Source organism: Pantoea sp. AS142, assembly GCF_037152305.1.
Taxonomy (GTDB): domain Bacteria; phylum Pseudomonadota; class Gammaproteobacteria; order Enterobacterales; family Enterobacteriaceae; genus Pantoea.
On the sequence record NZ_JBBCMO010000011.1, the window covers coordinates 1 to 115,343 of the forward strand.

The 115,343-nt window shown below is 54.2% G+C and carries 107 protein-coding genes, 3 tRNA genes, 1 rRNA gene and 1 other RNA gene (1 of these 112 running past the window's edge); 64 read left to right on the plus strand and 48 right to left on the minus strand.

From position 1 onward, the window contains the following. Positions 1-104: ribosomal RNA gene (gene rrf / locus WFO64_RS18155) — 5S ribosomal RNA — on the plus strand; the annotation flags it as partial. A 175-nt stretch (positions 105-279) separates the two neighbouring features. Here the strand turns inward: rrf and WFO64_RS18160 are convergent. From WFO64_RS18160 to msrP, 14 genes are all read right to left on the minus strand, one after another. Further along, positions 280-1,041 (minus strand): amino acid ABC transporter ATP-binding protein, encoded by a 762-nt coding sequence (locus WFO64_RS18160; protein ID WP_010699823.1) that lies wholly within the window; start codon positions 1,039-1,041, stop codon positions 280-282. A gap of 8 nt (positions 1,042-1,049) precedes the next feature. Further along, positions 1,050-2,150, minus strand: coding sequence for an amino acid ABC transporter permease (locus tag WFO64_RS18165; RefSeq protein ID WP_337013450.1), 1,101 nt, complete (start codon positions 2,148-2,150; stop codon positions 1,050-1,052). 15 nt (positions 2,151-2,165) lie between these two features. Beyond that, complete coding sequence (locus WFO64_RS18170) at positions 2,166-3,344, minus strand: amino acid ABC transporter permease (protein ID WP_337013451.1); 1,179 nt, start codon at positions 3,342-3,344, stop codon at positions 2,166-2,168. Between the two features lie 68 nt (positions 3,345-3,412). Continuing rightward, complete coding sequence (locus tag WFO64_RS18175; protein ID WP_337013452.1) at positions 3,413-4,438, minus strand: amino acid ABC transporter substrate-binding protein; 1,026 nt, start codon at positions 4,436-4,438, stop codon at positions 3,413-3,415. 543 nt (positions 4,439-4,981) lie between these two features. Further along, on the minus strand, positions 4,982-5,278 hold the full coding sequence (fis, locus tag WFO64_RS18180) for a DNA-binding transcriptional regulator Fis (RefSeq protein WP_003855228.1): 297 nt from the start codon (positions 5,276-5,278) through the stop codon (positions 4,982-4,984). Positions 5,279-5,301: 23 nt separating this feature from the next. Further along, positions 5,302-6,267: a tRNA dihydrouridine synthase DusB gene (gene dusB / locus WFO64_RS18185; protein ID WP_337013453.1), complete on the minus strand. Its 966-nt coding sequence runs from the start codon at positions 6,265-6,267 to the stop codon at positions 5,302-5,304. A gap of 368 nt (positions 6,268-6,635) precedes the next feature. Then, positions 6,636-7,517, minus strand: a complete 882-nt coding sequence (prmA, locus tag WFO64_RS18190) for a 50S ribosomal protein L11 methyltransferase (RefSeq protein ID WP_337013454.1) — start codon at positions 7,515-7,517, stop codon at positions 6,636-6,638. A gap of 17 nt (positions 7,518-7,534) precedes the next feature. Continuing rightward, positions 7,535-8,980 (minus strand): sodium/pantothenate symporter, encoded by a 1,446-nt coding sequence (gene panF, locus WFO64_RS18195; RefSeq protein ID WP_337013455.1) that lies wholly within the window; start codon positions 8,978-8,980, stop codon positions 7,535-7,537. Further along, positions 8,970-9,212, minus strand: a complete 243-nt coding sequence (locus tag WFO64_RS18200) for a YhdT family protein (protein ID WP_337013456.1) — start codon at positions 9,210-9,212, stop codon at positions 8,970-8,972. Before WFO64_RS18200 ends, panF begins: the two co-directional genes overlap by 11 nt. Before the next feature lie 72 nt (positions 9,213-9,284). Then, positions 9,285-10,634, minus strand: a complete 1,350-nt coding sequence (gene accC, locus WFO64_RS18205; protein WP_337013457.1) for an acetyl-CoA carboxylase biotin carboxylase subunit — start codon at positions 10,632-10,634, stop codon at positions 9,285-9,287. An 11-nt stretch (positions 10,635-10,645) separates the two neighbouring features. Further along, complete coding sequence (gene accB, locus WFO64_RS18210) at positions 10,646-11,107, minus strand: acetyl-CoA carboxylase biotin carboxyl carrier protein (protein WP_337013458.1); 462 nt, start codon at positions 11,105-11,107, stop codon at positions 10,646-10,648. Positions 11,108-11,132: 25 nt separating this feature from the next. Next, positions 11,133-11,585 (minus strand): type II 3-dehydroquinate dehydratase, encoded by a 453-nt coding sequence (gene aroQ, locus WFO64_RS18215; RefSeq protein ID WP_337013602.1) that lies wholly within the window; start codon positions 11,583-11,585, stop codon positions 11,133-11,135. A gap of 231 nt (positions 11,586-11,816) precedes the next feature. After that, entirely contained in the window at positions 11,817-12,422 is a 606-nt protein-coding gene (gene msrQ / locus WFO64_RS18220) for a protein-methionine-sulfoxide reductase heme-binding subunit MsrQ (RefSeq protein WP_337013459.1), read from the minus strand. Continuing rightward, positions 12,423-13,427 carry a protein-methionine-sulfoxide reductase catalytic subunit MsrP gene (gene msrP / locus WFO64_RS18225; RefSeq protein WP_337013460.1) on the minus strand — a complete coding sequence of 335 codons (1,005 nt, stop codon included), beginning with the start codon at positions 13,425-13,427 and terminating at the stop codon, positions 12,423-12,425. It lies immediately after the preceding gene. 285 nt (positions 13,428-13,712) lie between these two features. On the opposite strand from msrP, the gene csrD reads away from it, so the two are divergent. The 8 genes from csrD (at position 13,713) to tldD (ending at position 26,215) form a co-directional block, all read left to right on the plus strand. Further along, complete coding sequence (gene csrD / locus WFO64_RS18230; RefSeq protein WP_337013461.1) at positions 13,713-15,662, plus strand: RNase E specificity factor CsrD; 1,950 nt, start codon at positions 13,713-13,715, stop codon at positions 15,660-15,662. 310 nt (positions 15,663-15,972) lie between these two features. After that, positions 15,973-17,016, plus strand: a complete 1,044-nt coding sequence (mreB, locus tag WFO64_RS18235) for a rod shape-determining protein MreB (RefSeq protein WP_003855260.1) — start codon at positions 15,973-15,975, stop codon at positions 17,014-17,016. Between the two features lie 148 nt (positions 17,017-17,164). Next, on the plus strand, positions 17,165-18,181 hold the full coding sequence (gene mreC, locus WFO64_RS18240; protein WP_337013462.1) for a rod shape-determining protein MreC: 1,017 nt from the start codon (positions 17,165-17,167) through the stop codon (positions 18,179-18,181). Next, positions 18,178-18,666 (plus strand): rod shape-determining protein MreD, encoded by a 489-nt coding sequence (mreD, locus tag WFO64_RS18245; RefSeq protein WP_337013463.1) that lies wholly within the window; start codon positions 18,178-18,180, stop codon positions 18,664-18,666. The genes mreC and mreD overlap by 4 nt, the downstream gene beginning before the upstream one ends. 8 nt (positions 18,667-18,674) lie before the next feature. Beyond that, complete coding sequence (locus WFO64_RS18250; protein WP_337013464.1) at positions 18,675-19,268, plus strand: Maf family protein; 594 nt, start codon at positions 18,675-18,677, stop codon at positions 19,266-19,268. Continuing rightward, entirely contained in the window at positions 19,258-20,727 is a 1,470-nt protein-coding gene (gene rng / locus WFO64_RS18255; RefSeq protein ID WP_337013465.1) for a ribonuclease G, read from the plus strand. Before WFO64_RS18250 ends, rng begins: the two co-directional genes overlap by 11 nt. Before the next feature lie 150 nt (positions 20,728-20,877). Next, positions 20,878-24,705, plus strand: coding sequence for an AsmA2 domain-containing protein YhdP (gene yhdP / locus WFO64_RS18260; RefSeq protein ID WP_337013466.1), 3,828 nt, complete (start codon positions 20,878-20,880; stop codon positions 24,703-24,705). A gap of 64 nt (positions 24,706-24,769) precedes the next feature. After that, the gene (gene tldD / locus WFO64_RS18265) at positions 24,770-26,215 is read left to right on the plus strand and encodes a metalloprotease TldD (protein ID WP_337013467.1); all 1,446 of its coding nucleotides are present in this window, start codon (positions 24,770-24,772) and stop codon (positions 26,213-26,215) included. A gap of 33 nt (positions 26,216-26,248) precedes the next feature. On the opposite strand, the gene aaeR is transcribed toward tldD, so the two are convergent. Further along, positions 26,249-27,166 (minus strand): HTH-type transcriptional activator AaeR, encoded by a 918-nt coding sequence (aaeR, locus tag WFO64_RS18270; RefSeq protein WP_337013468.1) that lies wholly within the window; start codon positions 27,164-27,166, stop codon positions 26,249-26,251. A gap of 232 nt (positions 27,167-27,398) precedes the next feature. Between aaeR and aaeX the strand changes: the two genes are divergently transcribed. From aaeX to WFO64_RS18295, 5 genes are all read left to right on the plus strand, one after another. Beyond that, complete coding sequence (aaeX, locus tag WFO64_RS18275; RefSeq protein WP_337013469.1) at positions 27,399-27,602, plus strand: p-hydroxybenzoic acid efflux pump operon protein AaeX; 204 nt, start codon at positions 27,399-27,401, stop codon at positions 27,600-27,602. Between the two features lie 7 nt (positions 27,603-27,609). Beyond that, positions 27,610-28,542: a p-hydroxybenzoic acid efflux pump subunit AaeA gene (gene aaeA, locus WFO64_RS18280; protein WP_337013470.1), complete on the plus strand. Its 933-nt coding sequence runs from the start codon at positions 27,610-27,612 to the stop codon at positions 28,540-28,542. A 9-nt stretch (positions 28,543-28,551) separates the two neighbouring features. After that, on the plus strand, positions 28,552-30,504 hold the full coding sequence (aaeB, locus tag WFO64_RS18285; RefSeq protein ID WP_337013471.1) for a p-hydroxybenzoic acid efflux pump subunit AaeB: 1,953 nt from the start codon (positions 28,552-28,554) through the stop codon (positions 30,502-30,504). Between the two features lie 113 nt (positions 30,505-30,617). Then, a complete protein-coding gene (locus tag WFO64_RS18290; RefSeq protein ID WP_337013472.1) occupies positions 30,618-32,069 on the plus strand; it encodes an NAD-dependent succinate-semialdehyde dehydrogenase in 1,452 nt (483 codons plus the stop codon). A 55-nt stretch (positions 32,070-32,124) separates the two neighbouring features. Then, complete coding sequence (locus WFO64_RS18295; RefSeq protein WP_337013473.1) at positions 32,125-32,394, plus strand: barstar family protein; 270 nt, start codon at positions 32,125-32,127, stop codon at positions 32,392-32,394. A 53-nt stretch (positions 32,395-32,447) separates the two neighbouring features. On the opposite strand, the gene yhcN (WFO64_RS18300) is transcribed toward WFO64_RS18295, so the two are convergent. The 4 genes from yhcN (WFO64_RS18300) to argR form a co-directional block, all read right to left on the minus strand. Then, positions 32,448-32,711 carry a peroxide/acid stress response protein YhcN gene (gene yhcN / locus WFO64_RS18300; RefSeq protein WP_337013474.1) on the minus strand — a complete coding sequence of 88 codons (264 nt, stop codon included), beginning with the start codon at positions 32,709-32,711 and terminating at the stop codon, positions 32,448-32,450. A gap of 92 nt (positions 32,712-32,803) precedes the next feature. Continuing rightward, a complete protein-coding gene (locus WFO64_RS18305) occupies positions 32,804-33,070 on the minus strand; it encodes a YdgH/BhsA/McbA-like domain containing protein (protein WP_337013475.1) in 267 nt (88 codons plus the stop codon). An 88-nt stretch (positions 33,071-33,158) separates the two neighbouring features. Next, a complete protein-coding gene (gene yhcN / locus WFO64_RS18310; protein WP_337013476.1) occupies positions 33,159-33,422 on the minus strand; it encodes a peroxide/acid stress response protein YhcN in 264 nt (87 codons plus the stop codon). 476 nt (positions 33,423-33,898) lie between these two features. After that, on the minus strand, positions 33,899-34,369 hold the full coding sequence (argR, locus tag WFO64_RS18315) for a transcriptional regulator ArgR (RefSeq protein WP_031375110.1): 471 nt from the start codon (positions 34,367-34,369) through the stop codon (positions 33,899-33,901). Positions 34,370-34,796: 427 nt separating this feature from the next. On the opposite strand from argR, the gene mdh reads away from it, so the two are divergent. Then, entirely contained in the window at positions 34,797-35,735 is a 939-nt protein-coding gene (gene mdh, locus WFO64_RS18320) for a malate dehydrogenase (RefSeq protein WP_337013477.1), read from the plus strand. 46 nt (positions 35,736-35,781) lie between these two features. Here mdh and mscM read toward each other — a convergent pair whose 3' ends face one another. The 3 genes from mscM to rsgA all read right to left on the minus strand — a co-directional run bounded on the left by mscM (position 35,782) and on the right by rsgA (position 41,245). After that, complete coding sequence (mscM, locus tag WFO64_RS18325; RefSeq protein WP_337013478.1) at positions 35,782-39,111, minus strand: miniconductance mechanosensitive channel MscM; 3,330 nt, start codon at positions 39,109-39,111, stop codon at positions 35,782-35,784. Positions 39,112-39,125: 14 nt separating this feature from the next. Continuing rightward, complete coding sequence (gene asd / locus WFO64_RS18330) at positions 39,126-40,025, minus strand: archaetidylserine decarboxylase (protein ID WP_337013479.1); 900 nt, start codon at positions 40,023-40,025, stop codon at positions 39,126-39,128. Positions 40,026-40,195: 170 nt separating this feature from the next. Continuing rightward, on the minus strand, positions 40,196-41,245 hold the full coding sequence (gene rsgA / locus WFO64_RS18335) for a small ribosomal subunit biogenesis GTPase RsgA (RefSeq protein ID WP_337013480.1): 1,050 nt from the start codon (positions 41,243-41,245) through the stop codon (positions 40,196-40,198). Positions 41,246-41,346: 101 nt separating this feature from the next. On the opposite strand from rsgA, the gene orn reads away from it, so the two are divergent. The 4 genes from orn (at position 41,347) to WFO64_RS18355 (ending at position 42,333) form a co-directional block, all read left to right on the plus strand. Further along, positions 41,347-41,895 carry an oligoribonuclease gene (gene orn / locus WFO64_RS18340; RefSeq protein ID WP_337013481.1) on the plus strand — a complete coding sequence of 183 codons (549 nt, stop codon included), beginning with the start codon at positions 41,347-41,349 and terminating at the stop codon, positions 41,893-41,895. Positions 41,896-42,049: 154 nt separating this feature from the next. Continuing rightward, positions 42,050-42,125 (plus strand) — tRNA-Gly (locus tag WFO64_RS18345). 31 nt (positions 42,126-42,156) lie between these two features. After that, positions 42,157-42,232: transfer RNA gene (locus tag WFO64_RS18350), tRNA-Gly, on the plus strand. Positions 42,233-42,257: 25 nt separating this feature from the next. After that, a tRNA-Gly gene (locus tag WFO64_RS18355) sits at positions 42,258-42,333 on the plus strand. A 349-nt stretch (positions 42,334-42,682) separates the two neighbouring features. Here the strand turns inward: WFO64_RS18355 and queG are convergent. Further along, complete coding sequence (queG, locus tag WFO64_RS18360) at positions 42,683-43,822, minus strand: tRNA epoxyqueuosine(34) reductase QueG (RefSeq protein ID WP_337013482.1); 1,140 nt, start codon at positions 43,820-43,822, stop codon at positions 42,683-42,685. On the opposite strand from queG, the gene nnr reads away from it, so the two are divergent. The 15 genes from nnr to WFO64_RS18435 all read left to right on the plus strand — a co-directional run bounded on the left by nnr (position 43,821) and on the right by WFO64_RS18435 (position 61,987). Next, positions 43,821-45,341 (plus strand): bifunctional ADP-dependent NAD(P)H-hydrate dehydratase/NAD(P)H-hydrate epimerase, encoded by a 1,521-nt coding sequence (gene nnr, locus WFO64_RS18365; RefSeq protein WP_337013483.1) that lies wholly within the window; start codon positions 43,821-43,823, stop codon positions 45,339-45,341. The two genes, queG and nnr, sit on opposite strands and share 2 nt — an antisense overlap. After that, on the plus strand, positions 45,338-45,814 hold the full coding sequence (gene tsaE / locus WFO64_RS18370; protein WP_337013484.1) for a tRNA (adenosine(37)-N6)-threonylcarbamoyltransferase complex ATPase subunit type 1 TsaE: 477 nt from the start codon (positions 45,338-45,340) through the stop codon (positions 45,812-45,814). Before nnr ends, tsaE begins: the two co-directional genes overlap by 4 nt. Continuing rightward, positions 45,811-47,478 carry an N-acetylmuramoyl-L-alanine amidase AmiB gene (gene amiB / locus WFO64_RS18375; protein ID WP_337013485.1) on the plus strand — a complete coding sequence of 556 codons (1,668 nt, stop codon included), beginning with the start codon at positions 45,811-45,813 and terminating at the stop codon, positions 47,476-47,478. Before tsaE ends, amiB begins: the two co-directional genes overlap by 4 nt. 33 nt (positions 47,479-47,511) lie before the next feature. Then, positions 47,512-49,377 (plus strand): DNA mismatch repair endonuclease MutL, encoded by a 1,866-nt coding sequence (gene mutL, locus WFO64_RS18380; protein WP_337013486.1) that lies wholly within the window; start codon positions 47,512-47,514, stop codon positions 49,375-49,377. Then, entirely contained in the window at positions 49,370-50,320 is a 951-nt protein-coding gene (gene miaA, locus WFO64_RS18385) for a tRNA (adenosine(37)-N6)-dimethylallyltransferase MiaA (protein ID WP_337013487.1), read from the plus strand. The genes mutL and miaA overlap by 8 nt, the downstream gene beginning before the upstream one ends. A gap of 104 nt (positions 50,321-50,424) precedes the next feature. After that, positions 50,425-50,736 carry an RNA chaperone Hfq gene (gene hfq / locus WFO64_RS18390; RefSeq protein ID WP_009087468.1) on the plus strand — a complete coding sequence of 104 codons (312 nt, stop codon included), beginning with the start codon at positions 50,425-50,427 and terminating at the stop codon, positions 50,734-50,736. A gap of 72 nt (positions 50,737-50,808) precedes the next feature. Continuing rightward, the gene (gene hflX, locus WFO64_RS18395; RefSeq protein ID WP_337013488.1) at positions 50,809-52,089 is read left to right on the plus strand and encodes a ribosome rescue GTPase HflX; all 1,281 of its coding nucleotides are present in this window, start codon (positions 50,809-50,811) and stop codon (positions 52,087-52,089) included. A gap of 226 nt (positions 52,090-52,315) precedes the next feature. Beyond that, the gene (gene hflK / locus WFO64_RS18400; RefSeq protein ID WP_337013489.1) at positions 52,316-53,557 is read left to right on the plus strand and encodes an FtsH protease activity modulator HflK; all 1,242 of its coding nucleotides are present in this window, start codon (positions 52,316-52,318) and stop codon (positions 53,555-53,557) included. Between the two features lie 3 nt (positions 53,558-53,560). Beyond that, the gene (hflC, locus tag WFO64_RS18405) at positions 53,561-54,565 is read left to right on the plus strand and encodes a protease modulator HflC (protein WP_337013490.1); all 1,005 of its coding nucleotides are present in this window, start codon (positions 53,561-53,563) and stop codon (positions 54,563-54,565) included. Between the two features lie 56 nt (positions 54,566-54,621). Continuing rightward, entirely contained in the window at positions 54,622-54,822 is a 201-nt protein-coding gene (locus WFO64_RS18410; RefSeq protein ID WP_010256126.1) for a DUF2065 domain-containing protein, read from the plus strand. Positions 54,823-54,988: 166 nt separating this feature from the next. Further along, complete coding sequence (locus tag WFO64_RS18415; protein ID WP_337013491.1) at positions 54,989-56,287, plus strand: adenylosuccinate synthase; 1,299 nt, start codon at positions 54,989-54,991, stop codon at positions 56,285-56,287. 218 nt (positions 56,288-56,505) lie between these two features. After that, positions 56,506-56,949, plus strand: a complete 444-nt coding sequence (gene nsrR, locus WFO64_RS18420; protein ID WP_337013492.1) for a nitric oxide-sensing transcriptional repressor NsrR — start codon at positions 56,506-56,508, stop codon at positions 56,947-56,949. 16 nt (positions 56,950-56,965) lie between these two features. Beyond that, positions 56,966-59,458: a ribonuclease R gene (rnr, locus tag WFO64_RS18425; protein WP_337013493.1), complete on the plus strand. Its 2,493-nt coding sequence runs from the start codon at positions 56,966-56,968 to the stop codon at positions 59,456-59,458. Between the two features lie 70 nt (positions 59,459-59,528). Next, positions 59,529-60,263 (plus strand): 23S rRNA (guanosine(2251)-2'-O)-methyltransferase RlmB, encoded by a 735-nt coding sequence (gene rlmB, locus WFO64_RS18430; RefSeq protein WP_337013494.1) that lies wholly within the window; start codon positions 59,529-59,531, stop codon positions 60,261-60,263. A 95-nt stretch (positions 60,264-60,358) separates the two neighbouring features. Next, positions 60,359-61,987, plus strand: a complete 1,629-nt coding sequence (locus WFO64_RS18435) for an isovaleryl-CoA dehydrogenase (RefSeq protein WP_337013495.1) — start codon at positions 60,359-60,361, stop codon at positions 61,985-61,987. On the opposite strand, the gene bsmA is transcribed toward WFO64_RS18435, so the two are convergent. Together bsmA and WFO64_RS18445 are read right to left on the minus strand one after the other, a co-directional pair. Continuing rightward, positions 61,961-62,287: a biofilm peroxide resistance protein BsmA gene (bsmA, locus tag WFO64_RS18440; protein ID WP_337013496.1), complete on the minus strand. Its 327-nt coding sequence runs from the start codon at positions 62,285-62,287 to the stop codon at positions 61,961-61,963. The two genes, WFO64_RS18435 and bsmA, sit on opposite strands and share 27 nt — an antisense overlap. Before the next feature lie 56 nt (positions 62,288-62,343). Next, complete coding sequence (locus WFO64_RS18445) at positions 62,344-64,275, minus strand: methyl-accepting chemotaxis protein (protein ID WP_337013497.1); 1,932 nt, start codon at positions 64,273-64,275, stop codon at positions 62,344-62,346. A gap of 158 nt (positions 64,276-64,433) precedes the next feature. Between WFO64_RS18445 and yjfP the strand changes: the two genes are divergently transcribed. Continuing rightward, on the plus strand, positions 64,434-65,183 hold the full coding sequence (gene yjfP, locus WFO64_RS18450; protein ID WP_337013498.1) for an esterase: 750 nt from the start codon (positions 64,434-64,436) through the stop codon (positions 65,181-65,183). A 49-nt stretch (positions 65,184-65,232) separates the two neighbouring features. Here yjfP and WFO64_RS18455 read toward each other — a convergent pair whose 3' ends face one another. Continuing rightward, positions 65,233-65,439 (minus strand): hypothetical protein, encoded by a 207-nt coding sequence (locus tag WFO64_RS18455; RefSeq protein WP_337013499.1) that lies wholly within the window; start codon positions 65,437-65,439, stop codon positions 65,233-65,235. A 403-nt stretch (positions 65,440-65,842) separates the two neighbouring features. On the opposite strand from WFO64_RS18455, the gene rpsF reads away from it, so the two are divergent. Genes rpsF through rplI form a run of 4 tightly spaced genes read left to right on the plus strand, consistent with a single transcriptional unit; the run spans position 65,843 to position 67,283 of the window. After that, positions 65,843-66,238 (plus strand): 30S ribosomal protein S6, encoded by a 396-nt coding sequence (gene rpsF, locus WFO64_RS18460; RefSeq protein WP_003855334.1) that lies wholly within the window; start codon positions 65,843-65,845, stop codon positions 66,236-66,238. Positions 66,239-66,244: 6 nt separating this feature from the next. Beyond that, complete coding sequence (priB, locus tag WFO64_RS18465) at positions 66,245-66,562, plus strand: primosomal replication protein N (RefSeq protein WP_337013500.1); 318 nt, start codon at positions 66,245-66,247, stop codon at positions 66,560-66,562. Between the two features lie 4 nt (positions 66,563-66,566). After that, complete coding sequence (rpsR, locus tag WFO64_RS18470; protein ID WP_002210155.1) at positions 66,567-66,794, plus strand: 30S ribosomal protein S18; 228 nt, start codon at positions 66,567-66,569, stop codon at positions 66,792-66,794. A gap of 39 nt (positions 66,795-66,833) precedes the next feature. Next, complete coding sequence (gene rplI, locus WFO64_RS18475) at positions 66,834-67,283, plus strand: 50S ribosomal protein L9 (RefSeq protein WP_337013501.1); 450 nt, start codon at positions 66,834-66,836, stop codon at positions 67,281-67,283. A 79-nt stretch (positions 67,284-67,362) separates the two neighbouring features. On the opposite strand, the gene WFO64_RS18480 is transcribed toward rplI, so the two are convergent. Then, a complete protein-coding gene (locus tag WFO64_RS18480) occupies positions 67,363-68,040 on the minus strand; it encodes a LysM-like peptidoglycan-binding domain-containing protein (protein ID WP_337013502.1) in 678 nt (225 codons plus the stop codon). A gap of 220 nt (positions 68,041-68,260) precedes the next feature. On the opposite strand from WFO64_RS18480, the gene fklB reads away from it, so the two are divergent. After that, a complete protein-coding gene (gene fklB, locus WFO64_RS18485) occupies positions 68,261-68,881 on the plus strand; it encodes an FKBP-type peptidyl-prolyl cis-trans isomerase (protein ID WP_010256433.1) in 621 nt (206 codons plus the stop codon). Between the two features lie 45 nt (positions 68,882-68,926). Here fklB and WFO64_RS18490 read toward each other — a convergent pair whose 3' ends face one another. Then, the gene (locus WFO64_RS18490; protein ID WP_337013503.1) at positions 68,927-70,870 is read right to left on the minus strand and encodes a bifunctional 2',3'-cyclic-nucleotide 2'-phosphodiesterase/3'-nucleotidase; all 1,944 of its coding nucleotides are present in this window, start codon (positions 70,868-70,870) and stop codon (positions 68,927-68,929) included. Between the two features lie 293 nt (positions 70,871-71,163). Here WFO64_RS18490 and cysQ point away from each other — a divergent pair, with 293 nt between their 5' ends. Then, positions 71,164-71,907, plus strand: a complete 744-nt coding sequence (cysQ, locus tag WFO64_RS18495) for a 3'(2'),5'-bisphosphate nucleotidase CysQ (RefSeq protein WP_337013504.1) — start codon at positions 71,164-71,166, stop codon at positions 71,905-71,907. A 67-nt stretch (positions 71,908-71,974) separates the two neighbouring features. Here cysQ and WFO64_RS18500 read toward each other — a convergent pair whose 3' ends face one another. After that, positions 71,975-72,532 carry a YtfJ family protein gene (locus tag WFO64_RS18500; protein WP_337013505.1) on the minus strand — a complete coding sequence of 186 codons (558 nt, stop codon included), beginning with the start codon at positions 72,530-72,532 and terminating at the stop codon, positions 71,975-71,977. Positions 72,533-72,847: 315 nt separating this feature from the next. Between WFO64_RS18500 and WFO64_RS18505 the strand changes: the two genes are divergently transcribed. Beyond that, complete coding sequence (locus tag WFO64_RS18505) at positions 72,848-73,054, plus strand: DUF1107 domain-containing protein (RefSeq protein WP_003855513.1); 207 nt, start codon at positions 72,848-72,850, stop codon at positions 73,052-73,054. A 32-nt stretch (positions 73,055-73,086) separates the two neighbouring features. Here WFO64_RS18505 and WFO64_RS18510 read toward each other — a convergent pair whose 3' ends face one another. Next, positions 73,087-74,409 (minus strand): hemolysin family protein, encoded by a 1,323-nt coding sequence (locus tag WFO64_RS18510; RefSeq protein WP_337013506.1) that lies wholly within the window; start codon positions 74,407-74,409, stop codon positions 73,087-73,089. Between the two features lie 23 nt (positions 74,410-74,432). On the opposite strand from WFO64_RS18510, the gene WFO64_RS18515 reads away from it, so the two are divergent. From WFO64_RS18515 to WFO64_RS18530, 4 genes are read left to right on the plus strand one after another with little or no spacing between them, the layout of a single operon-like run. Then, complete coding sequence (locus WFO64_RS18515; protein ID WP_337013507.1) at positions 74,433-74,876, plus strand: hypothetical protein; 444 nt, start codon at positions 74,433-74,435, stop codon at positions 74,874-74,876. Between the two features lie 51 nt (positions 74,877-74,927). Further along, positions 74,928-76,643 carry an autotransporter assembly complex protein TamA gene (gene tamA, locus WFO64_RS18520; protein ID WP_337013603.1) on the plus strand — a complete coding sequence of 572 codons (1,716 nt, stop codon included), beginning with the start codon at positions 74,928-74,930 and terminating at the stop codon, positions 76,641-76,643. Next, entirely contained in the window at positions 76,640-80,407 is a 3,768-nt protein-coding gene (tamB, locus tag WFO64_RS18525) for an autotransporter assembly complex protein TamB (protein WP_337013508.1), read from the plus strand. The genes tamA and tamB overlap by 4 nt, the downstream gene beginning before the upstream one ends. Positions 80,408-80,409: 2 nt before the next feature. Next, on the plus strand, positions 80,410-80,763 hold the full coding sequence (locus tag WFO64_RS18530) for a gamma-glutamylcyclotransferase family protein (protein ID WP_337013509.1): 354 nt from the start codon (positions 80,410-80,412) through the stop codon (positions 80,761-80,763). 59 nt (positions 80,764-80,822) lie between these two features. On the opposite strand, the gene ppa is transcribed toward WFO64_RS18530, so the two are convergent. From ppa to WFO64_RS18545, 3 genes are all read right to left on the minus strand, one after another. After that, positions 80,823-81,353, minus strand: coding sequence for an inorganic diphosphatase (gene ppa / locus WFO64_RS18535; protein ID WP_003855519.1), 531 nt, complete (start codon positions 81,351-81,353; stop codon positions 80,823-80,825). A 100-nt stretch (positions 81,354-81,453) separates the two neighbouring features. Next, positions 81,454-81,903: a DUF441 domain-containing protein gene (locus tag WFO64_RS18540; protein ID WP_337013510.1), complete on the minus strand. Its 450-nt coding sequence runs from the start codon at positions 81,901-81,903 to the stop codon at positions 81,454-81,456. A gap of 61 nt (positions 81,904-81,964) precedes the next feature. Next, positions 81,965-82,375, minus strand: a complete 411-nt coding sequence (locus WFO64_RS18545; RefSeq protein ID WP_337013511.1) for a lysozyme inhibitor LprI family protein — start codon at positions 82,373-82,375, stop codon at positions 81,965-81,967. 169 nt (positions 82,376-82,544) lie between these two features. On the opposite strand from WFO64_RS18545, the gene WFO64_RS18550 reads away from it, so the two are divergent. Then, on the plus strand, positions 82,545-84,104 hold the full coding sequence (locus WFO64_RS18550) for a methyl-accepting chemotaxis protein (protein ID WP_337013512.1): 1,560 nt from the start codon (positions 82,545-82,547) through the stop codon (positions 84,102-84,104). A 287-nt stretch (positions 84,105-84,391) separates the two neighbouring features. Here the strand turns inward: WFO64_RS18550 and fbp are convergent, their stop codons facing one another. Next, positions 84,392-85,399, minus strand: a complete 1,008-nt coding sequence (fbp, locus tag WFO64_RS18555; RefSeq protein WP_337013513.1) for a class 1 fructose-bisphosphatase — start codon at positions 85,397-85,399, stop codon at positions 84,392-84,394. 168 nt (positions 85,400-85,567) lie between these two features. Between fbp and mpl the strand changes: the two genes are divergently transcribed. Next, on the plus strand, positions 85,568-86,920 hold the full coding sequence (mpl, locus tag WFO64_RS18560; protein ID WP_337013514.1) for a UDP-N-acetylmuramate:L-alanyl-gamma-D-glutamyl-meso-diaminopimelate ligase: 1,353 nt from the start codon (positions 85,568-85,570) through the stop codon (positions 86,918-86,920). A gap of 704 nt (positions 86,921-87,624) precedes the next feature. Here the strand turns inward: mpl and yjgA are convergent. Further along, positions 87,625-88,170: a ribosome biogenesis factor YjgA gene (gene yjgA / locus WFO64_RS18565; protein ID WP_337013515.1), complete on the minus strand. Its 546-nt coding sequence runs from the start codon at positions 88,168-88,170 to the stop codon at positions 87,625-87,627. Positions 88,171-88,284: 114 nt separating this feature from the next. Here yjgA and pmbA point away from each other — a divergent pair, with 114 nt between their 5' ends. The 11 genes from pmbA to WFO64_RS18620 all read left to right on the plus strand — a co-directional run bounded on the left by pmbA (position 88,285) and on the right by WFO64_RS18620 (position 97,968). Beyond that, complete coding sequence (gene pmbA / locus WFO64_RS18570; RefSeq protein WP_442956162.1) at positions 88,285-89,625, plus strand: metalloprotease PmbA; 1,341 nt, start codon at positions 88,285-88,287, stop codon at positions 89,623-89,625. A gap of 63 nt (positions 89,626-89,688) precedes the next feature. After that, entirely contained in the window at positions 89,689-90,075 is a 387-nt protein-coding gene (gene cybC, locus WFO64_RS18575; protein ID WP_337013604.1) for a cytochrome b562, read from the plus strand. A gap of 293 nt (positions 90,076-90,368) precedes the next feature. Further along, positions 90,369-90,704, plus strand: a complete 336-nt coding sequence (locus tag WFO64_RS18580; protein WP_337013517.1) for a glycine dehydrogenase — start codon at positions 90,369-90,371, stop codon at positions 90,702-90,704. A 13-nt stretch (positions 90,705-90,717) separates the two neighbouring features. Beyond that, complete coding sequence (locus WFO64_RS18585) at positions 90,718-91,074, plus strand: SFCGS family glycine-rich protein (RefSeq protein WP_337013518.1); 357 nt, start codon at positions 90,718-90,720, stop codon at positions 91,072-91,074. A 2-nt stretch (positions 91,075-91,076) separates the two neighbouring features. Continuing rightward, positions 91,077-91,376 (plus strand): DUF4312 family protein, encoded by a 300-nt coding sequence (locus WFO64_RS18590; protein WP_337013519.1) that lies wholly within the window; start codon positions 91,077-91,079, stop codon positions 91,374-91,376. A gap of 128 nt (positions 91,377-91,504) precedes the next feature. Continuing rightward, positions 91,505-92,281, plus strand: a complete 777-nt coding sequence (locus tag WFO64_RS18595; protein WP_010256480.1) for a DUF4311 domain-containing protein — start codon at positions 91,505-91,507, stop codon at positions 92,279-92,281. An 11-nt stretch (positions 92,282-92,292) separates the two neighbouring features. Next, the gene (locus WFO64_RS18600; RefSeq protein ID WP_010256482.1) at positions 92,293-92,934 is read left to right on the plus strand and encodes a DUF4310 family protein; all 642 of its coding nucleotides are present in this window, start codon (positions 92,293-92,295) and stop codon (positions 92,932-92,934) included. A gap of 43 nt (positions 92,935-92,977) precedes the next feature. Continuing rightward, the gene (locus WFO64_RS18605; RefSeq protein ID WP_337013520.1) at positions 92,978-94,108 is read left to right on the plus strand and encodes an amidohydrolase/deacetylase family metallohydrolase; all 1,131 of its coding nucleotides are present in this window, start codon (positions 92,978-92,980) and stop codon (positions 94,106-94,108) included. Then, entirely contained in the window at positions 94,092-95,213 is a 1,122-nt protein-coding gene (locus WFO64_RS18610; protein ID WP_337013521.1) for a DgaE family pyridoxal phosphate-dependent ammonia lyase, read from the plus strand. The genes WFO64_RS18605 and WFO64_RS18610 overlap by 17 nt, the downstream gene beginning before the upstream one ends. Further along, positions 95,210-95,950 (plus strand): 2-dehydro-3-deoxy-phosphogluconate aldolase, encoded by a 741-nt coding sequence (dagF, locus tag WFO64_RS18615; RefSeq protein ID WP_337013522.1) that lies wholly within the window; start codon positions 95,210-95,212, stop codon positions 95,948-95,950. Before WFO64_RS18610 ends, dagF begins: the two co-directional genes overlap by 4 nt. 107 nt (positions 95,951-96,057) lie before the next feature. Continuing rightward, positions 96,058-97,968: a BglG family transcription antiterminator gene (locus WFO64_RS18620; RefSeq protein ID WP_337013523.1), complete on the plus strand. Its 1,911-nt coding sequence runs from the start codon at positions 96,058-96,060 to the stop codon at positions 97,966-97,968. 28 nt (positions 97,969-97,996) lie between these two features. On the opposite strand, the gene WFO64_RS18625 is transcribed toward WFO64_RS18620, so the two are convergent. After that, entirely contained in the window at positions 97,997-98,896 is a 900-nt protein-coding gene (locus WFO64_RS18625; protein WP_337013524.1) for a LysR family transcriptional regulator, read from the minus strand. Between the two features lie 129 nt (positions 98,897-99,025). On the opposite strand from WFO64_RS18625, the gene WFO64_RS18630 reads away from it, so the two are divergent. Further along, on the plus strand, positions 99,026-99,730 hold the full coding sequence (locus WFO64_RS18630; protein WP_337013525.1) for a pirin family protein: 705 nt from the start codon (positions 99,026-99,028) through the stop codon (positions 99,728-99,730). Between the two features lie 52 nt (positions 99,731-99,782). Here WFO64_RS18630 and dolP read toward each other — a convergent pair whose 3' ends face one another. The 4 genes from dolP to WFO64_RS18650 are packed head-to-tail and all read right to left on the minus strand — an operon-like array spanning position 99,783 to position 103,346. After that, positions 99,783-100,355 (minus strand): division/outer membrane stress-associated lipid-binding lipoprotein, encoded by a 573-nt coding sequence (gene dolP, locus WFO64_RS18635; protein ID WP_337013526.1) that lies wholly within the window; start codon positions 100,353-100,355, stop codon positions 99,783-99,785. 14 nt (positions 100,356-100,369) lie between these two features. Then, a complete protein-coding gene (gene diaA / locus WFO64_RS18640; protein WP_003855538.1) occupies positions 100,370-100,957 on the minus strand; it encodes a DnaA initiator-associating protein DiaA in 588 nt (195 codons plus the stop codon). A 14-nt stretch (positions 100,958-100,971) separates the two neighbouring features. Continuing rightward, a complete protein-coding gene (locus WFO64_RS18645) occupies positions 100,972-101,367 on the minus strand; it encodes a YraN family protein (protein ID WP_337013527.1) in 396 nt (131 codons plus the stop codon). Then, positions 101,325-103,346 carry a penicillin-binding protein activator gene (locus tag WFO64_RS18650; protein ID WP_337013528.1) on the minus strand — a complete coding sequence of 674 codons (2,022 nt, stop codon included), beginning with the start codon at positions 103,344-103,346 and terminating at the stop codon, positions 101,325-101,327. The genes WFO64_RS18645 and WFO64_RS18650 overlap by 43 nt, the downstream gene beginning before the upstream one ends. Before the next feature lie 62 nt (positions 103,347-103,408). On the opposite strand from WFO64_RS18650, the gene rsmI reads away from it, so the two are divergent. Together rsmI and rnpB are read left to right on the plus strand one after the other, a co-directional pair. Continuing rightward, positions 103,409-104,275 carry a 16S rRNA (cytidine(1402)-2'-O)-methyltransferase gene (rsmI, locus tag WFO64_RS18655; protein ID WP_337013529.1) on the plus strand — a complete coding sequence of 289 codons (867 nt, stop codon included), beginning with the start codon at positions 103,409-103,411 and terminating at the stop codon, positions 104,273-104,275. A gap of 33 nt (positions 104,276-104,308) precedes the next feature. After that, an RNA gene (gene rnpB / locus WFO64_RS18660) (RNase P RNA component class A) lies at positions 104,309-104,687 on the plus strand. A gap of 487 nt (positions 104,688-105,174) precedes the next feature. On the opposite strand, the gene WFO64_RS18665 is transcribed toward rnpB, so the two are convergent. The 4 genes from WFO64_RS18665 to flhD all read right to left on the minus strand — a co-directional run bounded on the left by WFO64_RS18665 (position 105,175) and on the right by flhD (position 109,605). Continuing rightward, entirely contained in the window at positions 105,175-105,981 is an 807-nt protein-coding gene (locus WFO64_RS18665; protein ID WP_337013530.1) for a class I SAM-dependent methyltransferase, read from the minus strand. 171 nt (positions 105,982-106,152) lie between these two features. Further along, positions 106,153-108,534: an HAD family hydrolase gene (locus WFO64_RS18670; RefSeq protein WP_337013531.1), complete on the minus strand. Its 2,382-nt coding sequence runs from the start codon at positions 108,532-108,534 to the stop codon at positions 106,153-106,155. 161 nt (positions 108,535-108,695) lie between these two features. After that, a complete protein-coding gene (gene flhC / locus WFO64_RS18675) occupies positions 108,696-109,235 on the minus strand; it encodes a flagellar transcriptional regulator FlhC (RefSeq protein ID WP_337013532.1) in 540 nt (179 codons plus the stop codon). A gap of 10 nt (positions 109,236-109,245) precedes the next feature. Further along, positions 109,246-109,605 (minus strand): flagellar transcriptional regulator FlhD, encoded by a 360-nt coding sequence (gene flhD, locus WFO64_RS18680; protein ID WP_337013533.1) that lies wholly within the window; start codon positions 109,603-109,605, stop codon positions 109,246-109,248. Between the two features lie 528 nt (positions 109,606-110,133). On the opposite strand from flhD, the gene WFO64_RS18685 reads away from it, so the two are divergent. After that, the gene (locus WFO64_RS18685; RefSeq protein WP_337013534.1) at positions 110,134-111,567 is read left to right on the plus strand and encodes a methyl-accepting chemotaxis protein; all 1,434 of its coding nucleotides are present in this window, start codon (positions 110,134-110,136) and stop codon (positions 111,565-111,567) included. Between the two features lie 170 nt (positions 111,568-111,737). Here the strand turns inward: WFO64_RS18685 and WFO64_RS18690 are convergent, their stop codons facing one another. The 4 genes from WFO64_RS18690 to flgA form a co-directional block, all read right to left on the minus strand. Continuing rightward, complete coding sequence (locus WFO64_RS18690; protein WP_337013535.1) at positions 111,738-112,613, minus strand: methyl-accepting chemotaxis protein; 876 nt, start codon at positions 112,611-112,613, stop codon at positions 111,738-111,740. A 595-nt stretch (positions 112,614-113,208) separates the two neighbouring features. Next, positions 113,209-113,652, minus strand: coding sequence for a flagella synthesis protein FlgN (locus tag WFO64_RS18695; RefSeq protein ID WP_337013536.1), 444 nt, complete (start codon positions 113,650-113,652; stop codon positions 113,209-113,211). 16 nt (positions 113,653-113,668) lie between these two features. Continuing rightward, positions 113,669-113,965, minus strand: coding sequence for a flagellar biosynthesis anti-sigma factor FlgM (gene flgM / locus WFO64_RS18700; RefSeq protein WP_337013537.1), 297 nt, complete (start codon positions 113,963-113,965; stop codon positions 113,669-113,671). Between the two features lie 110 nt (positions 113,966-114,075). Continuing rightward, on the minus strand, positions 114,076-114,780 hold the full coding sequence (gene flgA / locus WFO64_RS18705) for a flagellar basal body P-ring formation chaperone FlgA (RefSeq protein WP_337013538.1): 705 nt from the start codon (positions 114,778-114,780) through the stop codon (positions 114,076-114,078). A 274-nt stretch (positions 114,781-115,054) separates the two neighbouring features. Between flgA and flgB the strand changes: the two genes are divergently transcribed. Further along, positions 115,055-115,343: the 5' portion of a flagellar basal body rod protein FlgB gene (gene flgB, locus WFO64_RS18710; protein ID WP_337013539.1), read on the plus strand. It continues 125 nt past the right edge of the window; the window shows 289 of its 414 coding nt (coding positions 1-289); it begins with the start codon at positions 115,055-115,057; its stop codon lies beyond the right edge, outside the window.

The following is a 115,343-nucleotide window of genomic DNA, read 5'->3' on the forward strand; positions in this document are numbered from 1 at the left end:
AGCGCGGTGGTCCCACCTGACCCCATGCCGAACTCAGAAGTGAAACGCCGTAGCGCCGATGGTAGTGTGGGGTCTCCCCATGCGAGAGTAGGGAACTGCCAGGCATCAAATAAGAGAGAGCCCTTCGCGTATGCGAAGGGCTTTTTTCGTTGTGCCAATCTAATCAGCCTATCTGTCTGTGCATTCATGACCGTATCGGAGCTGTTAGCTCATTAAGCCTGTTGTTGAGGCCATAAAAAACCCGGCGCCAGGCCGGGGAGTGAGTAACTGAATCGGTGATCAGTGAATAACCTGCGACAAAAACGCACGGGTACGCTCCGATTTTGGATTGGCAAAAAACTCCTGCGGCGGCGCAACTTCGACGATCTCACCCCGATCCATAAAGATCACCCGGTCAGCAACTGTTCTGGCAAAGCCCATCTCATGAGTGACGCATAGCATGGTCATGCCATCCTCAGCCAGACCAATCATTGTATCCAGTACCTCTTTAACCATCTCAGGATCCAGCGCTGACGTTGGCTCATCAAACAGCATAATTTTGGGCTTCATACAGAGTGAGCGGGCGATGGCAACACGTTGCTGCTGTCCACCAGAGAGCTGGCCCGGAAACTTATGCGCATGCTCGGCGATACGCACGCGTTGCAGATAGTGCATTGCCAACTCATCAGCTTCCTTCTTTGGAATCTTCCTCACCCATGATGGCGCCAGCGTGCAGTTTTGCAATACGGTGAGATGCGGGAAAAGGTTGAAGTGCTGGAATACCATACCCACTTCCGTGCGCACGCGCTCAATGTTACGAACGTCATCGTTAAGGTGAATACCATCGACGACAATCCGCCCCTGCTGATGTTCTTCCAGATGGTTGATACAACGGATCGTAGTCGATTTGCCGGAGCCGGACGGTCCGCACAGCACGATGCGTTCACGGGGTTTAACCTGCAGGTTGATGTCTTTCAACACATGGAATTGTCCATACCATTTATTCACGTTCTCAAGTGAGATCATCAACGCGTCAGAAGAGTGTGTCATAGAGTCAGTCATGTAAAACCTCAGTGCGATGTACGCCCGGTGTGAAAGCGCTTTTCCAGATACTGGCTATAGCGCGACATGCTAAAACAGAAGATCCAATAGACCAGTGCAGCAAAGACATAACCTTCGGTCGACATCCCCAGCCAGGTCGGATCGACCGTTGCCTGCTGAACACTGCTGAACAGATCAAAAAGACCAATAATGATAACCAGGCTGGTATCTTTAAACAGTGCAATGATGGTATTAACCAGGCCTGGAATGGTGAGCTTCAGGGCCTGTGGCAGGATAACCAGCATCTGCGTCTTCCAGTAGCCTAACGCCAGAGACTCGGCTGCTTCATACTGACCTTTCGGCAGTGCCTGCAGCCCCCCGCGAACCACCTCTGCCACATAGGCGGACTGGAACAGAATGACGCCAACCAGCGCGCGCACCAGCTTATCAATGGTTGTACCTTCAGACATAAACAGCGGCAGCATCACTGATGACATAAACAGCACGGTAATCAGTGGAACGCCGCGCCAGAATTCGATAAAAATGATCGACAGCGTGCGCACGACTGGCATACGTGAGCGACGGCCAAGCGCCAGCAAAATCCCCAACGGCAGCGCGCCCGCAATACCCACCGACGCGATAATCAGCGTCAGCGTTAATCCACCCCACTGACGTGTTTCGACACGTTCTAACCCCAGATAGCCGCCATAAAGCAGAAACCAGACAATCACCGGATAGATGACAGCCCAGGCGGCAATGTAGCGTCCACGATACGGCATGCTCTTGAGGAACATCGGCACAATCGACAACAGGCCGATCACCAGCGCCAGGTTAATACGCCAGCGCAACTCATGCGGGTAAAGCCCATACATGAACTGGCCAAAACGAGCATGGATAAAGACCCAACAGGCACCCTCTTTGGTGCAATCCGCACGTGTGGTGCCAATCCAGTTTGCCTGAAAGACCAGCCAGTTTAGCGCTGGCGGAATGATGTGCCAGATTACCCAGACGCAAAACAACGTCAGTAACGTATTAAACCAGCTGGAAAATAGATTTTTACGAGCCCAAAGCCATGCGCGACTGACCAAAGTCGTCGTGACGGGGGGCGTTTCATGCGTAGTCACAGACATAGTTATCCCGTTCTCTTAACGCTCAACCAACGCAATTTTGCGGTTGTAGAAGTTCATAAGCAGCGATATCAGCAGACTGATAATCAGGTAAACGCCCATCGTGATAGCAATCGTCTCGATTGCCTGACCGGTCTGATTCAGTACCGATCCGGCGAACAGCGAGACCATATCGGGATACCCGATAGCGGCGGCCAGTGAAGAGTTCTTCACAATGTTCAGATACTGGCTGGTCAGCGGCGGAATAATGACGCGCATGGCCTGAGGAATAATCACCTGGCGCAGCGTAACCGGATTAGGCAGGCCCAACGATCGTGCTGCTTCGTGCTGACCATAGGGCACTGACTGAATCCCGGAGCGAATCACTTCAGCGATAAACGACGAGGTATAGATCGACAGTGCCAGCGTCAATGCCGCCAGCTCAGGTATCATCACCGAGCCGCCACGAAAATTGAACCCGCGCAGTTGCGGCACATCCCAGTGAGTGGCTGCGCCAAACCCAAGATGCGCAAGCAAGGGAAAGAGAATCAACATGGCTACGGCAAGGGGCCACGTGCGACGTAACTCACCGGTTTTCAGCTGGTGTTGACGATTAAAGCGATACAGGCCATAGCTAGCGGCCACAGCCAGAAGCATTGCGATAACAAATGGCCAGCTACCTGGCGCATAGGTCGGCCACGGAACGTACAGCCCGCGATTACTGACATACGCCAGATCAAAAGCATTCAGCGCCTGACGTGGGCCCGGCAGATTGCGTAATACCGCAAAGTACCAGAAGAAGATTTGAAGCAGGGGCGGGATATTACGGAAGGTTTCGATATAGATATTAGAGAGCTTTCGCAGCAGCCAGTTGTCAGAAAGGCGGGCAAGACCGACTGCGAAGCCGAGAATCGAAGCGAACACAATACAGAGCGCAGAGACCAGCAAGGTGTTAGTTAACCCGACCAGAAACACGCGTGCGTAGGTATCTCCTTCAGTGTACTCAATCAGATGCTGAACAATGCCGAAACCGGCAGTGCGCTCAAGAAATCCAAACCCTGATGTAATGCCGCGATTGGCAAGGTTAATAATGGTGTTATGCACCAAATAACCCACCACACCAAGCACTGCAACGACGGCTATTAACTGATAAATCCAGGCGCGAACCGTGGGATTACCAAATGAAAAATCCCGTTTCACGGTTGGGCGTTGTGACATGTTGAAACCTCAGTAACGAAAGCTGGGGTAGGGCACCGCAGAATACGGTGCCCGATTGGTGAGGTCTGTTAACGTACCGGTGGTGCGTACTGAATACCGCCTTGGTTCCACAACGCATTCTGACCACGTGCGATCTTCAATGCGCTGTCTTTACCGACGTTACGGTCAAAGCTTTCCTGATAGTTACCTACCTGCTTGATGATGTTGAAGGCCCATTTGTTATTCAGTTTCAGATCTTTACCAAAATCACCTTCAGCGCCCAGCAGATGAGCCATATCTGGCGTAGTCGGCTTAGCCGTCATCTGGTCAACGTTCTTCGAGTTGATTCCCATCTCTTCCGCATTCAGCATGGCGTAGAGAGACCATTTGACGATGGTGAACCAGTCATCATCACCACGACGCACCAACGGCCCCAGCGGCTCTTTGGAGATCACTTCTGGCAGGACAATAAACTCGTCAGGTTTGCCCAGCTTAATGCGCAATGCGTAAAGCTGAGACTGGTCAGATGCCAGCGTATCGCAGCGGCCGCTATCGAGCGCCTTAGCAGATTCATCAGAGCGGTCGAATGTCACCGGCGTATATTGCATTTTGTTAGCTTTAAAGAAGTCAGCCACGTTCAGCTCGGTATCGGTACCCGCCTGGATACAAACGGTGGCACCATCCAGTTCTTTGGCACTTTTCAGGCCGGCTTTCTGGTGGGTCAGGAAGCCGATACCGTCGTAATAGTTCACGCCCGCGAACAGGAAGCCCATGCCGCCATCGCGCGATGAGGTCCATGTGGTATTACGTGAAAGCACATCTACCTCGCCTGACTGCAGGGCGGTAAAGCGCTCTTTGGCGGTCAGCGGGGTATATTTCACTTTGGTCGCATCGCCAAACACAGCGGCAGCCGTCGCCCGACACACATCCACATCGATACCGGTAAACTTGCCGCCAGCATCTGCATAGGAGAAGCCCGGCAAGCCGTCACTAATACCACATTGAACAAAACCTTTTTTCTTTATCGCATCCAGTGTGGTGCCTGCGTGTGCTTGCTGAGCAATGGCAACCAGCGAGGCGGCAGCGATCAGCGTAGAGAGCATCATCTTTTTCATAAAGCATCCTGTGTGGCGGGATCATGTTGTTATGTTTGCGCACTTTAGTGTGCGTTTTTCCTGTCTGTGGCGGTCAGCCATCCACGACTTTGCAAAGCTGATGCCAGGTTTGCATAATCCTGAATTCGTGAGAAAGAACAGTTAATAATCGGAAGCACTTTGACAGTTCCGCTAATATGGCGCACCAAAAGGAAGCAATGTGAGTCGCTCCGATCACATTTAGTGCAAATAGTTTCACTATATGGAAGCAGTGTGAGCATTCACTCAGGCAGAAATGCAAGTAGAGACAACGTTGCTTTTTATTGCGCAGAAAGTCACATACCCAGCATTGATGGGGATGTACAGTGAGGTCAGAGCAGGATAACTACAAAATCTTGATAGAGATGATGAAAGCGAGAAGGTGAAATATCACGTCAGCAATTGCAACTACAGTTACCATATTGCGGGCAACTGTTTCACTATCATTGACGCTGCTTTGTGCGACAACGCACAAATAAAAACGCCAGCCCGAAGGCTGGCGTGATTAACAGACAGAACTACTAATCAGTTCATGCCGTATTTTTTCAATTTCTTACGCAGCGTACCGCGGTTGATACCCATCATCAGGGCAGCACGTGTCTGATTGCCACGGGTATACTGCATCACCATGTCCAACAGAGGCTGCTCGACTTCAGCCAAAACCAGCTCATACAGGTCGCTCACATCCTGACCATTCAGTTGAGCAAAATAGTTCTTCAGTGCCTGTTTAACCGAATCTCGCAAAGGTTTTTGAGTTACCTGATCCTGTGAGTTAACGGTAGAAACGGTCAGTACGTCAGAATTTACGCGTTGTTCGAACATAGTTCTTTCAGCTCTTTATTTCGTTACGCAAGATTTTCGAAGTATGCCTCCAACGCCTCCAGCTGTTCGCTGGCATCCTCTATGGCGTTGAATGTGCGCCGAAACTGGTCATTCGGGGCGTGCTCCTGCAGGTACCAGGAGACGTGCTTTCGCGCTATACGGTATCCCTTGCCTGAACCGTAAAAGTCGTGCAGCTCACGTATATGCGAAACAAGCAAGCGCTTGACCTCTGCCATCGGCAGCGGGGCAAGCAACTCCCCAGTGTCCAGATAATGCTGGATTTCCCGGAAGATCCACGGTCTTCCCTGAGCAGCGCGTCCTATCATCAGAGCATCGGCCCCTGTATAGTCGAGCACCGCTCTGGCTTTATGCGGGTCAGTTATGTCTCCATTCGCGATAATCGGAATGGAGACACTCTGCTTAACTGTCCGAATGCTGTCATATTCAGCTTCTCCGTTGAACAGGCAGGCACGAGTGCGACCATGTATCGTCAGAGCCTGTATACCGCAGCGTTCAGCCAATTGGGCAATCGCGACACAGTTTTTGTTTTCAGGATCCCAGCCAGTACGAATTTTTAGCGTGACCGGCACATTCACTGCATTAACCACTGCGGAGAGAATTGACTCCACCACGGCGGGATATTGCAGCAAGGCTGAACCCGCCATTTTGCGGTTAACCTTCTTGGCAGGGCATCCCATATTAATGTCGATGACTTGTGCACCAGCCTCAACATTAATGCGTGCAGCTTGCGCCATTTCGCTGGGATCGCAACCGGCAATTTGCACGGCGCGAATGCCTGGCTCATCACTGTGAACCATACGTAAACGAGATTTGTCGCTTGCCCAGACTTCCGGGTTAGAAGACAACATCTCAGAAACTGCCATGCCTGCACCCATTTCGTGACACAGCGTCCTGAACGGCCTGTCGGTAATACCGGCCATCGGTGCTGCTATCAGTCGATTTCTCAGCTGGAGGTTTCCAATACGCATGAAGTCAGAATGGCCATACTGTGTCTGCAAGGCGGCGTATATTACGCATTTTTGCAGGAAGATGAAAGGCCAAACTTTGAACAATCAGCAAGAAAAATCAATGAAATCCTGATGATGATTGGGGATGTTTTTTATTTATCTTGATTATCAATTAGTTAAGAGTTTTTGCTGGAATTGTGAACAAAAGTTTTTCCAGAAAAGCACGTCAATTCGCCAGATAAAAAACGTCACATGCCGTGATTAACGATACAAGCATCCATTTCAAATCGGTAAAGCCCGCAACTTACGCTACGGGCTGGCTGAATGTTCTGTGAAGCCACTTTGTTATGACCAGAGCGATATCAGAGGAGGATAGACAGGCGCTAATTTCAGGATTTAATCCCGGTAATCCTGCACCACTCCTCTTTAACCGCAACCGGGTCGAGAGTGAAATCGCTGACATAGGCTTCGCAGACGCTCTCTGCCTGGCTCTCTAGCACGCCTGAGAGACCGAGGTGACCGCCAGGCTTCGGTAGCACGCTAATCAGGTGGGCCAGTTCACGCAGCGGACCGGCCAGAATATTGGCCACCACCACATCAGCCTGCAGATTTTCGGGTTGCTGGTGAGGCAGATAAAGCGACAGGCGATCAGAGACCCCGTTGCGCTCAGCATTATCCCGGCTGGCCTGAATGGCCTGCGGATCGATATCAATCCCGATCGCCTGGGCCGCGCCGAGTTTAAGCGCCGCGATCGCCAGGATCCCCGAGCCACAGCCGAAATCGATCACCGTTTTGCCCATCAGATCAAGCCCATCGAGCCAGGTGAGGCAGAGTGAGGTGGTCGGGTGCGTGCCGGTGCCAAACGCCAGACCGGGATCGAGCATCACGTTGACGGCATCGGGATCCGGCACATCACGCCAGCTCGGACAGATCCAAAGACGCTCACCAAAGCGCATCGGGTGGAAATTTTCCATCCATTCGCGCTCCCAGTCTTTATCTTCGATCTGCTCGATCCGGTGACGAAAACTGATGCCCAGCAGCGGATGTTGCGCCAGTTCCGCGGTGATCGCGGCCATGTCGGTTTCTGCATCGAACAGGCCGATAACATCCGTATCGCCCCACAGGCGCGTTTCACCCGGCAGCGGCTCGTAAACCGGCGTGTCGTGCGTATCCTGGAAAGTCACGGAAACCGCACCGATTTCCATCAGTGCATCGCTCAGCGTTTCCGCGTGTTCACCTGAGCTGTTAATTTTGATTTGAATCCACGGCATAAACGTCTCTCTTTCCGTCAATGTTGCGGCGCGTCGATCGTCTGCGGCGCGCGTCCAAACAGGTTGCCCACTAAAAATGCCAGCAGGCTCAAAAGCAGGGAGGGCACGATGGGGTGAAAACCCAGAAGCTGCAGGTTCAGGCTCGCCATAAAAGCGTAACCGCCACCCCCCACCACCATGCCGGTAATGGCGCCCGCGGCATTGGCGCGTTCCCAATAGAGGCCGAGTACCAGCGGCCAGAGGAAAACCGCCTCAAGGCCGCCAAATGCAAGCAGGTTGAGCCAGATAATCATATCGGGTGGATTCCATGCCGCAATCAGCAGCAGGATACCCAGTGCGAAGGTAATGGTGCCAGATAACAGCCGCAGCCGCGTCTCATTTTCCAGTTGCTGCGGGGCGACACGCAGGTAGAGATCTTTGATCAGTGTGGCTGAAGCCTGTAACAGCTGCGCATTGATGGTCGACATAATGGCGGCCATAGGCGCAGCCAGAAACAGTCCGGCCGCTAACGGTGGCAGTACGGTAATCATCAGGGTCGGAATGACACTGTCCGGCACGGTGAGGTTTGGCAGTATCGCACGGCCCAGCGCACCGGCCAGATGCATTCCCAGCATCAGGATCACCACCACAACGGTGCCCAGAATAATGGCCCGATGGACGGCCTTGCTGTCTTTATAAGAGATGCAGCGCACCGCAGTATGCGGCAAGCCAATCACCCCAAAGCAGACCAGCACGACAAACGAGCTGAGGAAGGTCGGCGTGATAATCTCGCCCGGCCCCTGCGGCGAAAGCAGAGCAGGATCGATTGCATGCAGTTTCTGAACGGCCGTGCTCAGGCCACCAGCCTGATGAATTACCGCGAACAGCAGCAGGAATGTCCCAATCAGCATCACAATGCCCTGCATAGCGTCATTGAGAACGCTGGCACGGAATCCGCCGAAAGCGGTGTAGAGCGCGATAGTGCCGCCAAAAATCAGCAGCCCGGTGTCATACGGGATGCCTGCAGCAGTTTCGAGCAGCCGCGCACCACCAATAAACTGCACTGTCATGGCACCGATAAAGGCGATCAGCAGACTCAGACTCGCCAGCCAGATCAGCAGCGGGCTCTGATAGCGAGCATAGAGCATATCATTCAGCGTCACTGCATTATGCTTACGCGCCAGGATGGCAAACTTTTTCCCTAGCACACCCAGCGAGAGCCAGACGGCGGGCACCTGCACCATCGCCAGCAATACCCATCCCAGCCCATATTTGTAGGCAGCGCCCGGACCACCAATAAACGAGCTGGCGCTGATATAGGTGGTGGTGAGCGTCATCGCCAGCACAAATCCGCCCATGGAGCGGCTGCCAAGGAAATATTCAGTGAGGAAGCTGCCCTCACGCCTTTTACGTACGGCAAACACCGACAGCGCGGCAATCAGTACCAGATAAATCAGTAACGGCAGGATAATTTCACTGTTCATTTTTTTCCTCCAGCGGCATGTCGCGGAAAATCACCCGCACCATGAGCCAGCACAAAAAAATGAATAGCAGGGGAGCAAACAGGCAGGAGAGTTCAAACCAGCGCGGCAGGCCGATGATACCGATTTCACTGCCGCCCAGCCAGGCGGAAAGCCCCCAGGCAGCGAGCCAGAGTAGGGTGAGATAGAGCGACCAGCGCGCCTCTTTGTGTGCCTGTATAAAACGAGCATCCATGATTCAACCTTAACGCCAGCGGCAAAAGAAAAAGGCCGGATTAACCGGCCTCTGACTGACTCAGCGTTGCGATTACTTCTCGTGCAAGCCGAGTTTTTTCTCCAGATAGTGGATATTGGTTCCACCGTGCTGGAAATTCTCGTCGGACATAATTTTCATCTGCAGTTCAACGTTCGTTTTGATACCGTCGATGATCAGTTCCGCCAGCGCATTCTTCATGCGGGCAATAGCCACGTCGCGCGTGTCGCCATAGGTGATCAGCTTACCGATCATGGAGTCGTAATAAGGCGGCACGGTGTAGCCTGAGTAAATATGCGATTCCCAGCGCACGCCAAAACCGCCTGGCGCGTGGAAGCGGGTGATTTTACCCGGGCTTGGCAGGAAAGTAACCGGATCTTCAGCGTTAATACGGCACTCGACCGCATGTCCGCGAATAACCACTTCGTCCTGTTTGATCGACAGTGGCTGGCCCGCAGCAATGCGCAGTTGCTCTTTAATCAGATCCACACCGGTGATCATCTCGGTCACCGGATGTTCCACCTGAATGCGGGTGTTCATCTCGATGAAGTAGAACTCACCGTTTTCATACAGAAATTCGAAGGTGCCCGCGCCGCGATAGCCAATCTCAATACAGGCTTTAGCACAGCGATTGCCGATAAAGCTGCGTTGTTCCGGCGTGATGCCTGGACCTGGCGCTTCTTCGACCACTTTCTGGTGACGACGCTGCATGGAACAGTCGCGTTCGCCCAGATAGATCGCATTGCCCTGACCGTCGGCCAGTACCTGAATCTCGATATGGCGCGGATTCTCCAGATACTTCTCCATGTAAACCATGTCGTTGTTGAACGCCGCTTTGGCTTCCGCTTTCGTCATGTTGATGGATTGTTCCAGATCTTTGTCGCTGCGCACTACGCGCATACCACGACCGCCGCCGCCGCCGGAAGCTTTGATGATCACCGGGTAACCGATACGCTTAGCAAAGGCACGGTTTTTTTCCATATCATCAGTCAGCGAACCGTCAGAACCGGGTACAGTTGGGACGCCTGCTTTCTTCATCGCATTGATCGCAGAGACTTTGTCGCCCATCAGGCGAATGGTATCTGCTTTTGGGCCGATAAAGATAAAGCCCGAGCGCTCAACTTGCTCAGCAAAATCGGCATTCTCAGAAAGGAAGCCATAGCCAGGGTGAATGGCCACCGCGCCGGTGATCTCTGCTGCAGAGATCAGCGCCGGGATGTTGAGGTAACTTTTGACTGACTGCGCCGGGCCGATGCAGACGGTTTCGTCTGCCAGCAGCACGTGCTTCAGGTCACGATCCGCGCTTGAGTGTACCGCAACAGTCTTGATGCCCAGTTCTTTACAGGCACGCAGAATGCGCAGCGCGATCTCACCACGGTTAGCAATAACAATTTTATCCAGCATGATCTGCCCCGTTACTCAATGATAACCAGTGGCTCGTCAAATTCGACCGGCTGACCGCTTTCAACCAGGATAGCTTTTACCACGCCTGATTTATCAGCTTCGATCTGGTTCATCATTTTCATGGCTTCGACGATGCATAAAGTATCGCCGGCATTGACTTTCTGGCCGACTTCCACAAAGGCTTTCGCATCCGGGCTCGGCGTACGGTAGAAGGTGCCTACCATCGGTGAACGCACGATGTGACCACTGATTTCAGCCGGTGCCGCTTCGGCAACCGCTGCAACAGGGGCAACAGCCGTCGCCAGAGCGGGCTGTTGAACCGGCGCAGCGTAAGTCTGCTGCATCATCGGGTAACCTGTGTTTGCAGGTGCGCGGCTGATGCGAACGGACTCTTCACCTTCAGAGATTTCCAGCTCAGAAATGCCAGACTCTTCAACCAGTTCGATCAGTTTTTTAATTTTACGAATATCCATGAGTGGGGTTCCGTACTCAGTTTGATTAATTAGTTTGAGACAGGCGTTTTACTGCCGTTTGTAAAGCCCATGTGTAGCCGTCAGCGCCAAGCCCACAGATCACGCCAGCAGAAACATCAGAAAGATAGGAGTGATGACGAAACGGTTCGCGGGCATGCACATTGGAGAGATGAACCTCGATAAACGGTATTTCTACCGCCAGCAGGGCATCACGCAGTGCGACACTGGTATGGGTAAACGCGGCAGGATTAATGATGATGTAATCCACATTGCCTTTGGCCTCATGAATGCGATCAATCAGCTGAAATTCAGCATTGGTTTGCAGGTGGCTCAATTGCACATTCAACGCGTCTGCCTGACGTATCAAATCGTCCACGATCTGACGCAGCGTGGTGTGACCATACTTCTCAGGTTCACGCGTGCCCAGCAGGTTCAGGTTGGGTCCGTTTAAAAGCAGAATATGTAATTTATGCGCCATCGTGCTGCCATCTCCCGCAATCATTGAGGCATCGCGTAAAATACCTTGCGAATCTTCATTTGTCACCTTTCAGCATGAAAAAGAAGATCCGACGAGCAATAAAGCCGGGCATTATATCCGTTTCGTGTCATTTCGCAGCAAAATACTGGTCTTATCTGCGAAGATGATCGGATGTGACCTGCGGCCACATCTTTTATCAGAAAACAGCAGAGAAAAACAACGGGTGAGGCGCTAGCGGGGCCACCATTTGAGAAATTTTTTGTAACGCCAGACTAACAGTATTGCAGCAAGTAGTGCGTAGATAACGGGCTGGGGCGACACGGTTTTCACTGACCAGATATAGTGAATCGGCACCAGAATCGCCACAAGATAGACCGCGTTGTGCAGGGTTTGCCAGCGCTTACCGAGCTTGCGCTGAGCGCGCTGAAAGGACGTCAGCGCCAGGGCCATTAATATCAGCCAGCTGATAATCCCCAGCGTCAGATAAGGACGGGAGATCAGCTCACTGCCCAGCAGACGCAGATTATCAGCGCCCAGCTCCAGCAGGTAATAGCTCAGCAGATGGAGAGAAGCCCAGACAAACGTCCAGACGCCAAGCAGACGTCGGGTGCGGATTAACAACGGCTGCCTGCCGTAACGTGCCAGCGGTGAGACCAGCAGCGTACCCAGCAGCAGTTTTAGCGCCATGCGGCCAGTAAAATGCTGAATATCTTTTGCCGGATCCGCACTCAGGCCCCCCTGCATCGCAGCAATAACCAGATAAATTAGCGGCAACAGGGCTGCCAGGTGCAGGATCACCTTTAACCCGGTGATCTGTTTTATCGATAGGCGTACCACTTAATAATTCTCCCGTAAATCCAGCCCACGGTAGAGCGACGCCACTTGCTCGGCATAGCCGTTAAGCAGCAGCGTTGGCTGACGTTCGACCTTCAGACTGCCGCCAGGACCAATAAACCGCTCAGTGGCCTGTGACCAGCGCGGATGATTGACGTGCGGATTCACATTGGCATAAAAACCATATTCATCTGCGGCAATCTGGTTCCAGGTGGTCGGTGGCTGCGTCGCGGTCAGCGTGATTTTGACGATCGACTTAATGCCTTTAAAGCCATATTTCCACGGTACCGTCAGACGAATCGGTGCGCCATTCTGCGGCGGCAGCGCTTTGCCATAAACCCCGGTCGTCAGTATTGTCAGCGGATGCATCGCTTCATCCAGACGTAAACCTTCAACATAGGGATAATTGAGGCCACCGCCAATAAAGCGATCTTTCTGGCCTGGCATCTGCTCGGGATCGTACAGTGTCTGGAAGGCGACAAAGCGCGCTTTGCTGGTGGGTTCCGCCAGCGAAAGAAGCTTATTCAACTCAAAGCCAATCCAGGGCACCACCATCGACCAGGCCTCCACGCAGCGCATACGATAGATACGTTGCTCCATGGCAAAACGTTTAAAGATGTCATCCATATCCACTGTCAGGGGCTTAGCCACTTCGCCATCAATGGTCAGTTTCCAGGGTTGAGTTTTCAGCGTACCGGCATTGGCAGCCGGATCGGCTTTATCCAGCCCGAACTCATAGAAGTTGTTGTAACCGGATACTTTGTCTTCAGGCGTCAAGGTGAGATCGGCTTGATATTGCGCCGGTTTGGTAAAGTCCAGCGGCCGGCCTGCTGGCGCTGGTGGGCGGTCGTTGCCTTTGAACCAACTGAGAATATCGGCATTCGCTACGCCCGGCATACCCATCGCCGCAGCGCTCAGTCCCAGCGTTTTCAGCACCTGGCGGCGCTTCATGTTAAAAATGCTCTCCGGCGTTACGTCGGCTTCGGTCAGGTGGGGTATGCGTTTCATGGGGCCTTCTCCAGACAGGATGTCATCAACCAGCATGATGACTATCGCTGATATCAGCCAGTTTCGCTGTGAAAATGTGAAATTTCCTGGCTGACCGGTGCGATAAGAATGGACCGAAAAGTGTCGGGATCAACGTCAGCGATGATATCCCGACGATATACTTCTGCTTCATGCGGCTCGGCGCTGTCGATAGAGGCAAATTATGCTATTTTGCTCACCCTATCGTCAGGCTGACGATACAAGATTGGGTGATTCGGTTATCACCGCAGTAATACAGGCACAGGGATGCGATTAACCACAAAATTATCTGCATTTATTACCTTTTTGAGCCTGCTGGCAATGTTATTGATGCTGGCTGGCTGCGCATTCAGTGTTTTCTGGTTCAGTCATCAGCGGGTTGAACATCGGGCGCAGGTGCTGGCGACTGAGGTCGATCAGGCGATGTTCACTCAGACGCCTGCGCAGTTGCATAGCTGGCTCAAACCTATGATGCCGATAATGAATGCCGAGCAGATTTTACTTCACAACGGCAGACAGACTTTCCTCACACTCTCCCGACACGAAAACCAGATGCTGGAAGACGAGCCCAATCGTTTTATCCAGGTTGATGTGCCTTTGATGCATCAGACCGGTTTACAGTTGCGGGTCGTCACCCTTGATCCTGCCAAAACCTGGCTACGATCCATCACCGGGGCCTACACGCTGGGCATCCTGTTTACCGTCATGTTGGTGATGAGTCTGGTGCTATTGCTGATGCATCGCTGGCTCAGTCGTCAGTGGCGCAGCATGGAGCATCTTGAAGCGCGGGCAGAGGCGATTATCAACGGTGATCGTGGGATAGGGCCGAAACGCGATGCGGATGAATGGCCACCCAGGGCGAGCCGCGCATTGGATGTGTTGCTGGCTGATCTGCAGGAAGCGAGCGAACAGCGTCTGCGTATCGACACGCTGATCCGCACCTTTGCCGCGCAGGATGGACGCACCGGCCTCAACAACAGGCTGTTCTTCGATAACCAGCTCGCCACCCTGCTGGAGGATCAGGAAGATGTCGGTACGCATGGTGTGGTGATGATGGTGCGCCTGCCCGATCTGGATACGCTGAAGGACGCACTGGAGCCGGGGCTGGTTGAGGAATACCTCTTTAATTTCGTCAACATGCTCTCTACCTTTGTGCTGCGCTACCCTGGCGCACTGCTGGCACGTTATTTTCGCAGTGATTTTGCCGTGCTACTGCCACATCGCAGTCTTAAAGAGGCAAACAGTATTGCCGATCAGCTGATCAATGCCGTTGATTCTCTGCCACCGATGCGTCTGGTTAATCGTGATGATCTGATTCATATCGGTATCAGCGCCTGGCACAGCGGGCAGACCGTGCCGCAAGTAATGGAAAATGCCGAAATGGCAACCCGCCGAGCGGCACTCCTGGGCGGCAACAACTGGACCAATGGTGCAGGAAATCCTCAGGACGCCGGACGGGGTAGTGTGCGCTGGCGAACCCTGCTGGAGAACACCCTCAGCCGTGGCGGCCCGCGGCTATACCATAAACCCACCGTCAATATTGAGGGTAAGGTACAGCATCGGGTGATGCTGACCCGTATCTTTGATGGCGATAAAGAGGTGCTGGCCGCAGAATATATGCCGCTGGTGCAGCAACTCGGCATGGCTGATGGCTGGGATCGCCAGCTAGTGACTCGCATTGCGGCACTCTCTGAACTCTGGCCGGAAGAGACGCTGGTGATTCCGGTGACAATTACCTCGCTCCTGCAACGTTCATTTGTGCTCTGGCTCCAGAACATGCTGTTGCAGTGCCCAAAAGCACAAAGAAAACGATTTTTATTTGAACTTGCCGAGGCAGATGTTTGTCAACACATCAACCGTTTAACGCCAGTCTTCCTCGCGCTTAAGGCTTTTGGCTGTCGGGTTGCGGTGAATCAGGCGGGTTTAACCGTGGTCAGTAGCGCCTATATACGACAGCTGCCGCTGGAGATGATCAAGCTTGATGCCGGTCTGATTCGCAACATCGAGCGGCGGACTGAAAATCAGCTGTTTGTGCAGAGTCTGCTGGAAGTCTGTAAGTCCACGGGCATTCAGGTATTTGCTACCGGAGTCCGTACTAAGGTGGAGTGGCAAACATTAGTGGCGCTGGGTGTAGCTGGCGGGCAGGGTGACTTCTTTGCCCCTTCGCTTCCGGTTAACAGTAGCGTGAAGAAGTATTCCCAACGTTACCGTATTTAATGAATTGCCGTCGTACTGATGGAAATTTGCGGTTTTTTTAATGTTAAGCCGCATCTGAACCCATAACCTTACTGCCGGAAATGTTAGATTTTATGTCGGGTATAGCGAGGGGAAGTCGCGTCAAATGCAGTGCTGATGGCGTCTGGTCGCCATTCTGCTGTTGCGGAACGCCGGTTCAGATGACTTAAACGCAATCAGGCGTCTTTTTTCACCGAAGCAGAACGTTTTTGCGCCTTGTGGCAGCTTCGTGTGGTTGGTAAAGTAAGCGGATTTTATTTTCCGCCCCCAGCTTGCAGGATTATCCCTTAGTATGTTTAAAAAATTTCGTGGCATGTTTTCCAACGACTTGTCCATTGACCTGGGTACTGCGAATACCCTGATTTATGTGAAAGGACAAGGTATCGTGCTGAACGAGCCTTCCGTGGTCGCCATTCGACAGGATCGTGCCGGTTCACCGAAAAGTGTTGCGGCCGTGGGTCATGACGCCAAACAGATGCTCGGCCGTACGCCAGGCAATATTGCCGCTATTCGTCCAATGAAAGATGGCGTTATCGCTGACTTCTTCGTGACTGAAAAGATGCTGCAACACTTCATCAAGCAGGTTCACAGTAACAGCTTTATGCGTCCCAGCCCGCGTGTGCTGGTCTGCGTACCCGTCGGGGCCACGCAGGTAGAACGTCGTGCGATCCGTGAATCCGCTCAGGGCGCAGGCGCACGTGAAGTCTTTCTAATCGAAGAGCCGATGGCTGCAGCAATTGGTGCCGGTCTGCCCGTTTCTGAAGCGACCGGTTCAATGGTAGTCGATATTGGTGGCGGGACTACAGAAGTGGCGGTGATCTCCCTGAACGGTGTGGTCTACTCCTCATCAGTGCGCATTGGTGGCGATCGTTTCGATGAAGCTATTATTAACTATGTCCGTCGTAACTACGGTTCACTGATTGGTGAAGCGACTGCAGAACGTATTAAGCATGAGATCGGTTCAGCCTATCCGGGTGATGAAGTCCGTGAAATTGAAGTACGTGGCCGTAACCTGGCAGAAGGTGTACCGCGCGGCTTCACGCTGAACTCTAACGAAATTCTGGAAGCGCTGCAGGAGCCGTTAACCGGCATCGTTAGCGCGGTGATGGTTGCTCTTGAGCAGTGTCCGCCTGAGCTGGCCTCCGATATCTCGGAGCGCGGCATGGTGCTGACCGGTGGTGGTGCGTTACTGCGCAACCTGGATCGTCTGCTAATGGAAGAGACGGGCATTCCGGTTGTGGTTGCTGAAGATCCACTGACCTGTGTGGCTCGCGGTGGCGGCAAGGCGCTGGAAATGATCGACATGCATGGCGGCGATTTGTTCAGCGAAGAATAATTGCCTCAACCGGCTGAGAACGCAATGATCATGCGAGGGAGTGGCATGTGAACCGGCGAAATCTGTGCCGGTACAGTGCGTTCAGCCCAGGGAAGCGCGGTGTTTTGCCGTAGCTTCCTTACCTGTTGTCGAGGATCACGCAGATTATATGAAGCCGATTTTTAGCAGGGGGCCTTCCCTGCAGTTGCGTCTTTTTCTGGCGGTAATTGTGGCGATTGCCATCATCATTGCCGACAGTCGAGTGGGTTCTTTCACCCAAATACGCAACTATCTGGATACGTCGGTCAGCCCGTTTTATTTCCTGGCCAATGGGCCACGTCAACTGCTGGATGGCGTGTCGGAGTCGCTGGCGTCACGTCAGCAACTGGAGCAGGAAAACAAAGCATTACGTCGTGAGCTCTTCCTGAAAAACAGTAACCTGTTAATGCTGGGGCAATATAAGCAGGAAAACGCACGTCTGCGAGAACTGCTGGGTTCACCGCTGCGCCAGGATGAGCAAAAGATGGTGACACAGGTGATTTCCACCGGTAGCGATCCTTACACCGATCAGGTGGTAATCGACAAAGGCAGCGTTAACGGTGTCTATGAAGGTCAGCCGGTCATCAGTGATAAAGGTGTGGTCGGTCAGGTCATTGCCGTCGGACAACTCACCAGCCGTGTTCTGCTGATCTGTGATGCGTCACATGCCCTGCCAATACAGGTGTTGCGTAATGACATTCGTGTGATTGCCGCAGGTAACGGTTGTACTGAAGATCTCCAGCTCGAACATCTGCCGGGTAATACGGACATTCGGGTAGGCGATGTGCTGGTGACGTCAGGCATTGGTGGCCGTTTCCCTGAGGGTTATCCGGTGGGCGTGGTTTCCTCGGTGAAAGTGGATACCCAGCGTGCTTACACGGTGATTCAGGCACATCCGACCGCGGGCCTGCAGCGTCTGCGTTACCTGCTGCTGCTATGGGGTGCCGATCGCAATGGTGATATGCCGTTGCCGCAGGATGAAGTTCATCGCGTTGCAAACGAGCGTCTGATGCAGATGATGCCGCAAGTATTACCGCCTGCGGGTGAAATGGGTCCGCCCGCGCCTGCCGCTCAGATGGGACCGCCTGCACCAACCAGCAGCAGCGGACAGAGCGGCTCCTCGCGTTCACGCGGGGGCCAGCCTTGAGTCGATATCGCAGCCAGGGGCGTTGGGTCATCTGGCTCTCTTTCCTGGTTGCGCTAGTCCTGCAGATCATGCCATGGCCGGATGAGATTTATATGTTCCGGCCCTCATGGCTGCTGTTGATCCTCATCTATTGGGTACTCGCACTGCCGCATCGGGTCAATGTCGGTAGCGGATTTTTGCTGGGTGCCATCATGGATCTTATTGCCGGTTCCACGCTCGGTGTGCGTGCGCTGGCGCTGAGTATCATCGCCTACCTGATTGCCTTTAAGTTCCAGTTATTCCGCAACTTAGCGTTGTGGCAGCAAGCGTTAATGGTTATGGTGCTGTCACTGGCAATGGATGTGATCGTCTTCTGGGCAGAATTCCTGGTAATTAACGTTTCATTCCGACCTGAAATTTTCTGGAGCAGTGTCGTCGACGGTATTCTCTGGCCCTGGCTATTCTTAATAATGAGAAAAATTCGTCGTCAGTTCGCTGTTCAATAAGGAAATTTATGCTAACCCTCTATCTTGCTTCCGGTTCACCGCGTCGTCGTGAGCTGTTAACTCAACTTGGCCTGACATTCGAGCGCATCGTGACTGACGTTGAAGAGCAGCGTCAGCCGAATGAAGCGGCGGAGGTCTATGTCCGCCGTCTGGCCAATGACAAAGCGCAGGCGGGTGTAAAACGGGCTGCGCAGGATCTGCCGGTGCTGGGTGCGGATACGATTGTGGTGTTGAATGGTGAAGTGCTGGAAAAACCGCGCGATGCCGCCGATGCCCACGCGATGCTGCGCAAACTCTCAGGTCATACGCATCAGGTGATGACGGCGGTGGCCCTGGCTGACAGCCAGCAGGCACTGGATTGCGTTGTGACCACTGATGTGACATTTCGCACCTTAACCGCGACCGACATCGACGACTATATCGCTACCGGCGAGCCAATGGATAAAGCGGGTGCATACGGTATTCAGGGCAGGGGAGGAAACTTTGTCCGCAAAATTAATGGAAGCTACCATGCGGTGGTGGGATTACCTTTGGTTGAGACAGGGGAGTTGATCAGCCATTTCCAGTCACTGCGTGCCGTAAGGAGTCAACATGACGGCTGAATTACTGGTTAACGTCACGCCTTCGGAAACGCGTGTTGCCTATATCGACGGCGGCATCCTTCAGGAAATACATATTGAGCGTGAAGCGCGGCGCGGTATTGTTGGCAATATTTATAAAGGCCGTGTAAGCCGTGTTCTGCCTGGCATGCAGGCCGCCTTTGTCGATATCGGTCTGGAAAAAGCGGCCTTTTTGCACGCCTCTGACATCATGCCGCATACCGAATGTGTGGCGGGCGATGAAAAGAAAAACTTTATCGTGCGGGATATTGCCGAACTGGTGCGTCAGGGACAGGATCTGGTCGTTCAGGTTGTAAAGGATCCGCTTGGCACTAAAGGAGCCCGACTGACCACTGACATCACTCTGCCGTCACGTTACCTGGTCTTTATGCCGGGCGCATCGCATGTGGGTGTCTCTCAGCGTATTGAGAGTGAGAAAGAGCGAGACAGGCTTAAAGCGGTAGTGGCTGACTACTGCGACGATCTGGGCGGCTTCATTATCCGTACCGCCGCAGAAGGCATCGGGGATGAGGAGCTGGCGCAGGACGCCGCTTTTCTGAAGCGTCTCTGGACCAAAGTCAGTGAGCGTAAAAAACGTAATCAAACCCGCTGCCTGCTCTATGGAGAGCTGGCCCTGGCTCAGCGTATTCTGCGAGATTTTGCGGGCGCAGCGCTGGATCGCATCCGGGTGGACTCCCGTCTGACCTGCGACATGCTGGTGGAATTTACCGGTGAATATATCCCGGAAATGGCCGGTAAGCTGGAGCTTTACAACGGCAAACAGCCTATTTTCGATCTGTTTGACGTCGAAAATGAGATTCAGCGTTCGCTGGATCGCAAAGTTGAACTAAAGTCAGGCGGATACCTGATAATCGACCAGACCGAAGCGATGACTACCATCGATATCAACACCGGTGCGTTTGTCGGCCATCGCAACCTGGATGAGACGATCTTTAATACCAATGTTGAAGCCACTCAGGCAATCGCGCGTCAGCTGCGACTGCGTAATCTTGGTGGCATCATCATTATCGACTTTATCGATATGAGCAATGAAGACCATCGGCGCCGGGTACTGCATTCGCTGGAGAGCGCGCTCAGTAAAGATCGGGTTAAAACCGGTATTAATGGTTTCTCGGCGCTGGGTTTGGTTGAGATGACGCGTAAGCGCACCCGTGAAAGTATTGAACATGTTTTGTGCCAGAATTGTCCGGTCTGCAAAGGGCGCGGCACGCTGAAAACCGTTGAAACGGTTTGCTATGAAATCATGCGTGAGATTGTCCGGGTTCACCACGCCTATGATTCTGATCGTTTTCTGGTCTATGTTTCACCGGCGGTAGGTGAGGCGTTAAAAATCGATGAGTCGCATGCACTGGCTGAAGTTGAAATTTTTGTCGGTAAGCAGGTTAAAGTTCATGTCGAAGCGCTTTACACTCAGGAGCAGTTCGACGTGGTGATGATGTAACGCCAGCCCGGTTACCGGTTTCTTCGGATGGCGGGATGAAAAATCGCCCTTGTTTGAGATAAAATGCGCGTTTTTTAACGTTTTTATCTGAAGACGGTCGGGTATGAGAACCAACTATCCGTCGTTTGCGGAACACAAGGAGAGGCGTGAGTGAGGCAGTTGCCGAGGATTTTGTTACTGCTGGTCGCGGCAATCATCGTGATTGTCGCGCTGCTGGTCAGCGGATTGCGTCTGGTGATGCCGCATCTCGACAGCTATCGCAGCAACCTTCTGCAATTCATCGCCGACAATACTGGCGTGCCGGTCAACGCCAGCCAGTTACAAGGCAAATGGGAGAATTTCGGCCCAACCTTGCAGGTTCATGATCTCAGCGTCGATTTGCATGAGAACGGCAAACTCACCATCAAACGCATCAATCTGGCGCTCGACGTCTGGCAATCGCTGTTGCGCTGGCGCTGGCAGTTCCGCGATCTGACTTTCTGGCAGCTGCATCTCGACAGTAATCGTCCACTGCTAGACAATGACAAAGAGAAAAACAGCTTCCGTCCGGCGCAAATTAACGAACTCTTCCTGCGCCAGTTTGACCACTTTGACCTGCGTGACAGCACCATTCGTTTCCGCACTCCTTCCGGCCAGCATGCTGAGCTGGCGATCCCTCGACTGACCTGGGTCAATAAAGATAACCGCCACCGGGCAGAAGGCGAAGTCAGTCTGTCCAGCTTTACTGGCCAGCACGGCGTGGTACAGGTACGGCTCGATCTTAACGACAGCAACGGTTTACTTAATGATGGCCGCATCTGGATGCAGGCCGACGACGTCGATATGCGTCCGTGGCTAGGCCGTTGGGTGCGCGACAATACCCGGCTGGACAGCGCCCGATTTAGCCTGGCGGCATGGGTTAACCTGCGCGATGGCGATATCTACGCCGGTGATCTGCTGTTGCGTCAGGGCGGAGCCAGCTGGCAGGGCGAGACCGGACGACACCGGATTGAGGTCGATGGGCTGACCGCGCATCTTTCACGCTTCCAGAATGGCTGGGTGGTCAATGTGCCGCAGACCCGGCTCAGCACCGATGGCCAGTCCTGGCCCGCGGGTCACTTCTCCCTGTTATGGCGTCCTGAAGATAAGCAGATGATGGGGCCGGATGGTCAGCCGGAAGTGCGGGTTCGCGCCACACAACTGTTGCTGAGTCATATTGCGCCGATCATTCCGCTGTTTGCGCCGCTCTCTCCAGCACTGTTTGAAAACTGGCAGACGCTGCAGCCACAGGGCACTATCGATGGCCTGGCGCTGGATATCCCGTTGCAGCAGCCTGAAAAAAGCCGCCTACAGGTGAAATGGCGTGATTTCAGCTGGCAGCACTGGAAACTGTTGCCAGGTATCAGCCATTTAAACGGTGAAGCACGTGGCAGCCTGAGTAATGGTCAGGTTAGTGTGGATATGGGGGCGGCGACCGTCCCCTATGGTGACATGTTCCAGGCACCGTTAGAGATCAAACGGATAACCGGTGCGCTGCGTTGGCTGCGTGATGAACATGGTCTGACGCTGGCGGGTGAAAATCTTGATCTGCAGGCGCGCTCGCTCCGGGCACGCGGCGACTTCAGCTATCAGCAGAACAGCGGCGGTGAGCCACGTCTGGATATTCTGGCCGGTATCCGGCTTACCGATGCGGGCGATGCCTGGCGCTACTTCCCGGTGCCGCTGATGGGTAACGGACTCACACACTATCTGAGTGGGGCAGTGAAGGGTGGCAAGGTGGATAACGCCACCTTGCTGTTTGCCGGTAACCCGGCGCTGTTCCCCTTCAAGCACAACGATGGCATGTTCCAGGTATGGGTGCCGCTTCGTCAGGCGACGTATGCGTTTCAGCCCAAATGGCCGGTAATCAGCAATCTCGATATCGATCTTAACTTCCTGAATGACGGTCTGTGGATGAATGCGCCGATGGCCAGACTGGGCGAGGTGGAAGCGCGCAACGTCAGTGCGGTAATCCCTGATTATCTGAAAGAAAAACTGATCATTGATGGAGACATCAGTGGAGAAGGCCAGCAGATCGCTGACTATTTCGGGCAGACGCCGCTGAAACCTTCACTGGGTGCCGCGCTGGAGCAGCTGGAAATTAAAGGCCGCGTCGGCGGTCACCTGAATCTGGATATTCCGCTGGATGGTGAGCAGGTACACGCCCGTGGCAATGTCGATCTGAACAATAATTCGCTGTTTATCAAGCCGCTAAAAACCACTATTAACAACCTCTCAGGCCGCTTCCGTTACGACAACGGCAATCTGGCCAGTGAGGATCTGCGGGCGAACTGGTTTGGTCAGCCGATGGGCGTCCGTTTCAGCACCAGAGAGAATCCGGACGATTTTGGCGTCAACGTAAAACTTCAGGGCGACTGGCAACCTGCTAAAATCAGCCAGGTTCCTGCCGCCGTCAGCAAGCAAGTCGGCGGCCATCTTCCCTGGCAGGGCGACGTTAACATTACGCTGCCTCATCATGGCGGGGCGCATTATGACGTCGCGCTGAACGGTAATGCGAAAGAAGTAAGTAGTCACTTACCTGCACCACTCGATAAGAAAGCAGGTGAGGCGATGCCGATCGCTATCCAGGCCAGTGGCGACCTGCACCATTTCGAGCTTAGTGGCAGCGTCAATGCAAACCATCGTTTTAACAGCCGTTGGTTGCTGGAACCGACGCTGCGCGTGGACCGTGGCATCTGGCTGAATGATGCCCAGAAAACGCCTGCTCTGCCCGATCATGCCGGAATGGTGTTGAACCTGCCTGCGCTGGATGGCGAAGCCTGGGTAGCTATGATGGCAGGCGGAGGTTCTGCGGGGGCGTCCGAACCAGGCACCGGCAATTTCCAGACGGATGGTGTCACGCTGCCTGGTAATATTACTCTTCGCAGCCCGGCTGTTACGCTGGCCGGACAGGAATGGCATGAGGTTGACGCGACACTGGCACAGAGTGCGGGCGGCAAGGGTCAGGTCAGCGTCAATGCGAAGGAGCTGCGTGGTGTGCTGGCAATGGCGCCGAAAGCGCCGTGGCAGGTGAACCTGGATTACCTTTATTACAATCCGCAGTGGGATAACGATGTAGCTAAAGGTGGCAAAGCGCCCACTCAGCAAGCCACTACCATTAATTTCAGTCGTTGGCCTGCCTTACAATTGCGCTGCAAAGAGTGCTGGGTGCTGGGTCAGAAATATGGTCAGGTATCAGCGATGCTGCAACCCAAGGGAGAAACGTTAGCGCTTACTAACGGTAAGGTGGATACCGGCAGTTCGCAGCTGAGAATCAACGGTGAGTGGGTTAACCGCCCGACTGACCAGCGCACCTCGCTGAAGGGCACGCTGAAAGGGCCGAATATTAATAACGCGACTAACTGGTTTGGCGTCAATACCCCGCTGCGCGATGCGCCATTTAATATTGCTTACGACCTGCACTGGCGCTCTGCGCCCTGGCAGCCCTCCGCAGAGACGCTGAGCGGCACCCTTAAAACCCACTTTGGTAAAGGCCAGATTGCGGATGTAAACACCGGCACCGCCGGAAAAATCCTGCGGCTGGTGAGCTTTGATGCGCTACTACGCAAGCTGCGCTTAGACTTCAGCGACACCTTTACCAATTCATTCTATTTCGACTCGATTAACGGCACGGCCTGGATCGAAAATGGCGTAATGCGCACCGATAACCTGCTGGTGGATGGGCTGGAAGCAGACATCGCCATGCAAGGCAATCTCGACCTGGTAAAACGTCAAATCGATATGGAAGCAGTGGTTGCCCCGGAGATATCCGCATCGGTTGGTGTGGCGACAGCCTTTGCCATCAATCCGGTAATCGGCGCGGCGGTTTTCGCCGCCAGTAAAGTTCTGGCACCCTTATGGAACAGAATATCGCTACTGCGTTATCACATCAGTGGCCCGCTGGATAAACCGGAAATCAATGAAGTGCTGCGTAAACCGCGTGAAACAGACAACAAGTGAATTTGACGCCGTACCGGAATTACCGCAGGCTATGATTATCTGAGCACATAATGAGTGAGAAACGATGACTCTGAACCTGGTAAGTGAGCAGTTACTGACTGCTAACGGCATTAATCAGCAGGACCTATTTTCCCTGTTAGGGCAGCTTTCAGAACGTCGTCTGGATTATGCCGACCTCTATTTTCAGTCCAGCTTTCACGAATCCTGGGTGCTGGAAGACAAAATCATTAAAGATGGCTCATACCATATTGATCAGGGTGTGGGCGTGCGCGCGGTCAGTGGTGAAAAAACCGGTTTCGCTTATGCAGACCAGATTACGCTGAACGCGCTGCGTCTCTCCTCTGAAGCGGCACGCAGCATCGTGCGCGAACAGGGAAATGGCAAGGCACACACACTTTCTGCTGTGATGAACCGTTCACTCTATTCGGCGGTCGATCCGCTGAGCAGCCTGACGCGTGAAGACAAAATTGCCCTGCTCCATCGCGTTGATAAAGTCGCCCGTGCAACTGATTCGCGTGTGCAGGAAGTTAATGCCAGCCTGACCGGGGTTTACGAGCAGGTTCTGGTGGCCGCTACTGACGGTACGCTGGCGGCAGATGTCCGTCCACTGGTTCGCCTCTCTATCAGCGTTCAGGTTGAAGATCAGGGCAAGCGTGAACGTGGTGCCAGCGGCGGCGGTGCGCGTACCGGCTATGCGTTTTTTCTGGCGGATGAAAATGGCGAAGTTCGCGCTGATGCCTGGGCGCGTGAAGCGGTACGCATGGCGCTGGTTAATCTCTCTGCTGTGGCGGCACCTGCCGGTGCATTGCCGGTGGTGCTGGGTGCGGGCTGGCCAGGTGTGCTGCTGCATGAAGCGGTTGGCCATGGACTGGAAGGCGATTTCAATCGCCGTGGCACCTCAGTGTTCAGCGGTAAAATCGGTCAGCAGGTCGCGTCTGAACTCTGTACGGTGGTGGATGACGGCACCCTTGAAGGGCTACGCGGTTCACTGGCGGTGGATGATGAAGGCGTCCCTGGTCAGTACAACATGCTGATTGAGAATGGTGTGCTGAAAGGCTACATGCAGGACAAGCTGAATGCGCGCCTGATGGGTGTCAGCCCAACCGGTAACGGACGTCGTGAATCCTACGCGCATCTGCCGATGCCGCGCATGACCAATACTTATATGCTGGCAGGTAAGTCATCGCCGCAGGATATTATTGAAAGCGTTGAATATGGTCTCTACGCGCCGAATTTTGGTGGCGGTCAGGTGGATATCACCTCCGGCAAATTTGTCTTCTCAACCTCAGAGGCTTATCTGATTGAGAACGGTAAAATCACCAAACCGGTCAAAGGCGCAACGCTGATTGGCTCCGGCATTGAAGCGATGCAGCAGATCTCGATGGTGGGTAATGACCTGGCGCTGGATAAAGGCGTGGGCGTCTGCGGTAAAGAGGGCCAGAGCCTGCCGGTCGGTGTGGGCCAGCCAACCCTTAAGCTGGATAAACTGACCATCGGGGGCACTGCCTGATTTGACCTCAACAACCCGCCGCCTGGCGGGTTGTTAGCTTTTACGATGCTGCTGATACTGTTCTGCTACTTGCTCAAAATAACCGGTCAGATAATCGATACAGACCTGCACCTTGAGCGGCAACTTATCCTTCTCGGTATACAGCGCATAGACCGGCCGCGGATCGGACTGATATTGCGGAAATAGAATATCGATCTCGCCTGAGGTGATCTCATCAATCACCCACATCATCGGCACATAGGCGATGCCGTTGCCCGACTTCAGCCAGCGGATCAACGTCAGGGAATCATTGGTCACAAAACGCCCCTGCGGTGCCAGGCGGGTTACTAATCCTTCCGGCGCAATCAGTTCAAAATTGTTGTCGGGCCGTACGCTATATTCCAGCCAGGAAAAATTATCGATGTCGCCCGGTTTTTCCGGTGTGCCATGCTGCGAAAGATAGCTTTTTGCGGCGCACACCACCATTGGCATTGCGCCAAGACGACGTGAAAACAGGCTTGAATCTTTTAAGGCACCCACCCGGATCACCAGGTCCAGACCATCAGCAATCAGGTCCGGTGCTGGAACGCCGGTGACCAGATTCACACTCAGCCCTGGATATTCCCGCAGCATATCGCTGGTCATACCGGCCAAGACGTTCTGCGCCATAGTTGAGGAGCTGCCAATTCGCAGTACGCCAATGGGCGTATTGTTAAAAGCGTAAAGCTGTTCATGAACCTGCGTCGCTTCTGCCAGCATACGGCGGCAGCCCTGATAATAGATTTTGCCCGCTTCGGTTAGCCCGATACTGCGGGTGCTGCGATTCAGCAGCTTCACCTGCAATGCATCTTCAAGTTTCGCGACAATCTGGCTGATTGATGAGACGCTCAGATGAAGCTGACGTGCCGCAGCGGTAAACGAACCCAGTTCGACCACTTTGGCGAAGACAGACATACCTTTCAGTCGTTCCATTATTTACTCTGACTTAAAAGTGATTTAGATCACATTCTGTAGAAAACTTATAGTCAGGCGCGTTATTATAAGCGCGCCGGGGTATCTCCCGGTGATTCTTCATTGCCTGATGCCCTCCGATGATACGCTATTATTAAGCCAGCTGCGGTTTAGATAGCGCTGACAGAGTGTTTTCCTGCGACATCTGAACAGGCAAAGGAGTGTCCCGGCAAGGTTGAACTAAGGATTTCTGATGAGTGTGCTTCCGGTATTTGTCATGTTTGGGCTCTCTTTTCCGCCTATTTTCATTGAACTTATTCTTTCACTGATGCTGTTCTGGTTAGTGAAACGCGTGCTGACGCCGAGCGGTATTTATGATCTTGTCTGGCATCCGGCACTTTTTAATACAGCGCTTTACTGCTGTGTGTTTTACCTTGTCTCCCGTTTATTAGTCTGAGGTTTAAGTGAAAGCACTCATAAGAAAAATCGCGCGCTACGCGATTACTGTCCTGCTGGTCATTATCGCAGTGATTATCATCTTCCGCGCCTGGGTGTTCTATACCGAATCCCCCTGGACGCGTGATGCGCGTTTTGCGGCTGACGTGGTGGCGATTTCGCCTGACGTCACCGGCCTGATTACTGAGGTTCCGGTACACGACAACCAACTGGTGAAGAAGGGTGATACGCTGTTTGTGGTTGACCGGCCGCGCTATCAGAAAGCGCGCGATCAGGCACAGGCGGATGTTGAATATTATCAGGCGCTGGTGAGTGAGAAACGTCGCGAAGCCGGACGACGTAACCAGCTTGGCACCTCCGCGATGTCGCGTGAGGCGATCGAGCAATCCAACAACGATCTGCAAACCAGTGAGCATCAGTTGGCGAAATCGGTGGCGACACGCGATCTGGCGCAGATCGATCTTGAGCGCACCACTGTGAAAGCGCCGTCTGATGGCTGGGTCACTAACCTCAACGTCTATCAGGGTGAATTTATTACCCGTGGTTCTGTGGCGGTGGCGCTGGTTCAGCAACACTCTTTCTATGTACTGGCTTACCTGGAGGAGACCAAACTGCACGGTGTGGAGAAGGGCTTCCGCGCGGAAGTTACCCCGCTCGGCAGCAACATTGTGTTGCGTGGTACGGTTGACAGTGTGGCGGCTGGCGTCACCAACAGCAGCAGCTCGGTCGACAGCAAAGGCATGGCAACAGTGGATTCCAATCTGGAGTGGGTCCGTCTGGCGCAGCGTGTACCGGTGCGCATCCGGCTTGATCAGCAGCCCGGAAATCGCTTCCCGGCGGGGACGACGGCAACCGTGGTGATTACCGGCCAGGCCGATCGCCAGCCTGAACAGGTTTCACCCATGATCCGACTGTTTAATCGCCTGCGTGAGTTTGGTTAAGAGGGCGATATGATCGAGTTCCTGCGTTTCCCGGTAAAGCTTACCTTTGCGCTGGTGCTGGCATTGATGGTTGGCTTTCACTTTAATCTTGAAACGCCGCGCTGGGCGGTGATGACTGCCGGTATCGTGGCGGGCGGCACAGCGTTTGCGGCAGGGGGTGACCCCTATTCCGGGGCGCTGCGCTATCGCGGCGTCTTGCGTATTATCGGGACATTTATTGGCTGTATCGCCGCGCTGACCATCATGATCGCCACCGTTCGTGCGCCGGTCGTGATGCTGCTGCTGTGCTGCATCTGGGCAGGACTCTGCGTCTGGCTCTCTTCGCTGATCAAGGTTGAAAACTCCTACGCACTGGGACTGGCTGGCTACACCGCGCTGATTATTGTGGTAACGGCCAACGCCAGCGGCGGTCTGACGCTGGTGCCACAATATGCGGTGGAGCGCTGCAGTGAAATCGTACTCGGCATTCTGTGTGCCATTCTGGCTGACATGATCTTCTCGCCGCGCTCGATAAAAAAAGTGATCGACGCTGAAGTCGATTCGCTGCTGGTGGCACACTATCACCTGCTCCAACTCTGCGTCGCACATGGTGATAAAGAAGAGGTCGATAAAACCTGGAGTGCGCTGGTACGGCGTACCACGGCCCTGAACAGCATGCGCAGCCAGCTGATGATGGAGTCGTCACGCTGGAAGAACAGTAACCGCCGCTTGCAGATGCTGAATACCCTGTCGTTGACGCTGATTACTCAGGCAGCCGAAACCTTCCTCATCCAGAATTCTCGTCCTGACTACATTCCGCCACAGTATCGTTTGATGGTTGAAAAACCGGCCTCGACGGTCGAAGAGGTGCATAAGCGAATGAAAGTGATGCGGCGGGTAACTCGTGCCAGTGGCAAATCTACGCCGGTCACACTGGCCAGCTGGGTAGGTGCTGCCACCGAATATCTGTTACTGCTCAACGGTATTAAAAGCAACAGCCGAATCACCTCGCTGGAAGAGGAAGTTCTACAGCGCGAAGTGGTGATTCAGGCGCGTTCCGCTGAAACACATCATGCGATGATCAATGGTATCCGTACCTTTGTTGCGACCGCGCTGGGCTCACTGTTCTGGCTCTATACCGGCTGGACGTCAGGCAGCGGCTGTATGGTGATGCTGGCGGTAATTACCGCACTGGCAATGCGTATGCCTAATCCACTGATGATGGCAAAAGATTTTCTCTACGGCATGACGGTCGCAGTTCCGCTGGGTGCACTCTACTTTATGTATGTTCTCCCCGCTACCCAGCAGAGCGCACTGCTGCTCTGTATCGCAATTGGCCTGTTGGGCTTTATTGGTGGCATCTTCATTCAGCGGCGTCAGCTCGGCACATTAGGTGCATTGATCGGAACCCTCAACGTGCTGGTTCTTGATAATCCGATGCAATTCCAGATTAACGTTTTCCTCGACAACGTGCTCGGGCAGGTTATCGGCTGTTTTGTGGCGATGATGGTGATCCTGTTAATACGTGATAAATCAAAAGCGCGCACCGGCCGCAAACTGTTGAACCGCTTTATGTATGCGGCCGTGTCAGCAATGACCACCAATCAGGCACGCCGGCGTGAAAATCATCTGCCGGCGCTCTATCAGCAACTATTTCTGCTGCTGAACCTGTTTCCTGGTGATATCAACAAATATCGCATCGCCCTGACGCTGATTATCGGTCATCAGCGGTTACGCGATGCAGAAGTGCCGGTTAACGCGGATCTCTCTGCTTATCACCGACAACTGCGAAACACCGCTGACCGGGTGATCTCCGCCAGCAGTGACGACAAGCGGCGTTACTATTTTGAACGTCTGCTGAAAGAACTGGATGTTTATCAGGAAAAACTGGCCCATTACGAGGCGCCCGCCAGCGTAACGGAACCGGTAAAACGACTGGCTATGATGCTGGATAAATACCAGAACACGCTCATCCAAATCTGAATCTGGCCGCTGTGATCTGCAGCGGCCAGTGCAATCTCAGCCCATCACAAAATCTGTCGCTTTTGCCAACTATACTCTCCAGACGGAAGAGCAAAACTGACAGGAGCGAATAAATGAAATCACTGCAAGAGAGCGAATTGTTCCGGACCGGCTATCTGACGGACGGTCAATGGCACCAGGCGGCCTCTACCTTTGACGTGACCAATCCGGCGACCGGTGAGGTGATTGCACAGGTGGCAAAAGCAGGCAAGGTTGAAACAGAACAGGCGATCGCTGCGGCGGAGCGCGCTTTTCCCGCCTGGCGGGCGCAAACCGCAAAAGCGCGCGCTGAAATTCTCACTCGCTGGTACCAGCTGATTATTGAGAACAAGCGCTGGCTGGGACAGTTAATGACGACCGAACAGGGCAAGCCTCTGAAAGAGGCGGAAGGGGAGGTTGAGTACGCCGCCAGTTTTATTCAGTGGTTCGCCGAGCAGGCGAAACGAACCAACGGTGAGATCATTCCGCCCGCTAAACCCGGTTCCCGTATTCTGGCAACCCGCGAACCGATAGGTGTTGTTGCCGCCATCACGCCGTGGAATTTCCCGATGGCGATGCTAACCCGCAAACTGGGGCCAGCCCTGGCGGCGGGCTGTACCGGTATCATTAAACCCGCCAATAACACGCCACTCTCTGCCTTTGCCCTGCTGGCGCTGGCAAAGCAGGCGGGTGTGCCGGATGGCGTACTCAATGCGGTGGCAGGGGATACCCATGCCATCAGCGATGCGATCATGGCCAGCAAAGCGGTGCGTAAAATTTCGTTCACCGGTTCTACGCAGGTGGGCAAGTTGCTGATGCGCAATGCCGCCGAAACCATGAAAAAAGTGTCGATGGAGCTGGGGGGTAACGCCCCGTATATCGTGTTTGACGATGCTGATATTAATGCCGCCGTGCAAGGGGCTATTGCCAACAAATTCCGTAATGCGGGCCAGGTATGCGTTAGTGTGAATCGTTTCTACATTCACAACGCCATCTATGATGAGTTTACCCGGCAACTGGCCGCCGAAGTGAACAAGCTTAAAGTTGGCAACGGCATGGAAGAGGGCGTGATCGTCGGACCATTGATTGAAGCATCTGCGGTTGAAAAGGTTGAGCAGCATGTTAATGACGCAGTAGCAAAAGGCGGCAAATTACTTGCGGGTGGTGAGCGACATGCGCTGGGCGGCAACTTTTGGCAGCCCACTGTCATTACTGAGGCTCACGAAGACATGCAGCTCGCGCAGGAGGAGACCTTTGGTCCGGTGGCTGCCTGTTTCCGCTTTGATGATGAAGATGACGTCATCCGCCGTGCCAACGATACGCCATTCGGCCTCGCCGCTTACTTTTACACTCAGAATCTGCAACGGGTATTCCGCGTCTCAGCCGCGCTGGAAAGTGGCATGATTGGCATTAACGAATGTGCCGTTTCAACCGAGCTGGCACCGTTTGGTGGTGTGAAAGAGTCGGGTCTGGGCCGCGAAGGTTCAGTACTGGGCATGGATGAGTATCTGGAGGTCAAAGCGCTGCACCTGGGCGGTTTGAGCTAGCAGAAAGAAACGGGCGGCAAAGGTCGCCCGCAGACGGAGCATGGGAGCCGTCAGCATGAAAATCGAGCGTTTTGATTTTAATGAAATTGTCGATCAGGCCCATTTCTTCCGCCAGTTCAGCGAGCGATTTGCGCTGGAGGAGCGCCGCATCTGCGATCTGGATGGGTTATGGGATGTGGTGACGGGCGATCTGTTACCGATGCCGCTGGAGATTGAATTTGTCAATCTGGGCAGGGGACAGCGACGGCGTTATGGTGCGCTGATTCTGCTATTTGATGAAGCGGAAGAGGAGCTGGAAGGAGAGCTTCACTTTAACGTCGGATGAAAAAAGGCCCCGGTGAGCGGGGCCAAAGGGTTCGTCATAACTCTGACGAGGAATTACTTATAAAGCTGTGCGGTGATGTGATAGTTATCACCGGTGCGCGCCTCAATAACTTTATAGGCGCTTGCACCCTGTGCATCTGCTTTCTGAGAAAGCTCAGCGCGGTAATCCATTGGCGATCCCGCGGTTCCACTGATAGTCACGGTACCCGCAGGCTGCAGGTTCTGCGTCTGATCTCCGTTTACCAGCTGTGCGGCAGATGCGCCAAACGCCATTACGGAAAGCAGGCTGACTGTAGCGATGGTTGTTTTGATATTCATGTTCGTCTCCTCAATACATTCAACAACCTGCGGTTAATCGTAGATGCGGGTCGTCGATATTTTCCAACGCCATCAGGCGTCGGCACGGTTAATTATTTATAAAGCTCAGCGGTCACGTGCCAGGTATTATCCTGGTTGTTTTCGATAATGCGATAATGGCTGGCGCCCTGGGCATCCGCTTTTTCTGACAGCATCTGACGGATATGCGTCTGGTCGCCATTTCGTCCACCCATGCTGATGGTCTGATTCATTGGCTGCAGGCCCTGGGCCTGTTCACTGGAAACCAGGCTGGCGGCGTTAGCACCTACTGAGAACAGGGATGCCAGACTAAGAGCGGCAATCGCTAATTTCATTTTCATGGTCAACTCTCCTGAATTTTTTGCTTCAGCTCTCTGGAGCACAAAAGGGCGCGTCAGACAGAGAGCCGAGGGCATTATGGGTTACGCCTTAGTTATACAGTGCAGCGGTAGCGTGATAATTGCCGTTGTTGTAAGCCTCAATCACGCGATAGGCTTTTGCGCCCTGCTGGTCGGCTTTGTCGCTGAGTTTCTGTTTAATATCCATCGGTGAACCGGATACGCCGCTGACACTGATGGTGCCAACGGCCTGCAGATCCTGCGCCTGTGAAGCATTGATAGATTCTGCTGCAACAGCACCAAATGAAAGTGCAGAGAGAATGCTCAGGGTAGCGATGGTAGTTTCTACGTTCATAGATATTTCCTCGTCGTCTATTTTTATCTTTTTATTTAGTGTGATTCGCATCACGAAAATAAGTATAGAACTAATAACGGTAGAAATTAATACCCCGCTAATAATGTTTTTTCGTGATTCTTTATCCTTATGGCTACTTTTAATAACTTAACGTTATAAAAAACGGGTAAAAAATAGCCTTTAAGCCGCTTTTAATTGTTAAAACAGTGAGATAGATCACTTTAACGTTTAGTGCGAAAGTCAGTGGGGATCGGGCTGGAATTTGATCTGGATCCGGGCAAAGGTACCGATTCAGGAATGTAAAGCAGCGTAAAATAGTGCAGGAAGTGAAGGGGAGTAAGATATCTGACTAATAACAAAGTTTAACAAAGTTCTCGAAGGTGGGGTTATAACGTATTGAAGAGTAAAAAGCCTGCGCGTCAGAGAGAGATCGAACTGACGACCTGAAGCAATGATTGCTGGCCGTCAGTGAGCGATCAGAGTTCCTGTTCAAACAGGTTGAGAATCGCTCCGTGCAGCTGTTTGACCGTGAAATCGCGCGCACGGGTAATAAAGATCGTGTCATCGCCGGCAATAGTGCCAAGAATCCCTTCCGACTTACCCAGCGAATCCAGCAGACGTGCAATCAGCTGAGCAGCACCCGGACTGGTATGAATCACCACCAGCGCGTCGTTGTAGTCGATATCCAGAACCAGGTTTTTTAGCGGGCTGGTCGTCGTCGGCACACCCAGCTCGGCGGGCAGGCAATAAACCATTTCCATCTTGGCATTACGGGTGCGCACCGCGCCAAACTTAGTTAGCATCCGCGAGACCTTGGACTGATTGATATTTTCAAAGCCTTCATCCTGAAGCGCCTGAACAATTTCGCCCTGGGAGCTGAATTTTTCTTCTTTTAATAAGGCCTTGAAAGCCTTGATCAGATCGTCTTGTTTTGATGGGTTTCGCATAGGTTACCAATAAATAGAGAGAATAACCGCGCATCCGCCCGCGGCAGAGTGGTGATTATGCATTTAAATGCATTTTTATGCAATCGGTCGGTTGGTGAGCAGGGTTCGGGCGGCTGCGGGCGGGGATAATAGCAAATAAATCCGCTCAGACCAAAACGCCCGTCACAGCCACGGAAGGCGAAGGTTGCAAAGTTGTTATATTATTGGTGGTGTAATAACAGAAAACGCACGCAGCCGTTCTCTGTCTGACGACGGCAAAGTTGTCGGTCATTCAGGCGCAATGATAAGTAACTTTTGAATCCGGAGATTAAGTGTGAAAACACGTAGAATTAACAGCGGATATTTATCATCGCCTGAGCAGTTGATTAAGGTCTGACACAGATAGAATTTCGGCCCATCTCTGCCCCACCTTAATAAGGAGTTAAGAATGAAAGTTGCCGTTCTCGGTGCCGCTGGCGGCATAGGCCAGGCGCTCGCACTTCTGCTCAAAACCCAGCTTCACGCAGGTTCAGAACTCTCACTGTATGACATTGCGCCGGTAACCCCTGGTGTTGCCGTTGATCTCAGCCATATTCCTACTGCAGTGACTATCAAGGGATTTAGTGGAGAAGACGCGACGCCTGCCTTACAGGGCGCCGATGTTGTACTGATTTCCGCAGGCGTCGCTCGCAAGCCCGGTATGGATCGCGCTGATCTTTTCAATGTTAATGCTGGCATCGTCCGTAACTTGATTGATCAGGTTGCGACGACGGCACCTAAAGCGTTGATCGGTATCATCACCAACCCCGTCAATACAACGGTTGCCATCGCGGCGGAAGTACTGAAAAAGCATGGCGTCTACGACAAAAACCGTCTGTTTGGCGTGACCACGCTGGATATCATCCGCGCCAATACCTTTGTGGCCGCGCTGAAAGGCAAGCAGCCTGATCAGGTTGAAGTGCCGGTGATTGGCGGTCACTCTGGCGTGACCATTCTGCCGCTGTTGTCACAGGTCAAAGGCATCAGTTTCAGCGATCAGGAAGTAGCTGATTTGACTAAACGTATTCAGAATGCCGGTACCGAAGTGGTGGAAGCCAAAGCGGGTGGCGGGTCGGCCACGCTGTCGATGGGTCAGGCTGCTGCGCGTTTCGGGTTGTCACTGGTGCGGGCATTGAATGGTGAGGCTAATGTGGTGGAGTGTGCTTACGTGGAAGGCGAGGGCGAACATGCTCGCTTTTTCTCACAGCCGTTGCTACTGGGTAAAAACGGTATAGCGGAACGCAAGCAGATTGGCACACTCAGCGCTTACGAACAGCAGGCGCTGTCAGGTATGCTCGATACGCTGAAGAAAGATATCGCCCTGGGTGAAGAATTCGTTAAGCAGTGACTGTCGTCTCAGACTGAAAACGCCCGGCTTAGCCGGGCGTTTTGCATTACAAGCCGCCAGATTTATAAGCGCGTGCAGCAGGCGCACCGTTGCTGGCTGGCAGTTTCTTACCCAGCGTCTCCATGCGCATCTGGAACGGCGGGAACGGCATTTCAATACCGTGCTGATCAAATCCGCTCAGAATCAACTGATGCAGCTCATGACGCAGTGGCATACGGTGTCCCATCTCAGCGGCATGAACCCGGAGTTCAAACAATTGAATCCCCTGCTGCAAATCGACCAGGAAAGCTTCCGGTTGCGGCGTATCCAGAACATAACTACAGCGTTCAGCCGCCTGTATCAAAATGGTTGTCACCTGTTCGCTGCTGACTTTGGCCGGGGCCGGGATGGTGAGCACCACGCGCGTCACAGAATCGGACAAAGACCAGTTAATAAACTGTTCGGTAATAAAGGTCTTGTTGGGCACGATAATTTCTTTTCGGTCCCAGTCGGTGATTGTGGTGGCGCGGGTATTGATGCGGGTAATGCTGCCCGTGAGATCGCGTATGGTCACGGTATCGCCGATGCGAATCGGTTTTTCGAACAGAATAATCAGACCTGAGATAAAGTTGGCAAAAATCTCCTGCATCCCGAAACCCAGCCCCAGGCCCAGTGCGGCGACCAGCCACTGCAGCTTCGACCACTCGATACCCATCATTGAGAAACCTATCACCCCCCCAATCAGCAGCAGCAGATATTTGGTCAGCGTGGTGATGGCGTAGCCTGTACCCGGCGTCAGATTGAGGTGCTGCAATAGCGCCAACTCAAGTAGCGCAGGCATGTTACGCACCAACTGTGTGGTGATAATAAACACCAGAATGGCGATTAGCACCGCACCCAGGGTAATCGGCTCGATCGATTCGCCCCCCTGAATGGACGTACTGACATCCCATAGCTGAATATTCTCCAGGAAGCCAAAGGCGGAGTGGATTTCAGACCAGAGCACAATTAACGAAACCAACGCAATGAGTGTCAGGATCGAGCGCACGAGCCGCAGCGACTGCGTACTGATTGCGTCAAGATCGATAACAGGCTCTTCAATCTCAATCGCATCGGTCATCAATGCGCTTTGTTCTTTCTCTTCTTCGCTGCGCGCGCGGTTAGCCAGCATATCGGCACGGCGCTGACGGGCGCGATCGAAGCCAAGACGGCGCCGCTGAATCAGCATCCAGCGCCTGATAATGTGATAGATAACCAGTAGCAGGAACCAGATGGCGACCGAGGTTTCCAGACGCGCCAGCAGCGCCTGCGCGGTAGCCAGATAACCCACGGCGGAGGCGAGGGCTGCCATCAGCGGCATGGCGATCATCAGATTCCACAGCATACGGTTCAGCATGTTCTCGCCATTCCCCTCTTTATCGAGATAGAGCGGGATGCCCGCGCGTTTCAGGCTCAGGGTAACAATACTGATTGCCCCACAGATCAGGATGAAACAGAGACGGCCCAGCGAGGAGGAGAACTGCCGATCTTCCAGATTACCGAAGGTGATAAGCAACATAATCAACGGCACAATCAGACCGATGCTCAGCGAGTAATAGCGCATGGCGCGCGCCACCCGGTTTTGCGGCCAGCGAAAATGCACAATGAACAGGCCGTTGGGGCGGGCAAAGGCAGCGCTGATCATAAATGCCCACAGCAGCGGCAGCGTGGCGGTAATGCCATCGCCAATCGCCACGGCGATAGGATAGGGCCAGGCATTCTGCAGACCATAACCCAGCGTCCCCCATAATACCGGCAGCGGCAGCGCCACCAGAATCGACCAGAATACGGCACGGATGGTCAGGCGAAAACGATCCTGGGTGACTTTGCCGACTTTGCTCGCTGAACGTTCAAGGAAAGCGTTGAAGTGGCAACGCGAGCTGATGCTGAAGCCAACCAGCAGCAGCGCACCAACAATCGGCAGCACCGAGTTACGGCTGGTTAACATCATCGCCATCGCTTTGCCGAGCTGACCCAGCGTATCCAGCGACAGCAGGCGGGAAAGATCTTTGGCCAGATCCAGCGGATAACTCAGACCGACCGGACTGACATCGGCGGTCCAGAACAGATAGCGGTGCGTCGCATCTTTGACTTCCGTCAGCGCGTCCTGCAACTGGGTGTTACCGACCTTCAGCTTGGTGATCTCCAGAATCAGCGTGTCACAGCCGGAGATCAGAGAATTGAGCAACTCACGCTGGGTGCGTAGCTGTGCATCAAGAATACGTTTCTGTTCGGCGTTGAAGACCTGACCATCGGCTTGACGTCCCTTAGGCAGGGTCTCCTGGCGTTCCAGCAGATCTTCATAATAGAGACGCTGCACGCGAAGCTGTGCCATCTCATTATCAATCTGCTGGGACTTAGGCATCTCCGGCAGACGTGCGACCTGCGCCCGTAGCGCTTCACCCAGCAGGTTAGAGGCACCCAGCCACTGCGACTGTTCCCGCAGGGTAGAGAGCGCCTGACGGACCTGAATAATCTGGTTGGTGGCCAGCCGCTGTTGCGATGCCACCAGATCCATGCGCTGCGCCTGCTGATTCAGGGCAACAGAGAGTTCGCGGTTAACCCGAAACTGATCGCTGATCGCCGGAGGCAGATCGCCACTGTTTTCCGCCAGTTGCTCGGTGCGAGCCAGTGCGACTTCCGCTTCACGTTGCCGTTGATCGTTGAGCTTGTTACGCAGTGCCTGCAGGTAGTTATCGAGCTGAGTCGCTTTACGCTGGTGGGCTTCAGCCCGCATCCGCGCGAGTTCCTGACGGTTATTGGCGGAGAGCTGCGCCAGTTCAAGTTCATCAACGCGCGCTTTATTCGCGGCGCTTTCCGCCTGGCGAGCCGCCAGTTGCAGCGGGCTCTGTGACGAACTACTGCTGACGCCCTGCAGCCGACGTTCACTTTCCGTCATCGCCCGACGCGCTTCGGTCTGCTGCTGCGGTAGTTGCGACAACGAATCACTGATTTCCCGTGCCCGATCCTGCTCCTGCCGCGCCTGACGCCCCTCTTCCAGCAGCTGGCTACTGACCTGCAGGATCTCCTGATCCAGCTCGGCGCTGCTCATGTGATTGCGCACGATTTTACCGCTGTCACTCAGCGCGGCAATCTGCTGACGCAGTTCGCGCGCCAGACGCGGAAAATCATCAATAACCTGCTGATATTGCGCTGCGCGATCCAGCGATTCATCGCGTTCAGAGAGAAAGTTTAAGGCGGCTTTAATCGTCTGAATCTGTTCCGACTGCGCCGGTGAGTTTTTGGCCGATTTTATCTCTTCCAGCTGCTGTTTGAGCTGGTCGGTGTCAGGGAGGCTGGCCGCGAAGGCCGGGCTGCTAAGCCACAGGCTCAGCAGCAGGAGGAGAATCGAACGCACAAAGAACACTCAATTTAGTCGACGATGACGTCGGAAATGTCTGTCGCGACCGGCAGTGCAATCGCCAGCGGTTGACCCAGACGGGTTTTGCTTTCTGCTTCCAGGCTTTCAGCCAGTTTGACGCGGCCAGGTGCGAACAGGTTGATGACGGTAGAGCCGAGTTTAAAGCGACCCATTTCCTGTCCTTTCAGCAGTACCACGGCACCTTCATCATCCGCTGCCGGATAGTGCCAGCGTTTGATCACGCCTTCACGCGGTGGCGTGATGGTGCCAGCCCAAACGGTTTCGATACTGCCGACAATGGTGGCACCGACCAGGATCTGCACCATCGGCCCGATATCGGTTTCGAAGTAGCAGATGACGCGTTCGTTACGGGCGAACAGGTTGGGAATATTACGCGCGGTCAGCGGGTTTACTGAGTAGAGGTCGCCCGGCACATAAATCATCTCACGCAGGATGCCGTTACACGGCATGTGTACGCGGTGATAATCACGAGGTGCCAGATAGGTCGTGACGAACTCGCCATCAACAAACCGGGCCGCCATCCGCTCATCACCCGCCAGTAGTGCATCGATAGTGTAGTGATGACCTTTAGCCTGGAAAATCTGATCGCCATCAATGTGGCCGAGCTGGCTGATAGCACCATCCGCGGGCAGGGCGATGAGATTAGCGTCTGCATCCACCGGGCGTGCATCATCTTTCAGCGGACGAACAAAAAAGTCATTAAACGTGCGATAGCTTGCGGTATCGGGCTTGCGCGCTTCCGCCATATCGACTTTGTAAAACCAGACGAAGATGTCAATGACCAGTTTGGTCAACCAACCACCGCGGCGACTGGCGCCCCAACCGGCAAGTTCAGTCAGCCATTTCTTCGGGAGAATATGATTCAAGCCGAGTTTCAAACGATCAAACACCTTAGCCTCCTGGCTATTTTATAACGTTGTAAAAAAGGGGAGCGGATGGTAGAAGCGCCCCATTCAGATGGCGACTATACCCGATTTTCGGCAGGCTGCACGGTCCGGACGCATGATCGGAATGCACTTCGCAAAATGCACCGGCTTATCCTTTATGACGCATGTACCGATTAACTTTCACCATCAGGGAAATTTTTACGCGTTTTTACCTGCGCCATGCTCTCCAGGATGCGGTGGTAGTTATCGAAACGGGAGGCGTGGATTTTTCCCTGTTCGACCGCTTCACGAATTGCACAGCCGGGATCGCTGCCGTGTTTGCAATCGCGGAATTTGCAATCGCCAAGGAATGCGCGGAATTCGACAAAACCGCGGGTAATTTGTTCCGGCTCAAGATGCCATAAACCGAACTCACGCACGCCGGGTGAATCGATCACATCACCGCCGTGCGGGAAATGATAAAGGCGTGATGCGGTGGTGGTGTGCTGGCCTAAGCCTGAGCCATCCGACACGTCGTTGGTCAGAATAGCGACCTGTTCTTCTTTGTCGAAGCCGAGTAGGGCATTCAGCAGACTTGACTTGCCGACGCCAGACTGACCGGCAAAGATACTGACACGGTCAGTTAAGGCCGCTTCCAGGTCGGCCAGACCGTTTTTCGCCCGGCTGGAGACCATCACCACGCGATAGCCAATATTGCGATAGATATCCATCTGCTGATCAACAAAGGTACGCGCTTTTTCATCCAGCAGGTCGGTTTTATTCAGTACCAGCAATGGTTCGATATCCAGCGTTTCGCTGGCAACCAGATAGCGATCGATGATGTTCAGCGACAATTCCGGCAGGATTGCTGACACGATGATGATCTGATCGATATTTGCCGCCATCGGCTTCACGCCATCGTAAAAATCGGGGCGGGTTAATACGCTGCGGCGTTCATGCACCGCTTCGACAATACCTTTGCCGCCGCTGGTTGCCGGACGCCACAGCACCCGGTCGCCAGTGACCAGCGAACGGATAGTACGACGGATATTGCAGCGGTGGGCGACGCCTGCGCTATCCTCAACATCAGCGTGCATGCCAAAACGACTGACAACGACTCCATCTGCAGCTTCACCAAACAGGTTGTCATCCGCTTCAGGACGCTCTCTGCGCTGGTTGAGACGGCGATCGTGGTTCGCGCTTACGCGGCGTTGTTGGCCCTTCGACAGTTTATTTTTACTCACTCACCCTCACAGCGTTAGCCAGATTTCGCCCGGCTGGGCAAAACGTCTATGATACACCTTATTCATCGTGAATGACGACTACAGCAACCGCAGGAAACAGCATGGCTACTGGAAATGAACAGAACCTGATCTGGATTGATCTTGAGATGACCGGACTTGATCCGACGCACGATCGCATTATTGAGATTGCGACCCTGGTGACTGACGCCAACCTGAACATTCTGGCGGAAGGGCCGGTAATGGCCGTTCATCAGTCTGATGCGCAGCTGGCGCTGATGGATGAGTGGAATGTTCGCACTCACACCAACAGCGGTCTGGTTGCACGGGTGAAGGAAAGTCAGATTGACGATCGTGCAGCAGAAGTGGCAACCATCGCGTTCCTGAAGCAGTGGGTTCCGGCGAACACCTCGCCCATTTGTGGCAACAGCATTGGGCAGGATCGCCGCTTTCTGTTTAAGTACATGCCGGAGCTGGAAGCGTACTTCCACTATCGCTATCTGGATGTCAGTACCTTGAAAGAGCTGGCTCGCCGCTGGAAACCGGAGATCCTGCCTGGCTTCAAAAAAGGCGGCACGCACCAGGCTCTGGATGATATCCGTGAGTCCGTGGCGGAGCTGGCTTACTACCGCGAACATTTTTTGCAGCTTTAACCGGCGACGGGTGCGCATGAAATCACCAGGTTGATGGTTTAATCAGCAAACGCGCTGAAAGCGAAAAATTTTGCTTTCAGACGCTTGCAGCAGCAACGATTTCTCGTATAATGCGCACCCCGTACCGGTGAAGAATTTATTAACGGTACAAGGCGCGGGAATAGCTCAGTTGGTAGAGCACGACCTTGCCAAGGTCGGGGTCGCGAGTTCGAGTCTCGTTTCCCGCTCCAGTCTTAATGTGTAAATAGTAGTACTCTCTTTGCGGGAATAGCTCAGTTGGTAGAGCACGACCTTGCCAAGGTCGGGGTCGCGAGTTCGAGTCTCGTTTCCCGCTCCAGTTTTGTTTAGCACTGCCCTTCTATGCGGGAATAGCTCAGTTGGTAGAGCACGACCTTGCCAAGGTCGGGGTCGCGAGTTCGAGTCTCGTTTCCCGCTCCAGATTCTACATCATCCTCATGCGAGTCAGTTATCCGGCTGTTTTACGTCGCGTGATGTTGATTGCTTCCTGAAGGTTATCCACAGCACAACACCCCATCGTCTGCGCCTGTTACGGCGATCTGTAAAATGTTTTTGAACAGAGTTATCCACAACCTTATGGTTTAACCGAAGCTGTAGCCTCATTATTAAATAAACACAACTTTTACATAAGCTGTTGATATTTATAATTATGAGAGTATTTCAATTTGTTATTTAATAGTAAAATCAGCGTTGTTGCAGTTGAATGACAACGGATTTTTATTTTTATTCACAGCATGTGGACAACGTTATTGCAGATAGCGCTGTGCAATCACGCATCACGCGGCAAACCTTTCTCTACTGCACGAACCAGGCGCTTCTGCTGAGCAGGCTGCACTTCAACCACGAGTTGTTCGCGTTTCTGCTGCTGCTGCGTGATTGCCCACAGAATATGTTCATCCAGTAGATCACTCTCACCGCGCCGATGCTCCAGTACCTGAACGATTTCGGGCGACCAGGGCGCATTACCCAGCGCCACGGCAATATTACGCAGCCAGCGTAAATGACCAATGCGGCGAATCGCCGAGCCTTCAGTGATGCGTAAAAACTTCGCTTCATCCCATTGAAAGAGATCGATTAGCTCAGGTGCATGCAGGGCCGCTCGCGGTGAAAAGTCGCTTTCGTCACTAAGTTGTCCATAGCGATTCCACGGGCAAATCAGCTGACAGTCATCACAGCCATAAATCCGGTTCCCCATCAGCGGGCGAAATTCCTCCGGGATCGCGCCTTCCAGTTCAATAGTGAGATAGGAAATACAGCGACGGGCATCCACGACATAAGGCTCAACGATAGCGCTGGTGGGGCAGATGGTCATGCAGGCAATACAACGTCCACACTGCTCCTGCTGCGGCGTATCTACCGGCAGGGGAATATCGATCAGTAGCTCGCCGAGAAAAAACCATGAACCCGCCTCCCGGTTCAGTATTAGCGAATGTTTGCCGGTCCAGCCGAGTCCCGCTTTGGCCGCCAGCGGTCGCTCAAGCAGCGGTGCCGAATCCACAAACGGGCGAAAATTAAGCTCGCCACAATGCTGCTGGATCATTTCTCCGAGCTTTTTCAGTCTATTGCGCAATACTTTGTGGTAATCACGTCCTAATGCATAACGGCTGACATAGCCCAGTTGGGGATTTTTCAGCGTGCTGGCAAAGGCGGCTTTGGCCGGAAGGTAGTTCATGCGAACGCTGATAACGCGCAGCGTGCCGGGCAGCAGTTCATGAGGACGCGCCCGCATCATGCCATGTCGCGCCATCCACGCCATCTCGCCATGATACTGCTTGTCCAGCCACGCCTGCAGGCGCGGCTCGTCCGCACTGAGATCGGTATCGGTGATGCCGACCTGCTGAAAGCCGAGATCCACTCCCCATTGTTTAATCTGTTGTGCGAATTGATGAAGATCGAGAGGGTATGACATGAGTAACCAGGATTCGAAGAAAAACAGCCACAGTTTACCATATTCTGTCTGGCCTGCGCGGGCTGTGGCGCAGCTTGAGCAACAGGGGGCCGATGCGCTCGGCATGACTCTTTATGAGCTGATGTTGCGTGCCGGACAGGCCGCTTACGCGCATATGGCCACGCACTGGCCTGAAGCCAGCCACTGGCTGATTCTGTGCGGCCACGGCAACAATGGTGGCGATGGTTATGTCCTGGCGCGGCAGGGACAGGCGGCGGGCAAAACCATTACGCTACTGGCGTGCGAAAGTGGAAACGCGTTACCGGAAGAGGCGCAGCGCGCGCGGGACGCATGGCTGGATGCGGGCGGTGAAATCCATGCGGCCGATGCGGCCTGGCCAGAGCAGGTTGATGTAATTGTCGATGCCCTGCTGGGAACCGGCAGTAATCGTGCGCCCGAAGAACCCTATGCCACGCTAATCCAGCGGGCGAACGCTCATGCGGCACCGATACTTGCTATTGATATGCCTTCAGGCTTATCAGCCGGCAACGGCAACGCGCCCGGCGAGGTAATGAATGCCAGCCATACGCTGAGTATGGTCGCACTGAAACCGGGCCAGATCACCGGCAAGGCGCGTGATTACATCGGAGAGCTTTACTATGCCGATCTCGGCCTGGCCGCTTTTCTGGCCGGCGAAGCGGCTCCCATCGCGCGTTATGATGCCAGCGCATTAACCCGCTGGCTTAAGCCTCGTAAACCGACCTCGCACAAGGGCAATCATGGCCGCCTGCTGGTGGTGGGGGGCGATGCCGGTACTGCTGGCGCAGTGCGAATGACTGCAGAAGCTGCGTTACGCAGCGGTAGTGGATTAGTGCGAGTACTTACTCACAAAGATAATATTATCCCGATCCTTACCGCCCGGCCCGAAATTATGGTCGATGAACTGACCGATGAACGCCTGACTGAGGCGCTGGATTGGGCTGATGTCATCGCGGTAGGACCCGGTTTGGGTCAGCGCGAATGGGGAAAGCGGGCGCTGAAGCAAGTCGCCAGCAGTGAAAAGCCGATGCTTTGGGACGCGGATGCACTTAACCTGCTGGCAATCAGTGCGGAGAAACGTCAGAATCGCATTATTACGCCGCATCCTGGCGAAGCGGCGCGTTTGCTGAATATCAAGACCAGTGAAATTGAGAGTGACCGCTTACATGCAGCGCAGACATTGGCGCAGCGTTATGGTGGCGTAGTGGTACTGAAAGGTGCCGGTACGCTGATTGCCAGCGAGCAGGGTGAAATGGCCTTTGCTGATGTAGGCAATGCCGGTATGGCCTCCGGCGGTATGGGCGATCTCCTGAGCGGAATTATTGCCTCGCTGATGGGCCAGAAACTGACGCTGTTTGATGCGGCCTGCGCCGGCTGCGTTGCACATGGTGCCGCGGCCGATGCGGTCGCTGCAGAGCGTGGTACACGCGGTATGCTGGCAACTGATTTACTGGATCTGCTGTGGCAGTTTGTTAATCCTGAGATGAATAAAGAAGCATGAAGACCTGTGTTATCTCTTTGCCCGATGAGGCGGCTACGCTCAGTTTGGGCGCTCAGCTGGCGCGCGCCTGTGGCAGTGCGGCAGTGATTTATCTCTATGGCGATCTGGGGGCGGGTAAAACCACCTTCAGCCGCGGCTTTCTGCAGGCGCTGGGCCATCAGGGCAACGTCAAAAGTCCCACTTACACCCTGGTTGAGCCCTACACGCTGGACGACCGTACGCTCTACCATTTTGACCTTTATCGCCTTGCCGATCCTGAAGAGCTTGAGTTCATGGGTATCCGTGACTACTTCAGCGGCGATGCCATCTGTCTGGTGGAATGGCCGCAGCAGGGCGCTGGTTTTCTGCCTTCGTCCGATCTCACCTTAACGCTGCGTTACGCCGGCGAGGCGCGTGAAGCGGAGCTGACGGCCCAATCCGCGTCGGGGCAGCAATGGCTTGAACAATTTGGTCAGGGCAGGGATCAGGCATGATGTCACGGATGAAAATAGCGCTGGTGACACTGCTGCTGGTCTGTACCCCCCTGTTTGCTGCCAATCTGTCAGATATCAAAGTGGCCAATGGCGGCAGCCAGGCAACGATCACCCTGAATTTTGCCGGACAGCCTGTCTATGGCTTCTTCCCCCTGCGTAATCCTGACCGTGTGGTGCTTGATCTGCGCCAGAGCGGCGTGGTTCAGGGGTTACCGCTTAATTTCAGCGGCGAAAACATCGTAAAGCGGATTCGTACCAGCACCCCTAAAGACAAACAGAGCGTGCGGCTGGTGTTTGAACTGACCCAGGCGGGGAAAACCCGGGCGGTTACCCAGCGCGATGGCAACAGCTACAGCGTGGTTTTCACCATTACCGGTAAGCCGCCCGCCGTGACGCGCAATATGCCTGCTCCGGCAACGGCCCCGACACGTATGCCCACCCAGAGTACCGCAGCGGCTAACCCGTTTAATTCGAATCCGGTGACGTCCGTAACCAGCACCGCCAGCACCATACGTCCTGGCACGGCCGTCAGCCAGAATGACACCGTGATTGTGGCGATTGATGCCGGACATGGCGGCCAGGATCCCGGCGCTATCGGCCAGCGCGGACTGAAAGAGAAGAACGTTACAATTGCGATTGCTCGTAAACTGCGGGTGTTGCTGAATAACGATCCGATGTTTAAAGGCGTTCTGACGCGTGATGGCGACTATTTTATCTCGGTCATGGGCCGCTCCGACGTGGCGCGTAAAGCCAATGCCAACGTGCTGGTATCAATTCATGCTGACGCTGCGCCGAGCCATGCGGCGACTGGTGCGTCGGTCTGGGTGCTATCAAACCGTCGTGCCAACAATGAGATGGCTAACTGGCTGGAGCAAAAAGAGAAACAGTCTGAGCTGCTGGGTGGTGCAGGTGACCTGCTGGCAAACAGCCAGGCCGACCCCTACCTTAGCCAGGCAGTACTTGACCTGCAGTTCGGTCACTCGCAGCGCGTCGGTTATGACATCGCCCAGAAGGTATTGCAGCAGATGCGCAGCGTAACGTCGCTGCATAAACGTCTGCCTGAGCATGCCAGCCTTGGTGTGCTGCGTTCGCCTGATATTCCTTCTTTGCTGGTGGAAACCGGCTTTATCAGTAATACCTCGGAGGAGCGACTGCTTGGCAGTAGCGCACACCAGGATAAGATTGCGCAGTCGATCTACAAAGGTCTGCGCACTTATTTCCTGGCGCACCCGCTGCAATCCATCCCAAAGGAGGAAAACCGGCCGCTGGTCTCGTTGCCAGCGGTTAGCGTCGCCAGCAACCCGGCGACCGGGGTGACGCAATATACCGGAGTGACCCAGCGCCATACAGTCACGCGCGGTGAAACACTCTCTGGCATTGCCGCGAAGTATGGCGTCAGCATGGCGACCCTGCGTGAACTGAACACCCTGAAGCAGGATGTGGTGTGGGTCGGACAGCGGTTGAAAGTCCCGGCCAGTGCGGTAGCCAGCCGCACTACACGTGCCACGCCACGAGGCGTTGTGCATCATAAAGTTGTCGTGGGTGATTCACTGACCGGCATTGCCGCACACTATGGCGTCAGCCCGAAAGCGATAATGCAGACCAATAATCTGAAGTCAACCAACGTCATGTTGGGGCAGAACCTGAAAATCCCTGCATCCTGATTATTTGCCCGGCTGTAAGCTAAAAGGAAAATCATGCCGATACAAATTTTACCGCCGCAGCTGGCAAACCAGATTGCGGCGGGTGAAGTGGTTGAGCGTCCTGCATCGGTTGTTAAAGAGCTGGTGGAGAACAGCCTGGATGCGGGCGCAACACGGATTGATATTGATATTGAAAAGGGCGGCGCAAAGCTGATTCGCATCCGTGACAACGGCTGCGGTATCGTGAAAAGCGAGCTGTCGATGGCGCTGGCCCGACACGCCACCAGTAAAATAGCCTCACTGGATGACCTGGAAGCGATCATGAGCCTGGGTTTTCGCGGCGAAGCGCTGGCCAGTATCAGTTCTGTCTCCCGCCTGACATTAACCTCACGTACCGCTGATCAAACCGAAGCCTGGCAGGCCTATGCGGAAGGGCGTGATATGGCAGTAACCGTTAAACCGGCTGCACATCCCTGTGGTACCACACTGGAAGTGCTGGACCTGTTTTATAACACTCCGGCGCGCCGCAAATTTATGCGCACTGAGAAAACCGAGTTCGGTCATATCGACGAAGTGATCCGTCGTATTGCACTGGCGCGTTTTGACGTCGCGCTTTCGCTGAGCCACAACGGCAAGATGATGCGTCAGTATCGCGCCGTCAGCGAGGAGAGCCAGCGCGAACGTCGACTGGCCGCCATCTGCGGCACCACGTTTATGCAGCATGCGTTGCGGATCGACTGGCAGCATGACGACCTCTCGCTGCGCGGCTGGGTTGCCGATCCGGCCGGTTCGCGCCAGGTCACCGAGCTGCAGTATTGCTATGTAAATGGCCGAATGATGCGCGACAAGCTGATTAACCACGCTATCCGCCAGGCCTTCCAGACCCAGCTCCAGGATGAGCAGCAGCCCGCATACGTGCTCTATCTGGAGATCGATCCCCATCAGGTGGATGTCAACGTTCATCCGGCCAAGCATGAAGTACGATTTCATCAGTCACGCCTGGTGCATGATTTTATTTATCAGGGCGTGGTCAGCGCGCTACAGGCGATGGCGGCCCCCGTTTTGCCCATGCTGCAGGCAGAAGACGCCGCTCCGCGCTGGCAGCCGGAAAACCGTCAGGCGGCGGGGGGTAACCATTTTGCGCACCCTGCAGCATCTGCTAGTGAGAATAAACCTGCAGCATCCGCGCGTGAAACGCAGCCCGCAGCGGCGCCGGCCTGGCAGAACAAAGAGAACGTTTATCGTCAGCGAGAAGGCGCGGTTTATCAGCAACTCCTGAAAACGCCAGTAAGCAATACGCCGCCGCTCAAAGCCCACGAACCGGTACCGCGTCCGGCCGAAAAAACCTCGCCGCTGGCCGCGCATGCCCAGAGTTTTGGCCGGGTACTCACCGTGCTGCAAAACCACTATGCGTTGCTGGAGCAGGATCAGAAATTAATGCTGATGGCGCTGCCGGTGGCGGCGCGCTGGCTGAAACAGGCGCAGCTTGAACCGGGTGAAGAGGGGCTTAAACCGCAGCCACTGCTGATTCCGGTAAGGCTGAAAATCGCCCTGGATGAACGCCAGGCCGCCAAACAAAATAGCAGCCTGCTCAATCAGATGGGCATTGATCTTCAGTCCGAAGGTGACCACGTGATCTTGCGCGCGGTGCCTTTACCGTTACGAACACAAAATTTACAAATCTTGATTCCCGAGCTGTTAGGCTATCTCGCCCGGCAGCAGGAGAACTCTGTGACGCAACTGGCCCGGTGGCTGGCGCGACGTCAGGATACAGAGTCCTCCAGCTGGAATCACTCACAGGCAATCAACCTGCTGGCAGAGCTTGAACGGCTTTGCCCACAGCTACTGAAATCGCCGCCTTCAGGCTTATTACAGCCCATAGAGATTGAGAGCGCGGTGAACGCGTTGAAGCATGAGTGAACTAAACCAGGCTGGCCGGCCAAAGGCTATTTTTTTGATGGGACCCACGGCATCTGGCAAGACAGCTTTAGCCATTGAATTGCGTAAACAGTTGCCAGTGGAACTAATCAGCGTAGATTCTGCCTTAATCTATCGTCAGATGGATATTGGTACGGCGAAACCGTCGGCTGAGGAGTTAGCAGTGGCGCCCCATCGTCTGCTCGATATTCGCGATCCCGCAGAAGCCTATTCGGCAGCGGAGTTCCGGCGGGATGCTTTAGCAGAAATGGCGGAGATCGTTGAGGCTGGACGAATACCGCTGCTTGTTGGTGGAACCATGCTCTACTTCAAGGCGTTACTGGAAGGATTGTCGCCGTTGCCCTCGGCCGATCCCGCCGTTCGTCAGCGGATAGAGCAAACGGCGCGTGAAAAAGGCTGGGAAGCTTTACACCGCCAGCTGTGTGAGATCGACCCGATTGCCGGTAGTCGTATTCATCCGAATGATCCGCAGAGACTTTCGCGAGCACTGGAAGTTTTTTTTATTTCGGGTAAAACTTTAACGGAACTGACAAAAACATCCGGTGAAGCGTTATCCTACGACGTGCAACAGTTTGCTATCGCCCCCGCGAGCCGTGAATTGCTGCACCAGCGCATCGCGTTGCGTTTTGAGCAGATGTTGGCGTCAGGATTTGAAGCGGAGTCTCGGGCCCTTTTTGCACGAGGTGATCTGCATACGGACATGCCTTCCATTCGTTGTGTTGGCTATCGTCAGATGTGGTCTTATTTGTCGGGCGAAATCGATTACAGCGAGATGGTTTATCGGGGAATTTGCGCAACCCGGCAGCTTGCTAAGCGACAGATGACCTGGTTACGCGGTTGGGAAAACGTTCACTGGCTTGACAGTGACGAGTCCCGGTTGGCGCGTGATACAGTGTTACAGGTTCTTAGTGCGAAGCATGGGTGATTGTGTACAATTGATGGGTTATCGTGCGCAAATTTTTACGCAGTTTTTTTTCAGAACCTAGGTTCTACTTGCAACAAACAACAAGCATATAAGGAAAAGATAGAATGGCTAAGGGGCAATCATTACAAGACCCGTTTCTGAACGCACTGCGTCGTGAACGTGTTCCGGTTTCGATTTATCTGGTTAACGGTATTAAGCTGCAGGGTCAGATTGAGTCATTTGATCAGTTCGTCATTTTGCTGAAAAACACGGTAAGTCAGATGGTTTATAAGCACGCCATTTCTACCGTTGTTCCTTCGCGCCCGGTTTCTCACCATAGCAATAATACCGGTGGTGGCAGCAACAATTACCATCATGGCGGCAGCAACACATCTGCGCAGCCACAGCCACAACAAGACGGTGATAACGCAGAATAACGCGTCACCGTACAGCCAGGAACGGAGAACAGAGGTTTTCCGTCCTGGTCTTTTATTTAGCGAGGTTATAGCTTGTTTGACCGTTATGATGCCGGTGAGCAGGCCGTACTGGTACACATCTGGTTCTCCCAAGACAAAGAAGTAGAAGATTTACAGGAGTTTGAAACCCTGGTCTCTTCTGCTGGCGTTGAGGCGCTGCAAGTGGTTACTGGCAGCCGCAAAGCGCCACACCCCAAGTATTTTGTCGGTGAAGGAAAAGCCGTTGAAATTGCCGATGCGGTAAAAACAACTGGAGCATCGGTCGTATTATTCGATCATGCCCTTACGCCCGCTCAGGAAAGAAACCTTGAGCGCCTGTGCGAATGCCGGGTCATTGATCGCACCGGTTTAATTCTGGATATCTTCGCCCAACGCGCACGTACCCATGAAGGTAAATTGCAGGTTGAGCTGGCACAGCTGCGCCATCTTGCAACACGTCTGGTACGCGGCTGGACTCACCTTGAACGTCAGAAAGGCGGGATCGGGTTACGTGGCCCGGGTGAAACACAGTTAGAAACAGACCGCCGCCTGTTGCGCGGACGTATCAGCCAGATTTTGTCTCGTCTTGAACGGGTTGAAAAACAGCGTGAGCAGGGACGTCAGTCACGTGCCAAAGCGGATGTGCCAACGGTGTCGCTGGTGGGTTACACCAACGCCGGCAAGTCCACCCTCTTTAATGCCATGACCTCTGCCAACGTCTTTGCCGCAGATCAGCTGTTTGCAACGCTCGACCCGACTCTGCGCCGTCTGAATGTTGCCGATGTCGGAGATGTGGTGCTGGCGGACACGGTCGGCTTTATTCGCCATCTTCCTCACGATCTGGTTGCCGCCTTTAAAGCCACGCTGCAGGAGACACGTCAGGCGACGCTGTTACTGCACGTGATTGATGGTGCTGACCTTCGCGTCACGGACAATATCGCAGCCGTCGATACCGTATTGGAAGAGATTGAAGCGGACGAAATCCCGACGTTACTGGTAATGAATAAAATCGATATGCTCGACGGATTCGAACCGCGTATTGACCGTAACGAAGAAAACCTGCCAACCCGCGTCTGGCTTTCCGCCCATACCGGCGCAGGCATTCCGTTGCTATGGCAGGCGCTCTCAGAACGGCTGGCGGGTGAAATTGCCCAGCACGCGTTACGTCTGCCACCGGAAGCGGGGCGACTTCGCAGCCGTTTCTATCAGTTGCAGGCGATTGAGAAAGAGTGGAATGAAGAAGATGGCAGTGTAGGACTGCAGATACGTATGCCCATTATTGATTGGATGCGTTTATGTAAGCAGGAACCGTCGCTGCCCAGTTACATTGTTTGATATTGCCCAAACGCATTTACCTTAAAAATTGAAGATTGTCGCACTTTCGTTGCAGGCCCGAATACGCAGGATTTACCCGGTTATTTCGGATTTCAGCAAGGCGGCGACTACGTGAATCTCCGGGCGCTTACGCAGGTAAGTGACCAGGGGAGCCAGGGCAGCCGACACCGCTGCAATCCGAAAGATGAAGGGTAAAAATCGTAATTACAATAAATGGAGTAGAAACATGGCGTGGAATCAGCCCGGAAATAACGGACAGGACCGCGACCCGTGGGGAAGCAGCAATAATCAAGGCGGCAACTCTGGGGGGAATAAGGGAGGACGAGAATCCGGGCCTCCTGATCTGGATGATATCTTCCGTAAGCTGAGCAAGAAGCTTGGTGGATTGGGCGGTGGCAAACAGAGTGACAACGGTCAGCGCGGCCCCGGCAGCGGTGGCAAAATTGTTGGCATCGTGGCTGTTGCTGCTGTAGTCATCTGGGCTGCAAGCGGTTTCTACACCATCAAAGAAGCGGAGCGTGGCGTGGTGACGCGCTTCGGTAAGTTCAGTCACCTGGTAGAACCCGGTCTGAATTGGAAGCCGACATTTGTTGATCAGGTGCGTGCGGTTAACGTCGAATCAGTGCGTGAACTGGCTGCTTCTGGCGTTATGCTGACCTCGGATGAGAACGTGGTGCGCGTAGAAATGAACGTGCAGTACCGCGTGACCGATCCGGAGCGTTATCTTTATGCTGTGACCAGCGCAGATGACAGTCTGCGTCAGGCTACTGACAGCGCGCTGCGCGGCGTGATTGGCCGTTCTACCATGGACCGCATTTTGACCGAAGGCCGTACCGTGGTGCGTAGTGATACCCAGCGTGAAATTGATGAGACGATTCGTCCTTATAACATGGGGATCGCGGTACTGGACGTCAACTTCCAGGCTGCACGCCCGCCGGAAGAGGTGAAATCTGCGTTTGATGACGCGATTGCCGCACGTGAAAACCGCGAGCAGTACGTCAGGGAAGCAGAAGCTTACGCCAACGAAGTTCAGCCTCGGGCTAACGGCCGGGCGCAACGTATTCTGGAAGAGGCCCGCGCTTACAAAGAGCGTACCGTTCTGGAAGCGCAGGGTGAAGTGGCCCGTTTCGCCAAGATTCTGCCGGAATATAAAGCCGCGCCTGAGATCACCAAAGAGCGTCTCTATATCGAGACTATGGAACGCGTGCTGAGCCATACCCGCAAAGTATTGGTTAACGATCGGGGTAACAACCTGATGGTGCTGCCGCTGGATCAACTGATGCGTAGCGGTCAGGCAGCAGCGCCGGGCCAGAGTGGTCAGAAGGACGGTAACAGTTCTTCGCTGCCCGCTATCTCCGATCGCAGCGCCAGCCGCAATGACACGTCGTCATACAGTCCGGAGAACATCATGGATCAGCGTCGGGCCAATGCTCAGCGCAGCGACAGCCAGCGCGAAGGGAGAGAGTAATTGATGCGTAAGCCAATAGTATTTTTGATCATTGTCGTGCTGGTGGCGCTCTATGTGTCGCTGTTTGTGGTGCAGGAAGGGCAGCGAGGTATTGTCCTGCGCTTCGGCAAAGTACTGCGCGATGGCGAAAACAAACCGCAGGTGTTTGAGCCGGGTCTGCATTTCAAGATCCCATTCCTGGAAACGGTTAAAACACTGGATGCGCGTATTCAGACCATGGATAACCAGGCCGATCGCTTCGTCACCAAAGAGAAGAAAGATCTGATCGTGGACTCCTACATCAAGTGGCGCATCAGCGACTTTAGTCGTTATTACCTGGCCACCGGAGGCGGTGATGTTTCTCAGGCGGAAGTGTTGCTGAAACGTAAGTTCAGTGACCGCTTACGTTCTGAAATGGGCCGTCTGGATGTGAAAGATATCGTAACGGACTCCCGTGGGCGTCTGACTACCGATGTGCGTGATGCGCTGAATACTGGCTCTGCAGGCAGCGATGATGAAATCGCAACACCCGCGGCTGATGATGCGATTGCCAGTGCAGCGGCCCGTGTAGAGCGTGAAACCAACAGCAGCGAGCCAGCACCGAATCCGAACAGTATGGCAGCGTTGGGCATTCAGGTTGTCGATGTGCGCATCAAGCAGATTAACCTGCCAACCGAAGTCTCCGATGCGATCTTCAATCGTATGCGTGCTGAGCGTGAAGCCGTAGCGCGTAGCCAGCGTTCACAGGGTCAGGAAGAGGCCGAAAAACTGCGCGCCCAGGCGGATTACCAGGTCACACGTACTTTGGCCGAAGCCCAGCGTGAAGCACTGATTACGCGTGGTGATGGTGATGCGGAAACGGCACGGTTGTTTGCGGATTCGTTCAGCAAAGATCCTGACTTCTATGCCTTTATTCGTAGCCTGCGTGCTTATGAAAACAGCTTCAGTGAAAATCAGGATGTTATGGTGTTAAGCCCGGATAGCGACTTCTTCCGATATATGAAGGCGCCCTCTAACGCGACACGTTAAGAACTGATATAACCTGTGGGCCGACAATGTTGTCGGCCTTTTTTTTGGGTATCAGAATGAAAACAAGCATCTGGATGGCACTGGCGCTGGTGTTAGTGCTGGAAGGGTTGGGACCGATGTTTATGCCACGCGCCTGGCGACGCATGATCCTGACGATGACCCGATTACCCGATCGTCTGCTGCATCGCTTTGGCGGTGGGCTGGTGGTTGCCGGCATGGTGATTTACTGCATGCTCAGCCTGCACGGAAATCTGTAAGCTCGTTGTCTGGACCGGCTAAATTGTGCCTCTCAGCGCCATGATCCCCAACATGTTGTAGTGATCAAAACTCAGGCAAAAAAGCGCGCAATCGTATGCTAAAAGTGCTGAAAGCCACGGGATCAGATGGTAGAATCCTTTTTTAAGCAATCGGTGATTTTGAGAAATGGGTAAGAACGTCGTCGTACTGGGCACCCAATGGGGTGACGAAGGTAAAGGTAAGATTGTAGACCTTCTGACTGAGCGCGCGAATTACGTTGTGCGTTATCAAGGCGGCCACAATGCGGGCCACACGCTTGTCATCAACGGTGAAAAAACCGTCCTCCACCTGATCCCATCTGGCATTCTGCGCGATAACGTTACCAGCATCATTGGTAACGGCGTAGTGCTCTCTCCTGAAGCCTTAATGAAAGAGATGAAAGGCCTGGAAGCGCGCGGAATTCCGGTACGTGAACGTCTGCTGATTTCTGAAGCCTGCCCACTGATCCTGCAATATCACGTTGCAATGGATATGGCGCGCGAAAGAGCCCGCGGTGCCAAAGCAATTGGTACTACTGGTCGTGGCATCGGCCCTGCTTATGAAGATAAAGTCGCTCGCCGTGCACTGCGCGTCAGCGACCTGTTTAACAAAGAAACCTTTGCCGCCAAACTGAAAGAAGTCGTCGATTTCTACAACTTCCAATTGGTGGAGTACTACAAAGAGCCAGCAGTCGACTTCGATAAAGTACTCAGTGATGTGATGGAAGTCGCTGACATCCTGACTGGCATGGTGGTTGACGTCTCTGAACTGCTGGACAGTGCGCGTAAGCGTGGCGATCTGATTATGTTTGAAGGTGCGCAGGGTACGCTGCTGGATATCGATCACGGTACTTATCCGTACGTGACCTCATCCAACACCACCGCAGGTGGCGTAGCCACCGGTTCAGGCATTGGTCCGCGTTATGTCGACTACGTGCTGGGTATTGTGAAAGCTTACTCAACCCGCGTTGGCGCAGGTCCATTCCCCACCGAACTGTTCGACGAAACCGGCGAATTTCTCTGTACACAGGGCAATGAGTTTGGTGCGACCACCGGTCGTCGTCGTCGTACCGGCTGGCTGGATGCGGTAGCGGTTCGCCGTGCTGTCCAGATCAACTCCCTGTCAGGTTTCTGCATGACCAAACTGGACGTACTGGACGGCCTGAAAGAGGTGAAAATCTGTGTTGCTTACCGTATGCCTGATGGCCGCGAAATGACCACCACGCCACTGGCGGCAGAGAACTGGGAAGGCATTGAGCCAATCTACGAAACCCTGCCAGGCTGGAGCGAGACAACGTTTGGTGTCAAGACACTGGAAGGTTTACCTCAGGCCGCGCGTAACTACATCAAGCGTGTGGAAGAGGTAACGGGCGTGCCGATTGATATCATCTCAACCGGCCCCGATCGCAGTGAAACGATGATTCTGCGCGACCCGTTCGACGCATAATCATTCAGGCCGGACACTGTCCGGCCCTTGTTTTTCCACTCTTTGATGCCACTAAACCTCCCTTCGCTTGTCAAACCTTGTGCTGGCTTAAAAAAACGCACGCCCAATCAGACTCTGGTTTATCATCGTAGTTAATCGAATGGCGATCCGATTTAATCATGACATCATTCACATGGCGAATAACGTAATGACACGCCTGAAGGTTCACTGAGGTTACTGTGCAGCTCACGAGTTTTACTGATTATGGCTTACGAGCCCTGATTTATCTGGCATCGTTGCCTGAAGGTCAGCAGACCAATATTACGGAAGTGACGAACACCTACGGTTTGTCCCGTAATCATATGGTCAAAATAATCAATCAGCTGAGCCGGGCGGGCTATGTCGCCGCAACGCGTGGTAAAAATGGGGGCATTCGCCTGGGTATGCCGCCTCGTCAGATTGTCATTGGCGACGTAGTACGTAAGATGGAACCACTACAATTAGTAGACTGCGCTTCCTGCTCCATAACGCCAGCCTGTCGTCTGAAGCAGGCGCTGCATGATGCGGTGCAGCGATTTTTGCAGGAGCTGGATAGCTATACGCTGGCAGATTTGGTCGAAGGAAATACACCACTTTATGAAATCATCCTGTCCAGGTCGCCGGCGGAAATAAATATTAAATGACATCGGAGGAACCGCTATGTCAAAAGATCCTTTTCAGGATAGAGAAGCTGAAAAATACGAGAACCCTATTCCAAGCCGTGAATTTATTCTGGCTCTGTTAGAAAAACGTGAAAAACCGGCCAGCCGTGAAGAGCTGGCTGAAGAGATGAATCTGCACGAAGAAGAGCACCTTGAGGCGCTGCGTCGCCGCCTTCGCGCTATGGAGCGTGATGGTCAGCTGGTGTTCACCCGCCGTCAGTGTTATGCCCTGCCAGAACGTCTTGATCTCCTGCGCGGTAAAGTCATCGGCCACCGTGATGGCTTCGGCTTCCTGCGGGCAGAAGGTCAGAAAGATGACCTCTACCTTTCCGCAGAACAGATGAAATTCTGTATGCACGGTGACGTGATTCTGGCGCAGCCACTGGGCGCCGATCGCAAAGGCCGCCGCGAAGCGCGCGTGGTCCGTGTGCAGGAACCCCGTAATAATCAGATCGTTGGCCGCTACTTTACCGATGCCGGTGCTGGCTTTGTGGTGCCGGACGACAGTCGCCTGAGTTTTGATATCCTTATCCCGCCTGAAGAGACGATGAATGCCCGCATGGGTTCCGTGGTGGTGGTTGAGCTGGTTCAGCGTCCGAACCGTCGCAGCAAAGCGATCGGTAAAGTGGCTGAGATTCTGGGCGATGATATGGGCACCAGCCTGGCCGTTGATATGGCGCTGCGCACCCATGAAATCCCCCACACCTGGCCGCCGGAAGTGGAAGCTCAGGTCAGCAAGCTGAAAGAAGAAGTACCGGAAGAAGCCAAAAAAGGCCGCGTTGATCTGCGGAAACTGCCGCTGGTTACCATTGATGGTGAAGATGCCCGTGACTTTGATGATGCTGTTTACTGTGAGAAGAAACGCGGTGGCGGATGGCGTCTGTGGGTGGCTATCGCCGATGTAAGCTATTACGTCCGTCCTGGTACGCCACTGGATGACGAAGCGCATCAGCGCGGCACCTCAGTTTATTTCCCGTCGCAGGTTGTGCCGATGCTGCCGGAAGTGCTGTCGAATGGCTTATGTTCGCTTAACCCGCAGGTCGATCGCCTCTGTATGGTGTGCGAGATGACCATTTCGACCAAAGGTAAACTTACCGGCTTCAAACACTACGAAGCGGTGATGAACTCCCATGCGCGTCTGACCTACAACAAAGTCTGGAACATCCTGCAGGGCGACAAAGAGCTGCGCCAGCAGTATGCGCCGCTGGTTAAAGACCTTGAAGAGCTGAATAACCTCTATCATGCACTGGAGGCTGCGCGTGAAGAGCGTGGCGGTATCTCGTTTGAAACGGAAGAGGCGAAGTTTATCTTCAACGCCGAACGTCGTATCGAACGTGTTGAGCGTGTGTCACGTAATGACGCTCACAAGCTGATCGAAGAATGCATGATCCTGGCGAATATCGCCTCGGCACGCTTTGTTGAGAAAAATCAGGAACCGGCGCTGTTCCGCGATCACGATCGCCCGACCGATGAAAGCATCAAAAGTTTCCGTACCGTGCTCAACGAGCTGGGATTGAGTCTCCCTGGCGGCAACAAACCGCAGCCTGTCGACTATGCGGCGCTGCTGAAGCAGGTTGCCGATCGTCCTGATGCGGAAATGCTGCAAACCATGCTGCTGCGTTCGATGAAGCAGGCGGTTTACGATCCCGAAAACCGCGGTCACTTTGGCCTGGCGCTTTCGTCCTATGCGCACTTTACCTCGCCGATCCGTCGCTATCCGGATCTGACGCTGCACCGCGCCATCAAATATCTGCTGGCAAAAGAGCAGGACGAAGGTAAAGGCTTGGTACAGCGCGCCATGAAATACCTGATGCCGAAAGAGCGCAGCGTAGCCAAAGATATGACGACAGCGACCGGCGGCTATCACTACGACATGCCGCAGATGCTGCAATTGGGCCTGCACTGTTCACTGACCGAACGTCGCGCCGATGAGGCGACCCGCGACGTCGCGGACTGGCTCAAGTGTGACTTCATGCAGGATCAGGTCGGCAACGTCTTCAACGGCGTCATCTCCAGCGTCACCGGATTTGGCTTCTTTGTTCGCTTAAGCGATCTGTTCATCGACGGTCTGGTTCACGTTTCGACGCTCGACAACGATTACTACCGCTTTGACCCGGTGGGTCAGCGTCTTATTGGTGAATCGGGCGGTCGCACCTATCGTCTGGGTGACACGGTTGAAGTACGTGTCGAAGCGGTCCATATGGACGAGCGCAAAATCGACTTTGCCCTGATCTCCAGTCAGCGTCAGGTGCGTGGTCAAGGCAAAACCGCGCGCGACCGTGCGAAGCGTGACGACAAAGCCCCAGTCAAACGCCGTCGTGACGTGAGCAAGAAGTCCAATTTTGAGCCGGATACCGCTTTCCGGGGTGAAAAAGGCAAACCCGCCGCTGCGAATGCCGAGAATAAAAGTAAAAACGTCTCGGAAAAAACCCGTAAAATCGCCGCTGCCACCCGGGCGAAGCGCGCCAGAAAAAAGGCGCAGCCTGACTGATGCGCGACCCCGCCCTTTTTCACCCGAGAAAGGGCGGTAATTTTTTCATTTCCAAACACTGAGCAGATCGATGAGCGAAATTATTTTTGGTATTCATGCCGTGCAGGCGCTGCTGGAACGTGATCCACAACGTTTCCAAGAAGTCTTTATCCTCAAAGGTCGCGACGATCGTCGCCTGCAACCCGTGATCGCCGCGCTGGACGCTCAGGGGATCGTGATTCAACTGGCTGAGCGCAAGTGGCTCGACAGCCAGGTTGAAGGCGGTGTGCATCAGGGTATCGTGGCCCGGGTGAAACCAGGTCGTCAGTATCAGGAAGGCGACCTGCCAGATCTGCTGCAGAGCCTGGAGAAACCGTTCCTGCTGGTGCTGGATGGGGTCACCGATCCGCACAATCTGGGTGCCTGCCTGCGCAGCGCCGATGCCGCCGGTATTCATGCGATTATCGTGCCGAAAGATCGTTCTGCCCCCCTGAATGCCACCGCCAAAAAAGTGGCCAGCGGTGCGGCAGAGAATGTGCCGTTGATCCGCGTCACCAACCTGGCCCGTACCCTGCGTCTGCTGCAGGAGTACAACATCTGGGTTGTCGGTACTGCCGGTGAAGCTGACCATACTGTCTTCCAGAGCAAGATGACCGGCCCGATGGCGTTGGTGATGGGTGCGGAAGGGGAAGGCATGCGTCGTCTGACCCGTGAGCATTGCGATGAGCTGATCAGCATTCCGATGGCGGGCAGCGTCTCTTCGCTGAATGTCTCGGTCGCCACCGGTGTCTGCCTGTTTGAAGCGGTACGTCAGCGCAACGCCTGATTCCCGATGTGATCCTCGCCACAAATTAGTTTCTGTACCAGGCATAACTGCACGTCATTCGCATACTTACTGAGTGACATCCGCGAGGAGTGGTTATGACCTGGACAACACACACCGTTTTTAATCAGCCCCATCCTCTGAGCAACAGCAATCTGTTTCTGTCGGATACGCCGCTCGGCGAGGCATTGTCACGCGAAGGCGCCGGATGGGACCGGGAATGGCTGGTTTCGGTAGGCCGACAGCTCGGCAGCGCCGAGTCGCTGGAGCTGGGCCGGCTCGCCAATGCTGAACCGCCTGAACTGCTGCGCTACGATGCCCGTGGCGTACGCATGGATGAAGTCCGTTTTCACCCCGCCTGGCACCTGCTGATGCAGGGCGTCTGCGCCAGCCGCCTGCATAACCTTAGCTGGCAACCTACAGTGCGTGAACAGGCCAGCGTGGCGCGCGCTGCCCGCTTTATTCTGCACGCACAGGTGGAAGCGGGCACGCTCTGCCCGGTCACCATGACACACGCGGCCATTCCACTGCTTCAGACTTATCTGCCCGCCGTGTTTAAGAGCTGGCTAGCCCCGCTGCTCAGCGATCGCTACGATACCCATGCACAACCCGGAGACCAGAAACACGGTCTGCTGATCGGTATGGGCATGACCGAAAAACAGGGCGGCAGCGATCTGCTCACCAGCACTACCCAGGCCGAGCCGCTGGGTGCGCGTGGCCCGGGTGAAGCCTACCGGCTGACCGGCCACAAATGGTTCTTCTCTGTGCCGCAGAGCGATGCGCATCTGGTGCTGGCTCAGACACATGCTGGATTAAGCTGCTTCTTCCTGCCGCGGCTGTTGCCCGACGGGTCACGCAACGCCATCCAGCTTGAGCGGCTTAAAGATAAGCTCGGCAATCGCTCGAATGCCAGCTGCGAAGTGGAGTTTCGCGACGCGACCGGCTGGCTTCTGGGAGAGGAGGGCGAAGGGTTACGGCTGATCCTAAAGATGGGCAGTATGACGCGCTTTGACTGCGCGCTCGGCAGTCATGGTCAGATGCGGCGCGCCTTCTCGGTGGCTATCTGGCATGCACATCAGCGCCGGGTGATGGGCAAAAACCTGGTGGAGCAGCCGCTGATGCGTCAGGTTCTGGCAATGCAGACGCTGCAACTGGAGGGACAAACCGCGCTGCTGATGCGGCTGGCGCGAGCCTGGTCGCACCCAGCAAAACCGCATGAGGTCACCTTTGCCCGCTTATTTACGCCGGCAGCAAAATATCAGATCTGCAAAGCGGGTGCGCCTTTCGTGGCGGAGTCGATGGAAGTGCTGGGGGGGATCGGCTACTGCGAAGCGAGTGAGCTGCCGCGCCTTTATCGTGACATGCCGGTTAACAGCATCTGGGAAGGATCGGGCAATGTGATGTGTCTTGACGTCCTGCGCGTGCTTGCCCGCCAGGCAGAGGTCAAGGAGATGCTGAGTCAGGAATTTGAAGCAGTGAAAGGGATTAATCGTCATTTCGATATGCGCTGGCGACAGATGCGGCTGAGGCTTAGCAGCGTACCTGAAGAGCAGGCGCGCGAGGTCGCCCGCACGCTGTTCCAGCTGGCGACGGGCGCGCAGCTACTCAAATATGCCGAGCCGCCGCTGGCAGATGCATGGTGCCAGCAGTGGCTCGATCAGCGTGGCTCACGCCCGCTGGAGGCAGCAATCGCAGATCGTTTACTGGCCCGCGCCTGTGGCAGGTGATGCACCATAAAGAATCGCGCTGGCGTACCAGAAGCCCGGCATTACCGTCTCGCTCAGCATCACAATCTGATAGTAAGCTGCCCCGGCCTGATTAGCTTGGGCGTCAATGGCCCGCTGGGCGTCATCTGGTGAGCCGTGCACGTTAACGGTAATGTTACCCCGCTTCGGCAAACCACCACTCTGCGTCCGTGAAATCTCCTGCGCCTGTTGCGTTGGCGCGGGCGGTGCTTTTGACGTGGTCTCAAACGCGGAACAGCCAGCCAGCAACAGGGTTATCACCAGTAAGTAAGCGGAACGCATAACAAAACCCTTATTCAGGACGAGACATTAAGTGTATGTCATCCCCCTGAATGACGTCAGGATTTCAGGCTAAATACGCTGACCAGCTGGGTCAGATGATGCCCTTTATCACTCAGGTTCTGAGCGCTGTTTTCCGCCTGTGCCACCAGTTCGCTGTTCTGATGAGTGGCCTGACTGATCTGATTCATGGCCAGATTTACCTGGCTGATGCCCGCCGCCTGTTGCTGCGCCGCTACGTTGATCTCGCCCATCAGTGCCTGAACCTGTTCAATATGGGTCACAATGTCGCTCATCGCATCTCGCGTCTGTTCAGATAACTGATGTCCCTCCGCCACATTGCCGATGGACGTCGCAATCAACCCATCAATCTCTTTGGCGGCCTGCGCAGAACGCTGTGCCAGCGCACGTACTTCTGCGGCCACCACGGCAAAGCCTCGTCCCTGTTCACCGGCACGCGCTGCTTCAACTGCGGCATTTAGCGCCAGGATATTAGTCTGGAAGGCGATCGACTCAATTACGTGAGTGATATCAGCAATGCTTTGTGATGAAACCTTAATCGCCGACATGGTGTTTACCGAGCGCACCACCGTCTGGCTGCCGTGACTGACGATATCGCTGGCTTCGGCCACCAGTGACATCGCCTGACGCAGGCTGTCTGCAGTGTGTTCAACCGTTGCACCAAACTGCGCCATGCTGGCGGAAGTCTGCTCTACGCTGCTGGCCTGACGCCCGATCTGTTCGCTGATGTTATGACTGCTGGCCGCAATGGTATCCGTGCCGTCGCTGATCTCCTGCGCGGCTCCGCGAACCTGCCCCACGATCTTCTCCAGCCCATCGCCAATGCCGTTAATCGCATTGATCAACTGGCCCACTTCGTCGCGACGATGGGTATCCATATGGACCTGCAGATTCCCGGCGGCATATTGCTCCGCCAGGTGGATCACCTGCTGCAGAGGACGAGTCATTGCCCGACGGGTGTACCAGACAAACCCCAGCGCAAAGATGACCACCAGAATCAGTCCGGTACTCAGGAACAGGTTACGGCTATGCGTAATGGGGGCGAGCAGGCTGCTACGGTTAACTTCGCCAGCGATCACCCAGTTCCAGCCTGGTAACTGCTGCCAGGCGAGAATCTGGTGTTCACCGTTGATCGCTACCTGCTGCATGCCCTGCGGCTGCGTCAGCAGCGGCTGCAACGTTGTCCTATCCCAGCCTGGCCGTTTCCCTTCGTTGTGCTGATCGAACAGATACTCTCCCTGAGCCTTGCCAGGTGTGCCGTTGAGCACAAAGAAATGACCGCTGGCACCCAGCCGACGAGCCAGAATTTTTTCACGCATCAGCGCATATTGTTTATCAATGCCGACACCGACAAACAGGACGGCGATGACCCTGCCACTCTCATCTTTTACCGGCTGATATTGTGTGATGTAGCGATGGCCGAACAGTGTCGCAAGCCCAAGGTAGACATCGCCCTGATGGACGCTTTTCCAGGCGGCGCCGCTGCGGTCAAGCTGTGTACCAATTGCGCGACTGCCATCTTGCTTTTTCAGCGAGGTGGAAATACGAATAAAATCATCGCCTTCTCGCACAAAAATGGTCGCTACGGCGGCGGTGCGTTCAGTGAAATCATCTACTGCGCTCTGGTCGAGGTTCAGTGTTTTTAACCCGGCGCGTAGCACGGGGGTCGAAAAAGCGCCGACCTGCACCCGGGAGCGTTCATCCAGGCTAAAGCGCTTAGGCAGGAAGCTGGTAAACAAACTGGTGTAGTGAGCCACCTCGTCGGTGAGGGTAGCGTTAAACATGGTGACCATTTCACTGATGCCCTGCACCTGGTTGCGCATGTCATCAATGGCGAGATTTTCCAGCTGGCGCGAGGCGTTGTAGCTTTGCGTCAGTGTCAATACCAGCAACAACAGCGCAACGCTAAGAGACGTCAGTACAGACAGCTTAACTCCGAGACTCAGTCTGCTGAGAGAGAGGCGCTTCATAAATTACCTTTAATCACGTTAGAGGAATACACCATCAACGGCAGAGCACGGGAAAAGTTTAGGAGGAAATCTGGTGACTAAGCGCAGCGGGGGATTTCGCAAATTCACCCGCAGACCCTACACTTGAACGGCACGTCTTACCCCGCTCAGGAGAGACCATGATTGAACTCACCACAGAAACGCTGGCCGGTATCGAATGCCTGCACGCCACGCCTGCCGGACAACGGCATCAGCAACTGCCCACCGTGCTGTTTTATCACGGCTTTACCTCGTCAAAAGAGGTCTACGCCTACTTTGCTGTTGCCCTCGCGCAGGCGGGATTTCGCGCAGTGATGCCGGATGCGGAGCTGCATGGCGCGCGTTATCACGGTGACGCTGATGCACGCCTTGGCCGCTTCTGGGAGATTCTGAAACAGAACATTGATGAGCTGCCGCTGCTGGAAGCCGCACTGCGTAAGGAGAATCTGATCGCCGGAGAGCGTTTCGCGGTAGCGGGCGCTTCAATGGGCGGCATGACAGCATTAGGTGCGATGGCGCGCTATCCGCAGATTAAGAGCGTTGCCTGCATGATGGGATCGGGCTATTTTATGCAGCTCAGTCAGTCGCTGTTTCCGCCGCTGGTGGCCGTCACGCCGGAGCAGAAAGCGCAATTTGCTGCCCGCATGGCATCGCTGGCGGACTATGATCCTTGCAACCGACTGGAGGCACTGGCAAACCGTCCGTTACTACTGTGGCATGGTGAGGCGGATGAGGTGGTGCCCTGGGCGGAAAGCGTACGGCTGGAAAGGGCACTGCATGACAACGGGCTGGCGCAGCATTTGACCTCGCTGTCGGAAAAACAGATTGGCCATAAGATCACGCCATCAGCATTGACGGCGCTGGTCAGCTTTTTTGCACAACAGCTATAAAAAATGAACGGGCGGAGAAGGCATCTGCCGCCCGTAAACTTACCGGCACTTACCCGTGCGCAGACAATTTTTCTGCTGCTCTGGCAGGCGTGTTGACTGGGTTCCTTTCCGGCGTATCCAGCCGATTAACGTAGACATAACCTGATGCCGCTTCGCTGCTGTGACTTCTTATTTGCTGCGCACAGTCAGCCTTGCTGGCAAGAGTGGGTGGAGACAGGAAGAGGCCCAGTAAAGTGGCGATAACGAACGTTTTCATGCCCGACTCCTCACGTCAGGGAACACACTGGGAGACGCCACAATACCTGCCCGTAGCGTCACTATTCATTCTAGTAACCGGCCAGATTATCGCCAGATCGTTCCCCTGAACCTCTTCGTCAGCGTTTTTGAACAAACGTCGATTAACGCTCTGTATTCACTCTGTTAGCACAAAAAGTCACGGCATCTGGCATGCCACCGCCGATTTGTTTAAATGTGCGCTTGAGTTTAGAGGGCGCCGCCAGTATGATTACGCGTCAATTTTTCAGCCGCATTCTCAGGCTGTGTCCCACAAGCGCTCGTCACGGCGAACCTTTGTGGGACACAGCCTATAACGTTCCTTGCTTCCATGGGCCGCGGTTGACCCCGACAGGAGGCTGAATAATCCGTAAGGAGCAATTTCGATGCGTCATTACGAAATCGTATTTATGGTTCATCCTGACCAGAGCGAACAGGTTCCTGGCATGATCGAGCGTTACACTGGTGCTATCACTGGTGCAGAAGGCACGATTCACCGTCTGGAAGACTGGGGTCGCCGTCAGCTGGCTTACCCGATCAATAAACTGCACAAAGCGCATTACGTTCTGATGAACGTTGAAGCGCCGCAGGAAGCGATCGATGAGCTGGAAACAAACTTCCGCTTCAACGACGCCGTTATCCGTAGCATGGTTATGCGCGTTAAAAACGCGGTAACTGAAGCATCACCGATGGTTAAAGCGAAAGATGAGCGTCGTGATCGTCGCGAAGATTTTGCTAACGAATCCGCTGATGAGTCAGATGCTGGGGATTCTGAAGAGTAATCCATCGTGACGGTTAATCGACTGCGTTTGTCTGGCACTGTGTGCAAGACGCCGGTCCGAAAAATTAGCCCGTCAGGAATTCCTCACTGTCAGTTCGTGCTTGAGCACCGCTCAGTGCAGGAGGAGGCCGGGTTTCACCGGCAAGCCTGGTGTCGTATGCCTGTTATTATTAGCGGCAGCGTCCATCAGGTGATTACTCAACATATAACGGTCGGCACGCAAATCACCCTCGACGGTTTCATTAGTTGCCACCAGGCACGAAATGGCCAGAGCAAAGTGGTGTTCCATGCCGAGCAGATTGAATTGATAGATTCTGGAGACTAGCCTAATGGCACGTTATTTCCGTCGTCGCAAGTTCTGCCGTTTCACCGCGGAAGGCGTTGTTGAGATCGATTACAAAGACATCGCAACGTTGAAAAACTACATTACCGAAAGCGGTAAAATTGTCCCGAGCCGTATCACCGGTACTCGTGCAAAATACCAGCGTCAGTTGGCTCGCTGCATCAAGCGCGCGCGTTACCTGTCTCTGCTGCCGTACACTGATCGTCATCAGTAATCGGCAACTGTCCATTAACGACTTTAAGAGGATAAGGTAATGCAAGTTATTCTGCTTGATAAAGTAGCAAACCTGGGCAGCCTGGGTGATCAGGTTAACGTTAAAGCGGGCTACGCTCGTAACTTCCTGGTACCACAGGGCAAAGCTGTTCCTGCTACCAAGAAAAACGTTGAGTTCTTCGAAGCACGCCGTGCTGAACTGGAAGCCAAACTGGCTGACGTTCAGTCTGCAGCGACTGCACGCGCTGAGAAAATCAATGCACTGAGCACTGTCACCATCACGTCTAAAGCTGGCGATGAAGGTAAACTGTTCGGTTCAATCGGTACCCGCGACATCGCTGATGCAGTGACTGCAGCAGGCGTTGAAGTCGCTAAGAGCGAAGTTCGTCTGCCGAACGGCGTTCTGCGCACTACCGGTGAGCATGAAGTGGACTTCCAGGTTCACAGCGAAGTATTCGCGAAACTGATCGTGAAAGTCGTTGCTGGTTAATTATTAACTGAGCACGACAAAAACGCCGGCCCTGTGCCGGCGTTTTTGTTTTTATGGCTTTATCCTGCCACTTTCCGCACTACTGCGCACGAATAAAGCTGCCATCTGGCTGGCGAGTGAACAGCACCGGGCCGTTTGCGCCATCAACCGTCAGTCCCGTCACTGCACCCTGCGCGTCCTGACGGATTTTAACCTGCTGACCACTTTTCAGTGAGCTGAGTGGCTGATCGCTGCCTTCTACCCGCGCCATCGCAAACACATCATTGACCGGCAGGCTATTGTCACGAAACAGCTGCGCCAGGGTCTGACCGGAAGCGATGGTCAGGTTGCGCCACTCGCCCTGAGAATCTGCCTTCGGCGTCTGCTGAGACGGTGAGGATGAAGGCTGGCGGGTACTACGGTCACCATAAATATCCGCCTGCATCGGTACTTCTTTCTCCGCCTGGGGTGCGACCGGCTGCTCGACCGGATAACGCAGCGTGCTGGCTGGCCAGAGAAACGCCACCAGCATCACCAGCAATGCAGCCACAATGCCACGACGGTGCGGCGCAGGCAGCGGATCCATCCAGCGAATGTGGTCAGTAAAATGCCAGATACGCTGAAGCCATGTTGGCAGGCGGGATGACGTGTCTGAAGCCATTCGGGGTTCCTCCTCTCCGGCAGGCTGCTGAGGCCTGCGTGCGGCCAGCCAGGTCTGCAGCCGGGATAAAATATGTGTTGCACGCATCCTGCGGCGTCGTGGGGCAATCTGGCCCATAGTTGCTCTCTTATTCAGGTGCTACAGACGGGGTGATCCCCATCGATAGTTATAGTATGGGCAATACCGGCTCGAAGTGCCCGCCAGCATTGATAAATTTGACGGCGCTATTGTTTCTCTTTCCCTCGCAAAAGTCATCTGCGACGCAGGGCATTTTACGGCAGCGGCCTGCGCTGCTATGCTGCCGGTTCGAATTTATCCGAGAGTGAAAGGAACGAAGATGACTACCCCTTCTTTCGACAGCGTCGAAGCACAAGCAAGTTACGGTATCGGTTTACAGGTTGGCCAGCAGTTGCTGGAATCTGGTCTGCAGGGTCTGCAACCAGAAGCACTGCTCGCGGGTCTGCGCGACGCGCTGGAAGGGAACTCGCCGGCTGTACCGGTTGATGTCGTTCATCGCGCGCTGCGCGAAGTGCATGAACGCGCTGAAGGCGTGCGTCGTGAGCGCACTGAAGCGATGGCAGCAGAAGGTCAGGCGTTCCTGCAGGAACATGCGCAGCGTGAAGGCGTGAGCAGCACCGAATCAGGCCTCCAGTTCAGTGTGATTACACAGGGCGAGGGTCCAATCCCGTCACGTCAGGATCGCGTACGCGTTCATTACACCGGCAAACTGATCGACGGCAGCGTGTTCGACAGCTCTGTTGCTCGTGGCGAACCCGCGGAATTCCCGGTTAGCGGCGTGATCCCAGGCTGGATTGAAGCACTGACCCTGATGCCGGTTGGCTCAAAATGGGAACTGGTCATCCCACAGAACCTCGCCTATGGCGAGCGCGGTGCGGGTGCCTCTATTCCACCTTTCAGCACCCTGATCTTCGAAGTCGAACTGCTGGAAATTCTGTAATTGCCGGACGCTGCAACCATCACGGTTGCAGCGTTTTCTCCCGCCTTATTTCTGCTGTAAATTCACCTGCCACAGCGCGAAGCCAACCGCATCTGTCCCTTTGGGCTGAAGCGGATATTGCGCATGCTGCTTAATAAACCCGGTCGCTTTATCACCCGGTGCCGTTTCAAACTGAATGTCGAGCGGGGTGGATGAGGTAATGGGTGCCAGCCGCCAGTTATTGTCCGCCTTCGGCTGAACTTCACCGTGCGCTTTGGTTTCCGCGCTGATATAGGCTGCAACTACCGAACGGTTCTCATCCGGCGAGGCAAAAGCGATGTACTTATCCCCGGTGCCGGCAAACTTGCCGCCGTAAGCGCGATAGTTATTGGTCGCCACCAGAAAAGTGGCCTGTGGATCGATTGGTTTACCCTGCCAGCTCAGCTGACGGATACGTGAGGCATCAGGATGGGTCAGCTGACACTCCGCGTCATAACGTGCGGGCTGAGTCACATCGATCTGATAACTGACCCCATCGATCACATCAAAGTTGTAGGTTCGAAAATCCCAGTTGATCAGCGGCTGCGTTTTCGTGCTGTGAGGATCGATCTGATTAAACTGACCCGCAGAGCACTCCAGCCACTCTTTAACCTGCGCACCGCTGATCTTCATCACCACCAGGGTGTTGGGATAGAGATAGAGATCGGCCGCGTTACGGAAGGTCAGCGCGCCTTTCTCCACTTCGACATAGCTGGCTGGATCGTTCTTACGTCCGCCCGCTTTAAACGGTGCAGCAGCAGAGAGCACCGGAAGACGACCCAGATCCGGATCGCCCTGAATGAAATGCTCCACGTAGGCACGCTGGGCATTATTGACGATCTGCACCGTCGGGTCGTCCTGTACCAGCGACAGATAGCTGTACATGACATCGGCGGACTTGCCGATGGGCTTCGCCACAAACTCCCGCGTAGCGCGGTGATCGTCAGCCAGCACTTTCACCAGCGCCGAATCCTCCGCCGCCAGTGATTTCTTCGTGGCGGTATCATAGATTGGCCGCGCCTGCGCTTTGCCGCTGCTCACCTGCCAGCGTCCCCCCTCATTGTTCAGAACCAGGTCGACCACGCCAAGGTGATCGCCCCACATGCCTGGCATTACCGCCGGAATCCCGTTCAGGGTGCCGTTAGCAATGTCTGCGCCCTTAATGTCAGCGAAATCTTTGCTGGGGAAGACGGCATGCGCATGACCAAACAGGATGGCATTAATGCCTTCTACCTGGCTGAGATAGTAAACCGAGTTCTCCGCCATCGTGTGATACGGCTCGCTGCTCAGGCCGGAGTGGGGGATGGCAATAATCACATCGGCGCCCTGCGCACGCATCTCAGGCACGTAGCGGCGAGCTGTTTCCGTGATGTCATCGACCCGCACCTTGCCCTGCAGGTTAGCTTTATCCCACACCATGATCTGTGGCGGCACAAAGCCGATATAACCAATTCTTAGGGTCTGCGTTTTGCCCTCACGGTCAACCACCGTGGTAGGTTTGATGATCCAGGGCGTAAACAGCGGTTTGCCGCTCTTCACGTCCATCACGTTGGCATTAACATAAGGAAAACGGGCGCCCGCCAGCGCTTTTTTCAGGTAGGGCAGTCCATAATTGAATTCATGATTGCCGAGGTTGCCAACGCTGTAATCCAGCGTGTTGAGTGCCTTATAGACCGGATGGATCTCGCCCTCACGTAATCCTTTTGCCGCCATATAGTCGCCCAGTGGGCTGCCCTGAATGATGTCGCCGTTATCAACCAGCAGGCTGTTTTTCACCTCCTGGCGTGCGGCGTGAATCAACGTGGCGGTTCGGACCAGACCAAATTTCTCGGTTGGCGTATCTTTGTAATAGTCGAAATCCATCATATTGCTGTGCAGATCGGTGGTTTCCAGTATCCGCAAATCCACCGTCGCGGCCTGTGTGGCGAGGGAAACGCTTAGGGCCAGTAACATCATTCCGGGCTTAAACATGCTTGCTCCTGCTGCAAAATAAAGAAGGATCTCAAAATAATGTAAAAGCCTGCCCGTTGGTTATTTTAAATCGTGATGGATATAACGTTTTGTCGCATCAGCCAGCGGCAGATTCTTATACGACAGAGACGCAGCGGCTCAGGCTTGGTGATAGGCCGGCAACTATGGTATTGATATATCTATAAATTGGATTGCCACCGTATATGTAAATGGGCACATCAGGCGGAACTGCTAAAATATCACTATTTGACGGTGAGCTGATCCTGCAGCAGACAGACACAATGAGGTGAAAAATGTTAGAGCCAATCTGCCAACTGGCACGCGAAGCAGGCGACGCGATTATGCAGGTTTATAACGGTGCCGCGCCGCTTGACGTTTCTCACAAATCGGACGATTCGCCGGTAACCGCCGCGGATATCGCTGCGCATGAGGTGATCCTTTCTGGCCTGAAGCAATTAACGCCAGAGGTTCCCGTGCTGTCAGAAGAAGATCCGCCAGCCTGGGAGGTACGTCAGCACTGGCAGCGCTACTGGCTGGTCGATCCGCTGGATGGCACCAAAGAGTTCATCAAACGTAATGGTGAATTTACCGTGAATATTGCGCTGATTGAAGCAGGCAAGCCGGTGATGGGTGTGGTCTATGCGCCTGTGCTGGGCGTGATGTACTCTGCGGCAGACGGCAAAGCGTGGAAAGAGGAGGGCGGTCGGCGTGAACAGATTCAGGCCCGAGATGCGCGTCCACCGCTGGTGGTGGTGAGCCGTTCGCATGGCGATGACGACGAGATGAAAGAGTACCTGAAGCAGCTGGGTGAGCATCAGACCGTCGCGACAGGCTCTTCACTGAAATTCTGCCTGGTCGCAGAAGGGAAAGCCCAGCTCTATCCGCGCTTCGGGCCAACGAACATCTGGGATACCGGCGCAGGCCATGCCGTGGCGATGGCCGCTGGGGCGCATGTGCATGACTGGCAGGGGAAAACCCTTGACTATGCCCCGCGAGAATCTTTCCTTAATCCGGGCTTCCGCGTTTCACTGTTTTAACGCTGTCTGAACGCGCAGCCCGCTGAAACCCCGGCGGGCGATTCTTTTCCCGCCGGGGTTTCAGCGATTACGCCTTCAGCAGTGACGTGACCAGCGCAATCACTTTTGTCACTTCATTCTGTGTGAGCGGTCCATCTTTCACAAATTTCACCTTGCCCTGCTTATCCAGCACCACAATAGCGGAACTGCCCGGCTGTAACTGCCAGGCACGCTGCACATTGCCCTTACTGTCGACGACAAATTGCGACCACTGATATTGCTGCTTATTGGTCTCAACGCTGCTGCGCACAAACATACCCGTGCCGGGAATGGCATCATCCGTATTAATGATAGTGGTCGTCTGATAGCGATCATGCGGCAGCTTCGCGGCCTTGATTGCCTCTATCAATGCTGCATTCATCTGCTTAGCGGATGAACGACCGGCAATATGCTGAATAACGCGTATTTTTCCGCTCAGCTGCGCGCTATTCCAGTTTTTGTAGCTAAACTTCTCCTGCTGTAATAACAGCTCACCTTTGTCATTCACGCCAACGGCTGGTACCCGCATATTCTGCCTGATGTCATGCGCCATCACGCTTGCCGGTAGCAGTAAAGACCACGCCACAGCTGCCAGAATTATTCGCATTGCTATTTCCTTGAGTGATCAGACCAGTCAGTCATTTTACTGCAATAGTAAGCAGGGATGATGCGCCTGTCCTGGAAAGGTGTCAGGTTTGTTATGGCCGCCACAATTCCTTAACCAGCCAAGGTTTATACTGTGTTGCGTAAGCCTGATAACAGAGTGTTCTGTAATGATGTGTCAATTCAGTAAAAAAATTCACTTTCTGGAACACTAGTCGTTTTGAGTGTTCTATAGTTATCGCGAATTCGCGCTTCATGGGCTGGAACCAAATTTGGAAACGGCGAAGCGTGCTTTAAAAATGTACAGGAGTTAGTCAGTATGAAGATCTTCCAGCGCTATAATCCGCTGCAAATAGCGAAATATGTAAAAACGCTGTTCAAAGGAAGGTTGTATATCAAGGACGTCGGCGCGTTCGAGTTCGATAAAGGGAAAGTATTAATCCCACGCGTCAAAGACAAACAGCACCTGAGCGTGATGTCAGAAATTAACCGCCAGGTCGTTCGTCTCAAACTTGAGTTCAACTAATAACAAGGGCGCCGATGGCGCCCTTAGTCATTCTACTCTTCTTCGCTTTTGGTCATACTCAGCACCGGCGGTCGTTCATCAATGCGCGTGACCAGCAACTGGTCGATGCGATAGCTATCAATATCCACCACTTCGAACTTGTAGCCAGCGAACTTCACAAAATCGGTACGCTTCGGAATCTTACGCAGCATATACATCATAAAGCCGCCGATGGTTTCATAGTTGCCTGACTGCGGGAAATCATCAATGTCCAGCACGCGCATCACATCATCAATCGGCGTGCCGCCTTCAACCAGCCATGAATTCTCATCGCGCGCCACAATCTGCTCTTCCATGCCCTGACCAACCAGATCGCCCATCAGCGTGGTCATCACGTCATTCAGGGTAATAATGCCCACGACCAGCGCATATTCGTTCATGATCACCGCGAAATCTTCTCCGGCGGTTTTAAAACTTTCCAGCGCTTCAGAGAGGGTCAGCGTATCCGGCACGATCAGTGCAGAGCGAATCTGCAGTCCGCTGTTCAGCGCCATGCTCTGATTACCCAGTACGCGCAACAGCAACTCTTTTGAGTCGACATAGCCAACGATATGGTCGATATCGCCGCTACAGACCAGGAACTTTGAATGAGGATGCTGGGCGATTTTGGTTTTGAGGCTGGCTTCGTCTTCGTGCAGATCAAACCAGACGATATTCTCGCGCGAGGTCATTGAGGAGGGAACAGTACGTGACTCCAGCTCAAACACGTTTTCGATCAGCTCATGCTCCTGTTTACGCAGCACGCCAGCCAGCGCACCGGCTTCCACCACCGCGTAGATATCATCGGAGGTAATATCATCTTTACGCACCATCGGCAGTTTGAAAATACGGAAGAAGACGTTGGCCAGGCCGTTAAACAGAAACACCAGCGGACGCATCACCAGCAGGCAGAAACGCATCGGGTTGATGATGCGCAGCGCGATGGTTTCCGGTGCGACCATGCCGACCCGTTTTGGGGTTAAGTCGGCAAACAGAATAAACAGGCTGGTGACGATGGTGAAAGAGCAGATAAAGCTGAGTTGCTCCGCCAGTTCCGGCGAGACAAATCGGTTAAACAGGCCGCTGAAAACCGGTGAAAAGGCGGCGTCGCCGACAATACCCCCCAGAATGGCGACGGCGTTGAGGCCAATTTGCACCACGGTGAAGAACATGCCCGGTGTTTCCTGCATTTTCAGTACACGCTGTGCATTAATGTTGCCTTCATCGGCCAGCAGTTTCAGTTTGATCTTACGGGCGGCCGCCAGCGAGATTTCCGACAGGGAGAAAAAGGCACTGATTACGATCAGCAATAAAATGACAAGCAAGCTATCTAACATATGAGATCCAAAGGGTTATCTACTTGTCATTTTTGGCCTGGGCAGCGTGGGTAATCGCAAACAGAGTTGGTTTATCCGTGAAACAAAGCTATCCGTGCCAAAAATGTCTGCGCCAGTTCGACAACAACGTAAACGTCGGGGCAGAAATGAAAACAGGCGGAATGCCTGTGGTGGCAGATTATAGCAGGAGCGCTCATCGGGCCGCCAGAGGGCAAACCGCCGCTTCAGACAGCATTAGCGACCAGAACTGCTGGTTATCGACTCAGATTTATCTTGGTGAGTTGTTCTGGACTGAACATTCCGTCCCGCAGGAGTTGTATCGCTCCCCCCATTTACCGACAATAGCCCCGTTATTTGACTTAGATGTCAGCGTTGCGCCGCCGCTTGCCATAAAGTGCGGCTATGATGAGGGTGTTGCCGTTGCGGTAGTGCGGGCAAAGATGATTAATAAGCGCCCCGCGGAATAGGGGCCGGCATGATTAACAGGAGTACAAGTGCCACGATTTTATGTTTATTGCATGGCTGGCCTGCTGCTTGCCGCGCCCGCCCTTGAGGCGGCGACAGTGCGATTGCAGGTAAACGGCTTAACCGGGGATCTGCAAAAAAATGTCAGAGCGCGCTTGTCCACCATCGGCAGCGATGAGGTCTCTAATGATGGTCGTTTTCGTGCGCGTGTCTCTGTTGCGATAAAAGAGGGGCTGCGCGCACTCGGTTATTACGAACCCACCATCGATTTTGAATCCCGCCCTGCGCCTGCGAAGGGGGGACGGCCGGTATTAGTGGCACACGTGACGCCTGGCGAGTCTGTCAAAATTGGCGGCAGCACCATTGTGGTGGAAGGCGATGCGCGTAATGATCCCGATTACAAAGCCTGGGTGAAGCAGGGGCGGCCCAAAGTGGGCACGCAGCTTAACCACGGGCAATATGACAAATTCAAAAGCGGCTTCTCTAATCTTGCGCTGCGTAACGGCTATTTCGACGGCACCTTTAAAAAAAGCCAGCTCGGCGTCTCGGTTGAGCGGCGTGAAGCTTTCTGGGATATCGACTACGACAGCGGCGAGCGCTATCGCTTTGGTGATGTCACTTTTCAGGGATCGCAGATTCGCGAAGAGTACCTGCGAAATCTGGTGCCTTTTAAAGAGGGGGATTACTACAGCTCACGTGATTTAGCCGAGCTTAACCGCCGCCTTTCCGCTACTGGCTGGTTTAATTCAGTGGTGGTCGCGCCAGAATTCAGCAAGGGGCGACAGACCAAAGTGCTACCGTTGAGTGCCGTAATGTCACCCCGCACCGAAAACACCATTGAAACCGGCGTTGGTTACTCTACCGATGTTGGCCCGCGCCTGAAAGGGACCTGGAAAAAGCCGTGGATCAACGATAGCGGCCACAGCCTGGCAGCCAGTGCCTACGTTTCCGCGCCGGAACAGCAGGTCGATCTCAGCTACAAAGTGCCGCTGCTGAAAAGCCCGCTGGAGCAGTACTACACCTTCTCCGGCGGACTGAAGCGCACCGATCTCAATGACACCAAAGCGGATACCACTACGCTTGCGATGTCGCGCAACTGGGACAGCAGCAGCGGCTGGCAGAAGGCAGTCAACCTGCGCTGGAGCCTGGATCACTTTACCCAGGGCAGCGTGACCAACACCACCATGCTGCTCTATCCTGGCGTCAGCGTAAACCGTACCCGTTCCCGTGGTGGTCTGATGCCAACCTGGGGCGATTCACAGCGCTACTCGGTGGACGTCTCTGATACCACCTGGGGTTCAGACGTCGACTTCCTGATCCTGCAGGCGCAAAACGTTTGGATCCGTACTCTCGGTGACAGTCATCGCTTTGTGGCGCGCGGCAATGTTGGCTGGATTGAAACCAACGACTTTGAAAAAGTGCCGCCGGATCTGCGCTTCTTTGCCGGGGGTGATCGCAGTATTCGCGGCTACAAATACAAAAACATTTCACCGCGCGATGATGACGGCAAACTTACCGGTGCGTCAAAACTCGCCACCGGATCGCTGGAATATCAGTACAACGTTACGGGCAAATGGTGGGGTGCGGTGTTTGTCGACTCGGGTGAAGCGGTCAACGATATTAAACAAAGTAATGTAAAAACCGGTGCAGGCTTTGGTGTGCGCTGGTCTTCACCGGTCGGGCCGATCAAATTTGATATTGCCCGCCCAATCGGCGATGACGAGGAGCATGGATTGCAATTTTACGTAGGACTGGGGCCTGAACTATGAAGTGGTGGAAAAAGGTCCTGATCGGCATTCTGATCTTTCTGGTGCTGCTGTTGGGCGGCGTGGCATTTTTAATCGGCACCACGCCGGGGCTGCATTTAGTGCTGAAGGGCGCGTCGCGCTGGGTGCCTGGCCTGTCGATCAAACAGGTCGATGGCGGCTGGCGTAACCTGACCCTTAACGGTCTGCGTTACGAAATGCCGGGCGTCAGCGTGGATGCCGGACAAATCCATCTGGCGGTGGACCTCAACTGCCTGCTGCACTCCTCAGTGTGTGTTAACGATCTCTCTCTGCGCGATATCAGCGTGGTGGTCGACAGTAAGAAAATGACGCCAGCTGCGCCAGCGCCGGAAGAGGAGAGTGGCAACACTAACCTCAGCACGCCATACCCCATCACGCTGCGTCATCTTGGCCTGCAAAACATTAATGTCAAAGTTGATGACACCGCTATTTCGTTGCTTGATTTCACCACCGGCCTGCAGTGGCAGGATCGCGCGCTGACGCTGAACCCGACTCATATTCAAAGTCTGCTGATTGCGCTGCCGAAAGCGGCGAAAGTCGTGAATGAAGAGGTGGTGGAGCCAAAAGTTCAGCAGCCACATCCCGCTGAAAAACCGCTGGGTGAAACGCTGCAGGCGATGTTTGCGCAACCGCTGTTGCCTGCGCTGCCTGATTTCCGGCTGCCGCTGGATATTGAGGTGCAGCAGATTCTCGGCGAGCAGTTGCGGATTACTGGCGACACCGATATTTCCGTCAGCCGTTTGCTGCTTAAAGCCAAAACCGCCGATCGTCAGATGCAACTGACGACGCTGGAAGTGGACTCTAACCTGGGTAACCTTAACGGTCGCGGGCAGGCAACGCTGGCAGATAACTGGCCGGTGGATTTCACGCTGAACGGCACGGTCAATACCGACCCGATTAAAGGCGAAAAGCTCGCGCTGAAACTTAACGGCGCGATGCGCGACGAGCTGAAGCTGGGCCTGAACCTGTCAGGTCCGGTGAAGGCGCAGCTGGACGCCACAACCCAGCTGGCGGTGGCGGGACTGCCGCTGTCATTGCAGCTGACCAGCCCGCAGCTACGCTGGCCGTTAACCGGCCCGGTACAGTACCAGGCGGATAATCTGGACTATCAATTTAAAGGCAAAGCTACCGACTATGTGATGTCACTGCGCACCGCCGTGAAGGGGGAATCTGTGCCACCGGCGACGGTTTCGCTGACGGGTAAAGGCAACGTTGAGCAGTTCAGCCTCGATCGCCTTCGCGTGGCGGCGCTGCAGGGCAACATCGATCTCACCGCGCTGGTGGACTGGAGCAAGGCAATTAGCTGGCGCAGCGAACTGACGCTGGCGGGGATTAATACCGCTAAACAGTATCCAGACTGGCCCGCGCGGCTGGATGGCAAAATCACGACCCGCGGTAGTCTGTATGGCGGCAGCTGGCAGCTGAGCGTGCCTCAGCTACAACTTAAAGGCAATGTGAAACAGAATGCCGTGACCGCTGACGGCTCTCTGACCGGTAATAGCTACAACCAGTGGACGGTGCCGGGCATCAAGCTGGCGCTGGGACGAAACCATCTGGATGTCAAAGGGGCGTTGGGCGACAGTCTGGATCTCGACGCCAGCATCGACGCGCCACAGCTCGACAATGCACTGCCCGGCCTGGGCGGTGTCGTCAACGGTACAATCAAAGCGCGTGGCACACTGAAAGCACCACAACTGCTGGCCAATCTCAATGGTCGTGGTCTGCGCTGGCAGCAGATGCAGATCAATCGCGTCACTCTGAATGGTGACGTCCGCTCTGGCGAGCAGGTGGCGGGTAAACTGCAACTGCGCGTTGAGCAGCTTAAGCAGGATGCGCTGAACATCAGTCTGCTGACCCTGAATGCGGATGGTAACGAGCATCAGCATCTGCTGAAGCTTAATGTACAGGGAAAACCGGTATCGGGTCAGTTGGCGCTGAACGGCAGCTTTGATCGTCAGACCGAGCGCTGGAAAGGCTCGCTGAACGATACCCACTTTGATACGCCGGTCGGTGAGTGGCGTCTGACCCGCGCCATGGCGATCGATTATCTGAACAGCCGTCAGACGACGACCATCGGGCCGCACTGCTGGCAGAATCCCAATGCGCAAATTTGCGTGCCGGAGCCGGTTGAAGCAGGCCCGGCAGGCAAGGCGCATGTGGTGCTGAATCGCTTTGACCTCGCGATGGTGAAGCCGTTTATGCCGGAGGCGACCCAGCTTAGCGGCCTGTTCAGCGGCGATGTGCGCGTCAACTGGACTGCCGATGGCAGCCTGCCAACCGGTGCCGTGGCACTGAAGGGCAACGGTGTGAAAGTGGTACAGGATGTGCAGGGCAATAGCCTGCCAATCGCCTTCGACACCCTGAACCTGAATGCCGCGCTGCGAAACGGGCGCGCCCAGCTCGACTGGCTGATCCGCATTGCCAAAAACGGTCAGCTGGATGGCAATGTGCAGATCGACGACCCGCAAAACCGCCGCACGCTGGGCGGTAACGTCAACATCCGCAATATCTCGCTGGCGATGCTGAATCCGGCGCTGATGCAGGGCGAGAAGATCAAAGGCAACCTGAACAGCAGCCTGCGGCTGGGCGGAAGCGTGCAACAGCCGCAGGTCTTTGGTCAGCTTGGCCTGACGGGTGTGGATGTGGATGGCAACTTTATGCCGGTTGATCTCACCGCCGCCAACCTGAACCTGGTGTTCAACGGCATGCGTTCTACCCTCAACGGTCTGGTGCAGACCGGGCAGGGCAACATCAACCTCAGCGGTGATGCTGACTGGAGCCAGCTCGACAACTGGCGTGCGCGCATCGCGGCGCAGGGCAGTCGGGTTCGCGTAACGGTACCGCCGATGGTGCGTATGGACGTCTCGCCGGATCTGGTGTTTGAAGCGACGCCAGCCGCTTTTAACCTGGATGGCCGTGTCGATATTCCGTGGGCGCGCATCACGGTGCAGGAAGTGCCGGAAAGTGCCACCGGCGTCTCGTCGGATGAAGTAATGCTGGATCAGCAGCTGAAGCCAATCGCACCACAAACTGCCTCTATTCCGATTAACAGTAATCTGGTCATCCACGTCGGCAACGATGTGCGGCTCTCTGCATTTGGCCTGAAAGCGAAGCTGAATGGCGATCTGAAAATGGTGCAGGATCGGTCGGGTCTGGGCTTAAACGGCCAGATCAACATTCCATCCGGTCGCTTCCACGCTTATGGTCAGGATCTGATCGTGCGCAAAGGTGAGCTGCAGTTTGCCGGTCCACCGGATCAGCCTTACGTCAACCTGGAAGCCATCCGTAACCCGGAGGCCACTGAAGATGACGTCACTGCGGGTCTGCGCGTCACCGGCCTCGCGGATGAGCCGAAAGCGGAAGTCTTCTCCGATCCGGTGATGTCGCAACAGGAAGCGCTTTCCTATCTGCTGCGCGGTCAGGGACTCGGCAGTGACGGCGACAGTAATGCCCTTACTTCGGCCCTTGTTGGCTTAGGGGTTGCACAAAGTGGGCAGGTTGTGGGTAAAATCGGGGAGACATTCGGTGTCAGTAATCTGGCCGTTGATACTGCCGGTGTTGGCGACAGCCAGCAGGTGCAGGTCAGCGGCTACGTGCTACCGGGTCTGCAGGTAAAATACGGTGTTGGCATATTTGATTCACTGGCGACGTTAACCTTACGTTACCGCCTGATGCCTAAGCTCTATCTGGAAGCCGTATCCGGTGTGGATCAGGCTCTCGATTTGCTCTATCAGTTTGAGTTTTAGCAATGCGAATAATTGTCTACGGCAGTTTACGGCGCAAACAGGGAAACAGTCACTGGATGACAAATGCGCAGTGGCTGGGTGATCACCAGATTGAAGGCTTTGAGCTTTACAGTCTGGGGCATTATCCCGGCGTCATTGAGGGCAATGGTGCGGTACATTGCGAGGTGTACCGCATTGATGCCTCAACCCTTGCGGAGTTGGATGCGCTTCGCACCAAAGGGGGAGAGTACAAACGTTATCTGACTCAGACGCCGTTTGGCAGTGCATGGCTTTATGTCTATCAACGCTCAGTGGCAGGACGCCAGCGCATTATGAGTGGTGACTGGCTGAAGCGCGATGCGGAGCCAGAGGCCTGAATAAAAACACCGTCCAGTTGGACGGTGTTTTTTTTTCGACTCACAAATGGGCAGCAGAATTACTTCTTCTGTGCGCGCTCGTAAGAGGAGATGATTTCAGCTTTAGCGGCTTCGGCGTTATCCCAGCCATCCACTTTCACCCATTTACCTTTTTCCAGATCTTTGTAGTGCTCAAAGAAATGGGTGATCTGTGCACGCAGCAGTTCTGGCAGGTCGTTCACATCTTTAATGTGATCGTACTCTTTAGAGAGCTTGGTGTGCGGAACGGCAACCAGCTTGGCATCTTCGCCAGACTCGTCGGTCATTTTCAGCACGCCAACCGGACGGCAGCGGATCACTGAGCCTGGTACCAATGGATACGGGGTCGGAACCAGTACGTCAACCGGATCACCATCCAGAGAAAGGGTATGGTTGATGTAACCGTAGTTGCACGGATAGAACATGGCGGTAGACATGAAACGGTCTACAAACAGGGCACCAGACTCTTTATCAACTTCATATTTGATCGGATCAGCATTCGCTGGGATCTCAATGACAACGTAGATATCTTCTGGCAGGTCTTTACCTGCTGGCACCTGGTTCAAACTCATCTGGCATTCCTTCAGTAGTCGTATGTTGAGTGTCGGCTATTATAGCCAACTGACTCTGAAAGTATGCCCTCTTTTTGGCGTTTCGGAATGCGCCCAAACGCTACTTAGCCGCCACAAACAGCGAAACAATGCCTGCAGCAATCAGTGGTCCTACCGGCACGCCACGGAAGAATGCCACGCCTATCACCGTACCAATCAGCAGACTCCCGATGACTGAAGGCTGCACGCTCATCAAGTTCACGCCACGACCGCCCAGCCAGGCGACAAAGATCCCCACCAGAATCGCCATAATCGACTTCCAGTTGGCGAATGACTTGATCAGTGCAGAGGCGGGCAGAGAGCCGCTGGCCAGCGGAGCCATCACCGCCACGGTCAGAATAATGATGCCAAAGGTGATGCCCTGTTTTTCCACGTAGGGGAAGAACTGGGCCAGCGGGGTAATTTTGATTGCCAGCAGAATCAGAATTGAAAGGGTCACTGCATTGTTGTGAACGAAATAACTCAGTATGGCGAGGCAGATCAGAATGATAGTCGAGGCATAAGCGGCCATGATTTCTCCCTGAAGATTAATGAGTACGCTGGCTTCAGCCAGCGCAAAAGCCAATTATCGATCAACAATCATCGGGGTTAGCACAATTGCCTAAAGCCTGTGACTGCAACATCAGCGCCTGATTGCGCACCAGGCTCAGGCTCTGGGCGCCCAGCGCCACGCTGCCTGACGTACCCTGGTCAGTGAGCTGACTGCGGCTCGCCTCCAGCCAGCTGTCGCGGTAATTCAGCCAGGCGCGCTGTGCGGCACGCAATTTATTTTTAGGCTCGCCGGTGAGGGTTTTCATCAGTGTGCTGTACTGCTTATTCATCTCCTGATCCCAGGCCTGAGTTGCCGCAGCGTAGCACTGATTCATGGCAAGCGTCGTAGAGGCGTCATTCAGGCAGCGATCAAGCGAGGCATCCGCCGGCAGATCCTCTGCCATCGCCACAGCACTGGTAAACAGTAGTGTCAGAAGCAGGGCTGGTTTCATAGTTGTTCTCCCGATAGCGTATAAACGGCCATCAGCTTGATTGATGTTTCCGTGATGATCAAGTTGTTAACACTAATCAGGGTTAAAGCTTCGGACCGTTATTGCCGATATCTTTTCCGTTTTAGGGTCGCTGAAAATTTCGCCTTTTTCATACACGGAAACTAACAGGATGAAACAGTTATCACTTCGCACGGGGTTGCTGGCCTTGCTGGCATTTATGACACTGCTGCTGTTGGCGGTGAGTTTTATGGGTATTGTGGCAATTAACAAAGGGAATCGCTCACTGGATGTGATCAACCGCATTCAGGCAATCGAGCTGAACAGTCTTTATCAGAGCAATGCAGATCTGATGCGAGCCCGTGCTAATGCGGCGCTGGCGGTGCGTAAAATTGAAATTGGTATGCTGGAAGAGGGGGCGGCAGTAACAAAACTGTCACAGGCGGATGTGGTGTCATCACAGCAAAACCTGAAGCGGTTTATGGACGCCGGAACGGTGACGGCGCACGGAAAGATACTGGCGGACGCGATTTCAGGCAGTTACAAAGCCTATCTCGACCAGGGCATCAAACCGATGATGAGCGCGCTGGATAAGCAATATACCGATGAATATTACCAGCTGCTTGAAGGCAATCTGGCGACGCTGGCGGCCAGCTATAACAAGGCGGTCGCGAACTTTGGCCAATTAGCCGATCAGATCACCAAAGCGCAGCTTGAACAGGCGGCCTACAACGAAACCAAAATGAAAATCCTGATTGGCGTGGCGATGCTGCTGACGCTGGTGCTGCTGGTGCTGGCCTGGCAACTGCTGCGCCGGATGCTGCTGCAGCCGCTGAACCTGGCGATTCTGCATCTTGAGCAGATTGCATCAGGCGATCTGTCGCAGGCGCTGCCACCTTCGAGCAACAATGAGCTGGGGCGGCTTAATCATGCGCTGGCCGGGATGCAACAGTCGTTGCGCGCCTCAGTGAGTCAGGTGCGCGAAGCGAGTAGGCAGATCAACCTCGGCAGCCGTGAACTGGCCGCGGGCAACGTCAATCTGTCGCAGCGTACCGAAGAGTCCGCCTCCTCGCTGGAGCAGACTGCGGCCAGCATGGAGCAGCTGACATCCACAGTCCGGCTTAACGCCAGCAATGCCCAGCAGGCGCATCAGCTGGCTAACGCGGTCTCCGATACTGCCGATCGCGGTGCGGAGGTGGTCTGCTGTGTGATGGAAAAAATGCATGAGATTACCGACAGCGCCAATCGTATCGGCGACATTCTTAGCGTGATTGATGGTATCGCCTTCCAGACCAACATCCTGGCGCTCAATGCCGCCGTTGAAGCGGCGCGCGCAGGGGAGCAGGGCCGTGGCTTTGCGGTGGTGGCAAACGAAGTGCGCACGCTGGCCCAGCGCAGTGCAAATGCGGCTAAAGAGATCCGTACACTGATCAGTGATTCACAGACGCGGGTTAAAGAGGGTAGCGAGATGGCGACGCGTGCCGGGGAAACCATGGATGAGATTTCTGGCGAGGTGATGCGCGTAACGGCACTGATGAAAGAGATCTCAATGGCCTCCGACGAACAGAGCCGTGGCATTGAGCAGGTCAATCTGGCGGTAACACAGATGGATGCGGCGGCGCAGCAGAACGCAGCGCTGGTGGAGCAGGCAACCGCCGCGACCCAGTCGCTGGAGGCGCAATCTGATCAGCTTCATGCAACGATGGCGCAGTTCAGGTTGCAGACGGGGTAATAAACATAAGGGCACGAAAATCACCTCCTCAGACAGCGAATTCACCCAAATCAGAGCGAACCGGGCCGCAATAAATAAGCTCAGGGCGCAGGTAATACGGTCAGGGGAGGAAAGCGTCCCGCGCCATGAACGGCGCGGGCCGAACAGTCAGGGATGACAGCCTTGCGTTTATTCCGATCTGACCGTGTTCCCTGTACAGCACAGACTTACAGCAATTTGACGCCACGCTTCATAAAAAAAGCCAGGGCGCGATTAACGCACCCTGGCTTTTTTATATCACTGCCGGATTAGCCCTGACGGCAATCCGGGAACTCGGCCAGGAAACGCTCAACGTCGTTCACCATCGCCTCGTTACCGCAGTAGAACGGGCAGCGCTGATGCAGCGTGACCGGTGGAATATCCAGAATACGCTTCTGACCGTCGCTGGCTTTACCGCCCGCCTGCTCTGCCAGAAACGCCATCGGGTTGCACTCATACAGCAGACGCAGCTTGCCCTGCGGATGGCTGGCGGTGCTTGGATAGAGGTAAATACCGCCTTTCAGCAGATTACGATGGAAATCAGCCACCAGTGAACCGATGTAACGCGAAGTATAAGGACGGTGCGTTGGCAGATCCTCTTCCTGACAGAACTTCAGATATTTCTTCACACCCTGCGGGAAACGGATGTAGTTACCTTCGTTAATCGAATAGGTGTAACCCGTGGGTGGATAGGTCATACGTTCGTGGCTGAGGCAGAACACACCCAGCGACGGATCGTAAGTAAACGCATGCACGCCTGCACCGGTGGTATAAACCATCATGGTGGATGAGCCGTAAACCACGTAACCGGCAGCGACCTGCTTATTGCCTGGCTGCATGAAGTCCGCTTCAACCACTGGCGTACCCGGTTCGCTGACACGATGATAAATAGAGAAAATGGTACCAACGGAAACGTTAACGTCGATGTTAGAAGAACCATCCAGTGGATCCATCAACACTACGTACTTACCGTTCTCCTCACCTTCAAAGATAACGAACTCGTCTTCTTCTTCAGAAGCGATACCGGCGACGATGCCACGCGCTTTCAGTGCTGCCTTCAGTTTTTCGTTGGCGAACAGATCCAGCTTCATCTGCTGTTCACCCTGAACGTTTTCCACACCACTGGTACCGAGAATATCCACTAAACCGGCTTTGTTGATGTCGCGGTGGATAATTTTGGCACCCAGCTTGATAGCTGAAATCAGCGCCGTCAGTTCACCTGTGGCGTGCGGAAAGTCGTGCTGCTTCTCGACGATAAATTCGCCCAACGTTTTCATAACACATTCCCTGAATCTTCGATGGAGTGGCAGCACGCGTAACAGTCTGCCAACGGATGCGTACGCAGTTTAGCCGATTGAACTTCAAAAACCATAGTCCTAATCCGTTTCTTCCGTCTGCGAGCGGCGTTACACTGTGCGCCGAACTTTTGAGTAATGGATCATGTTATGCGCATTCACATTCTCGGGATTTGTGGCACTTTTATGGGCGGTCTGGCGATGCTGGCACGTTCACTTGGTCATGAGGTGACAGGTTCAGACGCCAACGTTTACCCGCCAATGAGTACCCTGCTCGAACAGCAAGGCATTGAATTAACGGAAGGTTACGACGCCAGCCAGCTCGACCCGGTGCCTGACTTAGTCATTATCGGCAATGCGATGACGCGGGGTAATCCTTGCGTGGAAGCGGTACTGGAACGCAACATTCCTTACCTCTCTGGCCCGCAGTGGCTGCACGATTTCGTGCTGCGCGATCGCTGGGTGCTGGCGGTCGCGGGAACACACGGCAAAACCACGACAGCCGGGATGGCAGCATGGATTCTGGAGGCCTGCGGCCTTGAGCCAGGCTTCATTATTGGTGGTGTGCCTGGAAACTTCGATGTCTCGGCAAAATTAGGAAAAAGTCCATTCTTCGTTATTGAGGCGGATGAGTACGATTGCGCATTTTTCGATAAGCGTTCCAAGTTTGTCCATTACTGCCCACGAACCCTGATCCTCAACAATCTTGAGTTTGATCACGCGGATATCTTTGACGATCTGCGCGCGATTCAGAAGCAGTTCCACCATCTGGTGCGGATCGTGCCGGGCCAGGGCAAGATCCTGCTGCCGGAACATGATCCTAACCTCAAACAGGTGATGGCGATGGGCTGCTGGAGCGAGCAGGAGAGTGTCGGTGAACACGGGCGCTGGCAGGCGAAGAAGCTGACCAACGATGCGTCTCACTGGGAAGTGTGGCTCGACGGCGAGAAAGTCGGGGAAGTGACCTGGTCGCTGGTGGGTGAACACAACATGCACAATGGGCTGATGGCGATTGCTGCCGCACGACATGTGGGTGTGAAGCCGGAAGATGCAGGCCAGGCACTAAACAGCTTTATCAATGCACGTCGACGGCTGGAGCTGCGCGGCGAAGTGAATAGCATCAAAGTCTATGATGACTTCGCCCACCATCCGACCGCGATTCTGGCGACGCTGGCTGCACTGCGCAGCAAAGTTGGCGGCAGAGCGCGCATCCTGGCCGTGCTTGAACCACGTTCTAATACCATGAAGATGGGCGTCAGCAAAAACGATCTGGCACCGTCGCTGGCGCGTGCGGATGAGGTCTTTCTATTCCAGCCGCACCACATTCCGTGGCAGGTTTCAGACGTGGCAGACGCATGCATTCCGCCTGCGCACTGGAGCGCGGATATCGATACCCTGGTGGAGATGGTAGCGAAAGCCGCTCAGCCAGGCGACTTTATTCTGGTGATGAGCAATGGCGGGTTTGGCGGCATTCATCAGAAGTTGCTGGACAGACTGGCATAACATCACAGGCGCCCGTTATGGGCGCTTTTTTTAACAGCGTTATTCCCGATAATAGTCTTTGCTCAAAAAAACCGCGTATTTTTGATTCCAGCCTCCCGGCGTCAAAACCAAATTTTAAACCGGCGGCGCAGATCCGAAAGACAGGTATTATAACGACACCGTGTTAAATGGGGTGGAGGTGATCTTTCTGAAATCTTATTACGGGGGGCAGGACGCTATCGTCTTTTATTCAGCCTGAAGTCAACGCCTCGCGCACCGAATGGAAGTTTGGCGTGGCGCCCTGGGATAAAATTAATGTTCGCTGGTCTGTCGGCGGGCTCTATTCCCTTGCGCTGACGGATTATGCACATGACAATCAATGACGCACCGGTGACGTTGATTATTGCGACACCGATCGGCGTCGCACCGCTCATCGCGTTGATCTCTACCTGCGGAATAAAAGCGATCGGCGGACCACCACCGATAAGCTGGGCTATAAACATGCGGATGCGAAACAGTTTGCCAATAAAGGTGATGACCAGGAGCAGGGGTTACAGTTCGATTGTGCGGCTGGCAACGAAAGCGTCTGGGTACCTTATGTCACTTTTGGCGATATCGGACGTGGTGTGAATCGAACGAACGCCAGTTGCGGCTGCGCACCCATATTCTCTCCATTTCCCGACAGGTTATCTGCCGGGAGGCGGGCGAAGGTGCCCGCCATGGCATTACTTCGCTTCAGCCAGTTCGCGCAGATACTGGAAAATCTGGCGGGCAGACTTCGGCGGCTTATTGCCCGCCTTCTCTTTCTGCGCGTTACGTATCATGCTGCGTAACTGCTGACGATCGGCATCGGGATAAAGCGCAATCACCTCGCCCATTGCCTCATCACCCTGTTCAATCAGACGATCGCGCAGCATTTCCAGTTTATGGAACAGCGCAACCTGCTGGTTATGGCGATTCTTGAGCTTATCCAGCGCAACGCGGATCGGCTCTACATCAACACTGCGCAGTAATTTACCGATCAGCTGCAGCTGACGGCGGCGACCCTCTTTTTTGATGCGCTGCGCCAGTTCGACTTCGGTACGCAGGCGCTCATCCAGTGGGATTTTATCCAGCGAGTTTTTACCCAGATCAACCAGTTCGGCACCCAGGCGCTTTAACTCTTCTGCATCGCGTTTAATTTCACTCTTACTGACCCAGATAATCTCTTCATCTTCTTCTTCGTCATTATCTGGCACATCGTCGAGCCACTCATCGGGCTGTCTGGTCATTTCCGGGCTCCCAAAAAAAAGAGGCTAATCCTACCAGTTTATCGGGTGACTGCGAAATTGTTCTCTGACTCTGATAGACTCAAATCATTCACACATAAGATTATGGGCAGGTCGATGAACGTATCTACTCAGGTTGCAGAACAGCGAAAAGTACTGGAGCAGGCCATTGCGCAGGCACTTGAACTGGCTAAAGTAAGCACTGACAGTGCGGAAGTGGCAGTCAGTAAAACCACCGGCATCGGGGTCAGTACCCGCTATGGCGAAGTGGAAAACGTCGAATTCAACAGCGACGGTGCGCTGGGCATCACCGTTTATCATCAGAATCGTAAAGGCAGCGCCTCATCGACCGACCTCAGCCCGGATGCGATCAAACGTACCGTGCAGGCGGCCATTGATATTGCGCGCTATACCTCGCCCGATCCCTTTGCCGGCCCGGCCGACGCGGAGCTGTTGGCCTATGATGCGCCAGACCTTGATCTTTACCATCCGTGGGAGATTGATGCTGACCGCGCCATTGAACTGGCTGCGCAGGCGGAACAGGCGTCACTGCGCGCAGACAAGCGTATTACCAATACCGAAGGGGGCAGTTTCAACAGCCACGTCGGCATTAAAGTTTTTGGCAACAGCCACGGCATGTTGCAAAGCTACTGTTCAAGCCGTCACTCGCTCTCCAGCTGTGTGATTGCCGGGCAGGATGGCAATATGGAGCGCGACTACGCCTATACTATTGGCCGCGCGTTTGACGATTTGAAAAGCCCGGAGTGGGTCGGTGCAGAGTGTGCGCGCCGCACGCTTTCCCGTCTGGCCCCGCGTAAACTTCCGACCATGAAAGCCCCGGTGATTTTCGCCGCTGAAGTGGCGACCGGCTTGTTTGGTCATCTGGTCGGCGCGATCAGCGGCGGCAGCGTTTACCGTAAATCGACCTTCCTGCTGGATTCAATGGGGCAGCAGATCCTGCCGGAGTGGCTCACCATTAATGAACAGCCGCATCTGCTAAAAGGGCTCGCCTCCACGCCATTCGACAGCGAAGGGGTACGAACTCAGGCGCGCGACATCATTAAAGATGGCGTACTGCAAACCTGGCTGTTAACCAGTTATTCAGCCCGTAAACTGGGCCTGACCAGCACCGGTCACGCTGGTGGCATTCATAACTGGCGCATTGCGGGCCAGGGGCACAGCTTTGACGACTTGCTGAAGCAGATGGGCACCGGTTTAGTGGTGACCGAGCTGATGGGTCAGGGCGTCAGCGCCATTACCGGTGACTACTCACGAGGGGCGGCCGGTTTTTGGGTCGAGAATGGCGTGATTCAGTACCCGGTCAGCGAAGTCACTATCGCCGGTAATCTTAAAGAGATGTGGCGCAACATGGTGACCATCGGTGACGATATTGAAACCCGCAGCAATATCCAGTGCGGTTCAGTGTTACTGCCTGAGATGAAGATAGCGGGACAATAAAGATGGATTCCTGAAGCAGCCTGTTGGCTGCTTTTTTTTCATCACAATAAAAAGGAAGTAATGATGCGTAAGCATGTGATTGCAATGTTGTCGGCTTCTCTGTTGTTCTCCAGCGTCAGCCTCTATGCGGCGGATCTGGAGCAGGATATGGACACACTGAATGCGAACCTGAAAATCGTCAAAAAAAGTGACAATGCGCAGGAGATGCAGCAGGCGTTAACCAAAATGCGTGTCGCGGCGCAGGATGCGAAGCAGTCGACGCCCGACAAGCTGGAAGGTCAGCCTGCTGACAGCGCGCAGATCAAAGATTACCACGCGGGTCTTGACTCACTGATTGCCCAGATCGACGTGGTCAGCGCGCTGGCGAAAGCCAATAACGTGGATGGCGCAAAGCGCGAAGCCGCCAAATTTGATGACATCCGCAATACTAACCATAAGAAATTCCGGTAAACAGATCGCCGGTCAACCCGACCGGCGGTTTTACCATCACTTCTGCTTATCACCGGCCCGTAAATCCGCACGTACCCGGTTGGTCGCCGCACAACATCACTGCCTGCCACGGTTAACTCCATCATTTTGCGCATAATGCGACGAGTGTCGCACTAAACGTGCAGCCTGCGATCTGACGCACAACCTTCACTTCAATTTCCACTTGCTGCTGGAAATGTTGCCTCTCCACAGCCGGGGCGATGGCCGTTAATTTATTTTTAACGCGAATTATCCGGTTTAACAGGAGTAGCAAGGTGAGCAATAACGGCGTCCCGGTGTATGAAGCGCCACCGGAGAAAGTGCAGCAACTGGCTGACAGCGTGATGACGCAGATAGCTGCGATCTATCAGCAGCATGGCATTCACCCCAATGCGGTTCAACAGCAGATGCTGCAGTCGCATGTCGGTGCTATGGCGTCACGCTCGCTGAGCGGGGAGCCGCTGCCAGAAGTGGAAGCGGAGCTGTTTGAGGATATTCCGCCGGAAACGTTAGCGCTGGCACAGCAGGTCGTGGATCTGTTTGGCAATCTGCCCCGCGAAGAGGCCTGGCTGCTGTCAGTGCATATTGAAGTCGCGCGATCAAACAACTGAAGAGGAACACAACATGGTAACCGTCGTGATTGGCGATCGTTTAGGTAAAGGACAGAAAGTGGCCGCAGGCATCGAAAAAGCGGGTGGCCGTGCCGTCGTGGTGCCGGGTGTGGCGGCTGACATGAAACTGGGTGACGTGATGAAAGCAGAAAACGCCGATTTCGGTATCTCCTTCTGCGGCAGCGGCGGTGCAGGCGCTATCACTGCGCAGAACAAATATGGCTATAAAGCAAAACATGGCATGCGTTCTGTCGACGAAGGCGTTACCGCCATCAATGAAGGTGCCACGGTGCTGGGCTTCGGCTTCATGGATAAAGAAGAGTTAGGCGAGCGGCTGGTGCAGGCCTGGAACAAGAAGCACGGTAACTGATTATGAAGGAACAATACGTTACCCAGGTGACGGTCGAGGGCAAAGGGGACACCAAAGCGAAAGCCTTTGCCGATGCCCTGAGTCGTGTGCAGAACCAGGTTCTGCGCACGACGCAAAAAATTCTGCTGCGCATTGAACCTCAGGATGTCCGGGTGCTGCGCGCGCAGGAGAGCGTCAGAAACGAGAAGTTCCTCTTCTTCTTTCTGGCGCGCCAACGGCGGAACTTCAGCGTCACGCTGGAGATCACCGTCAGCGTCACCGTTTTCGACACCGAACAGGTGGCGTTCACGGCGGCATCTTAAAACAGAGCCTGTTAACGTCAGTCGCCGGTTTGCCCGATTCTCTGCTGTTGCGATATCGCGGCGGTCAGGCCAGGGCAATGCGGCGACTCGCGGTATGACGGGTAAAAACGACAACAAGGTACAACAACATGTTTTTAATCATTTTGTTTAAGTCGTTGATCATTGGCGGGCTGGTAGGTGTCGGCGTCGGTGCGGGCGCTGCGCGCATGTTCCACGCGCCAACCACTCAGGGCATGGGCGCCTTTCGTACGCTGGGCGAGTTGAACTCGTGTGAGGGCGATCCGGCATCCCACTTCTCCTTTGGTCTTGGCTTCTTTTTCAATGCCTGGGCATCGTCTGTCGCAGCCGGTTCATTCACTCAGGATGTTGATCATCGCATCATTCCAAACTGGGGCGCGGCTGCACTGATGGTGAAGAATCGCAATGTGGCGGAGACGCTACACGATCCGAAAAAAATGGCTATCGCCTGCGGCATCATTGGCATGATCGTGGTTGCCTTCCTCAACTCGACCGCCTCGGCTGTTCCGGCTGCGCTGCAGGTTACGGCGGTCAAAGTGCTGGTGCCGGCCGCTAATCTGCTGGTGAATACCGTCATGCCGGTGATCTTCTGGCTGGCGGCGATCGACGCAGGCAGAAAGTCAGGCTTCTGGGCCACCATTTTTGGCGGTCTGGCGCAGCTGATTATGGGCAATGCCGTGCCAGGACTGGTGCTGGGTATTCTGATCGGTAAAGGCGTGGAAGAGAGCGGCTGGAACCGGGTCACCAAAGTGATGATGACCGCCATCGTGCTGCTGTTTGTGCTGAGCGGCTTCTTCCGTGGTTTCGACATGAAGCTGCTGCAGTCCTTCCAGCTCGGCATTCCCGGCTGGCTCGACATGATCCACAACTCAGTCAGCGGCAAATAAGAGGCGATGCGATGAACGAAAATAAAGGCTTCTGGTACGCCGACTGGTCTTTCCCGATCTTTGTTGGCCTGCTCTCCTCTGGTGTCTTTGCCGGAACTCACATGTATTACCTCTATGGCATCGGCGCGTTTAATGAAGTGGCGTTTGTCTCGATGCTGCGTGCAGGCATGGAAACCGGCGTCTACGGCGCGGTGGCAGCCTTTGGTGCCAGTTTCCTGTTCGCCCGTATCATCGAAGGCTCACTGGTGGGCATTCTGGATATCGGCGGAGCGATTCAGACCGGCGTCGGGCTGGGCGTTCCGGCACTGCTGCTGGGTGCGGGCATCGTCTTTCCGGTGGCGAATTTCGCTGCTTCGCTGGCGACGGGGCTGGTGATTGGCGTAGCGATTGGCTACCTGATTATTCTGGCGCGTAAATTCACCATCAATCAGAGCGACTCCACCTACGGTGCAGACGTGATGATGGGCGCGGGTAATGCCTCGGGGCGCTTTTTGGGTCCGCTGATCATTCTGTCAGCCATGGCGGCATCCATTCCGATTGGTTTGGGTTCGCTGCTGGGGGCGTTGCTGTTCTATCTCTGGAATAAACCCATTACCGGCGGTGCCATCCTCGGCGCAATGATCCTTGGGGCGCTGTTCCCGATTGCTCTCTGATCTCACCGGCAGCCCGGCAGCGGGCTGCCGTTAAGGAGAAACCATGTACGACTTGATTATCCGCGCTGCGCGACTCAGCGATGAGCAGGTGGTCGACATTGCGCTGCAGGATGGCCGCATCGCCGCCGTGGGCAGGGTGCAGGGCAACGCCCAAAGCGAACGCGATCTGGCAGGCCGCTACTACCTCAGCGCGGGCTGGATCGACTCCCACGTTCACTGCTATCCCAAATCGCCGATTTATCATGATGAAGCGGACGCGATTGGCGTGGCGCATGGCGTCACCACGGTGGTTGATGCGGGCAGCACCGGCGCAGAGCACATTGATGATTTCTACCAGCTGACGCGCGCGGCACAGACCCAGGTTTATGCGCTGATCAATATCGCCTGCACCGGCATCGTCACTCAGAATGAGCTGGCCGACATGACGCAAATCGATGGCGAGGCGGTGCAGCAGGCGCTGGCGCGACTGCCCGATTTTATTGTCGGCCTCAAGGCGCGCATCAGTAGCAGCGTGGTCGGTCAAAACGGCATTCAGCCGCTGATCAAAGCCAAAGCGATCCAGCAGGAGAGCGGCGGTCTGCCGCTAATGGTTCACATCGGCAACAATCCGCCCAACCTCGACCAGATTGCGGATCTGCTCACCACAGGCGATATCATCACGCACTGCTTTAATGGTAAACCCAACCGCATTCTGACGCCGCAGGGCGAACTCAAAGCGGCGGTAAAACAGGCTATCGCGCGCGGCGTAAAACTCGATGTCGGCCACGGCAGCGCAAGTTTCAGCTTTGAGGTCGCCCGTGTGGCGATTGCCCAGGGCATTCTGCCCGACACCATCAGCTCTGACATTTACTGCCGCAATCGTCTGGCCGGTCCGGTTCACAACCTGGCGCATGTGATGTCGAAATTTTTCAGCGTCGGCATGACACTGCCGCAGGTGATCGACTGTGTAACGGTCAATGCGGCCGCAGGACTGCGCCTGCTGCGCAAAGGCCAGCTGAAAGTCGGCTACGACGCCGATCTGACGGTTTTTAGCGTCAAAGAGGAAACCCGGCCATTCATCGATTCAGAAGGTGAACAGGTCGCCGGTGAGAAGCATCTGGTCCCGCTGGCGGCAGTAGTCGCCGGTACGTGGATCGCGACTGAAGAAGGAATAGCGCATGACCTCGGTATATGAAAAATATGGCCTGAAGCCGGTGATTAACGCCTCTGGCCGTATGACGATCCTCGGCGTCTCTACGCCGTCGAGTGACGTGGTCGACACGGTGAAATACGGCCTCGAACACTACTTTGAAATGAAAGATCTGGTGGATAAGACCGGTGCTTACATTGCCGGTCTGCTGAAGGTGGAGAACGCGCTGGTGGTCTCCTGCGCCTCCGCCGGTATCGCCCAGAGCGTGGCGGCGGTGATTGTGAAAGACAATGACTGGCTGGTGGATAACCTGCATGCCGCACCGCTGACCGTGCCGCACCAGATTGTGGTGCCGAAAGGGCACAACGTGAATTATGGCGCACCGGTCGGCAGCATGGTGGCACTGGGTGGCGGGCAACTGGTGGAAGCGGGGTACAGCAATGAGTGCTCACCCGACCAGCTGGCGGCGGCGATCACGCCACAGACCGCGGCGATCCTCTATGTGAAATCGCACCACTGTGTGCAGAAGAGCCATCTCGATGTGGCGCAGGCCGCGGCCGTTGCGCGCCAGCATGGTGTCCCGCTGATTGTTGATGCGGCAGCGGAAGAGGATCTGCAATGCTACTACCAGGCGGGTGCCGATCTGGTGATCTACAGTGGGGCAAAAGCGATTGAAGGGCCGACCAGCGGCCTCGTGATTGGCCGGCACGACTACGTTGAGTGGGTCAAACGCCAGACCAACGGCATTGGCCGCGCGATGAAAGTGGGCAAAGAGGGGATTCTGGGACTGACCCAGGCGATTGAAAACACTCTGACGCAGCCAAAAATCAGCGGTGCGCAGATGGTGGAAAAAATGACCCCGTTCATTGAACAGCTCAACAGTCTGAATGGCGTCACGGCCCGCGTCGTGTGGGATGGTGCTGGCCGTGACATCGCCCGTGCTGAGATCGCGTTTGACGAAGCCGCGATCCAGCAGCGCACTGGCGATCTGGTGCAGGCGCTGAAAAAGGGCGATGTCGCAATCTACTTCCGTGGCTACAAAGCCAATGAAGGGATCATCGAAGCGGACGTGCGCAGCGTCAGCGCCGGGCAACTGCACACTATTTTCACCCGCATTCAGGCACTGTTAAACGGAGAGAAACACGCATGACGCTGACCCCTAATTTCTATCAGGATCGTCTCTGCCTTAACGTGCTGGCGGGATCAAAGGAGAACGCCCGCGCCATCTGGCAGGCGGCAGAAGGGCATGTGCTGGTTGGCGTGCTGTCAAAAAACTACGCCAGCAATGAAGCCGCTATCGCTGATATGCGCGAATATGCTGCGCTGATCGATAATGCGCTCTCAATTGGACTGGGCGCAGGTGATCCCAGGCAGTCACAGATGGTGAGTGAGATCGCGGCGGTGCTGCAACCGCAGCATGTGAATCAGGTCTTTACTGGCGTTGCCACCAGTCGTGCGCTGCTGGGCCAGTCACAGACGATAGTGAACGGTTTGATTTCGCCCACTGGCACGCCAGGTCAGGTGAAAATCTCCACCGGACCGCGCAGCGCAGAGCAGCGTGATGGGATCGTATCCATCGAAACGGCGATTGCGATGCTGCAGGATATGGGCGGCAGCTCGGTGAAATATTTCCCGATGGGCGGTTTGCAGGCGGTGGATGAGTATCGCGCCGTGGCGGAAGCCTGTGCAAAACAGGATTTCTGGCTGGAGCCCACTGGCGGTATCGATCTGGAAAATTTCGGTGAGATCGTGCACATTGCGCTGGAATCGGGCGTCAGCAAAGTGATCCCGCATGTCTACAGTTCGATCATCGATAAAGCCAGCGGAGAGACCCGCATTGAAGATGTACAGCAGCTGCTGGGCATCTGTAAAACCCTGCTGGCTTAGGGATCGACACGATCGGCCTGTAACAGGCCGATCGCGCAACATGGACGTTGTGTAACGATCTCCCTGGCCTGATGTTCTCTATTTTTGTCTGCAAACAGGTAACGCTTGTGAGATTTCCCAATCAGCGCCTTGCGCAACTGTTCGATGCCTTGCAAAACGAAACGCTGCCTCAGGATGAGCTGGCGCGACGTTTTGCCGTCTCGACACGCACCGTGCGTACCGATATCACGGCGCTGAATGCGCTGCTGTCAGAACATGGCGCGAAGTTTATCCTGAATCGTGGCGCGGGCTATCAGCTGAAGATTGAGGACGCGCAGCGCTTTCAGCATCTGCAACAGCATACCGCGTCGCCGCTGCGGGTGCCGCGGACCTCGCCAGACCGGGTTCGCTACCTGCTGACCCGCTTTCTCACCGCGGCCTATTCGCTGAAACTTGAAGATCTGGCGGAAGAGTGGTTTGTCAGCCGCGCCACCCTGCAGAATGATATGGCTGAGGTGCGCGAATGGCTGGGACGCTATCACCTTACCATTGAGAGCAAGCCACACTACGGCATGAAGCTGTTTGGCAGCGAAGTGGCGATTCGTACCTGCCTGACCGACCTGTTGTGGCAAATCGATCAGGCGCAGCCAGAGAGTCCGCTACTGACGATCGAAGCGCTGAACAGCGGCATGCTGGAGACGCTGCGTCCGCTGCTGCAAAGCTGTTTTGCTCAGCATAACATTCGCCTCAGCGATGAGGGCGAACGCTATTTGCGGCTTTACTGCGCCGTGGCGGTGCGGCGCATCAGCGAAGGCTATCCGCTTAGCGATCCGGGTGCCGAGGAGATTGGTGATGAGGTGCGTGAAGCGGCATATCAGCTGATTAATCTGATGCGCCCGCTGGTCAGCAAACCGATTTCACCGGCAGAAGAGAACTGGCTGCGCGTCAACATCGCAGCGCGGCGCATTCAGGCGATCGCCCCCAGCGCCATCAATGCTGATGACGCCGATGCGCTGGTGGATTACCTGCTCAGCTTTATCAATACCTACTACAACTTCAATCTGCAAAACGATCAGCAACTGCGTGCCGACCTGCTCACCCACATCAAAACCATGATTACCCGGGTGCGTTATCAGATTCATATTCCCAATCCGCTGCTCAGCAACATTAAACAGCACTATCCTATGGCCTATGATGTCACCTTAGCGGCGGTGACCAGCTGGGGGAAATATACCCCTTATGTTATCTCCGAGAATGAGATTGGCTTTCTGGTGCTGCATATCGGTGTCGGGCTGGAGCGCCACTATGACGTGGGCTACCAGCGTCATCCGCAGGTGCTGCTGGTCTGCGACAGCGGGAACTCTACGCTGCGAATGATTGAGGCGATGCTGCTGCGCAAATATCCGCAGTTGCAGGTCACGGCTCGCCTGTCACAGCGTGAATATGAGGCGCGCAGCCGTATCGACGAAGATTTTGTTATCTCAACCATCCGGCTCAGCGAAAAAGAGAAACCGGTGGTCGTGATGTCGCCATTCCCCACCGGTTTTCAGCTGGAGCAGATTGGAAAGTTGGTGCTGGTCGACCGTACCCGGCCCTATATGCTGGCGAAATTTTTTGATGCCCAGCACTTTCATATCGTCGACAGGCCGATGACCCAGTCTGAGCTGTTCCGCCAGCTATGCGATCAACTGGCGTCAGAGGGATTCGTGGATGCGGCGTTCTATCCGTCGGTAGAAGAGCGCGAAGCGATTGTCAGCACCATGCTCGGCGAAGGCATTGCGCTGCCACACTCGCTAGGGCTGCTGGCAAAGAAAACCGTGGTTTACACCGTGCTGGCGCCGCGCGGCATTGCCTGGGGAGACGATACCGCCTATGTGATTTTCCTGCTGGCGATCAGCAAAAGCGAATATGAAGAGGCAATGGCGATATACGATCTGTTTGTGACTTTCCTGCGTGAAAGGGCGATGACCCGCCTGCGGGACAGCACCGATTTCACCCGCTTCAGAGCGGTCGCGATGGATTGCCTGAGCCGATCATAGTCTCGCCCTGAACCCAGGTTTCAGGGCTTTAGTTTTTCTTCGCCAGCAAGCGTGGGATCTCGCGCAGACACCAGGATTTGGCTTCGCCCATGCTGTCACGCCGCCATGCCATAATAATATCGACCTCGCGGGTATATTCCGGACTCACCACTCGCAGGCGGCCTTCAGCGATATCCTGCTCCACTAATGAATAGGGCATGGTCGCTACGCCCAGGCCAGCCAGCAGCGCACGGCGCTTATCGTCGATGCTGCTCACGGTCAGGCGCTGCTGTTTATCCAGCAACTGCACGGTCAGCACGGGCCGCTCACGCGCGGTATCCGCTACCGCAATGCCTCGGTATTTCACCCGCGTCACTTCAGACTGGGGTTCAGGCTCGTTATGAATCGGATGGTCAGCACTGGCGACGTAGACGCTCATCATGGTGTAGAGCTTGCGGGTGTTAATTTCGGTTGAGGCGCGGAAGTGCATATCGGGAGCAATCACGATATCGGCCCGGCCCTGTTCCAGCCGTTCCCATGCGCCCGCCAGTACTTCTGTCACCAGCGAAAATTGCGTATTGGCCTTGTCGGCCAGCCGAGTCACCAGCGGAAAGAGTGCATCAACAGGCACCAGGGCTTCGGTGACGATGGTCAGATGGGTTTCCCAGCCACGCGCCAGCGCTTCAGCGTCGGTGGTGAGCTTATCGGCCGCTTCCAGCAGCACACGACCCCGCTCCAGCAGCATGCGTCCCACGTTGGTAAATTTGGTGCGGTGACCGGAGCGGTCAAACAGCACCACATCCAGCTCCTCTTCCAGCTTTTGCATGGTGTAGCTGAGCGCAGAAGGAACGCGGCCCAGTTCATCCGCCGCTGCTGCAAAACTGCCACGTCGATCAATCGCATCCATAACGCGTAATGATTCAAGGGTCAACGCACGCTCTTTAGCCATCCCGGTTCTCTGTCAGGAAATTTGAACATGCCCGGCAGATTAACTGGCTAACAATCCGGCGTCCAGACTTTTACCATGGGGGAATCATGTCCGTGGCCGATCCTCGTCACCGGATACTGGAGGTAAATAATGATAACGACACGCAGTGCGTCCGCATGTGGTCAGGCCGATTTCGGCTGGTTGCAAGCCCGCTACAGTTTCTCTTTTGGCCACTATTTTGATCCCAGGCTGATGGGCTACGCGTCGCTACGCGTACTGAACCAGGAAGTGCTGGCAGCGGGTGCCGCTTTTCAGCCGCGTACCTATCCTCAGGTCGATGTGCTGAATATTGTGCTGCAGGGTGAAGCGGAATACCGCGACAGCGAAGGTAATAAGATCAGCGTGCGGGAAGGGGAAGTGCTGCTGCTTTCTGCTCAGCTGGGTGTGAGTTACACCGAAATTAACCTGAGTAAAGATCGTCCGCTGACTCGCATGCAGCTGTGGCTGGCCGCCTGTCCGGAGCGCGAAAATCCGCGGATGCAGAAAATTGCTCTGACGGATGGCCGGTTGTCCCAGCTGATCGCCTCGCCGGATGGCGTTGACAACAGTCTGCAACTGCGTCAGCAGGTGTGGATTCACCAGGTCGAGCTGGCACCCGGCGAACGGCACTCGCTGCGATTAAAGGGCCCGCGAGCCTATCTGCAGTCGATTCACGGTTCGCTGGAGGCGATGTCCGGTACGGATAATAATGAGAAACTGGGCTGTGGCGATGGCGCGTTTTTGCAGGAAGAGCAGCTGTTGCAGCTCACGGCGAAAACCGCGACCCGTGCGCTGATTATCGATATTCCGGTCTGAAGATCCGGCAATAAAAAAGGCGGCCATGGCCGCCTTTTTTGCGTGTTGCCTGTTATTTCAGCATGGTAAAGGCGGTGGTGACGTGCTTTACACCACTGACGCGGCTGGCGACATCAGCCGCGGCCTGCGCTTCCTGTGAGGTGACCAGACCCAGAAGGAACACTTCGCCATTCTCCGTCGTCACCTTCACGTTGGATGATTTAACCTGATCGCTGCCGAGCAGCTGCGAGCGGATTTTGGTGGTGATCCAGGTGTCTGACGACGTGGTACCCAGCGTCACTTTCTGGCCGATACGGATCTCGTTATAGACCTCGGTTGCGCCATCGACGCCCATGGTGATCTGTTTGGCACGATTGGCGATCTCCTGCGAAGGTGCCTGACCGGTCAGCAACACTTTGCCCTGATAGGCAGTGGCAATAATACGGGCATCGGTTTTAATCTGCTGATCTTTGGCCAGCGCGTTAGTCACGCGTAGCTCCAGCGTGCCGTCATCAACCTGCGTACCGACCGAACGGGGATCGGTGGCCGTTTTGGTGGCAACCGCTGCGCCACCGGCCACAACCGCGACGCAGCCCTGCAGCAGCATGGCGGTTAACAGAATAGCTATAGCATTCAATGCTTTCATTCGTACTCCTTCGGTCATTCCTGATGGGGAAAGAGAGTGTTATCGATCAGATCGCATAAGCAATTAACGGTAAGCATATGCATCTCCTGAATACGGGCGCTGCGGTGCGACGGAATACGGATTTCCACATCCTGCGGCCCCAGCAGTCCGGCGAGCTCTCCGCCATCATACCCGGTAAGCGCAACGATAGTCATATCGCGTGTTACCGCCGCTTCTACCGCCTTAACGATGTCGCGGGTATTGCCACGGGTTGAGATAGCCAGTAACACATCGCCTGCGTGTCCCAGTGCGCGCACCTGCTTGGCATAGATTTCATCATGCAAACGGTCATTACCAATCGCAGTCAGCATCACGTTGTCGGCGCTCAACGCCAGCGCCGGTAAGCTGGGGCGCTCGGTCTCGAAACGGTTGATCATGCTGGCGGCGAAGTGCTGCGCATTGGCGGATGAGGCACCGTTGCCACAGCTCAGGATTTTATTGCCGTTCAGTAACGACTGCACCAGCGTCATGGCCGCACGGGAGATGGCATCGGGCAACGCCTCGGCTGCGGCAATCTGAGTTTGAATACTTTCGGTAAAACACGCTTTGATTCTTTCCTGCACACGACCACCTGGTTCTAAACGTCTGCATTAAAGGCATTCGGCAGCCACTCGAGCGCCGTGCCGGTAATGGCGATGATGTCGAAACGGCAATTCACTGTTTCAAAACTGCCGCCGCGTTGCGCCAGCCAGAGAGCGGCAGCGCGCAGCAGCTTGTGTTGTTTATTCCGGGTTACACTGGCGAGCGCGCCACCGTATCGCGCATTGCGTCGGTAGCGGACTTCAACAAACACCCAACAGTGCCCGTCACGCATAATCAGGTCAAGTTCACCATGACGAAAGTGAACATTACTGGCGACCCATTTCAGGCCAGCCTGTTCCAGATAGCGCCGTGCATCTTCTTCATGCCCGGCACCAATCTGACGGCGATTTAGTTGGCCGGTGCGATTTCGCCCCGACGATACTGGTTCCATGTCAACTTCCTGTTGATCACACAATCCGCATCGGCGCTGAGCTTGCCGGTATTGCCATCCAGGGTAAAGCCAGGTGACTGACGCATCTGGTTAAAGTGGTTCGCCAGCGTCCAGGCATCCATTCCCATGGCATAGAGACGCACCAGCGAATAGTCGTTATTAAATGACTTCGACGTCTGTTGCATCAGGCCAGGATTGCTGCCGGAGAGCAGCGGAATATCGCTGAACTGCAGGCCATCCATTTCCAGACGGAAGTCTGGCCCGGCACCGGCTTGCGCGCTGCGGGAGCTGGCGTAGAGCGAGAGGTTGCTGCGACTGCCCGTGCGCATGGTGATCATCGGTTTGATCAGCTGCAGTTCATCCTGCGTTGAGACGATGTAGACCGCATCAACGCCGCCGCCGCTGCTGGGGCTGACCACGTCTGGCGTGCTCTGCTGTGGTGCCGGAATAGTCAGGCCCGCAATCGAAACGCCCTGTGGCTCAGCTGGTGCAGCGTTCACCGGTGTACCCGATAAGCTGATGCCCGCGCCGCTGTTGATGCCTTGTTTCAGCTCAGAGGTCGAGCCAAAGCGCTGCTGCATCACGGTGCTACCACCCAGCGTCTGCCACTCCTGAGCAAAGGCATTGATAACGCGGTCGCCCAGTCCGCTGCGCGGGACCAGCAGCAGCGGCTGGCGTTTACCCTGTTCCCATATATGGTGCGCGGCATCGCGCGCTTCGTCTTCAGGAGAAAGCGCAAAGTAGCAGATATTCGGATGGTTCTGGATCTTTTCCGGCTCGTTGAGCGCCAGGACATTTAGCGGCGTCTGGCTGTTGGCAACTTCCTCAACATTGTTCTTCAGCAAGGGGCCGACCACGATAGTGGCTCCATCTTGCTGTGCCTGCTGCATCACCTGCTCAATCGGCTGGCTACTGGTGTCATAGACCTTAATCTGTGCGTTGCTGGTCGGTTGGGCTGCAGCAGGCTGCGCCTGGGGCTGGGGCGTGGCTTCGGCAGGCTGTTGTTGCGGCGCACTGATCGGATCGGTAGACGAGCCAGCGGCGGCTGCAGGTTGCGTGCCGGCTGTCGCATCTGCAGAGGCGGGCTGGGCAGCCGCAGGCTGTGCGACGGGCGTGGATACGCCATTCTTCGCGTCATTAAAGCCTTTCTGAATCGCATTGGCGAACACCTGCGCCTGACCATTCAGCGGCAGCAGCAGTGCAATGATGCTGGTTGAGGCTTTGGTATAGTTCTGCATCTGGCTCAGCTGCGTCGGCAGCGTTTTGGCCGCCGGGTTTTGCGGATAGCGGGTCTGCCAGTCTTTAATGCCTGACTTGAGCATCTCAGCATCCTGCGCATTCGCCCGCCACACCGCCAGCAGATCCAGCCAGCCCTGCAGCACATTTTCGTCGGCATTGATGACCAGGTTGCTGACGTCCTGCGGCGACATCTGCGTCAGAGTCTGCCAGGTGGCGTCAATATTGCCCTGATGATCGGTGCCTTTCAGGAGCGGCTCCTGGGCAATATAGGTTCGTAGCAGCGAGAGTGAAGGACGACCCTGATCGCTGGCAATCTGCAGGCTGTAATAACGTGCCAGCTGATCCTGTGACAGTGAGCCGGTTTTCACTGCAGCTAACAGCGGTTCAGCATCTTTGGCTTTCTGCTGTGCAATCAGCAATTGCGCTTTCAGCAGTAGGGATTCCTGTTGCTGCGTCTCAGAGAGTTGCTGTGGCAACTGGCTCAGTTGCTGGGTCGCCTCAGGATACTTTCCTTCCTTCAACAGGGCGCGGATTGCAAGTAATTGCCAGTCGGTCTTGCTATCATCGCTGCTTTGCTGCGCTTGCTGCAGATAGTAAGCGGAGCTGGCGGTGACTGGCCCCTGAATATTGACGGTTGAGGTTTGCGGCCCCTGACCGCTACATGCGGCTAAAATCAGCCCAGCAAGAATGACAGGCAGAAAGCGTCCTGCTTTATGACGAACGACTTTTGAAGGAAGCATACTGTATCCAGTGATGTTTTTTTCAAGATGCTCAATATTAAATCGGCAATTCGGATGAAACAATGAAACAACTCGATCGGGCAGAGATTTCTGCCAGCACGCTCTACATCGTTCCAACCCCGATTGGTAATTTGGGTGATATCACCCAGCGGGCGCTGACGGTGCTTTCGAGCGTCGATCTGGTCGCTGCGGAAGATACACGTCATACCGGGCTGTTGCTACAACATTTCGCCATCAATGCGCGACTCTTCTCACTTCATGACCACAACGAGCAGCACAAGGCTGAACTGCTGCTGACGAAGCTGCAAGAGGGGCAAAGCATAGCCTTAGTTTCTGATGCTGGCACGCCGCTAATTAACGATCCGGGTTACCATCTGGTGCGTCGCTGCCGTGAAGCGGGCATCCGTGTGGTGCCGCTGCCGGGTGCCTGTGCCGCCATTGCTGCATTGAGTGCTGCAGGACTGCCATCCGATCGTTTCTGTTACGAAGGGTTTCTGCCCGCCAAAACCAAAGGCCGTTGCGATGCTCTGCGGGCGCTGGTGCAGGAGCCACGCACGCTGATTTTCTATGAGTCGACCCACCGTCTGATCGACAGTCTGCAGGATATGGTGAGTGAGCTGGGTGCCGAACGCTACGTGGTGCTGGCGCGCGAGCTGACTAAAACCTGGGAGTCGATCTACGGTGCACCGGTCGGCGAGCTGCTGGCGTGGGTTAAAGACGATGAGAATCGTCGCAAAGGCGAGATGGTGCTGATTGTCGAAGGTTACGAGACCGATGATGAAGACGCGTTACCGGCCGATGCGCTACGTACGCTGGCGCTGCTGCAAAAAGAGCTGCCGTTGAAACGCGCGGCTGCGTTGACCGCTGAGATCCACAGCGTGAAGAAAAATGCGCTTTATAAGTATGCGCTGGCGCAGCAAGAGGCGTGACAAACGCTGGCGAATGTCCTATTATCCCGCGCCGAAGCTGACCAGACAGTCGCCGCTTTGTCGTCGTCCTCACTTGTGGGGAGACGGGCAGAGGGGAGGAAAGTCCGGGCTCCATAGGGCAGGGTGCCAGGTAACGCCTGGGAGGCGCAAGCCTACGACCAGTGCAACAGAGAGCAAACCGCCGATGGCCCAGAAATGGGATCAGGTAAGGGTGAAAGGGTGCGGTAAGAGCGCACCGCGCGACTGGCAACAGTTCGTGGCACGGTAAACTCCACCCGGAGCAAGGCCAAATAGGGGTTCACAAGGTACGGCCCGTACTGAACCCGGGTAGGCTGCTTGAGCCAGTGAGCGATTGCTGGCCTAGATGAATGACTGTCCACGACAGAACCCGGCTTAACGGTCAGCTTCGACTTTTTATCAAAAACCCCGCTTCGGCGGGGTTTTTGCGTTTATGAGCGATATAAGGTCAGCGATTGAATGACTGTGCACGACGCGCTCTATGCAAAGAACGCGACTGAGCAGTCAGCGTCGACTTCTTCCAAAACAAACACTGACACATCCTGGCGATAAACGTGATAGGTCAGTGTGTTACTCGTTCAATAAACTTTCGGCTCAGGGTCTATTATCACCGCTGCAATTGAGGAGCCCTTTTTTTGACTGCACAATCCTGTCTCTTTTTCTGGTAGCAGACCTCTTGTATGACAGTTTTTGATCCTGTAAACGTTCTTGCGATGTTCGGCCGCAACAGGGTTAATTCCTCCTGCCGGTGCTGTTAAATCCACTCTTTATTTTATCTGCTGTCTGCCTGGAAAAAGACAGTGTGCCGATACCGGCCACTCGTCATTCCTGCGTCTGTGACCAGATTGGTCGCTTGAGTTTAAATGCTGCGGCTAACAGCTTTACCGTTTAGCCGCGGCTTCATTCTGCATTTCGATGACTTTTAAATAGTTCCTCAGGCGGTTCATTTCCAGGCGCTGTAGTAGGTCGTTTTGATGGTAAGGAACCAAATGCTCAGCCAGTTCTGCAGCCCATGATGCTTTCTGACTGAATAGTACGCCTAAGCCAAACACAGCGGGAATCAGTGCGAGGATGAATTCGTCACCGAACGACAAATAGAAATCCTCGACTGCTGTCAGCACGCCATTGCGCTCCCCGCCTTCATGACACGCATACGCAAACTGACCCATGCCATTAAAACCGTCCTGTACCATGCCGGAGACGCCAGGTATTACGCCGCCTTCATAACTAAATGGCTGACGATATTTTTCCGGAATCCGATCTGGCTGATAATAGGAGTCTCTGCGACCACTGGGCCAGCCCACATCGTGTATAAAGGCCAATAAGGGTTTGTTGTCACGCTGACATTGTACATGGATATTCTGCAATTCGTGATAAACCGTATACCAGTTGTGATCGCCGTCTATAAACCACACGTCGGTATTATTTAGCGCTTCAAATGCCTCCAGGCTGGGTCTGGCTATATGGGTAAATGACTGAGCTGATTGGGCCCAGCGTTTGAATGCATCTGAGGGTGCCGGATCTACACTGGTCAGATGCGCACCATGATCGCAAGCCCACTGGTTTACCAGGGTTGTCAGACCACCATGTTCGGAACCAATTTCGACCATTCTTGCAGGCCGAAAAATATCAAGGGCAGGTAAAATAATAGATTCAAATTCACCCATGGAATGAATGAGCAAGCTCATAGATGTAATCCTTCATCATTACGTTTACAATTAAAAATCTGCGCGAAATAGCATGTTGACTAACCGATATTTAACCCGGAATAGACGTTTCTATTAATCGCTGAGCATCCAGATTCATTAATATGAATAAGGGTCTTCAACCCTGCTTAAAATAAAAGTGTGTTAATCGAGTTATTTATACTTTGAGTCGTCAGCGTTTTTTTCTTTTAGCGGGCGATAAATGAAATGTAACACCGACTTCATTTTCGGCTCGGGTAGTTTGAAATAGATGAAGCCTTCATCCTGCATGTTCACTGCCAGATTATTGATCTGCGTTGCGCCATCAATAAAGTAGTCTTTATCTTTTTCTAGCAGGCATGACTGCTGCTGTTCGGTGCTTTTATACAATGCTTGCTGTGACGTCATGCTGGCGCTATAGACTTCGAAGTCACTCAGTGATTTTCCGATAGCAATGACCACTTCAGGGGTGACCAGCGGGATATAGATTGAGAAAAAACCGTCAAAAGTGCTGGTGGCAAACAGTTTATTAATCATGGGAGGCTGCTCGCCACGTATAAATAACACCTCCAGTTCTTGCTGGCGCTGCGAGCCGTGAGATAAGGACCAGGAAAGCGCATAGCGGGAAGCGGTCATCAATGACAGGGAATATTCCATACCGCAATTGCGCAGTTCAGAAGGCGTATTGGTACGCGTCTCACTGTTCTCATCCTGGGCCAGACGCGCAACACCATAGCGGCGCATGTAGCTAATCGCTTTCTGGACATCGACCATTTTTTGAGTCGCATCAGTACCCATATTAACGTCGAAAGTCAGGCGTTGCAGCAGCTCCGTTTCAACCGCCAGTGGGAAGTAGGTATAGCGAACCAAATCGATGGCCGCAGAGTCCCACAGCGCCGCTGAGTCTGGAATTGCCTGTTCATCCGCCAGCCTGACGCATCGTATTGCTTCACGCTGAATCGCTGCTATTGACGATAACATGTTTGCGGAAGGGCTCTCGCTTTCGCCAATCGGCTCGCCATTCTCACTGTAATCCACCACCGAAAAACCATGTGAAGAGCAGAGCATTTCAAAAGAGGCAATAAATCGGGTCAGAGTACGAATAAACCGGAAATCAGCGTTGTCAGGATTAACCAGCGCGGTGCGGTTGTGATGCCAGCCAGGTGTCCAGGCGGCAATCAGATAACAGCCGCGTACATGAATATTCAGCGCTTTTTCCAGCAGTGGTGCCAGCAGGTTTTGTGCCGTACCCGCATAGCCAAGATCGACCAGCATTAAGGTTTCACCTGGCTGCAGATGCAGAGTATTTTGCAGATGGGCGATCAGGCGCCGCCGACAGGCCGCTGAGCGGGAAAGGGTTTCCTGCACCACCTCGCGGGCCAGAAGTAACTTATAGAGTTGCTCTGTGGAGTCATTATGCTTTTTTAGCTGAGACGCAATCTTTTTTTTCCGCACTTCGCTCAGCATCAGATGTCGGGCAATCATGGCGAACCCCGATGGCGTGACTCTCTCGGCCGCCCGTAGCGTTTTTCCCAGATAGTCGACAATACTTTCACGCGAGTGAAATGAACTCTTTATGGCGGTAAAACGTGAAATGCTGAGTGAGGCGGATGTTTCCTCAGGATAGAGCGCATGATACGCCTCGCGTAGCATGTATCCATCACGCATTAAAAAGCCCAGCCGGATGCCTGGCGTAAGGTCGCGTTGCTGTTTAAGGAAGCGTGCAAACGCGTAGAGAATCGGACCCAGTACGGTCCAGCCGGTTAATTGCTCAGTGCTGATTTCATCACGTAACGCGATGGAGTAACAGGCATGAAAAAGCGAAGGAACCGGTGCGGCTGCCCCACAGGCAGGAAACAGCAGCTTAGCCGCCACGGTGCGCTGTTCCAGTACGTTGGTAATCATCGCTTCATTCTGTTTAAAGTGAACGGCGGTGATGCCCACTTTTGCCGGCTTCAGGTAATCAGCCTGCAGGTTATCACCCGCATGAAAAATATCCTGTGGATCCACCTGCTCGAGCTGAATGATTTCGGGCCAGAGTGCACCTGTTTTGCCGCGTCCGTATTCTGACGAACAGTAGATATGGTCAATCAGGGTCGGGATTTCATCGCAGTGCGACGCTAACAGGCGTTCCAGCTGTCTGGCAGTAAAATAGGTATCGCTGACCACGATGGTGCGGATACCGCGCATTTTCGCCTGGCGCAGCAGTGCCAGCGCGGGCAGAAAAAGAAAACCGTTTTCAATCTCCAGTTTCAGTTCATGTTCAATCATGTGCTGCTGTTGTTCAGTATCAAACTGGCCCGCCAGCTCCGCATAAATTTCCGCCAGGCTGACTTCCTCCAGACCCGTTGCGATATGCTTTTTCTTTCTGGCATCGGCTTCAGCCCGGGGTCTGGCAACCGGACAGAGCCCATGCTGGAGTTGGGTAAAGATCTCAAAAGGACGGGAAACGTTACGCCAGAAAAGGGTATCGAAACAGTCAAGAGACAAAACTTTAACATCACTTGCCTGAAAAAGTTGTTCGATACGATCAAATGATACCGAAGGCGTGCTCATAATAAATGTCCGGAGGGGTTTGTTATGGAATCATCTTTTTATTTTACCTGATGGACGATAAGCAATATTGAGGAAGTAGCTGAAATTAATGACAGCTTTTTAACAGTTAGCGACGGGCCGGAAAAGAAAACGCACTGTTTCCGGCCGGAGTATTATCTGCGTCAATGAGATAGGTGTGCCTTAGCGCAATTCTTTTTGCTCGCGCGTGAAGGCGGATGGCACAGGCTACAGGTAAAAAGCGTATTGATATAACGCGGCGCAGAAATAAACCTTCCGCCACAGACCGAGCAGGTAATCTGCTCAAGCATATCGCAATCAGTAAAGCGCAATAGTGTCCAGGCGCGGGTAAATTCCAGTACCGGTTTTTCACCCGGCTCACACGGACACTGTTCGCTGTATAATCTATATGCCTTCAACAATGACTCAATAGGACGCTTTTTTTCTGTTTTATGCAGATAAAGATAGATATTGTAAAATAACGAGGAATGAATATTTTGTTCCCATGACATAAACCAGTCAGGTGAAAAAGGCAACATTCCTTTCGCCGGCGAACAGCCTTTTATTTCTTTATAGAGGCGTAATAGTTTTCTGCGGCTGAGCGAGGTCTCGCTCTCCAGTACCTGCATACGCGCGCCAGAAGAGATAAGCTCCATCGCAAATTGCGTCTCATAAATTTCATCTAAAATGCTTTTTTCATTCATAGGGTTATCATCATTTCGCGAGGTTTTGGCCAGAGAGAGAGTGCAGAATATCGGTCGAAAGAATGATGCCGGTATGAATATGCTGAAGCGCATCAATACGGGAATCCTTTGTCAGGAAGTTGATGACGGCCTCACTGTTGATCCGAAGCTGGCAAATAACCTGATTGGTTGAAGCTAATTTGACTAGCTGCGAAATCGAGAGATCTTTCAGGACATTAATCAAGGGTTCTGGCAGACCGAGTCGAAAGCTTGCCGCGTCCTTATCTCCCTGGTTTATCAATTGCTGGGCCAGTAAAAGATAGGACAAATTCAGGTCATTAATATTCTGAATCTGTTCATTTATTGTATTTTGGGGATGTAAATTTTGCATTTGTTGGCATTTCCTTTAATTATGTTAATTTTTATTAAGACTGGTATCGGTATGACGAAAAGATAATTTCAATGCCGTTTAATATGTGTTGATAAATCTCCGTGCCAGCAACAATAAATATTAAACGATATTATATCCTAAATATATATTCCGGGCGAAGCCTGACGGCATAAAATACGTAAAATAGTATGTTCTATTAGGCTGATAAATACGGTGTTTAAATCGTAATGATAATAGCTACGGATTCCTCTTTGTGCTAATTCCTGTCAGAACAGTTAGTTATGTCACTTTATTTTATACAGGCCGTTAAGCTGATTCATGGCTGTTTTCGCTCTTTAGAAAACCAGCGGCTGAAGGTTATATTACTGAATGGAATTTCCTTTTGTTATGTCCAGAAGTGAGTTTTGTCTCAATACGGCTTGTTGTCATGAAATTATTTTATAATAAGGCTTATTTTAAAAAGAGAATGTTATGAGAATTATTGAAAGGATGAGGGAAGTTATAGGTTGCAGTCGACTTAAGATCACGATGATAGGGGCATTTATCCTGCTGCTGTGCTGCTTTCTGGTGATTTCTGCCTGTTCCTTGTATTCGATTTCACTGATTAATGAGCGCGTTTACGGCTTTACCTTAGGCTTTTATCAGAATGATTATCTGGCGCGAACCAGCAGCTTTCTCCATCATGGTGAAACCACCAAAGCGAAGATCGATCCCTCACTTGCCAAAGCTTATAAAACATTTGACCAATTTTTGTTGGTGGCACCGGTCAAAACAGCTAGCGGTGTTGAGAAAACCAACCAGTTAAAAATCGCAATCAATAACATTAAGACTGATCCCAGCGCGGAACATATCGCAGCCTTTGATCAACTGGCAATGGGGTTTCGCGAGTTAATACTGAAGTACGATGTGAAGGGCACCAAAGACAGCGTTGAAGATGCTTACAACTCCGCAACATCGGTCATTTTCGCCATTCTGGTGGTTTTCCTCCTCGGCTCGGCGATCTTCTACCGCATACTGCGTAAAGAATTCATCACGGTGACATCCGATATCAAAGCCAATATCCGGGCTATCGCGCAGGGAAATTTAGCGGCAGATCAGAATCCGCGGCGTCAGGATATCAATGGCATCCACCGTGAACTGGATGAGATGCGCATTTCGCTGACCCATATTGCGTCCTCAATTAAAACGGCATCCAGCCGGATAGGAAATATTTCTGGAGAGATCGCGTACGGCAATGAAAATCTTTCATCTCGTACCCAAGCGCAGGCTTGCTCACTGCAGCAAACGGCTGCCAGCATGGAGCAGATCAAAACCACCGTCGCCCACAACAGTGACAACGCGAAACAAGCCAATACGTTAGCCGCGGAAGCTAACGAGGTGGCGCAGACGGGATCGGAGGTGATGCTGGAAGTGATTAACACCATGCAGAAAATTGAAAACAGTGCGAAACAGATTGCTGAAATAAATCGCGTCATCAACGGCATCGCCAATCAGACTAATATGCTGGCGCTCAATGCTGCGGTTGAAGCCGCACGAGCCGGGGTTCAGGGACGGGGTTTTGCCGTGGTCGCCTCTGAAGTTCGTAATCTGGCCAGGCGCAGCGCCGAGGCGGCAGAGGAGATTGGTTCGCTGATAAAAGGCTCTGTGACTAACGTCAATGAAGGTACGTTGCAGGTCGCGCAGGCCGGCAGTGCGATGAAAGAGATTGTTTCTTCAGTTGAACAGGTCAGCAACATCATGAAAGAGATCGCCAGCGCCTCTGAAGAGCAAAGCCAGGGAATAAACCAGGTTGCCAGTGCGCTCACGCAAATGGACAGCGTCACTCAACAAAACTCGGTATTAGTTGAAGAGTCCTCTTCTATTATCCAGCAAATGAATCTTCAGGCTACAAAACTGGCCGACATTGTGGAGATATTTGCTTTCGATGAGGATCACCCTTCTTTGCTCAGCGGTAATCTTTAACGGTGTGTCAGGCTAACGCAAGTCCTGGCCAGATGTGATCTGACCGCTGCCGATTATCAGAGCGTAACGGATTACCGGGTGCGGGGGGTAACGCTGATCCTGCTGTCAGGTCACACCGGCCACACCGATGTCCCAGGCGGGCGCCAGATCACATGACCTGGCGCTGCAGGTTAATATTGAATCTCGGATGCCAGCTGATCCAGTAACTGAACAACCTGATGGCTCGCCTCTTCCATTTTCTCCAGCTCGGCTGTCATCTCCGGTATGGCATGGTTAAAAAAAGTTTCCAGTGCTCGCCGACCCGAGGTATGCACAGTAGCATGAGGCTGTTCGAGTTGTTGCCAGGCGACATGCTGCCTGAAGTGACTTCCTTCACCCGTGTAATACCATTTCCCCAGACGACACTCAGTATGCGCATTGACATGGTAATCTTCGCGCTTATCAAGCAGCAGCGTATAGACCTGAAGTTTCCAGATCACATGGTCCAGCTTAACGGTATTGAGAAACTGCAGCGTAGAGATAAACGAGATAATGGACTGCATTCTGGATGATCGTGAGATAACGATTTTGATCAACTCCACCACATGATTGAGATCGGTGTTGATCTGTTCGATCACAGGCCGCTGATCGGCTACTCCCTCACAGACATTCCCGGCACTGCTTTCAATGGCCCTGGTCAGGGCGGAGATACTATTGGCGCTGCTATTCACCTGCTCAGAGAGAAACTTTATCTCTTTCGCGATCACGCTAAAACCTGCGCCTTTGCTGCCGACATGTGCAGCTTCGATAGCCGAGTTAATCGCGATCAGATTGGTCTGCCGTGATAGTTGATTGATCTCAAAGATATATTTATTGATCTCGTCTAAAGAGCATTTGAACTGTGTCAGCGAGTCGGTGTTTTGACTGACGCTCATATCGATTTGGCCAATCAGCGCAACGAGATTCTCCAGCGATTGTCTGGCGCTGCTGTTACGCGCATTGAGTTCATCAATGGCCTGCTGCTCACTTCTCAGATCCTGGCTCGATTTAAGTAGTGCATTCCTCACTACCTCTAAAGTAGGAACCCCTTTCAGTAACTGAGTACAAATAATCCGTTCATAATTTGGCGTCGCCGGCAGGGGAAGCTCGCGCTCAGCGCTCGCCGGTTCTGGCATATCGACCGCGTCAGGGGAAGATAAAAAGGATCTGAAGCAGGGGATTCTTCTGATTAAGGCTTTCATAAGAGGACCTTTTAAGGATGATAAAGAGCAGTAAAATTTTTCGGCTGGGCGGGTTCGTGCGTAGGTATGCCACCAGATATCCGCCTCTCCGGTTGGAACACAGCAGGCGCTCGACAGAATGGATTAAGTGGTTGATTTATCATCGCAGAGAAAACCGCGTACTAAGGGCAGCAGTCAGTCAGTGATCGTGGCGCACGCAATCCATGAAAGGGGCGACAGGCTCTGGCATCGGTGTCGAAACCGTACGCACGCGCTGACGGGGCAGTCATTTCAGAAGCAGACAGGCGGCGAGTGTACCGTGGCCCGGCAGGAAAAAAACCGCAAAACTCCTGACAGTCTGACTGCGCGGTTACCACATCGGGATTGACCGTTTTTTCGCAGTTTCAGTGCATTAATAACACGGTGCGTAATCGTCATGCCGTTAAATGTTTATGTTGTACGCCTTTCCCTTAATGCTTTGCTGGGAAGTGCCATCAGCCCCGTATAGCGCCACGCAATTACTCACCTGCTTCACCATACTTTTCAGGGTTAAGGCTTTCTGCATCTGAAGCTCTAAAATGGGATAGATGCTCAGATTCATTGTCCGCGTCTCGCGGGCAATCGCGACCACGTCATCCCACAGCGTCTTCAGCATCGGCTGTTGCTCATAGGGAGCCGCAATGCCCAGCTTCGTTTCTTCCGCCTTGCGCTGCTCTTCGAAAAAATTAATTGTCGATAGCAGGCGACTTTTATTGTCAGACAGCATCTGTAGGGTAACCGGGTTAAGCTGCGGCCGGTTGAGCTGGCCCAGCTCTTCAGTGAGCACCGGTTTAAGTTCTTCTAATAAACCGTGCAGTTTTATCAGGGTAATACGGAGATCATTCATCAGTTAGCCACGCGAATTAGATAATCTGAAACATTTCCTTTGTCAGGGCGTTTGCAATCTTATCGGTATCAATAGGCAGGTCGCCGGCGGCGAGTGCCACTTTGATCTTATCCAGATGTTCGACGTTGATATCCTGGCTGCTGTTGGTTTGCAGCGACTGGATCTGGTTACTCAGGCTGACTTTGGTACCGGTACGGGTTTTGTTGGCCGTGGTCGCACCCTGCACGGTACGCCGGTCAGTCTGTTTCGCCGCTTCGGGATGAATCTTGGTGAATACGGCAGGCGATATCTTTTGGCTATGTTCAATGCTCATTATTATCCTCGACACTTTGTTCGGTAAAAATATTTTCCAGTTAAGTAAATTATCGGGCGTTGTCGAAAATACTGAAGGCAGCGGGTCGGTTATCTTTTACGTCGCCTGGATTAATCAGCCACCACCGCGGCCTGACCCTCGCCAATGGCCGTTGCGGTAACGATCTGACCGGTTGCCGTCTGAACCCGTAAATGCTGACTCAGTGCGGCATTGTCCAGCGCCTTCGCCGTCGCACGAATCGTAAAGCCATCACCCCGGTAAATCACCTCTGCCTTCTCACCGGCGACGATTGCCCAGCGCTGGCGAAGCTGGCTTTCGACCAGCTTATCGCCCGGATGAACGGTACGTAACGTCACGCGCCCGATAATCCGCTGCGGGTCAAAAATCAGTCCAGCGGGCAAATGTTCCAGCGAGCCGCGTTGCGGATGAATTGCCTCTTCAGTGACCAGCTCACCCGGTCGCAATAAGCGGGTTGCCTGCCACCAGGTTGCCGTCGCATCCACATGTATCTGAATAAAGTGCCGCCGGGCGGCGCACTGCGCAATGATGCTGTGCGCGCCCGCTAATCGGCCCAGGTTACCGCTCAGCGAGAGCGCCGGTCTGTCACAGAGCGTGGCTAACTGCGCGGGCGGTGTCATCAGTTTCACCTGCAATGATGGCCTTAGCGAGGGCGGTAAATTAATAGTGTTGTTCAACAGAGTTGTTATTGCTGCCGTCAGCGGATTGTCGTTCTCCGCCGCGCTGGAAATACCGGCTGCGGCCAGCCAGAGTATTAGCGTGACCCTTTTAATGATATTGATAAATTGTTTCGCCACAATGCGGATTTCCTGGATGGCAATAATAAGAGGTTGCGCATTAATAATGACGCGTTCTGCGTGATAATTGTACGTTAAAAAGAACATCTTCTGATGAAAGAAGTGATGCCATAAATGCAGCCATTTATCCGAATTGAGCTTGTTGTTTTTTTTAATTGCACGGTTAAACGGTCAAGTAAGCCTGTTTGTGTCGATTTTTCAAATTATAGATTTCGGCTGCTCTCTTTTAAAATAGCGCAATTAAAATCCCATCGGCACGAGATAAATAATCCTTATGCTTGATAAACTCGACAGCGAATTAGGCTTCCAGCAGACAGCACTATCTCTGCTCAATAAGCGCCAGAATATTCTGGCTTCAAATGTGGCAAACGCTGACACACCGGGCTATCTGGCCAGAGATATCGATTTCACTTCACAATTAAAAGCCGCCGTTTCCCGCTCTGATGGCCACATCGGGCCGTTGGCATTAACGTTAACTTCGGGTCATCACATTGCCGCAAAGGCACAGACGGTGGATGATCTTGATCTTTTATACCGTATTCCCGATCAGCCTTCAGCAGACG

What these genes read in the sequence shown, in the direction of transcription:
- WFO64_RS18435 (WP_337013495.1), top strand. Translation starts at nt 60,359, where the DNA reads ATGACCTGGACAACACACACCGTTTTTAATCAGCCCCATCCTCTGAGC.
- mreC (WP_337013462.1), top strand. Translation starts at nt 17,165, where the DNA reads ATGAAGCCGATTTTTAGCAGGGGGCCTTCCCTGCAGTTGCGTCTTTTT.
- WFO64_RS18500 (WP_337013505.1), bottom strand. Translation starts at nt 72,532, where the DNA reads ATGCGAATAATTCTGGCAGCTGTGGCGTGGTCTTTACTGCTACCGGCA.
- WFO64_RS18540 (WP_337013510.1), bottom strand. Translation starts at nt 81,903, where the DNA reads ATGGCCGCTTATGCCTCGACTATCATTCTGATCTGCCTCGCCATACTG.
- WFO64_RS18480 (WP_337013502.1), bottom strand. Translation starts at nt 68,040, where the DNA reads ATGGGCCAGATTGCCCCACGACGCCGCAGGATGCGTGCAACACATATT.
- ppa (WP_003855519.1), bottom strand. Translation starts at nt 81,353, where the DNA reads ATGAGTTTGAACCAGGTGCCAGCAGGTAAAGACCTGCCAGAAGATATC.
- tamA (WP_337013603.1), top strand. Translation starts at nt 74,928, where the DNA reads ATGGCTGGCCTGCTGCTTGCCGCGCCCGCCCTTGAGGCGGCGACAGTG.
- yhcN (WP_337013476.1), bottom strand. Translation starts at nt 33,422, where the DNA reads ATGAACGTAGAAACTACCATCGCTACCCTGAGCATTCTCTCTGCACTT.
- fbp (WP_337013513.1), bottom strand. Translation starts at nt 85,399, where the DNA reads ATGAAAACGTTGGGCGAATTTATCGTCGAGAAGCAGCACGACTTTCCG.
- panF (WP_337013455.1), bottom strand. Translation starts at nt 8,980, where the DNA reads ATGAACAGTGAAATTATCCTGCCGTTACTGATTTATCTGGTACTGATT.
- queG (WP_337013482.1), bottom strand. Translation starts at nt 43,822, where the DNA reads ATGTCATACCCTCTCGATCTTCATCAATTCGCACAACAGATTAAACAA.
- prmA (WP_337013454.1), bottom strand. Translation starts at nt 7,517, where the DNA reads ATGCCGTGGATTCAAATCAAAATTAACAGCTCAGGTGAACACGCGGAA.
- cybC (WP_337013604.1), top strand. Translation starts at nt 89,689, where the DNA reads ATGCGTAAGCATGTGATTGCAATGTTGTCGGCTTCTCTGTTGTTCTCC.
- WFO64_RS18600 (WP_010256482.1), top strand. Translation starts at nt 92,293, where the DNA reads ATGAACGAAAATAAAGGCTTCTGGTACGCCGACTGGTCTTTCCCGATC.
- WFO64_RS18625 (WP_337013524.1), bottom strand. Translation starts at nt 98,896, where the DNA reads ATGGCTAAAGAGCGTGCGTTGACCCTTGAATCATTACGCGTTATGGAT.
- WFO64_RS18160 (WP_010699823.1), bottom strand. Translation starts at nt 1,041, where the DNA reads ATGACTGACTCTATGACACACTCTTCTGACGCGTTGATGATCTCACTT.
- WFO64_RS18650 (WP_337013528.1), bottom strand. Translation starts at nt 103,346, where the DNA reads ATGCTTCCTTCAAAAGTCGTTCGTCATAAAGCAGGACGCTTTCTGCCT.
- WFO64_RS18505 (WP_003855513.1), top strand. Translation starts at nt 72,848, where the DNA reads ATGAAGATCTTCCAGCGCTATAATCCGCTGCAAATAGCGAAATATGTA.
- WFO64_RS18645 (WP_337013527.1), bottom strand. Translation starts at nt 101,367, where the DNA reads ATGGAACCAGTATCGTCGGGGCGAAATCGCACCGGCCAACTAAATCGC.
- WFO64_RS18530 (WP_337013509.1), top strand. Translation starts at nt 80,410, where the DNA reads ATGCGAATAATTGTCTACGGCAGTTTACGGCGCAAACAGGGAAACAGT.
- miaA (WP_337013487.1), top strand. Translation starts at nt 49,370, where the DNA reads ATGAGTGAACTAAACCAGGCTGGCCGGCCAAAGGCTATTTTTTTGATG.
- WFO64_RS18665 (WP_337013530.1), bottom strand. Translation starts at nt 105,981, where the DNA reads ATGAGCTTGCTCATTCATTCCATGGGTGAATTTGAATCTATTATTTTA.
- WFO64_RS18175 (WP_337013452.1), bottom strand. Translation starts at nt 4,438, where the DNA reads ATGAAAAAGATGATGCTCTCTACGCTGATCGCTGCCGCCTCGCTGGTT.
- WFO64_RS18455 (WP_337013499.1), bottom strand. Translation starts at nt 65,439, where the DNA reads ATGAAAACGTTCGTTATCGCCACTTTACTGGGCCTCTTCCTGTCTCCA.
- WFO64_RS18410 (WP_010256126.1), top strand. Translation starts at nt 54,622, where the DNA reads ATGAAAACAAGCATCTGGATGGCACTGGCGCTGGTGTTAGTGCTGGAA.
- WFO64_RS18200 (WP_337013456.1), bottom strand. Translation starts at nt 9,212, where the DNA reads ATGGATGCTCGTTTTATACAGGCACACAAAGAGGCGCGCTGGTCGCTC.
- mpl (WP_337013514.1), top strand. Translation starts at nt 85,568, where the DNA reads ATGCGCATTCACATTCTCGGGATTTGTGGCACTTTTATGGGCGGTCTG.
- fis (WP_003855228.1), bottom strand. Translation starts at nt 5,278, where the DNA reads ATGTTCGAACAACGCGTAAATTCTGACGTACTGACCGTTTCTACCGTT.
- WFO64_RS18630 (WP_337013525.1), top strand. Translation starts at nt 99,026, where the DNA reads ATGATAACGACACGCAGTGCGTCCGCATGTGGTCAGGCCGATTTCGGC.
- dolP (WP_337013526.1), bottom strand. Translation starts at nt 100,355, where the DNA reads ATGAAAGCATTGAATGCTATAGCTATTCTGTTAACCGCCATGCTGCTG.
- msrP (WP_337013460.1), bottom strand. Translation starts at nt 13,427, where the DNA reads ATGAAACGCATACCCCACCTGACCGAAGCCGACGTAACGCCGGAGAGC.
- WFO64_RS18670 (WP_337013531.1), bottom strand. Translation starts at nt 108,534, where the DNA reads ATGAGCACGCCTTCGGTATCATTTGATCGTATCGAACAACTTTTTCAG.
- aaeR (WP_337013468.1), bottom strand. Translation starts at nt 27,166, where the DNA reads ATGGAACGACTGAAAGGTATGTCTGTCTTCGCCAAAGTGGTCGAACTG.
- cysQ (WP_337013504.1), top strand. Translation starts at nt 71,164, where the DNA reads ATGTTAGAGCCAATCTGCCAACTGGCACGCGAAGCAGGCGACGCGATT.
- accC (WP_337013457.1), bottom strand. Translation starts at nt 10,634, where the DNA reads ATGCTGGATAAAATTGTTATTGCTAACCGTGGTGAGATCGCGCTGCGC.
- WFO64_RS18685 (WP_337013534.1), top strand. Translation starts at nt 110,134, where the DNA reads ATGATAGGGGCATTTATCCTGCTGCTGTGCTGCTTTCTGGTGATTTCT.
- rng (WP_337013465.1), top strand. Translation starts at nt 19,258, where the DNA reads ATGACGGCTGAATTACTGGTTAACGTCACGCCTTCGGAAACGCGTGTT.
- yhcN (WP_337013474.1), bottom strand. Translation starts at nt 32,711, where the DNA reads ATGAATATCAAAACAACCATCGCTACAGTCAGCCTGCTTTCCGTAATG.
- bsmA (WP_337013496.1), bottom strand. Translation starts at nt 62,287, where the DNA reads ATGCGTTCCGCTTACTTACTGGTGATAACCCTGTTGCTGGCTGGCTGT.
- csrD (WP_337013461.1), top strand. Translation starts at nt 13,713, where the DNA reads ATGCGATTAACCACAAAATTATCTGCATTTATTACCTTTTTGAGCCTG.
- WFO64_RS18445 (WP_337013497.1), bottom strand. Translation starts at nt 64,275, where the DNA reads ATGAAGCGCCTCTCTCTCAGCAGACTGAGTCTCGGAGTTAAGCTGTCT.
- rsmI (WP_337013529.1), top strand. Translation starts at nt 103,409, where the DNA reads ATGAAACAACTCGATCGGGCAGAGATTTCTGCCAGCACGCTCTACATC.
- aaeB (WP_337013471.1), top strand. Translation starts at nt 28,552, where the DNA reads ATGATCGAGTTCCTGCGTTTCCCGGTAAAGCTTACCTTTGCGCTGGTG.
- rplI (WP_337013501.1), top strand. Translation starts at nt 66,834, where the DNA reads ATGCAAGTTATTCTGCTTGATAAAGTAGCAAACCTGGGCAGCCTGGGT.
- rlmB (WP_337013494.1), top strand. Translation starts at nt 59,529, where the DNA reads ATGAGCGAAATTATTTTTGGTATTCATGCCGTGCAGGCGCTGCTGGAA.
- tamB (WP_337013508.1), top strand. Translation starts at nt 76,640, where the DNA reads ATGAAGTGGTGGAAAAAGGTCCTGATCGGCATTCTGATCTTTCTGGTG.
- WFO64_RS18585 (WP_337013518.1), top strand. Translation starts at nt 90,718, where the DNA reads ATGGTAACCGTCGTGATTGGCGATCGTTTAGGTAAAGGACAGAAAGTG.
- WFO64_RS18610 (WP_337013521.1), top strand. Translation starts at nt 94,092, where the DNA reads ATGACCTCGGTATATGAAAAATATGGCCTGAAGCCGGTGATTAACGCC.
- WFO64_RS18165 (WP_337013450.1), bottom strand. Translation starts at nt 2,150, where the DNA reads ATGTCTGTGACTACGCATGAAACGCCCCCCGTCACGACGACTTTGGTC.
- flhD (WP_337013533.1), bottom strand. Translation starts at nt 109,605, where the DNA reads ATGCAAAATTTACATCCCCAAAATACAATAAATGAACAGATTCAGAAT.
- rpsF (WP_003855334.1), top strand. Translation starts at nt 65,843, where the DNA reads ATGCGTCATTACGAAATCGTATTTATGGTTCATCCTGACCAGAGCGAA.
- WFO64_RS18605 (WP_337013520.1), top strand. Translation starts at nt 92,978, where the DNA reads ATGTACGACTTGATTATCCGCGCTGCGCGACTCAGCGATGAGCAGGTG.
- WFO64_RS18295 (WP_337013473.1), top strand. Translation starts at nt 32,125, where the DNA reads ATGAAAATCGAGCGTTTTGATTTTAATGAAATTGTCGATCAGGCCCAT.
- aroQ (WP_337013602.1), bottom strand. Translation starts at nt 11,585, where the DNA reads ATGGCGCATAAATTACATATTCTGCTTTTAAACGGACCCAACCTGAAC.
- hflK (WP_337013489.1), top strand. Translation starts at nt 52,316, where the DNA reads ATGGCGTGGAATCAGCCCGGAAATAACGGACAGGACCGCGACCCGTGG.
- WFO64_RS18510 (WP_337013506.1), bottom strand. Translation starts at nt 74,409, where the DNA reads ATGTTAGATAGCTTGCTTGTCATTTTATTGCTGATCGTAATCAGTGCC.
- amiB (WP_337013485.1), top strand. Translation starts at nt 45,811, where the DNA reads ATGATGTCACGGATGAAAATAGCGCTGGTGACACTGCTGCTGGTCTGT.
- orn (WP_337013481.1), top strand. Translation starts at nt 41,347, where the DNA reads ATGGCTACTGGAAATGAACAGAACCTGATCTGGATTGATCTTGAGATG.
- yjgA (WP_337013515.1), bottom strand. Translation starts at nt 88,170, where the DNA reads ATGACCAGACAGCCCGATGAGTGGCTCGACGATGTGCCAGATAATGAC.
- hflC (WP_337013490.1), top strand. Translation starts at nt 53,561, where the DNA reads ATGCGTAAGCCAATAGTATTTTTGATCATTGTCGTGCTGGTGGCGCTC.
- WFO64_RS18170 (WP_337013451.1), bottom strand. Translation starts at nt 3,344, where the DNA reads ATGTCACAACGCCCAACCGTGAAACGGGATTTTTCATTTGGTAATCCC.
- fklB (WP_010256433.1), top strand. Translation starts at nt 68,261, where the DNA reads ATGACTACCCCTTCTTTCGACAGCGTCGAAGCACAAGCAAGTTACGGT.
- flhC (WP_337013532.1), bottom strand. Translation starts at nt 109,235, where the DNA reads ATGAATGAAAAAAGCATTTTAGATGAAATTTATGAGACGCAATTTGCG.
- yjfP (WP_337013498.1), top strand. Translation starts at nt 64,434, where the DNA reads ATGATTGAACTCACCACAGAAACGCTGGCCGGTATCGAATGCCTGCAC.
- WFO64_RS18490 (WP_337013503.1), bottom strand. Translation starts at nt 70,870, where the DNA reads ATGTTTAAGCCCGGAATGATGTTACTGGCCCTAAGCGTTTCCCTCGCC.
- mdh (WP_337013477.1), top strand. Translation starts at nt 34,797, where the DNA reads ATGAAAGTTGCCGTTCTCGGTGCCGCTGGCGGCATAGGCCAGGCGCTC.
- WFO64_RS18545 (WP_337013511.1), bottom strand. Translation starts at nt 82,375, where the DNA reads ATGAAACCAGCCCTGCTTCTGACACTACTGTTTACCAGTGCTGTGGCG.
- argR (WP_031375110.1), bottom strand. Translation starts at nt 34,369, where the DNA reads ATGCGAAACCCATCAAAACAAGACGATCTGATCAAGGCTTTCAAGGCC.
- tldD (WP_337013467.1), top strand. Translation starts at nt 24,770, where the DNA reads ATGACTCTGAACCTGGTAAGTGAGCAGTTACTGACTGCTAACGGCATT.
- aaeX (WP_337013469.1), top strand. Translation starts at nt 27,399, where the DNA reads ATGAGTGTGCTTCCGGTATTTGTCATGTTTGGGCTCTCTTTTCCGCCT.
- WFO64_RS18590 (WP_337013519.1), top strand. Translation starts at nt 91,077, where the DNA reads ATGAAGGAACAATACGTTACCCAGGTGACGGTCGAGGGCAAAGGGGAC.
- hfq (WP_009087468.1), top strand. Translation starts at nt 50,425, where the DNA reads ATGGCTAAGGGGCAATCATTACAAGACCCGTTTCTGAACGCACTGCGT.
- pmbA (WP_442956162.1), top strand. Translation starts at nt 88,285, where the DNA reads ATGAACGTATCTACTCAGGTTGCAGAACAGCGAAAAGTACTGGAGCAG.
- mreB (WP_003855260.1), top strand. Translation starts at nt 15,973, where the DNA reads ATGTTTAAAAAATTTCGTGGCATGTTTTCCAACGACTTGTCCATTGAC.
- WFO64_RS18595 (WP_010256480.1), top strand. Translation starts at nt 91,505, where the DNA reads ATGTTTTTAATCATTTTGTTTAAGTCGTTGATCATTGGCGGGCTGGTA.
- WFO64_RS18550 (WP_337013512.1), top strand. Translation starts at nt 82,545, where the DNA reads ATGAAACAGTTATCACTTCGCACGGGGTTGCTGGCCTTGCTGGCATTT.
- accB (WP_337013458.1), bottom strand. Translation starts at nt 11,107, where the DNA reads ATGGATATTCGTAAAATTAAAAAACTGATCGAACTGGTTGAAGAGTCT.
- nnr (WP_337013483.1), top strand. Translation starts at nt 43,821, where the DNA reads ATGAGTAACCAGGATTCGAAGAAAAACAGCCACAGTTTACCATATTCT.
- WFO64_RS18305 (WP_337013475.1), bottom strand. Translation starts at nt 33,070, where the DNA reads ATGAAAATGAAATTAGCGATTGCCGCTCTTAGTCTGGCATCCCTGTTC.
- mutL (WP_337013486.1), top strand. Translation starts at nt 47,512, where the DNA reads ATGCCGATACAAATTTTACCGCCGCAGCTGGCAAACCAGATTGCGGCG.
- flgM (WP_337013537.1), bottom strand. Translation starts at nt 113,965, where the DNA reads ATGAGCATTGAACATAGCCAAAAGATATCGCCTGCCGTATTCACCAAG.
- WFO64_RS18290 (WP_337013472.1), top strand. Translation starts at nt 30,618, where the DNA reads ATGAAATCACTGCAAGAGAGCGAATTGTTCCGGACCGGCTATCTGACG.
- dusB (WP_337013453.1), bottom strand. Translation starts at nt 6,267, where the DNA reads ATGCGTATTGGAAACCTCCAGCTGAGAAATCGACTGATAGCAGCACCG.
- tsaE (WP_337013484.1), top strand. Translation starts at nt 45,338, where the DNA reads ATGAAGACCTGTGTTATCTCTTTGCCCGATGAGGCGGCTACGCTCAGT.
- rnr (WP_337013493.1), top strand. Translation starts at nt 56,966, where the DNA reads ATGTCAAAAGATCCTTTTCAGGATAGAGAAGCTGAAAAATACGAGAAC.
- WFO64_RS18415 (WP_337013491.1), top strand. Translation starts at nt 54,989, where the DNA reads ATGGGTAAGAACGTCGTCGTACTGGGCACCCAATGGGGTGACGAAGGT.
- WFO64_RS18695 (WP_337013536.1), bottom strand. Translation starts at nt 113,652, where the DNA reads ATGAATGATCTCCGTATTACCCTGATAAAACTGCACGGTTTATTAGAA.
- WFO64_RS18250 (WP_337013464.1), top strand. Translation starts at nt 18,675, where the DNA reads ATGCTAACCCTCTATCTTGCTTCCGGTTCACCGCGTCGTCGTGAGCTG.
- dagF (WP_337013522.1), top strand. Translation starts at nt 95,210, where the DNA reads ATGACGCTGACCCCTAATTTCTATCAGGATCGTCTCTGCCTTAACGTG.
- rpsR (WP_002210155.1), top strand. Translation starts at nt 66,567, where the DNA reads ATGGCACGTTATTTCCGTCGTCGCAAGTTCTGCCGTTTCACCGCGGAA.